Genomic DNA, 86,410 nt, shown 5'->3' with positions numbered 1-86,410 from the left:
CGCGCCGTGCGGCAGGCCGGCCCGCGAGAGGGGACGAACGCGTTCGTTAGCATCGGCGTCATGGTTGCGCGAAAAGAGCCGGTCAGCCGCCGTGAGAGGCCCGCCAAGCCCGCCCTGTCGCGGCGGGTGATCGTCGAGACGGCGGTGGCGCTCATGCGGAGCGAAGGGCTGGAGAAGGTCACCATGCGCCGGCTGGCGCAGGAGCTGGACACCGGCGCGGCCTCGCTCTACGTCTACGTGGCCAACACCGCCGAGCTGCACGCGGCCGTGCTGGACGCCCTCCTGGGCGAGGTCGACCTGGCGGGCGCCGACGCCGGGGACGACTGGCGGGAGCAGCTGAGGGCCGTCGTCACCTCGTACACGCTCGTGCTGTTCGCGCACCCCCAGCTCGCCCGGTCCGCGCTCGTGGCCCGGCCCAGCGGGGAGAACTACCTGCGGCTGGTCGACCGTGTCCTGGACCTGCTGTCCCGCAGCGGGGCCTCCCGGGCGCAGGTCGCCTGGGGCGTGGACAAGGTGCTGCAGGACGCCACCGCCACCGCGGCCGAGCACTCCGCCCAGGACCGCGACCCGGCGGCCGCGGACGACTGGAACGCCGCCGTCGCCGCGCTGCGCGCCGCCGGCGAGGACACGCACCCGGCGATCGCCGCCCATATGCCCGAGCTGGTCGGCGGTTCCGCCCAGGAGCGCCTGCGCTGGGGCTTCGACGTGATCGTCAACGGGATCACGCACACACCTGTTTCCGGTCCGCCGGCCGACTGACCCTCCTCCCTTCGCCCTGGTCGTAGCGACTCACGCCCGTGAACGAACTTGTTCGTTACGAACATGTTCGTTACGGTGGAGAGGTCGGCACCCACCACCCATCGGAGGCGACCATGCCCCTCCCCCACCACCCCATCGCGATCATCGGCGGCGGTCTCGGCGGTCTCGTCGCCGCCCGCGTCCTGCACGTCCACGGCATCGAGGCGGCCGTCTTCGACCTGGAGGACGGGCCCGAGGCCCGGACGCAGGGCGGCATGCTCGACATCCACGAGGAGAGCGGGCAGCAGGCGCTGCGCGCTGCCGGTCTGCACGACGCGTTCCGGGCGCTCGTCCACCCCGGAGGCGAGGCCCTGCGCCTGGCCGGTCCCGACGGCACCGTCGTCGTGGACATCGCGGACGACGGCTCCGGTGGCCGCCCCGAGGTCGACCGCGGCGACCTGCGCGACCTGCTGCTGGCCTCCCTGCCCGACGACATGATCCGGTGGGGCCGCAAGGCCACCGGCGCGCGTCCCCTCGGCGACGGCCGTCACGAGGTCACCTTCGCCGACGGATCGGCCGTCACCACCGGACTGCTGATCGGCGCGGACGGCGCCTGGTCGCGGATCCGGCCCCTCGTCTCCGCCGCCCGGCCCGCCTACACCGGCATCTCCTTCGTGGAGACGGACCTGTACGACGCCGACACCCGGCATCCGCGCGGCGCCGCCCTCGTCGGCGGTGGTTCCCTCATGTGCCTCGGCGACGAACGCGGCATCCTCGCCCACCGCGAGACGGACGGCAGCCTCCACGTCTACACGGCGCTCAAGGCGGACGAGGACTGGCTCGGCACCGTCGACTTCACCCACCTCTCCCTCGCGAAGAAGGCGGTCCTCGCCCACCTCGAAGGCTGGCACGAGGATCTGCGCGGCCTGGTCGCCGAGGCGGCGACCGCGACCCCGCGCCACATCCACGCCCTCCCCGTCGGACACCGCTGGGACCGCACCCCCGGGGTGACCCTGCTGGGCGACGCCGCCCATCTCATGTCACCGTTCGCCGGCGAGGGCGCCAACCTCGCCCTGCAGGACGGCGCCGAACTGGCCCTCGCGCTCGCCGCGCACCCCGGCGACGTGGAGACCGCCCTCGCCCGCTACGAGGAGGCCCTCTTCCCCCGCGGCCGGGCGGCGGCCGCCGAGTCCGCCGGCAACCTGCGGGCCATGTTCGCGCCCGACGGCCTCCGGCGGATGGCCGGGTTCTTCGCCTCCCACCCGGGCGCGGCCTGACCCGGGACTCCGCCCCGGTAGGCTCACCGGATGCGCCGATTCGTGGAGGCCGAGGCCCTGTCGGGGGTCGTGCGGGACGCACTGGGGGCGGCGACGCGCGTCGTCGGCGTGGAGCGGCTGCGCGGCGGGAGCAAGAAGGGCGTGTACCGCGTCCGCACCGACGGGCCGCGGCCGGCGCGGGTGATCGTCTACAGCTGGGCCGAGGCCGAGAACTTCTGGCCCGGCGCGGACGGCGTGGACCCGGCCCACCCCTTCGCCCCGGCCTCCGGCCTCGTCCCCTTCCTGGCCGCTCGGCGCACGTTGGACGGCCTCGGCGTCCGAGTGCCCGCCGTGCTCTTCGCCGACGACAGCCGAACCCGGTGTCCGGCGGACGTGGCGGTCGTCGAGGATGTCGCCGGGGGCACGCTGGAAGCGCTGTTCGAGGCGGATCCCGTACGGGCGTCGGGTGCCCTGCGCGAGCTGGCGGCCATGCTCGACGTGATGCACGGGCAGCGCAGTGCGTCGTACGGCCGTGTGGACGTGCTCGAGCGCGGTGGCGCGGCGAGCGGCGAGTCGTGCCAGGGGCTGGTGCTGGAGCGGGCTCTCGGCGATCTCGCGGAGGCGGCCGGCCGGGACCCGAGGATCGGTTCGGCCGCGGCCCCCTTGCGGGACCGGCTGCGGGAGCTGGCCGCGCGGGTGGCTCCGCGGAGCGGGCACGGTCTGATCCACGGCGAGCTCGGGCCCGACCACGTCCTCGTCGGCGCCACCGGGCGGCCCGTCCTCATCGACATCGAGGGCCTGATGTACTTCGACGTCGAGTGGGAGCACGTGTTCCTGGAGCTGCGCTTCGGCGAGCGGTATCAGGCCCTCTCCCGTCCCGGACTCGATCCGGCACGGCTCGACCTGTACACGCTCGCGACGCACCTCTCCCTCGTGGCCGGTCCGCTGCGTCTCCTCGACGGCGACTTCCCGCACCGCGACGTCATGCGAGGGATCGCGGACCACAACGCGGGGGCGGCGCTGGCCCTGCTGCCCCGCTGACCAGGGGCGGGAATCAACGAGGGCGTGCGGGCGCTGGGGAGAGTGTGAAGAACATCGGCTTCCTCTCCTTCGGTCACTGGTCGCCCGGCGAGTACTCCCGGACCCGGACGGCCGCCGACATGCTGCACCAGTCGATCGACCTCGCGGTCGCCGCCGAGGAGATCGGCGTCGACGGCGCGTACTTCCGGGTGCATCACTTCGCCCGGCAGGCGGCCAGCCCGTTCCCGCTGCTCGCGGCGATCGGGGCGCGGACCTCGACGATCGAGATCGGCACCGGCGTGATCGACATGCGCTACGAGAATCCGCTCTACATGGCGGAGGACGCGGGCGCCGCCGACCTCATCGCGGGCGGCCGGCTGCAGCTGGGCATCAGCCGGGGTTCACCGGAGCAGGTCGTCGACGGCTGGCGGCTGTTCGGCCACGAACCGGCACCCGGAGAGTCGGGCACCGACATGGCGCGCCGGCGTACCAAGGAGTTCCTCAAGGTCCTCGACGGCGAGGGGTTCGCCGAGCCCAACCCGCGGCCCATGTTCCCCAACCCGCCAGGTCTGCTGCGCGTCGAGCCGCACTCCGAGGGCCTGCGCGACCGGATCTGGTGGGGTTCCGGGTCGAACGCCACCGCCGTCTGGGCGGGCGAGCTCGGGATGAACCTGCAGAGCTCGACGCTGAAGGACGACGAGACCGGCGAGCCGCTGCACGTCCAGCAGCGCAAGCAGATCGAGGCGTACCGGGAGGCGTACCGGAAGGCGGGTCACACACGGGAGCCCCGGGTGTCGGTCAGCCGCAGCATCTTCGCCCTGACCGACGAGGCGGACCGGGCGTACTTCGGGCGTGACCGGCAGTCCAGGGACCAGATCGGCATGATCGACGACACGACCCGGGCCATCTTCGGGCGGTCGTACGCCGGGGAGCCGGACGAGCTGGTGAAGCTCCTCAAGGACGACGAGGCGATCCAGGCCGCCGACACCCTGCTGCTGACGATCCCGAACCAGTTGGGCGTCGACTACAACACGCACGTGCTGGAGAGCATCCTCACGCACGTGGCACCGGAACTCGGCTGGCGCTGAACGCCCCACCCGTGACCGGGCGCCCCGGTCACGGGTGGCACAGTGAGGCCGTGAGTTACAGCATCTTCCTGCTCCGGTTCGTGGACGGCGAGCCCGTCGCCCTGGACACCGACCGGCTCCTGCGGGTGACGGAGCCTTACGTCGTGCCGGACGGACGGGACGAAGGGTTCTCCGGGCTGCGCGCGCAGGACGGGGGCGAGGCCGACCTCTACCACGTGTCCGGGGGCGAGGAGGGGCTGCGGTGTGTGACGGCCACCCACTTCGCCCGCGGGGAGATCAGCGGTCTGCTCGCCCGGCTCGCCGTGGCCCTGGGGGCCGCGGTCCTGCCCCAGGACGGTGGCGCCCTCATCTTCCACGAGGAGGAGCGCCGCCATCTCCCTGCCGCCTTGCGGGACGGGGCGGTCGTCATCGCGCCGACCGCGGACGCCTTTCAGGCGGCGTTGGAGGGGTGCTGACGCGCCGCGAAGCGAGGCGACGGCCAGTGGGGCCCTCTTTGGCGTTCAGCTCGCCGCTCCGGGGACCTGCTTGTTGCCGTCGACGACGGCGCGCCGGGTGATCGCGCTGGTGAAGGTGACGGTTCCCACCTTGAACGGGCTGCCCGCCACGGCCTTGACCACGACGATCCGTTCACCGAGAAAGCGCAGCGTCTTCTTGTCGAAGATCCACTCGGTGCGTTCTCCCGTGGTGTCGTCCTGCCGGGCGATGGCGACACCATGCCGGCCCGTGGCGTCGACCGCGTCGTCCACCGCGACGACACCGGGGATCTTCGCGGCCGCCTTGTAGAGGGCCGCGCTGACGTCGGCGGGCGGGTAGCTCTCGGTCAGCAGGTCCCCGATGGCGGTGAACGCGGCCTGGTCGCGGGGGACTTCGTGGTCCCGGGTGGCGTCCGACTCGCGGTAGATGCGCCGCAGCAGCGCGTCCGGGTCGGTCGGCAGCGTGGTGAGGACGTCGTAGGCCCCGCTCAGCACCACCTTGCTGGCGAGGGTGATGCCCTCGTCGCCCGTCTGGCCGGGTTCGATCAGCCAGCCGTCCTTGCCGTCGAGGGAGTTCCACACCTGGCGGGGGTGCAGTTCCTCGCTGACGACCGTGGTCCTGTCGCCGACGGAGCTGGTGTAGGTGCTGGCCACCTTCGACTCGATGTAGATGTACTGGCCCTTGCGCGGCGTGGGCGTGGAGGTGTCGGCGGCGGCCAGGGAGATCCGGTCGAGGAGCCGGGGGGCGCCCTCGGCGTCGGCCACGCCCACCGTGGTGGTCAGGGCCGGGCCGGTGGCCAGCGCGGATGTGCCGCGGTCCGGGGCGCCGCTGCTGAGCGCGAAGCCGCCCGCGACCGCTCCGGCCAGCGCCAGGGCCGCCGCGGGCAGCAGGACCGTACGGCGCAGGAACGGGTTGGGGCGGAGCTTCGGGGGCTCGGGGCGGGTGGTGGTGCGCAGGTCTTCGTGGATCCGGGCCATCAACTGCTCCTTGTGGAACTGGTGGCGGCCCGCCGGCAGATCCCGCTCGACACAGGGCAGCAGGCTCTGCGTCTCCGTCCACTCAGCCGGGTGAGGCTGGTGGGAAGGGCTGGCGTTCATCGGTTTCCTTCCTGTGCGGACCGGACCGCGTATCCGCGGTCATCCTGTATCTGCCGGTTTGCGGGGGTGGGTTCCCGTTTTTCTCGCAGCAGTTGCGCGTCGGTGAGCCGGCGCAGTCTGCCGCGGGCGCGGGACAGGCGGGAGCGGACGGTCCCCACGGGGATCTCCAGGACGCGCGCCACTTCGGCGTACGCCATCCCCTCGTGCAGGCACAGGGTCAGCACTTCGCGCTCGGCCCGCTTGAGCAGGCTCAGGGCGGTCAGCGTGGCCTGGAGCGTGCGCCGGTCGTCCACGCGTCCGGCGATCTCCTCGGCGTGGTCCTCGACGTCCTCCATCGCGGCCGCGGCGGCGCTCGCCGCCGCGCGGTAGCGGCGGTCGCTGCGATGGTGGGAGCGCGCCACGTTGGTGGCGATGCCGAGCAACCACGGCCGCAGCGTGCCCCCTTCGGCGTCGACCGTGTCCCTGCGCCGCCAGGCCTCCATGAACGTCGTGGCCATGACGTCCTCGGCCGTCGACCAGTCGGCGGTCAGGCGGAAGGCGTGGTTGTACACCGCGCGGGCACACTCGTCGAAAAGCTCCGCGAAGGCATCCGGATCCCCGTTGCGCACCCGCGCTCGTCTGTCTGTGGTCACGACCTGAACTGTCGGCTCGCGCGGTGGAGTTCCCATGAGCTGCGTCACATCCATTGTTCACCACGGCGGAACCACCGGATCACCCGGGGCGCCGTCGTGGGCTTCCGCCGGTGAGGCACCCGCTCGGGCGGACGCCCACGTCCGGTGCGCGCGGCGGAATGCGCGTGACGGCCGCCTATGGTGAGCTGATCGCGTTCAGCCGGCTCCGCGCGCCGCGCCCCGGCGACCCAGGGAAGGGCGGAATGACGGAACCCAGGCAGCGGGAATTCCCCTGGTACATCGTCGCGGCCGTGGTGTTCGCCGTCGGCATGGCCGGCACCACCCTGCCCACGCCGCTGTACGGGCTCTACCGCGAGGAGATCGGCTTCTCACAGTTCATGATCACGGTGATCTTCGCGGTGTACGCCGTCGGGGTCATCGTGGCGCTGCTGCTGGCCGGCAACTTCTCCGACGTCATCGGCCGGCGGCCGGTGATCTTCACCGCGCTGGTGCTGTCGGTCCTGTCCGCGCTCTGTTTCCTCTTCCAGGACGGTCTCCCCCTCCTCTTCGCGGGCCGGGTGTTCTCCGGGTTCGCGGCCGGGCTGCTCAGCGGCGCCGCCACCGCCGCCGTCACCGAACTGGCCCGCCCCGGCGAGCGGGCGCGCGCCGCGTTCGCGGCCACCGCGGCGAACATGGGCGGGCTGGGGTGCGGGCCGCTGCTGGCCGGAGTCCTCGCCGAGTACGCCCCCCATCCGCTGCGCCTGCCCTTTCTCGTGCACCTCGGGATGCTGACCGTCGCCATGGTCCTGGTGATGGTGCTGCCCGAGTCCGTGCACCCTCCGGTCCCGCGTCCGCCGCTGCGCCCCGAGGGCATGGTGGTGCCGCCGCCGACACGGTCCGTCTTCGTGCCGGCCGCGCTGGCGTCCTTCGCGGGCTTCTCCGTGCTCGGCCTGTTCACCGCCGTCGCCCCGTCCTTCGCCGCGCAGTACCTGGGCGTCGACAACCTGGCCGTGGCCGGCGCGATCGTACTGACGGTCTTCCTGGCCTCCACCGCGGGACAGCTGCTGAGTCGCGGTGGTCCCGGCCTCGCACTGCCGTCGGGCTGCGCGATCCTGATCGCCGGCCTCGGTCTGATCGGCGGCTCCCTGCTGGCGGAGTCCCTGGGGCTGCTGGTCGCGGGCGCGGTCGTCGCCGGTGTCGGGCAGGGCATGTCGTTCCGCGCCTCGGTCGCCACGGTGGCGCGGGCCGCCCCAGCCGAGCAGCGCGGCGCGACGATCTCCGCGCTCTTCGTCACCGCCTACGTCGGCATCTCGCTGCCGGTGGTCGGCATCGGCGCCCTCTCCGTCCCCCTCGGCCTGCGGAGCGCCGGTCTGATCTTCGTGGGATGCGTCATCGCCGTCGCGGCCGCGGTGACGGTCCGCCTCGTGCGGAGCGGCGACCTCACGACCTCACGGACCGACACCTCCCGGCCGTGACGCGGGCTCACGTCCGAGGCGCGGCGCGGGCCGTGGCCTAGCATGACCGGCATACGAAACGGGGCATGTCGGTCATCGGGGTGAAGGCGAGCACACGCGGATCAACACCTGAGCACACCTGAGCGCCCCGCTCCCCTCCCCCACGGTGCCGGCGCCCCGCGCACCCGCGAGTCCGGACGAAAAGACACGATGCTCACACTCGACGCGGTCCTGCACGGTCTCGCCACCGCTGCGGACGAGCCCGCCCAATTACTCCCAGCCCGCCAGCAGATGGCCTTCACGCTGGGCTTCCACATCATCCTGGTCCCGTTCGGCGTCGCCCTGACCAGCCTCACCCTCATCGCCCACTACCGGGGGCTGCGGCACGACGACTCCACCGCCCTGCTCCTGGCCCGGCGGTGGTCGAAGGCGGCGGCCGTCCTGTTCGCCGTCGGCGCGGTCACCGGCACCGTCCTCACCTTCGAACTGGGCGTCCTGTGGCCCGGCCTGATGGGGACCTACGGGTCCGCGTTCGGGTTCCCGTTCTCCATCGAGGGCCTGTTCTTCTTCCTCGAGGCGATCTTCGTCTCGATCTACATCTACGGCTGGAACCGGCTGCCCCCGTGGGCGCACTTCTGGACCGGCGTCCCAGTGTCCCTGTCCGGCATCGGCGGCACCGCGTCCGTCGTCGCCGCGAACAGCTGGATGAACCAGCCCGGCGGCATCACGATGCGCGACGGGAAGGTCGTCGACGTCGAACCCGCCAAGGTGTTCTTCAACGGAGCGTTCTGGGGCGAGACCATCCACATGCTGCTGGCCGCGTACATCGTGGCGGGCTTCACCGTCGGCGGCGTGTACGCGGTGGGCCTGCTGCGGGGACGCGACAACCACTACCACCGCACCGGGTTCCTCATCGGCTTCGTCACGGCTGCCTGCCTCATGCCGGTCCAGCTGCTCGTCGGCGACACGATCGCCCGTGACGTCTTCAACGACGAGCCCGCCAAGTTCGCCGCGATCGAGATGGTTCCCGCCACCGACGACCACGTGCCCGAGACGCTGGGCGGCGTCATGATCGACGGGGAGGTCCGCTACGGCTGGCAGATCCCCGACCTCGGCTCGATCCTGGCCGACTTCTCGCCGTCCACCACGATCAAGGGCCTCGACGCGATCCCCGCCGACGTACGGCCCGACGACCGCACGGTGAGCGTCGTCCACCTCGCCTTCGACGTCATGGTCGGCACGGGCAGCCTGCTGACGCTGCTGGCGGCGTGGTTCGCCTGGCTCTGGTACCGGCACCGGCGCGTCCCGGAGAACCGCTGGTTCCTGCGCGCCGCCGCCGTCAGCGGCGCCCTCGCGGTGGTCTGCCTGGAGAGCGGATGGGTCGTCACCGAGGTGGGACGGCAGCCGTGGACCGTCGTCGGCCTGCTGCTGACCCGCGACGCGGTGACCACCGAAGGCAACATCTGGGCGCTGTTCGCCTGCGTGCTGGCGCTGTACTGCGCGGTCGGAGCGGCCGCGATCTGGGTGCTGCGCTCCATGCGGCGGCGCTGGCGCGCGGAGGGCGACGAGAACGTCACCGTCCCCTACGGCCCGGCACCCGAGCCCGTGGCCGCCCGTCCGGGTCCGAGGGAGCAGTAGATGCAGGACACCGTCGCCATCCTTCTGTTCGTGGGCGTGGTCGCCTACGCCCTGCTCGGCGGGGCCGACTTCGGGGCCGGGTTCTGGGACCTCACCGCCGGGGGCGCGGACCGGGGCCGCCGCCCCCGGCACCTGATCGACACCTCCATCGGGCCGGTGTGGGAGGCGAACCACACCTGGCTGATCTACTGCCTGGTCATCCTGTGGTCCGGCTTCCCCACCGCGTTCACCGCGATCACCACGACGCTGTATCTGCCCCTCGTGTTCGCCGCCCTCGGCATCGTGCTGCGCGGATCCGGCTTCGCCTTCCGCCACAACGCCCTGCGCACACCCGAACAACGCCTGTACGGAGCGGTGTTCGCGCTGTCCAGCGTCCTCACGCCGTACAGCTTCGGGGCGATCGCCGGTGCCATCGCCTCCGGCCGGGTGCCGACCGGCGGCAACGGCAACGCACTGACGAGCTGGAACCACCCGACCTCCCATCTGGGCGGCGTCCTGGCCGTGGTCGTCTGCGCCTACCTCGCCGCCGTGTACCTGCACGTGGAGGCGCGGCGCGCGGGCGACACCGCCCTGGCCCGGTACTTCCGCGACCGGGGCCTCGCCGCGGCCGCCGCGGCGGGAGCGGTGTCCGTGGCCGGCATCTTCGTCCTGCACTCCGACGCCGAGCGGCTGTTCCACGACCTCAGCCATGTCGCGCTGCCGCTCGTCATCGGGGCCGCGGTGTGCGGCGTGGCCTGCATCCTCCTGCTGCTCACCCACCGCACGCTCCTGCTGCGGCAGACGGCTGCGGCCGCCGTGGCGCTCGTGGTGTGCGGGTGGGGGGTCGCCCAGTACCCGTACCTGCTGGGCACCCACCTCACGATCGACCAAGGCGCTTCCCCCCGGGCCACGTTGCAGGTGCTGATCGTCGTCGCCTGCGTCGCCGGGGTCACGGTCCTGCCCTCCCTCGTCCTGCTCTTCCGGCTCGCGGGCCGGGGGCGCCTCACCCTCCACTAGGCCCGGCGGCGCGGATCAGCCCACGGCGCTCAGACGAACGCGATGCGGGCCTTGACCTGGCCGTTGATCCCCGCCGGCAGGGGCGGACCCACGGACGGCCCCCACGGCACGGTTGAATGCGGGCATGGATGAGCGGATGCATGGCGGGATGCACGGCGGGATCGGCGCGCCAAGGGATGGGCGGATGGACGAGACCGCCGCGCTGCGCCTCCGGCACGCCGTTCGGCGTATCGCCGACCACACCCGGGACCGTGTCGCGACCGGGGTGGGCCCGGAGGAGGCCGACGAGGTGGCCGGGACGTTCGGCACGGACGGCGCGCTCGGCTTCGACCCGTTCCCGTTTCTGCGGGCGCTGCACGAGGCCGGCTCCCGGGCGGTGGTCGTCGGCCAGGTGGCCGGCATCCTGCACGGCTCCACGGACCTGACGGGCGACCTCGACCTGCTGTGGGACGGCACGCCCGAGCAGGCGGACGCCCTGCGCCGGGCCCTGATCGCCTCGGGTTGTACGGACCTGCCCGCACTGGACCGCCCGCAGGTGCTCTACCGCGTGACCGGCGCGAGCGGCGACCTCTGCACGCCGGCCCTGCCGTGGGGCCGCATGGACGTGGCCCCCTGCCTCGACCGGGCGGCGGTCACGTACGACCCGGAGGGCTTCGCCATCCTCTACGCCGACCTCGACGACCTGATCCTCATGCGGCGCTCCCTCGGCCGCCCCAAGGACCAGCGCCGCGCGGCCGAACTGGAGGCCCTGCGCGCCTGAGGCCCCACCGCAGGCAGGGGCGAGACGCCTTCCTCTCGTGGACCTGGGTCAGCAGCTCCGGCCCTCCGCCTCGCTGAGCGGTGCCGGCAGTTCCGCGTCGGCCCGCTCGGCCGGGGCCGCGCACCGCTCCACCGTCTCCACGCCCGCTCGCGTCGCCGTGCCGGCGTTTCTGCGCCCGTCGCGCGGGGCGAGGGCGCGGACGACCAGACCGAGCGACACCTCGACGTCGGCGAGGTCGTTCCGATCCCCTGAGTGGGCGTCAGCCCGTCGCGCGGCGCAGGGACCTCGTCAGTGTTGGGATCATCACCGCCGCTGGGAGGACGTGCAGGCCGAGCAGGGCCGTGGTGGTGGGTGTGTCGGCTTCGGCGAGCAGGGGCGGGAGCAAGGACAGCACGGCCAGTGAGACCGTCGCACGGACGAAGTGGGTGGCGGGGCGGGTGCTCCAGCGGAGGAACGCTGCCGCGAGGGCGACGCCCACGGCCGAGAACGCGCCCGTCACCACGGCGAACCCGGGCAGCGGGATCGCCTCGCCTCCGTCGGGGATCTCGAAGTCGACGCCCGACGCCCGGGCCGATGCGGCGGCGACGGTGGTGGTCAGCGTCGCCGCGAGGGTGGCGAGGAGGCCCGTGCGGAGCAGGCGGCGGGGACGCCCCGCCGCGGCCGGAGCCGTGAGTGCCCTGTCGGTCACCGGGACTCCTCCGTGGCCGCCGCCGGCAGGCGGTCCGGGAGGCCGAGGTGGGGGAACTGGGCGCTGTCGAAGATGGTGATCTCGGTGATCGCCCCGCCGGTGATGCGCAGGACGTCGATCGTCAGCGGCAGGTAGGCGTTCTCCCGCTCCTGCCAGAGGTAGTAGGCGACGGCGGGCTGGCGGTTCACGGCGGTGGGGAGGGGGCGCAGGCCCCGCATGCCCTCGTAGCCGTCCTGGATCCAACTGTTCACGACCGTGTCGCGGCCGAGGGCCAGGCCCGGAGTGGGCGGCATCGAGCAGCGGACGTCGTCGCGGAGCATCGCGGTGAGCGCCGGGATGTCCGTGGCCACGCTGGCCTCGGTGAAGCGGCGTACGAGTTCGCGGGTTCCCGCGTCCTCCTCGCCGCCGGTCCAGTCCTGGCGCTCGGCCGGCAGGTGCTCGCGCAGGCCGGCGCGGGCCCGCTGCAGGGCGCTGTTGACGGAGTTCACCGAGTCGCCCAGGAACTGTGCGACCTCCTTGGCGGGCCAGCCGAGCACGTCCCGCAGGATCAGCACGGCCCGGGGACGCGGCGCGAGGTGCTGGACGGCGACCAGGTAGGCCAGCTCGATCGTCTCCCGGGCGACGGCGACGGCTTCCGGCTCGTCGGCGTCGTCCGCGGACAGCTCGTCGAGCAGGCGGTCCGGGTAGGGCTGCAGCCAGGGCACCTCGCCGCCGGTCGCCGGCTCCGGACGGCACTTGGCGAGCAGGTCGAGGCAGGCGTTGGTGGCGATCCGGTACAGCCAGGCCCGGAACGTCGAGCGTCCCTCGTACGTCTCCCGGCGGCGCCAGGCGCGCAGGAACGTCTCCTGGACGGTGTCCTCGGCGTCCTCGAACGACCCGAGCATGCGGTAGCAGTGCACGTGCAGCTCCCGCCGGTGCCGCTCCGCCAGGCCGGCGAACGCCGGCTCCTCGATCTCGCCCAGCCCGTGCGGGACCAGGCCCTCCTCCAGCCGTGTGTCGGCACTCATCGCGTCGTCCTTCCGCCTCGTCGTGTCCCGTCGTACGTGTGACGGGTGGGAGCGCGAAAACTCATCACCGGGCACCTCCCGCCGGGTCCGCCGCGGGAACACGCGGGCCCTCCGGCCGGTTCCAGCTTGTCGGAGAAGGGATGGCGACATCGTGCACGGTGAGTACAAGGTTCCCGGCGGCAAGCTCGTGGTGGTGGACGTCGAGGTGGCGGACGGGGTGCTGCGGCACCCGCAGGTCGCCGGTGATTTCTTCCTGGAGCCGGACGAGGCGCTCCACGCGGTCAACCAGGCGCTCGACGGCGCTCCCGCCGACACCGACGCCGCCGGTCTGGCGGACCGTATCGACCGGGCCCTGCCCGAGGGCACGGTCATGTACGGGCTGACCTCGGAGGCCGTGGGCATCGCGGTGCGCCGGGCGCTCGCGCACGCCACGGACTGGACCGACTACGACTGGCAGCTGATCTACGACGGTCCGCAGAGCCCGGGGCTGCACATGGCGCTGGACGAGGTCCTCACCGCGGAGGTCGCCGCGGGACGCCGCCCGCCGACGCTGCGGGTCTGGGAGTGGGCCGCACCGGCGGTGATCATCGGCAGTTTCCAGTCGCTGCGCAACGAGGTCGACCCGGCCGGCGCCGAGCGGCACGGCATCGAGGTCGTCCGCCGTATCTCGGGCGGCGGCGCGATGTTCGTGGAGCCCGGCAACACGATCACCTACTCGCTGTCCGTGCCGGACGCCCTCGTCCAGGGGCTGTCGTTCCAGGACAGCTACGCCTACCTCGACGACTGGGTGCTGGAGGCGCTCGGTGAGATGGGGATCAAGGCGTGGTACCAGCCGCTGAACGACATCGCCACCGAGCAGGGGAAGATCGCCGGCGCCGCGCAGAAGCGTGTCGTGGGACCCGACGGCGGGCCCGGGGCCGTCCTGCACCACGTGACCATGGCCTACGACATCGACGCCGACAAGATGCTCGAGGTGCTGCGCACCGGCCGGGAGAAGATGTCGGACAAGGGCACGAAGAGCGCGAAGAAGCGGGTGGACCCGCTGCGCCGGCAGACCGGACTGCCCCGGCACGAGGTCATCGCGGGGATGGTCGACTCCTTCCGGCGGCGCTACGGGCTCACCGACGGCAAGGTGACGGACGCCGAGCTGGCCCGGGCGCGGGAACTCGTCCGCGACAAGTTCTCCACGCCCGAGTGGACGGCCCGCGTGCCCTGACCGCGCCGGGAACGCGGGCCGGGCGTCAGCCCATCTCCTCCAGTTTCTTGCCCTTGGTCTCCTTCACGAATTTCAGGACGAACGGGATCGAGAGCGCGGCGAAGGCCGTGTAGATCACGTAGGTGGCCGACAGGTTCCAGTCGGCCAGGGACGGGAAGCTCGCGGTGATGGCCCAGTTGGCGATCCACTGCGCGGCCGCCGCCACGCCCAGGGCGGCGGCGCGCAGCCGGTTGGGGAACATCTCGCCGAGCAGGACCCAGACGACGACGCCCCACGACAGGGCGAAGAACAGCACGAACACATGGGCGGCGATCAGCGCGACCCAGCCCTGCGTGGCGGGCAGTCTGCCGTCGACCAGGTCGTAGGAGAACGCCCACGCCTCCAGGCCGAGGCCGACGACCATGCCGACGGAGCCGATCAGCGCGAGCGGTTTACGGCCGATCCGGTCGACGAAGATGATCGCGACGACCGTGCCGACGATGTTGATGATCGACGTCGTGAACGAGTAGAAGAACGAGTCCGTCGGGTCGACGCCGACCGACTGCCACAGCGTGGACGAGTAGTAGAAGGCCACGTTGATGCCGACGAACTGCTGGAAGGCCGACAGGCCGATGCCGATCCACACGATCGGCCTGAACAGGAACGTGCCGCCCAGCAGGTCCTTGAAGGAGGACCTGTCCTCACGGTGCATCGCCGCCTCGATCTCGGAGATCCGGGCGTCGAGGTCGACGTCCTCGCCCTCGACCTCGGCGAGGATGCGCCGGGCGCGCTCCCGCTTGCCGACCGAGATCAGGAAGCGGGGCGACTCGGGGATCGCGAAGGACAGCAGGCCGTACAGGACGGCCGGGACGACCATGACGCCGAGCATGACCTGCCAGGCCTCCAGCCCCATCAGCCGGCCGCGCTGGTCGCCTCCCGCCGCGTTGAGGATCCCCCAGTTGACCAGCTGCGACATCGCGATGCCGACGACGATCGCGGCCTGCTGGAAGGAGCCGAGCCGGCCGCGGTAGGCGGGCGGGGCCACCTCGGCGATGTAGGCGGGGCCGATCACCGACGCCATGCCGATCGCGAAGCCGCCCACGATCCGCCAGAAGGCCAGGTCCCACAGCGCGAACGGCAGCGCCGAGCCGACGGCGCTGATCGTGAACAGCACGGCGGCGATCTGCATGCAGCGGATACGGCCGATGCGGTCGGCGATCCGGCCCGCGGTCGCCGCACCGATGGCGCAGCCGATCAGCGCGATCGCGATGACCTGGGCCAGTGCGGCCGAGCCGATGTCGTAGCGGTCCCGGACGGCCTCCACGGCCCCGTTGATCACCGAGCTGTCGTAGCCGAACAGGAAGCCGCCCATCGCGGCCGCCGCCGCGATGAAGACGACGTGCCCGAGATGATCGGGATGAGCCGTCGAGGCTCCTGACCGGGGTGATTGCGACGCGGTGCTGGTCACGTGTACTCCTCGGGCCGCCGGCAGAGCCGCCGGGCGACGGACGGTGATCACGGCAGTGATCAACGGCAGGGCTTCTATCCGGTGCCCCCTGCGCGCGCCGATATGCCTGCGCCGGGGCACGCTGGGAACGACCCGCCTCCCGAGTCGTCCCGCGTGAGGTGTCACAGACGGCGGGGCCGCCCGGTCAGTAGGGGTGCGAGGAGTCGTCGCCGGAGCCGTGCCGCACCGGACGGACGGGGCCGCGAACGAAGGGAAGATCCATGAAGGTCGTAGTGATCGGTGGGACCGGGCTCATCGGCTCGAAGGTGGTCGCCGAGATCACCGCACACGGGCACGAGGCGGTGGCCGCCTCACCCACCACCGGGGTGGACACGCTGACGGGTGAGGGCCTGGCCGAGGTCCTGAAGGGCGCGTCGGTCGTCGTCGACGTCACGAACAGCCCGTCGTTCGCCGACGACGCCGTGCTGGACTTCTTCCGGCGCTCCACAGCGAACCAGCTGGAGGCCGAGCGGGAGGCCGGGGTGGCGCATCACGTGGCGCTGTCCGTCGTCGGCACCGACCGGCTGCAGGAGGCCGGCTACTTCCGTGCCAAGCAGACGCAGGAGGACATGATCCGGGAGTCCGGTGTCCCCTTCTCGATCGTGCGGGCGACGCAGTTCTTCGAGTTCGCCCAGGGTCTGGCGGACTCGGCGGCTCAGGGCGACACGGTGTCCGTCGCCCCGATCAAGATCCAGCCGATCTTCTCCGGGGACGTGGCGGCGGCCGTGGCCCGCACCGCCGTGGGTACGCCGGCCGGCGGGATCGTCGAGGTCGCCGGGCCGGACGTCCTCGAGCTGGAGGACTTCATCCGCCAGGCTCTCGCGGCCCAGGGCGACCCGCGCACGGTGGTGACCGACCCGCAGGGTCTGTACTGGGGCGCCGCCCTCAAGGACTCGGACCTGCTGCCGGGCCCGGACGCGTCGATCGGCGGGACCTCGCTGGCGGAGTGGACGGCGCGCCAGGCGTAGGCGTCGAGGCGCCGGACCGTGTCGTGGTCCGGCGCCTCGGCGGGGTCGCCGCGCTACGCGGGCTCGACGGGCAGCCAGAGCTCGCAGGTCGCGGTGGTGAAGTCGGCCGCGCGGTCCAGGACGGCGACGATCGAGGGGCCCGACCGCAGCCGCCACGGGTTGGACGGGAACCACTCGGTCGCGGTCGCCGCCCAGGTGGTCTGCAGGGTCTGCGGATGCGGTCCGTCGGTCCGGAAGACCGCCCACATCCCCGCCGCCACCTCGATGACGTCGAGGCCGTCCGGGATGGGCGTGTCACGGCCGAGGGCGACACCGTGCAGATAGGTCAGCTCGCTGCCCTCCGTGCCGTCCGGGTCGACGTCGTCGCTGACCTGCAGAAGGCCGGCCGGTTCGCTGTCGCCGAGCGCTTTGAGACGGGCGTGTTCCTCCTGCGGCAGGGCGGCGATGTGCCGCTGGATGTGCGGGTTGACGCCTCGGTGGATGAGCGGGACGCGGGCGGCGTGGCCGGCGAGCCGGAACGCGGGGCGGTCGACGAGGCGGGTGTCCATGGGGGTGCTCCCTTCGACGGTCAGGCGGAACCTGAGCTGCGGTTGTGTGCGCAGGGGACCTCCCTCACGGCGTACGTCACCGGGGCCGGCACCGTGGACCGCGCGGAACGCGCGGCCGAACGCCTCGCTGGAGCCGTAGCCGTGCCGGACGGCGATGTCCAGCAGGTCGGCGTCGCCCCGGACGACCTCCGCGGCGGCCACGGTCATGCGGCGCCGCCGCACGTACTCCGACAGGGGCATTCCGGCGAGCGACGAGAACATCCGGCGCAGGTGGTACTCGGTCGTACCGAGCTCTCCGGCGAGTTCGCCCACGTCGAGCTCCTCGCCCAGGTGCCGCTCGACGTGGTCGACGAGCCGGTTGAGTGCCGAGATCATGAGGTCTCCCTTCACGGACAACCCTGGCAGCGGGCATTCCGGCCGCGCCCGATCGTCGCGGTCCGATCCGATCATGCGCGCTCGCCGTCTGGCGCAAGATGGAGGCATGAACCGACTTGGAGACGCGTTGCGGGCGTGGCGGGACCGGCTGGACCCGGCGGAAGTGGGGCTGGCGCACGGGGCGCGACGCCGGGTGCCGGGGCTGCGCCGCGCCGAGCTGGCCATGGCCGCCGGAATCTCCGTCGAGTACGTCGTCCGGCTCGAGCAGGGACGGGTGGCGACGCCCTCCGCGCAGGTGTGCTCGGCGCTGGCCCGGGCGCTGCAGCTGTCCGACGACGAGCACGCGCATCTGCTGCGCCTGGCCGGTCACAGCGCCGACCCCGGCCGCATCCCCCGGATCATCCCGGCGAGCATGTTCCGGATCATGGATCAGCTCGCCGCGCAGCCGGTCGCGGTCTACGACGCCGTCTGGCAGCTGCTGTACGGGAACCCGCTGTTCGCGGCCACGTTCGGGCAGGACGCGCTGGGCGGCGCCGAGGACAGCAATGTGCTGGTGTGGCAGTTCCTGGGGGAGCTGCCGCGGGTGCGGCAGTCGCCGTCGGAGCGGGAGGCGTTCGAGGAGTCCCTGATCGCCGACCTGCGGGCCACGAGCAGCCGCTACCCCGGCGACCCGGACGTCGAGGCGCTGATCGCGAAGCTGAGCCGCAGCCCGCGGTTCCGTGAGCTGTGGGGCCGCGGGGCGGTCGGCGGTCACGAGAGCGCGCTCAAGAGGGTGGAGCATCCGGAGGTCGGGGACATCGCCCTGCTCTCCAGCATCCTGACCACGGAGGGCAGCCTCCGCCTGGTGGTGTTCACCCCGCAACCGGGCACCGATGCCCGCAGCAAGCTCGACCTTCTCGGCGCGGTCGGCCTGCAGACCATGTCCACCGCCCGGAAATGACGGTTCCGGTTCCCTACGTCTTCTGCAGCGCCCGTTCCACGGCCTCCTGTACGCGGGCGGTCTCGCGTGCCTTGCGTCGCGCGCGGGCCCGGCGTACGAGGAGCACGGTCGCGGCGACGGCGAGCAGGAGCAGGACGACGGTCCAGGGGACGGCCCAGGTGTGCGCGGTGGCCTCGACCGGCTTCAGGGGTGTGGTGGAACCGGAAGGATCGGTCAGCAGGGGAAGGAGCTTCGCGGTCGCCGTGAGGCGGACGCCGGGTGCGACGCCCCGTACGGGCACCTTCACCTTCCATCGCTCCCCCGGCAGCAGCTTCGGGGTGTCCTTCAGGTCGCCCGCCGCCGTGCGCAGCGAGCCGAACGGCCCCTGGACGGAGACGTCCTGGCGGGCGGAGAGCAGGGCGTTGCCCGTGTTGCGGACCGTGTAGGTGACGGTGGCCGTGCCCTTCGCGAACGGGTCGGCGGTGCCGTCGTAGTCGACGTGCACGTCCTCGACGGCGAGGCGGGGAGTGAGTTCGCCGCCGACGCGCAGGGCGACGCGGACGCCGAGGCGCCGGTCGACGTTGATGCCGGCGGCGGTGTCCGACTGCTTGAGGGAGGTGAGGAGGCCGCCCACGTGGTCCCCTGGGGTGGCGTTCTTCGGGACGCGGACGGTGAAGGGGACGTCGGCGGACCTGCCGGGCGCGACGGTGAGGGCGGTGACCCGGGGGTGCACCCAGGCGCCGACGCCGACGGACTTCTTCTCCCGGGTGAGCAGGTCGAGTTGGCCGGCGTCGGTGGTGTAGCCGTCGGAGGCGTAGACGGCGAGGCGGAGCGTGGTCCGGCCTCGGTTGGTGACGACCATCGTGTCCTCGACCGTGCCGCCCGGGTTCACGGCGTAGCCGAAGCTGGAGCGGTTGTCGCCGTACGCGTTCGCGGCGGTCCGGACCGTCCAGCTGACGTCGCCGCCGGCGGCCGCGGCGGGACCCGCGCGCAGGCCGGTGAGCGCGAGGGCGGTGAGCAGGGCGAGGGCCGCGGCGCGCAGGAGCGTGGCCGGGCGGAGACGTCGGTGCGTGGGCATCTGGGGGTTCTCCTGGAGCGGGCGGTGTGGCAGGGTGCCCGCGGGCTCCCTGCCACACCGGTGGAACGGTCCTGGCGCCCCGCTCGGCGCGGCGGCAGGGTAGGGGGTGTCCGGTCAGCTGCTCAGCGCGGTGATCGTGAGGGTCGCGCGGTACGAGCCCTTCGCGACGCTGTCCGGGATCTTCAGGTCGAGGTCGGCGCCCAGCCGGGCACCGCCGCGCGGGTGGCCCTGCTCGGCGGAGGCGAGACCCCGCGACACGGACAGGCCCGCGCCCTGGTCGTCGTAGCCGGAAGCGACCGCCTCGGCGGCCGTGGCGCCGGCGCCGCCGTCGAGGACGTACGGCTTCCAGCCGAGGTAGGAGCCGGAGAACTTCTTGCCCGCGTCCTTGAACTCGCTCACGTCGGCCGAGATCGACCAGGGGGCGAGCGAGCGGCGGCTGTCCGTCACGAGGAGGGGGTTGATCTTGCCGGCGGCCTCGAAGTGGTCGCCGCCGGTCTCCTTGGCGGTGCCGAGGTCCACCAGGCCGTTGTAGCCGTCGATGGTCCAGCCGAACTCGCCGGGGGCCGCGTTCGGGACGTTCACCTGGAGCGACTGGCCGTCACCGTGGTAGGGGTGGACGGTGACCTTGTCGACCACGGAACCGACCGGCTTGTCGTCGGTGTTCGCGCAGGGGACGTTGCCGTTGTCCACGGAGGGGTTCGGTGTGGCGCAGGTGCCGGAGCGCAGGTTCTCCAGGACCAGCTTGTCGGACCTGACCTTGACCCGGACGTAGGAGCGGACGTGCTCCTGGTTCTCCACCGAGTTGAACCAGAAGTTGTCCTTGTTCAGCGGGTCGGGGCCGTTGCCCTGGACGCCCGTGCCGGTGCCGTCGGGCTTCTTGAGGTCGTAGTACTTCGAGCCGGAGGCCGAGTTGGCGGTCACGTAGATGACGCCGCCCGGGCCGGGGTAGACCTCGGCCTGGCCGGGCTGTTCCTCCGGGTTGGCCTTCTGGCCGTTCTTGATGGCGTAGCTGCGGGAGTAGCTGTGGTCGTGGCCCTGGAGGACCATGTCGATGCCGAGGTCGGAGAAGGCCGTCGTGAAGTCCTTGCGGCGGTCCTTGTTGCCCTGGTCGAGGGAGTGGCTGGCGGGCGAGTAGATGGAGTGGTGGTAGACCAGCACCTTCCACTTGGCTTCCGAGCCGTGCTTCTCGATGACGTCGGTGATGTAGCCGACGTGCTGGGCGTCCTTGGTGTCGCTCTGGGCGTTGCTGTTGATGTCGATGAACAGCACGTCCTTGTGGATGAACCAGTAGTCGCCGCCCGACCGGGTCGCCGCGTCCTTGTCGTAGTACGCGTCGGACCTGTCGGTGTTGGGCGTGAAGTGGTGCTGCTCGTAGGACTTGCCGCCGACGTCGTGGTTGCCGATGGTGGCGGCGAGCGGGACCTGGCGGAGCTGGTCGGGGGCCAGGAACGACTTCCACTGGTTCTCGTCGTTGGCGCTCTCGACGTGGTCCCCGCCGGACACGAGCAGTTCGGCGTCGGGGTTGGCCTCGGTCGCCACCTCGAGGGTGTCGGCCCAGCCCGCGCCGTCCTTCTGCGCGTCGCCGCTGGAGCCGATCTGGGGGTCGCCGAGGAACAGGAAGTCGTAGTCGCCCTCGAAGTCCCGGGTCCTGAACGTGTACGTCGGGGACCAGGCGCCCTCGCTGCCGACCCGGTAGGAGTAGGCCACGTTCTCCTTGAGGCCGGTGATCGTGGCGTGCCGGTTGTAGCCGCCGCTGGAGGCGATGTTGGCGCCGCCGGTGGCGGCGAAGGTGGCCGCCTCGGCCGGGAACCGGCCGTTGTCCAGGGTGGCGGTGGGGGCGACCTGGAGCTGCTGCGGGGTGTCCGCCGCGGAGTACCAGGTGACGATCCGCTGGGTCTCGTCGGCGCCCACGCCGAGGATGACGCCGGACAGGTCGGCGGAGCCGGCCGCGGCGGCCGGAGCCGCACCGCCGGCGCCGAGGGCCATGGTCAGCCCCAGCACGGCCGTGGCGGCACCGCCGGCCACGCGGCGTCGCGCGGCGCGGTCGGTCTGCGTCGTTCTACTGCTCGATCTCATGGTTCTTTTGTTCCTTATGCATGCATGAATGCACGGATTGGAGGTCTGTACGATCACCGGGCGGCGTGAACCGGAGGCGAACGATCCGGCCGTGTTGGTTGAACGTCCCACCAAACAGGGGCTTCAGAGCCCCGCGAGCCGCTGCGCGAACCACGTCAGGCCCATGACGGCCACGCCCGCCGCGACCAGGCCCGTCACCCGGCGCCCGGCGCGCGGGGACCGGCGCCGCAGGACGGCCAGCACCGGGAAGAGCAGCCCGACGATCGCCAACTGCACCGCCTCGATCCCGAGGTTGAACACCAGCAGCGACCACAGCAGGGTCCACGACCACGCCGCCTCGATGCCCAGCGCGCCCGCGAACCCGAGTCCGTGCACCAGGCCGAAGCAGAACACGACGCCCAGGCGGGTCCAGCCGGCCCGGTCGAGCCGGAAGTGACCGGCCCCGCCCGGCTCCTGGGGCTGCGGGGCCGGGTCATGGCGCCGGGCGAGCCGCCACAGGTGCCAGCCCGCGACGACGGCGATGGACAGAGCGATGACGGGTTCCACGACACCGGCCGGGACCTCGACCACACCGAGCGCGGCGAGCAGGAAGGTGACCGAGTGCGCGAGCGTGAACGCGGTGGCGACCAGGACGACTTCGCGCGGCGAGCGCGATCCGGCGATGAGCGCCAGCAGGAACAGGATGTGGTCGGTCCCGGTCAGCAGATGCTCGGCGCCCAGACGGAAGAACTCCCAGAACCTCTGGTACCAGCTCTGGCCGATCAGGAAGGACGGATGCGCGGCGTCGAGGGCCGCGCTGCCGGTGAGCCCGTCGATCTCGTACGTGACGATCGTCTTGGTGCCCTTGACGTACTGCTCCGCGTCGGGGAACAGCGTGCTGCGCACCTCCAGTCCCGCGTCGCCACCCGCGCAGGTCCAGTCGAGCTGGAGGACGGCGTAGGGCGCGCCCTCACGCCGGGTCATCGTGAATCCGCCGTGCCGGCGCGGGACGCAGGCGCGGCCGTCGGAGGAGAGCGTGAAGCGGTCGGTGACATAGCCGACGGCCGCGTCCGCGTGGGCGTCGAGCACGGCGGCCCGGCCGCGGGCGTCCCCCGACTCGAAGGCGGTGGTGCCCTGCCGGAAGAGGGCGTCGTCGTGGGCGGCGTCGGCCGCGGACACGACGAGGAGGTCGTACTCGAGCGCGACGGTCGTACGGGGGCGACCGGCGTCGTTCTCCGCGACGTCGGCGTGGACGGTGGACGCGAAGCCGTGCGCGTGGGCCGACGCGCCGGTGCCGACGAGGGCGACGACGGCCGCGCACAGGGCGATGAGGATGCGGCGAACCCGCTGTGACATGGTGCTCCTTCAGGTTTCCGGAGCACCGTGCGGGGCGCGGGTGAACAGCGCGGGACCACGCGGCGAAGCGTCGGACAACAAGCCGTTCCCCGGGCCACGAGAGGGCCTTTCGAGGGTGCGCGGCACCGCAGGATGGGCGCGGCACCATCCGTCATCGCTCCGAGGGACGATCGTCTTGCGCTCACCGCTCGTCTTGACTGCACCGCGCTGCCGCCCATCCGCATCGCGCGTCTCGCGCGCACCGCTTCCCCTTCGGGCCGCCGTCGCGCTGGCCGCGGTCGCCGTCCTGGTCACCGGGTGCGCCTCGGCCGACGCCTGGTCGGGGCCGCACGCCTCCCCCACCCCCGTCGGCGCCCTCGGCCCCGGGTTCGTCGACCCGTCCGCGTCCCCCACGCCGGAGGCGACCGTGACTCCGCGGCCGGGCTCCTGGGACGACGTGCGTCCGCCCTCGGGCTACCGCGTGGTCCTGGTCACCGCCGGTGACGACCGGGCGACCACGGCGCTCGTGACCGCCGTACGGGACTGGGCGAAGGAGGAGGACGTCGATCTGCGCACGGTGACCGCCGACGACCCCACCCGTCATGTCTCCGCGCTCACCCGGGCCATGGACATGGGCCCGGACCTCGTCGTCACCGCGGGCAACGACCTGGTGGACCCGCTCGCCGCGGTCAGCCCCAGCCATCTCGACCAGCGATTCCTGGTCGTCGGGGCCGAGTTGGCCGAGCCGACGGAGAACGTGACGGCCGCCGACTGGACCGGGGCGTCCTTCCGCGGCGAGGGGCTCGGCATGTCCTCCGCGTACGACGCCCGGTCGTTCACCGCCGCGCGCTGCGCCGCCGCCGTCCGGGCGGGCGTGGCGGCCGTGCTCAACGACCTGACCGGGATCGTGCTCTGGCTGGACGACGTGAAGTAGGGGGCTCGGGCGGGCGGCGAGGGTGGTACGCGCCGTACCAGGAAGAGCCGTGGCTCCCGCCGGCGCCTCCGGAACCGCAGGATCGACTCCGTGACCACGGCACCACCGTGCCGGGCCGAAGCGGAGGAAGCAGCATGCCCACGACGTTCATCACCGGAGCCAACAAGTCCCTCGGCCTGGAGACCGCCCGCCGTCTCGTCGAGGCGGGACACACGGTCCTCCTCGGCGCCCGCGACCCGGAGCGCGGCCGGGCCGCCGCCGCGTCGGTCGGCGCACGGTTCGTCCGCATCGACGTCACGGACGACGCCTCGGTGGACGCCGCCGTCGCCGACGTCGCCGCGCACGAGGGCGGCATCGACGTCCTGATCAACAACGCCGGCGTCCTCGGCCGGGTGGGTCCCGTCGAGGAGTACACGGCGGCGGACGTGCGGGAGGTGCTGGAGGTCAACGTCGTCGGGATCGTGCGGGTCACCCACGCGTTCCTGCCGCTGCTGCGCACCTCGCCGAACCCCGTCATCGTGAACGTGTCCAGCGGCATGGGCTCCTTCGGCCTCACCCAGGACCCGGAGCGGGTCGAGTCGCGGTACGCCCTGCCGCTCTACAGCGCCTCGAAGGCCGCGGTCACCATGCTCACCACGCAGTACGCCAAGGAGCTGAAGGACATCAGGGTCAACGCGGCCGACCCCGGGCAGACCGCCACCGACTTCACCGGCGGGGTCGGGCACTCGGTGGCCGAGGGCGCCGACTCGATCGTGGCCCTCGCGACGATCGGCGCGGACGGCCCGACGGGACGGTTCGTCGACCGGTCCGGCGAGCTGCCCTGGTGACAGCCCGGTCGACGTGATCAGGCCTGCACGGTCGGGCGGACGACGATCTCGCTGACGTCGACCCCCTCGGGCTGCTCGATGGCGTACCCGATGGCCGAGGCGACGGCCGAGGGAGGCATGGCGATCTCGTCGCGCTGCCGGACCATGGCGGCGGCGGCCTCGGGGGCGGCGCCCTTGCCGACGCCCTCGGTACGGGTGAAGCCGGGCGAGACGAGGGTGACCCGCAGGTCGGGCCCCGACTCCTGGCGCAGCCCTTCGGTGAGCACCTTCACGGCCGTCTTGGTGGCCGCGTAGACGGCCTGCGGGCTCTTGACGACGTACGCGGCCGTCGAGCCGACGTTGACGAACTGGCCGGAGCGCTGCCGGCGGAAGACGGGCAGGGCCGCCCCGATGCCGTTGAGGAGACCGGTGACGTGGGTGGCGACCATGGCGTCCCAGTCGTCCTGGCGCAGGTCGCCGAACGGGGAGACGGCCACCGTCCCGGCGTTGGAGACGAGCACGTCGAGCCGTCCGTACCGCTCGACGGCCGTGTCCGTGAGGCGGCGGAGGTCCTCGCGGCGCGTGACGTCCACGACGACACCGACGACGGTGCCGCCCTTCGCCGTGATGCCGTCCACGACGGCGTGCAGCCGGTCCTCGCGCCGCGCTCCGAGGACCAGCCGGGCGCCCCGCGCGGCGAGATGGGCCGCGGTCGCCTCCCCGATGCCGCTGCGTGCGGACGCACAGCGCAACAGGGACAACATCCTCGCCGCCGCCGTGCGCGCGTTCACGACGGAGGGGCTGGACGCCCACCTGGAACGCATCGCGAAGGAGGCGGGAGTGGGCAGCGCCACGCTGTACCGCCACTTCCCCACCCGCGAGACCCTGATCGAGGCCGTCTACCGCAACGAGGTGGCGCAACTCTGCGACGCGGCGCCCGCGTTGCTCGCCGAGAAGGCGCCCATGGACGCGCTGCACGCGTGGACGCGCCTCTTCCTCGACTACGTCACCGCCAAGTACGGCATGATCGACGCACTGCGCTCGATCGCCGCCACCGGCGCCAACCCCTACGGCCACAGCAGCGAGTTGATCCAGGCGGCCATCGCCTCCCTCATGGACGCCTGCGCGGACGCCGGGGCGATCCGCCGCGACATCCGGCCGTCCGACGTCGCCGCCGCCCTCGAAGGCATCGCCTACACCTCGGCGGGTGCCGACCACCGGGAGCACGCGGAGCGACTGCTCGATCTCACCCTGGACGGCCTCACGGTCGGCGCCTGACGGACGGGACACGCACCGCCGCCCCACTCGGCACCATCTCTGTCAGAACCATTGACAACGATGTCAGCGGCGTGATCTAGTCCCCAGCGATCCAGTCGGATGCCACTGATCGCCGGTCAGGCGCGCGCGAGAAGAGGTGACTTCGGCGTGAGCGACGTGGCCGAGGAACAGGAGACCGCTCCCATGCACAGACCTCTGCACCATCGACTACGCGAGCGCGCGTCGACGGTGTTCGCCGCGCTCCTCGTCACCGGCGCCGCCCTGAGCCCGGCACCGGCCGTCGCCCAGGACCGTGCGGACACCGCCCCGCTGACCTCGCTGGTCAACCCGTTCATCGGCACCCAGAACTTCGGCAACACCTTCCCCGGCGCGAGCGCCCCCTTCGGCATGGTCCAGGTCAGCCCGGACACCGGCGGCCAGGGCGGCTACGACTATCAGCAGGACAAGATCTACGGCTTCAGCCAGACCCATCTCTCCGGCGTCGGCTGCTCCGTCATGGGCGAACTGCCGCTGATGCCGACGACCGGCGCCGTCGACCGCGTGGACGCCGACTCCTACCGCTCGACGTACGCGCACGACGACGAGGACGCCGAACCCGGCTACTACCGCGTCGGGTTGAAGACGTACGGCATCGACGCCGAGCTGACCGCCACCGAGCGCACGGGCTGGCAGCGGTACACCTTCCCGTCGACCGGCCGCGCCAACGTCCTGTTCAATACGGGCAAGGCCAACCAGCGGGTGTACGGCTCGGAGGTCCACGTCGTCGGCGACCGCACCGTCGAGGGGCGGGTCGAGGCGGGCAACTTCTGCGCGGGCAAAGACCGGCACACCGTCTACTTCACCGCGACCTTCGACCGGCCCTTCGCCTCGCACGGCACCTGGCGCGGCAGCACGCCGGCGCCCGGCGAGCGCGACGCCGCCGGTGAGGGCGGCAACGGCGCCTGGGTGACCTTCGACGCCGCTTCCGACCGGGACGTCGTCGTCAAGGTCGGGCTGTCGTACACCGGCCTCGAGGGCGCCCGTAAGAACCTGAAGGCCGAGACGGGCGACTCCTACGACTTCGACGCCACCCGGGCGGCGCTGCACGCCACGTGGGAACGGCAGTTGGAGGCGGTCCGCGTCACGGGCGGCCCGGCGGAGCGGCAACGCGCCTTCTACAGCGCGCTCTACCACGCGCAACTGCACCCGAACCTCGCCGGGGACGTCGACGGCCGGTACGCCGGGTTCGACGGCAAGACCCATACCGCCTCGGACTTCACGCCGTACCAGAACCTGTCGCTGTGGGACACGCACCGGCCGCAGAACCAGTTGCTGCAGATGCTGCAGCCGAAGGTCGCGCGGGACGTGGCCCTGTCGGTCGTCGCGATCGGGCGGGACGGAGGCTGGCTGCCCCGCTGGTCGCTCGCCAACAGCGAGACCAACATCATGACCGGCGACCCGGTCACCCCGTTCCTGGTCGAGGCGTGGTCCAAGGGACTGCTGAAGGGCTACGAGAAGGAGGCGTACGCACTCCTGCGGAAGAACGCGACGAGCACGCCGCCGGACGGCTCCCCCTACAACGGCCGCGCGGGCGTGGCGGCCTACCAGGAGCGCGGCTACATCCCGAGCGGGCTGGAACTCGGGAAGGACTGCGCGGACAAGGGCGGTGACAACGACTGCGTCCATCCCGCGTCGGCGACCATGGAGTACGCGGCGGCGGACGCCTCGCTGGCCCTGATGGCCAAGGCCCTCGGCCACACCGCGGACGCCCGGATGTTCGCGGCCCGCGGCCAGTGGTACCGCAACCTGTGGGACTCCTCCACCGGGCAGTTCCGGCCGCGCACCGAGGACGGCACCTGGCTGACGCCGTACGACCCGGTCGAGGCCGGTCACCAGTTCCATGAGGGCGGCGCCTACCAGTACCAGTGGCTGGTGCCCCAGGACCCGGCCGGTCTGGTGTCCCTGATGGGCGGCCGGAAGGCCACCGAGAAGCGGCTCGACGCCTTCTTCGCCTACGACAAGCTGCTCACGGACCCGGCGAGGACCGCCCGCGAGGACTGGATCTCGGCGCCGTACGACTACTACGGCAAGCCGACCTACAACCCGAACAACGAGCCCGACCTGCACTCCCCGTACATGTACCTGTGGGCGGGCGCGCCCGCGAAGACGGCCACCGTGGTCCGTGCCGCGATGACGCTGTTCACCGACGGGCCCGACGGCATGACCGGCAACGACGACCTGGGCACGATGTCCGCCTGGTACGTCTTCTCCTCCCTGGGCCTGTACCCGACGACGAACGGCGGCGGCTTCCTCGCGGTGTCCAGCCCGCAGTTCCCGTCGGCGGAGATCCGCATCGGCGCGTACGGCAGGAGCCAGGGCGGCACGCTCACCGTCAAGGCGCCGGGCGCGAGCGACAGCAGGCGCTATGTCGAGCGGGCCACCTTCGACGGGAAGGATCTGCGGGCGACTTGGCTGGACTGGGACGCGGTCGCCGACGGCGGCAGGCTGTCCTTCGCCATGAGCACCAAGCCGTCGGCGTGGGGCACCGGCAAGGGCGCCGAGCCGCCGTCCGTGAACCGTGCGGCGGCCGACTCCCGCCGGCACCTCGACGCCTCGCTGCGCACCAGCGCCGACGTGGTGCCGACGGCGGACCGCGCGCAGAGCGTCCGCCTCCAGCTGGACGTGCTGGGTCAGTCCCCCGGCACCCTGCAGGTGGACGTCGACGCCAAGGCCCCGAAGGGCTGGACCGTGAAGACGTCCCCGTCCTTCCCGCTCGCCTCGCACCGGCTTCCGGTGCAGCGCACGGCGACCGTCGACGTGGGCGTGCCCGCCGGGACCGCGCCGGGCACGTACTCCGTGCGGATCACGGCGGCCGCGAAGGGCGCCAAGGGCGTGAAGGCCGTGGAGCGCACGGCGACCGTCGAGGTCCGCGCGGCGGCGAACTGCGCGTCGGCCGCCGAGGACGTGTGCGCCGTCGACCTGGGCAAGGAGGCGAACCACGACGGCACCGCGACCGTCGCCGCCCCCGACGAGGGCGACTTCGACGGAGGCGGCTGGAGCTACGACGCCGACCTGCTGCCGAAGGCCGGTCCGGTCGTCTGGGACGGCGTCGCCTACGACGCTCCCGACCCGTCGGGGACGGCCGCGAACTTCGTGGAGACCCGCGGCCAGGCCATGCTGCTCCCGGCCGGCTCGTACGGCACCCTGCGCCTGGTCGCCGCGTCCCACCACGGCCCGGTGTCCACGGCCCTCACCGTCCGCTACACCGACGGAAGCACCGCCGAGGTACCGGTGACCGTCGGCGACTGGGCGGGCTCCGCCCCGCAGGGCGGCACCGTCGTCCTGGAGATGCCACACCGCATCAGGCACGGCCAGGGCGTCGACGGCCCGCCGGTCCGCCTCTTCGGGACGTCGGCGAAGCTGGACGGCTCCAAGACGGTGCGTTCCGTGGGCCTGCCGAACGATCCGCGCGTGCAGATCTACGCGTTGACGCTCGGGTAGGGCCCCCGGTCCGTACGCCCGCCCCGGCGCCGCCGGGGCGGGCGTACGGTTGTTCCGAGGTCCCGGACACGCCGTCCACCCGGGGATGGGAAAGCTGTGCGGCGACCCCGCACGGTGTAGTACGCCTGAACGGTCCCGAGTTCTTGTCGATCCGTCAGGAGACGCCGATGTCCTCGCAGTCCGTCCGCCGTGTCATGCCCGTCTTCCGGTCGGAGGCCGTGGAGGAGAGCCGGAAGTTCTACGGCCTGCTCGGGTTCGAGGAGGTCATGAACCACGGCTGGATCATGACGCTGGCCTCGCCGTCGAACCCCGCGGCCCAGATCAGCGTCATGACCAGCGACAAGACGGCCCCGGTCACCCCCGACGCGAGCATCGAGGTCGACGACGTCGACGCGGCGTACGCCGTCATGCGGGACAGCGGCGCGGAGATCGTCCACCCGCTGCGGGACGAGGAGTGGGGCGTGCGGCGGTTCTTCGTCCGCGACCCCAACGGCCGTGTGATCAACGTCCTGAGCCACCGCTGAGGGCGTCGGCGCGACGGCCGGTCAGACCCGTGCGACGGGGAGGTCGCGGAGCGCGAGCGTGGCGGGTGGTGGCAGCGGCCGGGCGGGCGCCCCGTCGGCCCGGAACGACTGGAGCAGGTAGGCCACCAGACGCCGGGAGGCCGCGCGGTCGTCCGGCAGCGCCGTCACCAGGCCGCAGTGGGCGAGCAGGACCACGGCGAGGTCGGACGGATGGAAGTCGGCCCGCAGTTCGCCCGCCGCCTGGGCCCTGCGGACGAGGGCGGTGAAGGCACGCTCGGCCTGTTCCCTGGCCCGGGCCTGCTCCGCGGTGCTCTGCGGAAAGGCTCCGAGGAACGCGGCCGGGAACCCGCGCTCCTCCCGTTGCAGCTCGCAGACGGTCTCGACCAGGTCCTGGAAGCCCTGCCACGGGTCGGGCTCGTCCAGTGCGTCGGTGAGCGCTCGCGCACAGGTCTCCATCTGCCGCTGGTAGGCGCCTCTGACCAGGGCGTCCCGGGTCGGGAAGTGCCGGTACAGCGTGGCCACGCCGACTCCGGCCCGGCGGGCCACGGTGGCCATGGGGGCGTCGATGCCGTGCTCGGCGAAGACGGCGCGGGCGGCCGCCAGGACACGCTCGCGGTTGCGCCGGGCGTCCGCCCGGGCACCGGCCCGCGCCCCGCCCTGGGCCGCGATCCGAGAGGATTCACCCATCACTGTCTCTCGCTTCCGCCTCAAACGGACGATGCCGTCCGTTTACGAGCCTACCGTCGGCGTCGGCAACCCGTACGACCCCGGCGGCGGAGGCAGGACGATGAACGACCGCATGATGAAGGCAGTGCTCCACGACCGCTACGGCGGCCCCGACGTGCTGTACGTGGGCCGGCTGCCGCGGCCCGAACCGGCGGCCGGCGAGGTGCTGGTGAAGGTGCACGCGTTCAGCGTCAACGGCGGCGAGCTGTCGGCACGCGCCGGCCGTCTGCGGCTGCTGACCGGCCGTTCCTTCCCCCAGCGGGTCGGCCTGGACTTCACCGGCGAGGTCGCCGCCCTGGGCACCGGAGTCACCGGCCGGTCGGTGGGCGACCGTGTCTGGGGCGTCCTGGGCCGCACGTCGGGATTCGGCAGCGCGGCCGAGTACCTGACCGTGCCGGCCGTGCGGATCGGACGCGTCCCGGACGGGCTGGACCTGGTGGACGCCGCGGCGCTGCCCGTGGCCACCACGGCCGTCACGGCGCTGCGCGACAAGGCGCGGCTGCGGCGCGGCGAACGGCTCCTCGTGCGGGGCGCGGCGGGAGGCGTCGGCAATGCGGCGGTCCAGCTGGGACGGGCGTACGGCGCCCACGTCACCGCGCTCGCCCGGCCCGCCAACCATGAGTTCGTCCGCGGGCTCGGGGCGCACGAGGTGATGGACCACCGCAGCGTGGAACCGGCGGAGCTGGGCCGCTTCGACGTGATCGTGGACACGGTGGGCACCGAGCTTCGGGCCCATCGGCGTCTGCTCGGCCCCGGTGGGCGCATGGTCACCATCGCGTTCGACCTGACCCGGCCCGTCAGGTCGCTCGGCTATGTCGCGGCCAGCGCGCTCCACGGCCGGGGCCGGGTGCGCTTCTTCAGCGGCGACCCCCGGCAGCCGGACATGGACGACCTCGCGCGCCTCGTGACCGAGGGCAGGCTGCGCCCGGCGGTGGACACCGTCTTCCCGCTGGACGGGACGGCGGCGGCCCACCGCGCGCTGGAGGCGGGCGGGGTGCGGGGGAAGTACGTGGTCAGGGTCGTGTGAGCCCGCGCGCCGAGGCACGCCTCGCGGGGGTCAGGAAGCGCGCCGGAAGACCGCGGCCGGGCCGATGACGCCGGGGCCGAACTTGTCCCGGACGCGGTCGACGGCGTCCTCCGCGACCAGCCGCGCCTCGCGGGCGTCGTCCAGGCTGATCTGCTGGGCGACCTGGTCGGCGCCGACGAGATCCGTGCCCTTGAGGGTCAGTCCGGCGAGACGGCCGCGCTGGAGGCCGGCGGCGTCCATCAGCTGGTAGGCCACCGTCCGCAGATCGTCGTCGTGCGCGGACGCTTCGGGGAGGCGGCGGGTCCTCTCCCAGCCGCCGCCTCCGGCGAACGTCAGTCTCAGGGTGAGCGCGCGGGTGGCCTGACCCCTGCGGCGCAGGAGCAGGCCGAGCCGGACGACCAGGTCGAGGAGGGTGGCGCGGACGGCGGCGCCGTCCAGGGCGTGCCGGTCGAAGGTGTGCCGGACGGACGCCGTCGGGGGCAGGTCGCGCGGGACGACGGGGCGCGGGTCGATGCCGTGGGCCCGGTCGACCGCCGTACGGCCCGCGCGGCCCCCGAGAAGGCGCTGCACGGTGGCGGGCGGGACGGCGGCGAGCAGGCCGACACCGTGGATGCCGTACGCCCGCAGCGCCTCCGCCTGCCGGGGGCCGATGCCGTGCAGGGCGTCGACCGGCAGCGTGCCGAGCCAGGCGGTGACCTCGTCGGGGTGGACGGCCAGGACTCCGCCCGGCGCGGGGACCTGGGCGGAGGCGGTGGCCGCGACCGTGATCGACGGCCCGATGCCGACGCGGACGTCGACCCCTAGCCGGGAGAGGGTGCGCACCCGCAGGACCTCGCCCAGGCGCCGGGTGTCGGTGCCGTGGTAGCGCAGGGCGCCCCTCAGTTCCACCAGGGCCGCCGAGGGCGGCAGGGCCTGCACGACCGGGGACAGCTCCGACAGCTCCTCCAGCACCCGCCGGTAGGTCTCCTCCCCCAGCCGGTCCGGGCACCGCACGTGCATCACCGTCGAGATCTTGCGCGCCGGTCCGTCCGTCGTCATGGTCCCACCTCCCGCACTCACCCCTCCACGGTATCGAACAAAAAATCGAACACGCGAGGGCGCACGCCGTCGATCTTGAGCATAGAATCAAAAATGTGTTCGACGACTTGCCGCCCGACCTGGACCGACTGCGCACCCTGCGCGTCTGGCACGCCCTGTGGGTCCAGCGCATCGACGCCAAGATCGCCGCCCTGCAGCGGCGGAAGACCGAGGAGGAGAGCGGCCGGCGGCGCCGTCCCCGGCCCCCGGAGTGGATCGTCGAACTCGGCATCGGCGCCGACCGGTCCCCCGTCCAGGTCCACGCCGGCGACTGCCACATGGCGGGACGGCGACGCCGGGCCGTGAGCCGGGACGAGGCGCGCCGGCTCCTCGCGACGGGATTGGAGGGCTGCACCCACTGCCGGCCGGCGGCGCGGCTGCACATCATCGAGTTATCGACTCGGCGGTCGCAGATCGCCGTCTGCCGCGTTCGCACAGGTCGAAGATCGCGTCGAGCCACCGATGGACGACTGGCCGGCCGGCCGGATCCGAGGCGGCCGCCGGCCCGTGACGAGTAGGCCGATCGTTCGTGATCGGACCGGGAAGGCCGTAGTCGTGGGCGGTGAGCCACACGGCGACCGGGTGCGGGGCCGCAGCCCCGCGACGCGGACCGGCTGCCACGGACGTCACCCGTATCCGCCGCACGCCTCAGCTCGCACCCCTCAGACGGTCTGCCCGGCCAGCTGCCGCAGGGCTCGTGTGGTGGGGGACCCCGGATCGGCGGTGATCAGGACGACCTCCTGATCGTCCTCGGGCACGAGCAGGACATCGCAGTTCAGCCGGAGCGGACCGGCCTGGGGATGCTCGAAGGTCTTCGTGCGGTGGCCGGGGGCGTGCACGGGACGCGTCTGCCAGATCTGCCGGAACTCCTCGCTCCCGGCGTGCAGTTCGGCGAGCAGGGCCGTCAGCTCGGGGTCGTCCGGGTAACGGTCGGCGGCCCGGCGCAGCCGTGCCACGACGATGTGCCCGAACTCCTCGGCACCGGAGTCCGTGTACGCGGCCCCCTCCCCGAGGAACCGGCGCCGCGCCAGGTTGACCGGCCGTCGGCCGGGGTCGCCGCCGAGCAGCGCCCGGGCCAGCGGGTTCCAGGCGACGACGCCGTACGCCGCGTCGGTGACGACGGCCGCGGTCAGCGGCAGCCGCTCCAGCATCCGGGCCACGTGCGGGCGCACCTGCCGTACGGCGCGTCGGGCGGGCGGCGTGTCCGCCCCGGCGAGCCGGAACAGATGGCTGCGCTCGGCGGGGCTCAGACGCAGGGCCTGGGCCAGCCCGTCCAGGATCCGGGGCGACGGCCGCGGCCCCCGGGCCTGCTCGAGCCGGGTGTAGTAGTCGACGGACATATGGGCGAGCTCGGCCAGCTCCTCGCGCCGCAGACCGGGTGTGCGGCGGGTGGCGCCCGTCGCCCGCAGCCCGACGTGGTGCGGGAGCAGGCCGGCCCGGCGGTCCCGCAGGAAGCGGGCGAGTTCCTGCCGCGCCATGCCACCTCCAGGGGCGTGCCTGGTACAACCTGTCCCTGGCTGGAGGCCCCTCGCCAGGGGAGCGTAGTCGCCATGAACGATCGCACAGCTCTGGTCACCGGTGCCAACAAGGGCATCGGCAAGCACATCGCCCGGCTCCTCGCGGCCGAGGGCTTCACGGTGTACGTCGGCTCCCGCGACCCGGAACGCGGGCGGCGGGCCGTCGAGGAGATCGGCGGCACCGCCCGGCTGCTCGTCCTCGACGTGACGGACCCCGGCACCGTCGAACGGGCCGCGGCCCGGATCGACCGCCTGGATGTCCTGGTCAACAACGCCGGCATCTCACCGTCGCTCGCCCCGCCCACCGGGACCGGCGCCGAGGAGCTCCGGCGCACCTTCGAGACCAACGTGTACGGCGTGGTGACGGTGACCAACGCCTTCCTGCCCGCCCTGCGCCGATCCGCGCACCCAAGGATCGTGAACATCTCCAGCGGTACGGCGTCGCTGACGTGGAGCACCCGCCCCAACCCCCAGTTCACGCCGGGCAACGGGGCAGGCGCCGCCTACCGTTCCTCCAAGGCCGCGCTCAACGCGCTGACCGTCCTCTACGCGCAGACGTTGACCGAGGACGGCTTCAAGGTCAACGCGCTCGCCCCGGGCCTGCGGGCCACCGATCTCAACCCGAGGGCAGCGGCGGGCGGCGACCCGGAAGAGGCCGCCCGGGGCGCCGTCCACCTGGCCCTGCTCCCGGACGACGGACCCACGGGCAGCTTCATCTCCTGGGACGGAACATCGGTGCCCTGGTGACGCCTCCCCCGGGGCTCCCTTCCCACGCCTCCCGATCAGCGCGTGCTGATGCAGAAGGGGTGCCCCACGGGATCGGTGAGGACGCGGGCTTGATCGCGACCAACTGCAGGGGCATGGAATCTCCGAGAACTAGGTCAAGGTGCGCTGGGCCCAGTCGGAGACGGCGCCCAGGCGGGCGGCGGCGACGGCGGGGTCGCCGGTTCGGGTGGGCTGGTCCACCTCGAAGTCGTGACCGGTCAGGCCGCTCTCCTCCTCGACCATGCGAGCGATCCGGTAGGCCAGCGTCATGATCTCCAACGCGCGTGCTCCCGAGTGCCGGTAGGCGATCTCGATACTGCCCGTGTCCCCGCAGTAGTCGAGCTGGACACGTCCTGGCGGACCCAGCGTCTCGAGGGTGAGGCTGTACAGATACTCCTCGGACTCGACAGGACCCACGTCCCGCGACACTCGTCGCAGAATCCGCTCCCACTCACCTCGCTGCGCGCCGGTGAGCTGGAGCACGGGCAGCTCGGCATCGGGGTCGAAGCCGGCGTTGAGACGCTCGAGCGTCTCCTGCAACGTCAGGCCCGGCTGCACGCGCACGAGCGAAATGTCGTAGGTCACCGGACGAACGTATGCGGTCTTGCTCGGCCCGGCGACGCAAATATCCGCTCCTTCGGCCCGGGCGTTCCATCGCTGGCGTGCTCGCCATGACGACCGAAGACGAAGCAATGACCGGCGGGATGGTCAACGCGGGTGCGGTCTTCCGCCGGGGCGAGCCGGTGGACCGCCCGCTACTGGGCGCCCATGCTCGACCCCGCCTCCGCGGCCGACCTCTACCCCTCGGGGCCCGAAACGGCCCTCCGGCTACGCACTCTCGCCGACAGCTACGGCCTCTCGGCGAAGGACCGCACCGAGCTTCCCACCGTCATCGAGCGGGCGACGGAGGTCTGCCGAGCCTTCGTCACCCGCCGCGTGACCGACGACGACCCGGTCTACCTGAAGGCGCCGGCCGACCGAGGCGGCTGGGCCCGCCGGGGCCGCCTCCAGACCTGACTGACCGCCCACCGCGAGGAGTTCACGGCTGCCTTGCTGATCTGACGGCTTCCGGCGAGATAATTCGCTGGCGTTGGAGAAGACGCGTGATCACCCTGGTCCGATGACAGAACCCAAGCATCGGATCCGAGCGCTGCACACGGACCGAACGATCACCGTCTATCAGGCCTACTCCCGCCGGATCGGTCTGCCGGCCGCCCGGGACGGGCGTTTTCCGGCTCTGTGGCAGCGGGACCGAATGACGTGGATCAAGCCGTCGTTCCTCTGGATGATGTACCGCTGCGGATGGGCCACCAAAGAAGGTCAGGAGACCGTGCTCGCCGTCGAGATCACCCGCGAGGGATTCGAGTGGGCGCTGAGTCAGGCCTGCCTGTCCCACTACGAACGCGGACTCCATACCGACCAGGCCGCGTGGAAACGCCAGTTGAGGCGGTCTCCCGCCCGGGTGCAATGGGACCCCGAGCGCGACCTGCACCTCCAGCCGCTTCCGCACCGTTCCCTGCAGCTCGGCCTCACCGGCGAGGCGTCTCGGCGCTACGCCGACGAGTGGATCGTCTCCCTATCCGACGTCACACCGCTGGCGCGGCTCATCCACGGACATGTGCGAGACGGGGATCTCGAAACCGCGCGGGAGCTCCTGCCCGATGAGCGCCCCTACCCCGTGAGTGACGGGGCGCTGGCCCACCTCCACCGGTAGCCCAGCCCCCCGGTCAGGCCGCCAGACGAGACCGCACCCAGGTACCGTCCTCCGTCAGATACGACTCCGCCGTCAGCCCCGCCTCCGCCAGGGCGTCCTCGAACTGTCGCTTCGTCAGCGGTCGGGAGAGGAACGTCTGGGTCCAGCCGGCGTCCGGGAACTCGTACTCCACGAACACCGAGTTCGCCCCGTCACCCGTCGGCTCGGCAGACACCACCCGCACCGTGAAGCCACCGGGGTCGACCCGCTCGCGCGGCAGGTTCGTGTGCCAGCCCTCGCCCTCCCTCTGGATCAGCACACAGCCGCCGGGTGCGAGGTGCCGGACGCAGGCCCGCAGCAGTCCTCGCCGCACCTCGATGTCCGCCGCGTGGACGAGGAACGATCCGAGCATCACGACGTCGAACGTCTCGCCCAGGTCGAGGTCCTCGATCGGGCTGCATATCGTGCGTGCCCCGCGGACGTGGTCCAGCATCTCCTGGGATTCGTCGACCGCCGTCACCGCGAAGCCCCGTTCCAGCAGGGGGTGGGTCACGCGTCCCACCCCGCACCCCAACTCCAGGATGGTCGCGCCCGGTGGCACCGCCGCGGCGACGATGTCCGGTTCCGCACCGACGGGCAATCGCCTGTACAGCTCGACCGCGCAGCCGTCCGGGGCGATCGCACCGGGTCCGGTCCCCTGATATCCCGCCCGCATCTTCGTCTCCATACCGGTGGAACGGGTCGGACCGGACGGCCGTTCCCCCACCGCGCCGGTTCCACCTTTCCAGGTAACGAGCGGCACGTACTGCCCTCAGCGCTCCGCGCTCGCCGCCCTCGGGGCCGTCAGGAACGTGGCCAGTCGGTCCAGGACGCCGGGCAGCACCCAGTAGTACACCCAGGTCCCCCGCCGTTCGCAGTCCAGAAGGCCCGCCTGGCGCAGGAGCTTGAGGTGGTGGGAGATCGTCGGCTGGGACAGGTCGAAGGCCGGCGTCAGCTCGCAGACGCACACCTCCCCGCCCTCACCCCGCGAGGCGATCATCGACATCAGGCGCAGCCGGACCGGGTCGCCCAGGGCCTTGAAGATCTTCGCGAGATCGGCGGCCTGAGCGTCGTCCAGGGGGGCGGCGGACAGGCCGCCGCAGCAGGCGGCCCCGGAGTCCTGGCCGATCACCTCGAGCTCTCGTTTCGACATGCTTCTATATTGACGTTTCTCGAACCAGCGCGCAATCTTGCATCAACAAACGTCAATACAGGCAGTTCCGTTCCGGGGCACGGCCATGCCCCGTCACCCCAGGAGTGAGTCATGCACGAGCAGTCCACCGAGCTGCGCGAAACCGTCCGCCGGCGGTACGCCACGGCCGCCCTGACCGTCATCGACGGAGCCGGCGCCTGCTGCGGCCCGAGCCCGGTCGAGGTCGACGAGAACTTCGGCTCCACCCTCTACGACGCGGACGAGCGCGCCACCCTGCCCGCGCAGGCCGTCGCCGCCTCCCTCGGCTGCGGCAACCCCACCGCCGTCGCCGAACTGCGCGCGGGCGAGCGCGTCCTCGACCTGGGCTCGGGCGGCGGCATCGACGTCCTGCTCTCCGCCCGCCGCGTCGGCCCCACCGGCAAGGCGTACGGGCTGGACATGACCGAGGAGATGCTGGCCCTGGCCCTCGCGAACGCCGAGAAGGCGGGCGCCACGAACGTCGAGTTCCTCAAGGGCACCATCGAGGCGATCCCCCTGCCGGCGAACACCGTCGACGTGGTGATCTCCAACTGCGTCATCAATCTCTCCGTAGACAAGCCCGCCGTCTTCGCCGAGATGTTCCGGGTGCTGCGACCCGGCGGCCGTATCGGAATCTCCGACGTCGTCGCCGACGACGCCCTCACCTCCGCCCAGCGCGCCGAACGCGGCGACCACGCCGGATGCATCGCCGGCGCCCTGTCCTTCGCCGAGTACCGGGCGGGCCTGGAAACCGCAGGCCTCACCGACGTCGAGATCGCCCCGACCCACGCCGTCGCCGACGGCATGCACTCCGCCGTGGTCCGCGCCACGAAGCCCATCGCGTCGTCCGGTCGCTAAGTCGTCAAGTCACCAAGTCGCCGCGCCCATTGGCCCGTGGACGGCCCTCACGGCATGTCCCCTGAGTGGTGGAGGCGGCAGGCCACCCCGGGGCCCGGCCCGCGGGCCTCCCCCGCACGCACGTCGTAGAGAGCTCGGCCGCCCGGGAAGCGGCCGAGCTCAGTCGGCAGTGCCACACCCCCGTCGATCTCGTCGGCACGCCATCCGGTGATGTCCAGCAGCAAACCGTCCAACGGCCCGCCTATCAGCGCCGCATAGGTCCGGTGCGGCAGGGGGCACGGGTGGGGGTCGTCGTGGTCGTGGCCGTAGACCCGGCCCCGCAGCAGTTGCTCATCGCCGTTCATGGCACCAGCCTCGCAGCCGCCACCGACAACGACCGGTCACGCAGGTCGACCGGCCCATGCCCCGACGCCGGGTCCGACAGCGACAGCGACAGCGACAGCGATACCGGCACCGGCACCGGCATCGGCGATTTGTTACTCACTTTCGGGTGAAGATCACCCCACCCGGCGACGTCCGCATTCGTCCCGAAACATCCCCACCCAGGTCACGCATGGGTTCCGCGCCCCGCACCCCATTTGCGTCACACAAGCCCTCATAGATGAGCATTGCAGTCGAGAGTCATAGAAATATCCACAAACGGTAACAACGGGCCTGCCTTCGCGCTCCTTCCCCCACGGCGTGGACAAATGGCGTTCGCGGCCAACCGGTCGCCATCGCACACCGCACCGGCCCCGGGCAGCCATCCAGGCGTCCCGAGGGAAGGTGTCCGCACCACCAGGGAGAACCTTTGTCCAGCTCCACCCGCACCCCCGCCTACATCACCGTGCGCCGCGTCGCCGCGGCCTCGCTCGCCACCGGCGCGCTCGTCTCGGCGATCACGCTGCCGGCCTCCGCCGCCGACCACTCCCGCCACCAGCGGGGACAGGTGGAGATCAGTGCGGTCCAGTACGACTCCCCCGGCCGTGACAACTACTCCAACCGCTCCCTGAACCGCGAGTGGGTGGAGCTCACCAACACCACCCGCCGCTCCGTCAACCTCGACGGCTGGACCCTGCGGAACCGGGACGGCGAGACCTACACCTTCGACCACTTCCGTCTCGCCGGCCGCGCCACCGTCCGGATCCACACGGGCATCGGCCGGGACACCCGCACCGACCTCTTCCAGGACCTCCGTCACTACGTCTGGGACAACCGTTCCGACACGGCCACCCTCCGCAACGACCACGGGCGCCGCGTCGACAGCGAGTCGTGGGGGTACGAGCGCCACGGGGACAAGCACCGTCACGGGGACAAGCACCGTCACGGAGACAACCACCGTCACGGAGACAACCACCGTCACGGTGACAACCAGCACCACGGCCGGTACCACCACCAGCGCTGACCATCGGCGCGGTCCGTGAGCTGAAGTCCCCCGTCCACGCTGCGACCTGACCCATCCGAGTGCACCCGGCCTCCCACGGCCGGGTGCACTCGGCCGTGTTCCGATCGCCCGGGGCCGTTCGGGACGCGGTCGGCGCCTCCCGCTGGCCGCGGGAGGCGCCGACGAGCATGGGGCTACTTCAGCTTGACGGCGTCGCCCGTCGAGACGACCCGCGCCGTGGTGGTCGTGCCGGGGAAGAAGTACCTCCAGCTGCCCGCCGAGGTGGCGGTGACCTTGGTGCGGAGGTTGCCGGAGCTGTCCGTCTTCACCGTCTTCACGGTGCTGTAGTGGGCGGTACCCGCCTTCCTGTACTGGAGCTTCACCGTCTGGCCGGTGTAGCCGTGGTACTTCAGGTCCTCCCAGTTCGCACGGGACAGCTTGCCCGTGATCGTGAGGGAGGCACCCTTGGCCACCGGCTCGGGCGTGGCGTCGGTCGTGAGCTTCGACGCCCGCTTCATCTTGAACTCGGCGATGTGGTCGGAGATCCAGTAGTCACCGTCGTTGGCCTTGACGGTGGCGTTGACCTGCCACACCCCGGCGATGGTGTTGATGTCGCCAGGAATGCTGTCCGGGAGCCACCCCGGGGCGACCGTCATCGTGGCCGTGCACACCGACGTGGTGGAGCTCTTCTTCTCACACCGGGTGCCCGTCCAGTCGCTGAAACCCCAGCCCTTGGACTTGCTGAAGACGCTGATGTCCGACAGGCCCTTGGCGCCGGAGTTGTCCTTGATCGTGATGGCGATCGGGTACGTGACCCGCGCCGATGTGCCGACGATGACGTTGTTGCCGCTGTTCACGACGGTCTTGGTGACCCGTACGTCCCCGCGGCCCTCGGCGTGCGCACCCGTCGCGCACAGCAGCGTCAGCGCCGCCGCACCCGCCACGGCGCCGATCGCTCCGGCCCGTCGACCCGGTGCGGCCGTACCGGCCGCGCCGGCCGTTCTGCCTCGCATGATCCCTCCCCTGTGATGTGGGAGGTGAGGCTACACAGCCAATTGGCCTGGCGGCGCGGCGGGGTGGTCCGACGGTTACGCCTGGGGCGCGACGGCTACGAGTACAGCGCGACGGCTCCGCCCCACAGCGCGCCGGGGTTCAGGCGGTCGGGGAAGCGTTCCAGCATGGCGTTGAAGAAGCCGAGCGCGTCGTCGTGCTGCCTGAGGAGTTCGTCGGCGGTGTCGAGGTAGAGCCGGGTCTCAACGATGGCGCGGGTGGCGTCGTCGTCCAGGGCCTTGTTCTTGTGCCCGGTGACGATCCGGCGGGGCCGCAGCTCCTCGACGATGTCGATCGCCTTGCGCCACGCGTCACGGCCGCCGTTCCGGGACTCGACGAGGTACTGGTGCACACCGTTGTAGACGACGTCTCCCGCCACGACGAGGTCGAGGTCGGGGACGTGCAGGACGCTGGTCTCGTCGGTGTCGCTGTGCCCGACCTCCACGATGACCAGGTCATGGCCTTCGAGGGAGAACCGGTTGCCCGGCACGGTGACGGCGGTGACGGGCGCGTCCGGGATCTGCCCCGGGAAAAGCCTGTCCCAGAACTGCGGGCGGATGGAGACGTTGCGGTGCATCTCCTTGATCGTGCCCTCGGAGGCGACGACCTGGGCGCCGAAACGTTCCGCCAGAACCCCCGCGGTGAACCAGTGGTCGCCGTGACCATGGGTGGCGAAGACATGGGTCAGGTTCTTGCCGGTGGCCTCGACCCAGTCCCCGACCGCCTCTGCCTGCTCCGAGGTCAGCGGCGGGTCCACGAGGACGGCGTCGTGCTCCCCGTGGACGAGCGTGACGGACAGGGGCGAGAACATCCTCCGGTCCCCGTTGGGGACCAGGTCCGTGACGTTCTGCGGGATCGGGTCGGCGACGAAGACGTCGTAGGCGAGAGGGCTGCTGGTGGGCATGGCGGGTTCCTAACTGACAGGGCCGGCGCCGGCGGCCCGGCCGGACGACCGGTCGGCAGCGGCGGCGGCGAGGGCGGCGTGATACGCCGGGCCCCGGATGATCGTGACGGCGTCCTGGTCGACCGGCTCGCCTCGCTCGTCACGGAATTCGAGGTGTACGGGCCGCTCCCCGTCGGCCGCGTAGACGACGCCCTGGCCCGTCTCCTGAGGACGGTGCCGGTCCCCCCAGGCACTGAGGGCGGCGAGCACCGGCAGCACGTCGCGGCCGGCCTCCGTGAGGACGTACTCCTCGCGGCTGCGCTCTCCCTCTTCCTGATAGGTCACGCGCTCCAGAAGACCGGCGTCCACGAGATCGCCGAGCCGCTGGCCGAGGGTCGCGTTCGGGATACCGATGCGCTGGAACTCCGCGAATCGAGTACGCCCGAGGAACGCCTCGCGCAGCAGCAGAAGGTTCCACTTCTGGCCCAGGACGGCGAGCGTGCGGGCGATCGAGCAGTGCCGGTTCGCGGGGAGTGACATGGCGTCCATGACTTCCATGGTACGCAGACTCTGAAAAATGAACACAGCATCTGGCATCAATTTTTGTATCCAGGGTCACAGTCCCTGACGGGAGAGCCGGACAGCCGCTTCCGAGCAGATCCGATCAGACGTCCTCGGCCCCCGCGCCAGGCACCTCACCCGCACGCAGGGTCATGACCCCCGCGTCCCAGCTCGCCACCATGGCGAACGGGAAGCGGTCCAGTTCGAGGCAGAGGGGGACGTCGTCCGGGTGGACGCCTTCGCGCACCCCCGTCGCCAGTTCCTCGGCGGCACGTGACGCGGCGGCCCGGCGCAGGAAGGGCGCGGCCTGGTCGGCCGCTGCCGCCGGGGTGCCCTCGGCCGCCCGCAGCGCTATGTACTGCGCGCACGCGAGATCCTCCTCGGCCCGCCCGTCCTCCCCCGTGACCACGAACGTGACCGTGTCGCAGGCACGCGACCGCAGAAGCCGAGCCGTGGCCTCCGCCACCGCGAAGGCGGCGCAGAGCACCAGCGACGCGTCCTTGACCGCGAGGGCGCCGACCGTCCCGGCCGTGGTCTTCTGTACGACCGTTCGCCCGCGCAGGTCCATCGACCGCAGCATGCCGGGTGAGTTGACCGTGTCGAAGCCGGGTGCCCGTGGGCCGTCCTTGATCGCCACCCAGTCCGGGTGGCGTGTCTTGAGGGCCAGGGCCTCGTCCAGCGACTCGGCGAGCACGATCCGCTCCGCTCCCCGTGCGAACGCCCACGCGGCCACCGTGAAGGCGCGCATCACGTCGATCACGACCGCGACGGAAGGGACTTCGGCCAGTTCGGCGATGCCGAGGTATCGGGTGTCCATGCGGCCATGCTCAGGGATGATCAGGGCCTGCCGCCTGCCATTTGCCGTGCCCGGCGGCGGCGGGCCCGGGTCCGCGCGGCCACCCGGGCGTGTGGAAACCTGACGCCCATGACTGCTGCCCCCATCGACTGGCCGTCCCTCGCGGCCGACGGGTACCCCTTCCCCGAGCAGACAGCCGCCTCCCGGCTGGTCGACGAGTTGGCGGCGGCGCTGGTGTCGCCCGATCCCCGGGTCCGTGACGACGGGGCCTACACCGCGGCCGCCCGCTGGATCAGGGAGGGGCGTCTCGACGCCGCCCTGGAGGAACTCGGGGACTCAGCCGCCGGCCGGTTCACCCGTCCCGAGACACAGGCCCGTACTTTCGCGCCGTTGATCATCTGTCTGGTGCTGACGCGTGCGGCCGGGGTCTCCGGTCTCGTCCCGCGGCAGGCCGCCGAGCGCTGGTACGCCGCCTTCTCCGCCTGGTACCCGAACGAGCGGGACACCCGCGGCTGGGACGACTCCCTGGGCTGGCTGCACGCCGTCGCCCATGGCGCCGATGTCGCCGCGGCGTTCGCGAAGGTCCTCCCCCACCGCCGTACGGACCTGCTCGACCTGTGCGCGCGAAGGGTGACGGAGCCTCAGACCGGTTACCGGTACGCGCAGTTGGAGGATGCCCGGCTGGCCCGGGCGCTGGTGCGGGTGCTCCAGGCACCTGGCCTGTCGTCGGCGGAGGCCACCGGCTGGCTGGACGTGGTGGCCGAGGCGCTGGAGGGCGGCGGGCCCGGCCCCGTGCCGGTGTGGGCCTTCAACACCTTCGCCACCCTTCAGTCCCTCCATCTGCATCTGACGCGTGGCATCGCCGACGAGGACGTGCCTCCGCACGCCCCGGCGGTGGCCGGTCGGGTCGCCGAACTCCTGCGCCTGCCCTATCACTGGCTCGCCTGATCCGAAGCATGGGCTCGTACAGGCGAATCGGCACCCGCTCTCCTCACCGGCCCCTTTTGTCCTCTGGCCAACGCGCGTAGACAAGGGCACCATCGTCACCGCACCACCTGCACCGCCGCCCCGCCCCACAGGAATCACGGCCCCAGCAGGAAGGCTCTGACACATGAAGGTCGCTCCCTCGCCGAAGCTCCGGTCGGCACTCACCGCACTCGCTCTGGTCGTCGCCCCCGGCGTCGCCGTCCTCGGCACCGCCGGTGAGGCGTCGGCCGTGACCAAGATCAGCCATGCCACGGCCACCTCGATGTTCCGGCAGGCCGGCATCACCTGGTCCTCGTCCGGCGGCTGCTCGGACCGCAACGTCGCCACGTGTACGTCGTTCGAGCAGCTCAACCTCGCCACCGCACAGGGCGCCCAGACCCTCAAGGGCGCCAGTGGCTGCGCGCTGAACATCACCGGTGGCACCGAGACCGGTCACGCCTCCGGGACGTACTCGCACTGGAACGGCTACAAACTGGACTTCGGCAAGAACACGTGCGTGACCAACTACGTGAAGAACACCTTCGCCTACATCGGTGTGCGCGGTGACGGAGCCCCGCAGTGGCGTTCCGGAGCCGGCAACGTGTACGCCGACGAGGGCAACCACTGGGACGTCACCTTCTACAACTGCGGCGGCTGCTGAGCCCGCCGGCCCTCCCCGACCAGCCGCTCGGTAGGGTTCGCCCGTCGTGATCGACGGAGCGCGGCCGTACGGCCGTCGGGGAGGGGCTGGTTGTGGGCGGGTTGCCGGGCGTTTTCACGCTGCCGAGGATGGTGCGGCACTTCGCCGCCACCGGCGAGGGACTGCCGCCGGACGCTGCGGTGGAGGTGGACGCCCCGGACGCCGCCCTGCGGGCCGCCCTGGACGCGGCACGGTCGGGGGCCTGGGAGCCCGCGGCCGACCTGTTGGCACGCACGCGCGCCGACCGGGACTGGGAGGAGCGCGGCCGCCGCAGCGCGGGCCTCGCCGAGTTGGCCCTGCATCACACGGGGTGGTTCGACGAATGGCGTGCGGCTCGGCCCGGCGACCCCGACGCCGCCCTCGTCGCCGCGGAGTTGGCGATCGACCGCGCCTGGGAGATCCGCACGGCCGCACGGGCGCGCCATGTGTCGCGGGAGCAGTTCCAGGCTTTCCACGCGGTGCTGCGTGACGCCGAGCCCGTGCTGCGCGCGGCGGCCGACCTCAACCCCGGGGATCCGGTGCCATGGCGGGTGTTCATCGCCCACGCCATGGGGCTGGGCGCCCCACGGGAGGTGTTCGAGGCGTACCTCGACAGCGGGCGCGCGGCCGATCCGCATCACGTGGGCCTGCATGCGCGCGCGGTGCAGTACCTGGCGCAGAAGTGGTACGGCTCGCACGCGGAGATGTTCGCGTTCGCCGAGTCGGCGGCGGCCGCGGCTCCGGAGGGGTCACCGCTGCGAGGGCTTCCGCTGCACGCGGTGACCGAGTACGCGCTCGATCACGACGCGGGTGTGGAGCAGGGGCCGGTGCCCTGGTCACGGATCGAGGCGATCGTCGACGCCGGCCTGGAGCTGTCCGGCGGGTTCGGGCCCGGCGACCGGCGGGCGGCGGGCTTCCGCAACCACCTGGCGCTCGCTCTGATCCGCTCCGGTCGCGAGGCCGACGCCCTGGACGTCTTCCGGCTGATCGGCACGGACGCGCGCACGTTCCCCTGGGCGTATCTCGGGGACCCCCGTGAGGTGTTCCTGCAGATGCGGCAGGGGGTTCGGGCTCATGTCGCGCGCCGGACGCCGTACTTCCGCGGCAGCGTCGCGGTTCCCGGCCCCGCCCCGGCGGCGCCGTCGGCGCAGTCTCCGGCAGCCCTGCCCGCGGCCCTGGCCGTGGCACATGTGCGTGCTTCCCTGCCGGACGTCCGCGAGGCCGTTCTGATCACCGGTACGGCCATGCGTCTGGCTCCGGCGCCGGGCGGCGGCACCTTCGTCGAGACGGCGCCTTCGACGGAGCCGCCCGGCCGGCGCAAGGGCCTCCGGTCGACGCTGCTCGGCGAGGGTGAACTGGCCCGCTCGGCCACGACGTTCAGCCGCGGGGAGAAGTGGCCGGTCCTGGTCGTCGCCAAGGAGGGCGCCGACTACACCTTGCGGCTCCTGCGCGACGGCCGTCTCGTGACGGCCCATGTGTGGTGGGCCGACCCGGCGGAGATGCCGACCCAGCAGGAGGCGGCGGAGCGGGCGACCGCTCTGGCGGCGGCCTACGGCAAGGACGACCATCGGCCCCTCGCCGCCGCGTTGCGGGGCACGGGAGATGCCCGGCGGCACCTGGACGAGGTCATGACGGCGCTCGGGCTGCCCGCGCTCCCCGAGGGGTTCGGGCATCGGCCGGAACCGCTGGCGGAGGCCCGGGGCGCGCAGGTCGTCGAGCGGCGGTCCCTGTTGCGTGCCATCAAGGAGACGCTGTCGTCGGACGGCGGGGCCTCCGGCGGAGAGCTCCCTCCGCTGTCCTGAGCCCGGCGGGGGGCCACGGGCCGGGCGGGTCCGCCCGGCCCGGAACGGCCGGAAGGACCCCCGATTCCCCGGCCCGCCCGGGCCCCCTCCGGGGGCGCCGGCAGGCCCGCCCCGGGGCTCAGCGCTTCAGCGTGAACGTGAAGTCCTCCGCGATCCGCCCTGTCAGGCGGACCGCGGAGACCAGGCTCCCCTCCTCGATGAGCCGTTCGACCTCGGCCCTCGGGAGGCCTCGGCCTTCGGCGATCAGGCGGACCGGCCGGACGGGGATGCGGGCCGTGAAGCGCACCGTGACGTCGATGACGTCGGCCTGCGGCGGTGCCGGGTCGGCGCCGGTGTCGAGGCGCCAGGCGCCCGCCCAGTCGAGGGCGACGCGGTTGCGGCGCCGTACCACCGGGTCCTGGAGCACCTCGGCCACCAGGCTCGGGGCGTTGGCGTGCAGGCGGTCCAGCAGGGCCGCGGGTATGGAACGCACGTGCGCCCGCTCCAGGACGGTGAGTTTCGCCGTGCGCCCACAGGAGGCGCAGAGCACGAGGAGCCAGGCGTCGAGGAGCTTGTGGTGGGCGTTGACGCGGAATTTTCCGCTCGCCCGCGAGCGCGGGGACGCGCAGGTGGCGCAACGGCGGAGGACATATGGAAGACAGGTGGGTGCGACCACCCAGGTCTGGAGCACAGAAGTACACCGGTTTCAGTGAGAGTCCGCAGCAGAAAGGGGCGCGGCGCACAGGCGCGACGCGCGACACGTCAGCAGTCGGGGGGTCTCACAGGGTGTACAACGGCACGTCCTTCGTACGGGAGTTGGGCCGGGCAGCACGGTAGTGATCGCCGCCGGGCGGGTTCCACTCATTTTTCGGCTCGGCGACCGGGGCGCAGTACGCGACCGGTCGCCCGGGACGATCGCCGGTCAGGCCATACCGAACTTCTCGGCGTGCACCTGGTGGGCGGGGACCCGCAGGTCCCGCAGACCGGCCAGGACGGCGGTCGTCATGGCCGGCGGGCCGCAGACGTACACGTCGCGTTCGGTGACGTCGGGGACCAGCTGGTGCAGGCTCTGCGCGCCGAACGGCGGTGCCCCGGCCTCGCCGGTCCGGCCGGTGAGCAGGTGCAGCCGGCCGCCGCGCCGCTCCACCAGGCGGCGCACCTCGTCCAGGAGGACGGCGTCGGCCTCGCTGCGGACGCGGTACAGGACGACGACGTCGCCGGTGGTCTGTTCCTCCAGCATGGCCCGGACCGGGGTGATGCCGACGCCGCCGGCGATGAGCAGGGCGCCGGGCCGGGTGCGGTGCAGGGCGGTGAAGGCGCCGTAGGGGCCCTCGACGAAGGCGCGGCTGCCGACGGGGACGTTCCGCAGTCCGGCGCTGGTGCTGCCGACCGCCTTGGCGGTGAGGCGCAGTCCGCGTCCGTCGGGGGCGGCGGACAGGGAGAAGGGGTTGGCGAGCCACCAGTGGTGGTGTCCGGGGAACCGCCAGATGCAGAACTGCCCGGCGCGGGCGGGGAGTCTGTCGAGGTGGCGGCCGGTGACGTACACGGAGACCACGTGGTCCGACTCGGGGACGACGGCCGACACGGTGAACCGGTGGTAGGCGTTGCGCCACAGCGGCAGGACGAGGCGCCCGGTCAGCAGCGCGCCGAAGGCGAACAGCCACAGGATCCACCAGTAGGCGGTGGCGAACGACGAGGCGGTGAAGGTCGTCGTCTCCTGCAGTTGATGGACGAAGGCGAGGCCGAGGGCGACGTAGAGGGTGAGGTGCAGCCCGTGCCAGACCTCGTACGGCAGGCGCCGGCGCAGGGGCCGGGTGGAGACGGCGGCGATGACGACGAGAACGGCGGCGGCGAGCATGCCGAGCAGGGAGGCCGGGACACCGCTGAGCGCGACGAACGTCTTGGCCATGGTCGTGTCGTCGAGCGTGGCGTAGCCGAGGACGACGAGGGTGGCGTGGGTGAGGACGGTCCACAGCAGGGTGAAGCCGACCCAGCGGTGCCACACCGTGAGGCGGTCCATGCCGATCCGGCGGTCCAGCCAGGGCAGACGGGCCACCAGCAGCAGTTGGAGGAAGATCAGCAGGGCCGCGTGCAGTCCGAAGAACTTGGCGACGGTGAGCACGTCGTTCTTGCCGGAGCCGGACGCGATGAACAGCGACTCGACGATCACCACGTTGACGAGGACGAACGCCCACATCGCCCGGCGGGCCACGGTCACCGGTGGGAGAGTGCGGGTCCTGATCTCGTTGGTCGCCGCCGTCATCGTCGTCCTCGTTCCCCCGTGGCCGCAGTCCGTGCGACCGTGTGCCCACACCGATGAAGACCGGGAGGTCCGGCCGGGCCCCGCCCCCGATCGGGTAAGAATACGGCGGGGAGGCCGCTTCCGTTCAGGCCGGAACCCTGCGATGTGGCGGCCTTTTTCCCGTCCGGGGCGCCGGGTTCAGTAGGGCAGTCCTTCGGTGACCGCGCGGAGGGCGGCGTGCAGGCAGGCGGCGAGCGCGTCGGCCGATGCCTCGCCGCCGTTCGCGCACTGCGCGGCGTAGTCCTCGGCGGCGATCCGCAGCGCCCCGTTGACCATGCTGGCGTGCACCTTCACCTGGAGCCGGTCGGCGCCGGTGCCGGCCCGGGCGGCGAGGAGTCCGGCGATGACGGGCAGGGCGTCGTCGTGGGCCTGCAACCAGACGGCCCGGAGCGCCGGTTCGTCTACGGTCATCCGGATCAGGTCCAGGACGGCCGGGTCGACGGTGGGAAGGGTCCCCCGACGGCAGGAGTCGGTGAGGTAGTCCAGCAGCCGTATCCGGGGCGGCCAGTGGCGTAGCTGGTCCGTGGCGGCGTCGAGCCCGGCGGTCAGCAGCGGACGTACACAGCTCTCCTTGGTCGGGAAGTGACGCCACAGGGTGCGGGCCGAGACGCCGACGCACTGGGCTATCTGCTCGCCGGTCGTCCCGGTGACCCCCTGGGTGGCGAACAGGCCCACGGCGGCCCGGGCGATCTCCAACCGGAGGGCGGCTCTGCGGCGTTCGGCCAGCGGCGGCGCGACCACCGCTTCGCTCATCGCGGTCACGGTTCCGGATGCCTCGCCCACTGTCGCCGCCCCATCTCACTGCGTCACCGATCACCGCAGCATAGTGGCGCTCCCCAACTGGCACATGCAGACGTCTTGTCACTGAGTGACACCCGCTCCTACTCTCCAGTAGCTGACTCGCGAGTAAGTCCCTTGCCGCGCGAGCCGGTTCTCTCGTCGTTTCTCCCCACGGCCTCCCGGGCCGAGGCCACGCGCCTTTCGACGAAGCAAGGAGTGAGCCGCATGACGTACACCCCGCCGACCCCTGCCCACGAACCCCCGGCCAGATCCGCCCCCACACGCCCTGCGCCCGGAGCCCGCGGCCTCCTGTGCGCGCTGGCCGTCGCCGCGTGCCTGACCGCCCAGGCCATACCCGCGGCGGCCAGGGAACCGGGCCCCGTCGTCTCACGCGGCGTCACCATCCCGGCCTTCTACCAGCCGCCCACCACGCTGCCCGCCACCGACGGGGCGCTCGTGCGCACCGAGCCGCTGCGCCTGGCGCTCAGCCTCCCCGGGCTCGACGGCCGTCCGCTGCCCGGCACAGCGACCCGCCTGATGTACAAGTCGACCGACGCCAACGGACAGCCCGTCGCGGTCACCGGCGCCTACATCGAGCCCTCGGCCCGCTGGAAGGGCGGCGGCCCGCGTCCCGTCGTCGCCGTGGCACCCGGGACGATGGGGCAGGGCGACCAGTGCGCCGCCTCCCTCGGCCTGGAGAAGCCGATCTCCTTCAACGGGCGGACCATGTCCGTGGGGTACGAGGACATCGCCGTGTACCGGCTGCTCGCCACCGGCGTCGCCGTCGTCGTCACCGACTACGTCGGCCTCGGCGCCACCGACCGGGTACACACCTACGTCAACCGCGTCGAGGGCGGCCACGCCCTGCTCGACGCCGTGCGCGCGGCCCGCGCCCTGCCCGGGTCGTCCGTCTCCGCGGACTCCCCCGTCGGCCTGTACGGCTACAGCCAGGGAGGCGGCGCCAGCGCCTCGGCCGCCGAACTCCAGCCCACGTACGCCCCCGACGTCGTCCTGGCCGGCGCCTACTCGGGCGCACCGCCCGCCGACCTCGTCGCCGTGACCAAGGGCATCGACGGCAGCGCGCTGGCCGGCGCCCTCGGCTGGTCGGTCAACGGCTTCCTGCAGAACACGCCCGAACTGCGGGCCATCGCCGACGCGCACCTCAACAGCGTGGGCCGCAGGGCCCTGGCCGACCTGTCCACGGCGTGCGTCGGGGACGCCATCCTCGGCTACGCCTTCCGCAAGAGCACCTCGTGGACGACCGACGGCACGTCCCTCAACGACGTCGTGAAGGCCGAGCCGCTGCTGCAGCGGGTCCTCGACGACCAGCGCATCGGCCGCCGCACGCCGACCGCCCCGGTGCGGCTGGCCACCGGCGTGAAGGACGACATCGTGCCGCACGGCCAGGCCCGGCAGCTCGCCGTCGACTGGTGCGCGAAGGGCGCCGACGTCACCTACAAGCCCATCCGGCTGCCCAACCTCGGCGACGGACTGCTCACCAACCACGTGGCACCGCTGCTCCTCGACCAGGGCGACGCCATCGACTGGCTGACGGACCGCCTCTCCGGCACCCCGGCCACCTCCAACTGCCGTTCCCTGCCGCTCCAGCCCTGACCGACGGCACCCCGAACAGCCGAGCCGCACGCCACCCCACTTCGCGTGCGGCTCGGCGCCGTCCCTACGAGGTCTCCGAGCGCCTACCGGCCCTCGCGCTGCAGCACGCGATGCGCGGCCTCCGCCTCCGCCGCGGGCGGGGAGAGTTCGTCCAGGGTGTCGAGCTCGTCGTCGAACTCCAGCTCCCACTCCCATGCCGCCGCGAGGCGCTCCTGCTCCTGACGCGACCTGTCGCCGACCGCTCGGCGGTGCTCCGGGTCCAGGGCCGCGAGGAATCGTCCGACCGTGTCCGTGGCCATGTCCGCTCCTTGTCGCCTGGGAGGTGCCGACGTCCCCAGCATGACGGACAACCCGCCGGTCGGCCGCTCGGCGGCACCGCACCCATGGGCCTGCCCACCCCGTGGCCGAGATCGGTCGGCGCGAAAACCGCCTTGCCCAATGGTCAAGAAACGTTGACCATTGCTCACATGCCCACCGACGACACCCCCGAGACGTTCCACGTCACCACGGACGAGCAGTTGCGCGCCGTCTCCAACCTCACGCGGCACCGGATCATGGCCGTGCTCCGCTTCGAACCGGCGACGATCACGCAGATCGCCGAGCGGGTCGGCCTCGCGAAGGGAAGCTCCAGCTACCACGTGCGGCTGCTGGAGCGCGCCGGGCTGGTGAAGGTGGTGCGGACCCGGAAGGTGCGGGGCGTCACCGAGCGGTACTACGCCATGGCCGCCCGGGCGATCGTGCTGCCCGATCCCGGCGAGGGCGCGCCGGACGTGCTGATGCGGCACGCGGTGGCGGACCTGGAGGCGTCGCCGCCGGACGCCGAGCGGCACGTACGGATGGCGCATCTACGGCTCACCGACGAGCAGTTCGCCGAGCTGGGAGCGCGGCTGCAGGCGCTGGCGGACGAGTACCGGGCGCTGTCCGATCCCGCGCTGCCGGACGTCACGCTCGCCTTCGCGCTGTTCCGGCCGGCGCCGGTCCGGCAGCCGGAGGGGGACGCCGAGTGAGTCAGCGATCAGGCACGTCGACGGCCGGGTTCGGGCGGTTGTGGGCCGCGCAGACGACCTCCTCGCTCGGTGACGGGATCACGCACGCCGCGCTGCCGCTGCTCGCGCTGACGCTCACACGGGACCCGATGACGCTGGCCGTCGTCACGGCCGCGGGGACGCTGCCGTGGCTGCTCTTCGGCGTGCTCGGCGGTGCCCTGGTGGACCGCTGGGACCGAAGGCGCACGATGTGGGTCACCGACGCGGCACGCGCGGTACTGCTCGGAACAGCCGCCGCGGCGGCCGTGCTCGACGTGCTGAGCATCCCCCTGCTCGCGGCCGTCGCGTTCCTGCTCGGCCTCGGCGGGCTCTTCTTCGACACGGCCGCCACCGCCTATCTGCCGGATCTCCTGCGCCGCGACCCCGCGCTCCTGGAGCGCGCCAACTCCCGGCTGCGCGGGGCACAGACCGCCATGTCCGGGCTCGCGGGGCCGCCCGCGGGCAGTGCCCTGCTCGCGTTCGGACGGGCGTTCCCGCTGCTCGCCGACGCGGTGTCGTTCCTGGTCTCCGCCCTGCTGGTCCGATCGCTGCCCGCCACGCCCCGGCCCGCCCCGGACGCCCGCGAGTCGCTGCTCCGGCAGGCGCGGGCCGGTGCCTCGTACGTCTTCCGGGACCGTCTGCTGCTCGGGCTCGCGCTGCGCCCGGCGGTCGGGAACATCGCCTTCCTCGCCGTGGAGACGGTCCTGGCCCTCTTCGCGCACGAGCGTCTCGGCATCGGCTCCTCCGGTTTCGGTCTGCTCCTCACGGCGGAGGCCACCGGCGGTCTGCTCGGGGCGGCCATCGCCTCCTTCCTCGGGCGGCGGCTCGGCACCGGCACGGCACTGACCTGCACGGCCGCTGTCGAAGGGCTCGCGATCCTGGGCCTGGCCGCCGCCCCGAACCCGTACGCGGCCGGGTCGGCGCTCGCCGTCTGCGGGGCCGGCATGGGCGCCACGATGGTGCTCGGGCCCTCCCTCCGCCAGGCGATCGTCCCGGCACAGCTGATGGGGCGGGTCGCGTCCACCTCCCGGATGCTGGCCATGTGCGCCGCCCCCGTCGGGGCCGTCCTCGGCGGCTGGCTGGCCACCGCGTACGACGTGCGGACCCCGCTCTACGCCGCCGGTGCCCTCCTGCTGTCGATGACGGCGGTCACGGCGTCCATGACCACCGACCGCCGGGTGGAGGCGGCACTGCGTGCCGCCGCGCCGGAACGCCGCGAGGGTGCCGTGCGGGAGCCGGCGTCGGGCCGGTCCTGACGCCTCGCCCAGGGGCGCGTCACCCCGCGCCCATGGTCTTCGCCGCGGCCTCGGCGAAGTCGTGCACGAGAGCGGACCGGCGGGTGGCCCGCCAGGCCAGCGCCACCTCGCTCGGGCCGATGTCCCGTACGGGTACGGGCACCACGTCGGACCGGGTGTAGAAGGTGGCGGTGGACAGCGGCAGTACGCAGACGCCGGCGCCCGACGCGACCAGTTCCAGTTTCTCCTCGACCTGGTGGATCACCGGCACCTCCGGCCGGTGCCCGTCGCGCAGCTCCAGCGCCACGTCACGCCATTCCGGTACGGCGTCCGGGTCCTGGAGGAGATGCTCGGCGGCCAGGTCGGCGGCGGACAGCGAGGCGCGGCCGGCCAGCGAGTGCCCCAGCGGCAGCATGACGACGCGGGGCTCCCGGAAGAGCGGCCGTACCTCGAGGCCCTGCCGCTCGACGGGCAGCCGGACCACGCCGATGTCCGCGCGGCCGTCGCGCAGCACCTCCACCTGGCTGGCCCAACTGGTGCGCAGCAGGCGGACGTCGACTCCGGGGTGCCGTTCGGCGAAGGCCGTCAGCGCCGGGGTGACGGTGATGCCGGGCATGAAGCCGACGATGAGGGTCGGGGTGTCGCGTGCCGCCGTGGAGACGCGCCGCAGAAGGGCCTCGGCGGAGGCGAGCAGGGGGACGGCGTCCTCCAGGAGTTGCCGGCCGGCCGGGGTGAGGCGGGTGCCGCGCCGGCTCCGGTCGAAGACCTCGGTGCCCAGGTCGTCCTCCAGGCTCCGGATCTGCCGGGACAGCACCGGCTGCGCGATGTGCAGCCGTTCGGCGGCCCGCCCGTAGTGCAGTTCCTCGGCCACGGCCACGAAGTACCGCAGCTTGCGCAGGTCGAGGTCCACGGGGCTCGCCCTTCCTTCCGGTCGTTCAGGTCACCGTCCGGCGAGGACGGACAGCGGGTCGGTGTGGGCGGGGACCCAGCCGAGCTCCGCCTGGGCGCGTGCCGGGGTGAACTGCTGGTCCAGGGCGAAGGCGTCCGCGATGGGGCCCATCTGTGCGCGTGCCTCGTCCAGGGTGAGCGTGACGGTCTTGCCGTCGAGGCCGACCGCGTGCGCCACGGCGAGGGAGCACTCCTTCGCCGTGGGGTTGACGCCGCCCACTCCGACGTAGACGGCGCCCGGCGCGGCGCGCAGCGCGGCGACGTACAGCTCGGCGATGTCGTCGACGTGGACGAGCGGCCAGTGGTTGCCGCCGTCGCCGATGCAGGGGACGGCTCCGGCCGCCTTGCCGGGGGTGCCGTAGAACATGTCGATCAGGCGGTTCTCGCCGCCGTACAGCAGTCCGGGGCGGATCACGACGGGTCGGCCGCCCTGCTGGGCGCGGGCCAGTACGGCGTCCTCGACGGGCCGGCGCCAGGCGACGAGGGACGGCGGGTTCCAGGGGGCGGTCTCGTCGGCGACGCCGTCCGTGTCGCCGTACACCCAGGTGCCGCCGGTGTGGAGGTAGGGGCCGCCACCGATGCCGTCCTGGAGGGCGGTGGCGGCCGCGAGGTCCTCGTCGCCGGTGGTGGCCTGGGCGAGGTGGATCACCGCCTCGGCGCGGGCCGCCGCGCGGTTCATGACGTCGAGGTCGCCCAGTCCGCCGCGGACGGGCGTCGCCCCGAGGGCGTGGACGGTGTCGGCGGCCCGGTCGGTGCGCGCCAGCGCCTCCACCGTGTGTCCGTGGCGGACGAGTGCGCTGATCGTGGCCTTGCCGATGTATCCGGATCCGCCGGTGAGGAAGGTCTTCATGGTCGTGGCTCCTATGTCGTCGCCGTGCCGGGTGGCTGTGTCGACCAGCCTGCGTCCGGGGGCGGTGCCGCGTCCAAGACCTCTTTCGGCGTCTGTGATACCCGCGGGGCATCAGGGTTCACGCGCGCGGTCAGGCGGGGGCGGGCTGCCAGAGCTCGACGCGGTTGCCCTCCGGGTCGGTGACCCAGCCGAAGCGGCCGACGCCGGCCATGTCCTGCGTCTCCTCCGCCACGTCGGCTCCCTTGGCGCGCAGCTGGTCCAGCATGGCGTCGAGGTCGCGGACCCGGAAGTTGAGCATGGTGGCCTGGGAGCGGGACCCGAAGTAGTCGGTCCCGGAGTCGAAGGTGGCGAACACCGTCGGACCGGTCTCCTGCCGCCATACGCCGTGGTCGTCGGTGTCCAGGCCGAGGCAGTCGCGGTACCAGGCGTTCAGGGCCGCCGGGTCACCGGCCCGCAGGAAGTATCCGCCGATGCCGAGCACTCGTTCCATGCCGTCATCCTGCCACGCAGGGGCGGGCGGGCCCCGGTCACGAGGGCAGGCGCAGCGCCAGCAGGGCGACGTCGTCGTCGTTGTCGTGGGGCCGGGCGCGCCGCAGCAGCTCGTCGGCGAAGTCGTCCAGGCCGCGGTGGACGAGCGAGGCGGCGTGCCGGCGCAGGTTCTCCAGGCCGGTGTCCAGTGACTGGCGGCGGGACTCGATGAGGCCGTCCGTGTAGAGCACGAGGGTGGACTGCGGGGGGAGGGAGAGCCGGGCCTCGGTTCTCGGCCGGGGTGACGGCATCCCGAGGAGCATGCCGTTGGCCTCGGTGAGGTAGCGGGTCAGACCGTCGCGGCCGATGAGGAGAGGCGGGGGGTGCCCGGCGCTGGTCCAGCGCAGCGTCCAGGCACCGGCGGCGTCGACGGCCAGCCGGGCGAGGACCATCGTCGTCATCCGGACGTCGGTGATCTGCCGCATGGCGTCGTTGAGGTGCTGGACCGTGTGGTGCGTGGGCCGGTCCTCGGACCAGGTGAAGGCGCGCAGCATGTTGCGCAGTTGGGCCATGCCGGCGGCCGCCTCGAGGTCGTGGCCGACGACGTCGCCGATGACCAGGGCCGTGTCCCCGAAGGGCAGCGGGAAGGCGTCGTACCAGTCGCCGCCGACGTAGGAGGCGTCGGGCGCCGAGAGGTAGCGCGCGGTCATCTCCACGCCGGGCAGACGAGGCAGCTGGGGCAGCAGGTAGCGCTGCATGGTCTCGGCGACCTGGCGCTGGCGCTGGAAGTGGCGGGCGTTCTCCAGTGCCAGGCCGATGCGCCGTCCTATGTCCTGGAGCAGGGCGAGGTCGGCGGTGGTGAAGACGTGGTGCCGGTCGGAACGGCCGAGGGTGATGGCGCCCAGGACCTCCCGCGGGCCGCGGATCGGGGCTATGGCGGCGGTCTGGATCCCCGCCGTCTGGAACAGCCGGCGCTGCTCGACGGCGATGCCGCTGTCCGGAGGGCCTTGATAGGTCTCGGGTCCCGCGAGGTTCGACGCCACGCCGCGCAACGCCCGGGAGAGCGGCATGGGGGACGCGTCGGAGACGGGTGGCATGGGGCCCTGCAGGTCGGCGCGCTCGACGAGGCCCGTCGGCCCCGCATGGATCACCAGGTGCCGCGAGACGTCCGCCGCGTCGGTGATCAGGTCGATGACGGCCCAGTCGGCGAGCCGGGGCAGGACGAGCTGCACGACCCGGCGCAGCGCCTCGTCCACGTCGTTGTTGGAGATGAGCTGGGCGGTGGTGTCGGCCAGGAGTGCCAGGCGCTCGAGTTCGGACAGGGAGCGGCCGGCGGCCGGTGGTGACGGGGGTACGGAGTCCGAGAGGACGTCTCCGCCGGTGTCGATCATGGTCGCTCCTCATTCCCGCTGTGCAACGCGGCGCCGGACGATGCGACCTGGGCCCTCGAACCCGCTCGCATGACGCGAAGGGCGGTGGAAGGGCCGCGAAACCGTCCGGCGTGCTCGGGCACGCGACGGACGAGGTGCTGCGGTCGGGTCGATGATGGACGAGTGGGGTCGTGCCTTGGCGAGGCTGCTGTGTCCCCAACAACCGACCGAGCGGCCCAGAAGGCCGAACTTTATTTGTACCACAGACTCGCCGGACGGCGGCCGCTCGCGTGGGGTGCGACCGGCACGGCGACTCCGGACCTGGTCAGAGCAGGCGCAGGACGCCGACGACCTTCCCGAGGATGCGGGCGTCGTCGCCGGGGATCGGGTCGTAGGCGGGGTTGCGCGGCATGAGCCACACCCTCCCGTCCTGGCGGCGCAGCACCTTGACGGTGGCCTCGTCGTCCAGGAGGGCGACGACGATGTCTCCGTGGTCGGCGCTGTCCTGCCGTTTGACGGTGACGATGTCGCCGTCGCAGATCGCGGCCTCGATCATGCTGTCGCCGGACACCGTCAGGGCGAACAGGTCGCCGTCGCCGACGACTTGGCGGGGCAGCGTGTAGACGTCCTCGATCATCTCGGCGGCGAGCAGGGGCGCGCCCGCGGCGATACGGCCCACCAGGGGCACCTCGACCGGGGCGGTGCCGGTGGTGGGGAGGTCGGGTGCCCAGGAGGGCCGTACCTGGTAGGCGCGGGGGCGGTGCGGGTCGCGGTAGAGGACGCCCTTGCGTTCGAGCGCCATCAGCTGGTGCGCGACGGAGGAGGTGCTGGCGAGGGAGACGGCCTGGCCGATCTCCCGCATGGACGGCGGGTATCCCTGCCGTTCGACGGTCTCGGTGATGAAGCGGACGATGGCCGCCTGGCGGTTCGTCAACTCCCCCGCCGGGGTGCGGGGACCCGGGGGGCGGCCCCGGCGGGCGGGCACAGTGTCGTCCATCCCGACACACCTCCGTACAAGATCGTTCGGAATGACCCTAACCTGCCGCCCTCCACAAATGGAACACCTTGACGAATTCGTGGGGTCCTCGACCCTCCTGGGCGGGCCGTCCGGCTCAGGCGGCCTGCGGTTCGGGGCGCCGGCGCGGCTGGAGCTCGGGGCGTCCGAACAGCAGCGCGTAGCCCTCGGGGAGCTGGTCGAGGATGCGGTCCACGAGGTCGTGGCCGGCCAGGCCGGCGATGACGTTGAAAACGGTGCCGGTGTTCCAGCGGGCGACGGCGGGACTGGTGCCGGTCCGGTGCGCCAGGTCCTTCACGAAGCCCCAGCCGGTCGACCGCTCGGTGGCGGGCACCTGGCCGGTGAACTCCAGGGCGGCCGGCAGCGGCAGCCGGGCGGCCAGGTCGACGCGTTCGTCGCCGGTGAGCTGGCGGCCGAGTGCGGCGAGGACCTGGAGCGTCACCTCCTCGGCCCGCTGCCGGGTGGGGTAGGCGCCTTCGTAGCGCACCTTCGCCAGCAGGGCGTCGTAGGTCGTCGCGGCGTCACGGCGGTAGTGGAGCTGCGCGGTCATGTCGGGTGGCGTGCCTTTCGTGTCGGGGGAGCCTTGGTGTGCCGGTCGCGGCCGGCCAGGGCCTTGAGCCGTCGCCGTCGACGGGCGTACGGGCTCCGGTCGTGCGTGGGGGGGCTGGGGGCGCAGGTCGTGGAGCGGGGCGCGGGACAGAGGACTGGGCACCCGGACGACCCTGTGCGGGGGGCCGTGCGGGCTGTGCGCCCCGGCCGTCCCGGCGATGGACAGGGAGAGCCGGGCCTGGGCGGGCGCGTCCGGGCCGCACAGGGGCCCGCGGACGCGCCCGCCTCGCCCGGGTGTCAGGTGTGCGCCGAGGTGCTGCCTGCCTCACCGGCGGCCCGCGGCGGGCCGGTGCTAGCCAGTACGGATGCGTACGACTCCGTCCGGCCCGCGGGGCGTGCGGCGTCGGCAGGCGCGGCCGGTAAAGCGGCTGTCCGGCGCCGCTCAGGCGGAGAGCTCCCTGCGCCGCGACGAATCGCCGACGACGATCTTGCGCGGCTTGGCGCGCTCCGCGATCGGGATGCGCAGGGTCAGCACCCCGGCCTCGTAGTCGGCCTCGATGTGCTCGGTGTCCAGCGTGTCGGCGAGCATCACCCGGCGGGAGAAGACGCCCAGCGGCCGCTCGGACAGCTCCATGCGGACGTCGTCCGCGGTGCTCGGCCGGCGCTCCGCCTGGACGGTCAGCATGTTCCGTTCGACGTCGATGTCGATCGCGTCCGGGCTCACCCCGGGGATGTCCAGCTCGATCACGTAGACATCGCCTTCGCGGTGGGCGTCCATCGGCATCGCCGCCGGGCGCGACCAGGTGCCGGTCGTACCGAAGACCTGACCGGCGAGCCGGTCCAGTTCACGGAAGGGGTCGGTGCGCATCAACATCGGCAAAACACCTCCTGTGCGTCGGGCAGTCACTTCCTGCCAATGCGCTTCACCTGAACCCGTTGTACCATGTCATCGGAACGATGACAAACGTGATGTCAACGAAGTGATGACGTACGGGAACACTTCGGAACGCCATTCACGACGAACCCAAGGAGGAGGGCCGTGCCGACGCCCGACGAGCGATCCGCCCACCGCACCCCGGCGTCCTTCCTGGCGGCGGAGACGGCACTGCGCGCCATGACGGAGGCGGTGCGTGCCGCGCGGACCGCCCCGGCGGGCGACGCGGGAGACGCCCCGCCCGCCCCGGAGCAGGCGCTGGCCGTCCTGATGCTGCTGCGCGAGGTGCGGGACCAGCTCGCGCAGTGGGAGCCGAACCTCATCGAGGCCGCCCGCGCGGCCGGTGCCAGCTGGGCCGACCTCGCCGGGCCGCTCGGCGTCGCGAGCCGCCAGGCCGCCGAGCGGCGCTATCTGCGGGGACGCCCCGGCGGTGACGGCGACACCCGTGAGCAGCGCGTCAAGGCCACCCGCGACCGGCGCGCCGCCGACCGCAAGGTGACCGCGTGGGCCCGGAGCAACGCCGGCGAGCTGCGCAGCCTCGCCGGTCAGATCGCCGCGCTGCCCGATCTGCCGGAGGCCGCCCTCCCGCCGCTGCGGCGCCTCGCCCATGCGCTGGCCGACGACGACGCCGCGCTGCTGCTGGCGCCCCTGACGGACACCGAGCCGCATCTGCGGGCTCAGCACCCCCGGCTCGCCACCCGGATCGGCGACCTCACCAGCCACGCCGACCGGCTGCGCCAGGACAGCGACGCGGACCGCGGGGCCCGGCCCTGACGGTGCCGCCCGCGCGCGTTGCGGGCGGCACCGTTCGGGTGACCCGCGACGCGTATGCGGGCCGGGAGGAGAGGCGCGGGTCCAAGGGGGGTACCCGGTCCGGTCCCGACGTGACGGCGACGACATCGGGCGCTCGCCGTGTTTGCGACCGGTGCGGGTGAGCAGGCGATGGTCTGCACATCAGCGCTCGGCAGAAAGGACCCTCATGGCGGTCAGCGACTCGGACCTGGTCGAGGCCGATACCGATCCGGGGGCCGTCCGGCGTCACCGCACGCTCTTCAGGGCGGTGAAGCGGCGCCGGAACCCTCCGCTTCGGCGTACGGACATCACGGTCACCGACGAGGCGGCGGTGAAGCGGGCGGTCAAGGCCGCCTCCCTCGGCAACGCCATGGAGTGGTTCGACTTCGGGATCTACAGCTATCTCGCGGTCACGCTCGGCCATGTCTTCTTCCCGTCCGGCAACGACACCGTGCAGCTGCTGTCGTCGTTCGCGACCTTCGCGGTGTCGTTCCTGGTGCGCCCCGTCGGAGGCATGGTCTTCGGCCCGATGGGCGACAAGATCGGACGCAAGAAGGTCCTCGCGCTGACGATGATCCTCATGGCGATCGGCACCTTCGCGATCGGCCTGATCCCGTCGTACGCCACGATCGGCTTCTGGGCGCCGGTGCTGCTGATCTTCTTCCGGCTGGTGCAGGGCTTCTCGACCGGCGGTGAGTACGGCGGCGCGTCGACCTTCATCGCCGAGTACGCGCCCGACAAGCGGCGCGGCTTCTACGGCAGCTTCCTGGAGCTGGGGACGCTCGCCGGGTACGTCGGCGCCGCCGGCCTGGTGACCATCCTGACGTCGGCGCTGGGCAGCGGCGGCATGGAGTCCTGGGGCTGGCGGGTGCCGTTCCTGGTGGCCGGGCCCATCGGGCTGGTCGGCCTCTACCTGCGGCTGAAGCTGGACGAGACGCCCGCCTTCCAGAAGCTGGAGGACGAGTCCATGCACCGCGCCTCCGAGGCCGCCTCCAGTGTGGAGACGACGGCCACCGGAGACCTGAAGAAGATCTTCCGGCAGTACTGGCCGGCGCTGATCCTGTGCATCTGCCTCGTCGGCGCCTACAACATCACCGACTACATGCTCCTGTCGTACATGCCGACGTACCTGTCCGACGAGATGGGCTACTCGGAGACGCACGGTCTGCTGATCCTGATCGCGACCATGGTGGTCCTGATGCTGGTGATCAACCAGGTGGGCAGGCTCAGCGACCGGGTGGGCCGCAAACCGCTGCTCATGGCGGGGATGCTCGGCTTCCTGGTCCTGTCCCTGCCGTCGTTCCTGCTGGTCAGGCAGGGCAGCCTGGTGGCCGTGTCGGCCGGGATGCTGATGCTGGGCCTGTCGCTGGTGTGCCTGCTGGGCACGATGTCGGCGACCCTGCCCGCGCTGTTCCCGACCCAGGTCCGCTACGGCTCCCTGTCCGTCGGCTACAACCTGTCCGCCTCCCTGTTCGGGGGCACCACGCCCCTGGTGATCACCGCCCTGATCTCGGCGACCGGGAGCGACCTGATGCCCGCCTACTACGCCATGGCCGCGGCGCTGGTCGGTGTGATCGCCGTGGCGTTCACGAAGGAGACGGCACGGCAGCCGCTCGCGGGTTCCCCTCCGTCGGTCGCGACGGCACAGGAGGCCGCGGAGATGGTGGAGAGCCAGGCCCCGGCCCCCCGGTTCTGACATCCCCCGGCATGACGACGGCCCGGCACCCGCGTGGACGCGGATGCCGGGCCGTTGCCGTGGGCCGGCGCTCAGCCCTGGCGGGCCTTGAAGCGCGGGTCCTTCTTGTTGATCACGTACGTCACGCCGCGGCGGCGCACCACCTGGGCGCCGGGCCTGGCCTTCAGCGAGCGCAGTGAGTTGCGTACCTTCATCGCGGTCTCCTCTCGGACTCGACGGACCGGTGGGTGCCTCGTCAGCGGGCGGCGGCGCTACGGCCGTAGCGCCGCTCGAAGCGCTCGACGCGTCCGGCGGTGTCCATGACGCGCGAGGTACCGGTGTAGAACGGGTGGCTCGCCGAGGAGGTCTCGACGTCCACCAGCGGGTAGGTGTGCCCGTCCTCCCACTCGATCGTCCGTGCGGAGTCGAGGGTGGAGCGGGTGAGGAAGGCGTGCCCCGACGCGCGGTCACGGAAGACGACGGGACGGGAATCGGGATGGATGCCGGGCCTCATGGGATGTCCTTTCGCCGGGGGCCTGTCGTGATGCGGTGGGACGCGGGCGTCAGCGTTCCTCGCGGAACTCGACGTGCGCGCCGGCGACCGGGTCGTACTTGCGCAGGACCAGCCGGTCGGGGTCGTTGAGACGGTTCTTGCGGGTGACGTACGTGACGCCGGTGCCGGCCGTCGACCTCAGCTTCACGACGGGACGTGCGGTGCTGCGTGCCATGGGGGTGCTTCCTTTCCGTCCGCACACGAGCCGGCTGACTCGAACATGTCAGACAGTGGGTTCAACCACCGAACCTTCCAGTTCATTCCCCGCCCCTCCGATGAGGCCGAGCGGGAGATCCGGGGTCCGTGCGCAGGAACACCGGACGGGGCCGGCCCATTCCCGGCCCGCTCCGGCACCGGCCGTGGAACACACGAGGGCACGGCGCGCGCGGCGCCGTGCCCGTGGTCGTGGCGGTCGAAAGGCCCCGTTCGTCAGGCCGCCAGGGTCTTGTCCTCCTGGGTCGCCGCGGCCTTGCGGTCGGCGCCGAACCGCTGGAGGAGCACGTCCGCCGCCGCCAGCGCCTCGGCGACCGTACGGGTCCCGACCATGACGCAGAGCGTGTACGTGGCGTCCTCGAGGGCGCGACCGCTGTGGGCTGTGGGATGCACGTCGTGCGCGAAACGCACTTCGGCGAAGCGGGCCAGCGCGGCACGCAGTTCCTTCTCGGACGGCAGGATCATGGCAAGTCCCCTCTGTGCGCACGCAGCCCGGACCCGGCGGGGTCACCGCGACGAACAGGCTGAGTGCCGGCACCACACACCGGAGCCCGGCGCCGATCGCACCGAGCTGAACCCCAAGTGCCCCAAGGGGAACGATTTACACCTGTAACACCGTCGAAGTCCCCCGTGTGGAGCAATCGCCCGACGTACGGCCGAACGCGGGCACGCCCGAGCATTCCGGCTGCATGGACCGCCCCCGCCGAGGAACATGAGAAGGCACCGGCGCGTGCGCGCGGGCCCTGGCGCATCCCGCGCAGCCGGCGCCTCACAGGGATGCGGTCCGGGCGGAACGGAGGGGCTGTGGCGAACACGGATGCCGTCCTGTCCCGCCTCATGGCGCGATCCCGGCACGCCACCGCGGCGGACCTCCCCCCACTGGTCGACAGGGCCGGGCAGCAGCTCGGCCTGTCCAGCACCCAGGTGTACCTGGCCGATCTGCAGCAGAACCGGCTGGTCCCCATGCCGCACACCGGGCCCGCGGCGGTCAGCGCCTTCGAGATCGAGGGCTCGATGGCCGGTCTCGCCTACCGGACGCAGCAGACGCAGCGCTCCCTCGACGCGTGCACCGCCTGGGTGCCGATGCTCGACGGCATGGAGCGGGTGGGTGTCCTGCGGGTCAGCGCGCCCCGTCTGCACGACGACCTGCTGGAGGCCTGCGAGGCCCTGGCGGACCTCACGACGCTGCTCGTGGAGTCGAAGTCGGCGCACGACGAACTGCTCATCACACAGACCCGCACCCGCACCATGACGACCCAGGCCGAGCTGCTGTGGGCCTTCGTGCCGCCGCGCACCATCGGCACGCGGCACGTCACGTCCAGCGCGATCCTGGAACCGGCCTACGACGCCGGCGGTGACGCCTTCGACCACAGCATCGGCGACGGGCTGCTGCACCTCGCCCTGCTGGACGCCATGGGGCACGACCTGGCCTCCGGCGGCGCCAGCGCGGTCGCCCTGGGCGCGTGCCGTGCCACCCGCCGCGCCGGGGGGAGCCTGTCCGACATCGCCACGACCATCGACGCGACCCTCAGCGAATGGATCCCCGACCGGCTGCTGACCGCCGTCATCGCCCACCTGGACATCACCACGGGCCAGTTCACCTGGATCAACTGCGGGCATCCGCCGCCGCTGCTGATCCGTGAGAACCATGTCGTGCCGCAGGCCCTGGAGTTCCCCGCGCATCTCCCCCTCGGGCTGGGCCTCGGCCCGGCGGCGGCACCGGCCGAGTACCGCGTCCGGCTCCAGCCCGGCGACCGCGTACTGCTCTACAGCGACGGCGTGACCGAGGCCCGCACGAGCGACGGCTCGCTCTTCGGCGAACAGCGCCTGACCGACACCGTCATCCGGTCCATGGCGTCCGGCAACAACCCCGCGGAGACCCTGCGCCGGCTCATCCGCAACCTGCACGAGAACCACCGGCTGCACGACGACGCCACGATCATGCTGGTCCGCTGGCACCCGGACTGACCCGGCGGGGACGGGCAGCGGTTGCGGTGCCGGGGTTCTGCCGAGATCCGGCAGAACCCCGGCACAGCAACCATCCGTGGTGCTCCCCACAAGCCATGATGCGGGCGGAGAACACCTTCCGCATTGCTGGTTCCCGGCAGAGTTCACTAGGGTCTGCATGCCGACGGCCGTCAACCGGCCGGTAACGGCGCCGGGGACGGAGGGGTGGGGTCGTGGGCGAGCCGGAGACGATGGGACCGTATCTGAAGGGGTACGCGGAGATCCTCGCGGACGTCTCCATCACCGGACGCCGGTTGACCCGGGACGAGATCGAGTCCCGGCGCGCCCTCGGCGAACAGGCCGCCGACCACGGGCACACGCTGCGGACCCTGGTCCGCGCGCACCTCAGGGCGACCCGGGAGGACTGGCCGGCTCCCCCGCGTCACCCCGACAGTGTCCTGGCGGCCGTCGAGCAGGCCGTCGACGCCTTCGCGGAGGGCTACGAACGCGCGCAGCGCCTGGCCGTGCGCCAGGAGGAGGCCGCGCGCCGGGAGTTCATCGACGACCTGCTGTACGGCCGCAGCGATCTGGGGCGGCTCGCCGAGAGGGCGGAGCGGTTCGGGCTGGTGCTGTCCCGCGCGCACGCCGTGGCCGTGGCCGAGGGGCCGGAGGCGTACGACGACACCGACCCCGTGACCCGGCGTGTGGAGAACGCGCTCATCGCGCGCTTCGGCGACCGGCACATCCTGCTCGCCACGAAGAACGGGCAGTTGGTGTGCATCGCGCCCGGCGACGACCGGGACGTGCTGCTGCACTTCGCCAAGCAGGCCCACGCCGCCACCGACGGCAGCCGGGTGGCCATCGGCCGGCCCCGGTCCGGGGCGGGCGGCGTCGTGCACTCCTACGAGGAGGCGCTGAACAGCCTCCAACTCGCCGACCGCCTGGGCCTCGACGACCCCGTGGTGCACGCCGCCGACCTGCTCGTGTATCCGGTGCTGGCCCGCGACCGGCAGGCCATGGCCGATCTGGTGCTCGGCGCGCTGGGACCGTTGCGGAGCGCCCGCGGAGGTGCGGAGCCGCTGCTGCGCACCCTCCAGGTGTACTTCGACTCCGGCTGCACCGCCGCCGAGGCGGCCCGGCGGCTGTCGCTCAGCGTGCGTGCGCTGACCTACCGGCTGGAGCGCATCCACCAGTTGACCGGCGCCAACCCGGCCGACCCCATGCACCGCTACACCCTCCAGACCGCCGTGATCGGGGCGCGCCTGCTGGGCTGGCCCGAACACGAGATCTGACCGGCCCGCGGGTCACTTCCCCCCGGTGAGGGACGCCTCGAGCGCGACGATGTGCCGGGCCTCCGCCTCCTTGCGGACGGCGGCGAAGCGGCGGTCGACGATCCAGATCGGCACGGCCCACAGTCCTCCCCACAGGCTGAAGGAGTCGACCGCTCCGGTCTGCCGCAGCACGGTGTTGGTCAGGATGCAGAGGATGCCGCAGGCGGTCCAGGCTGCCGTGCGGTGCCGGCCGAGGAAGCGAACGGGTGCGTTCCAGGGGCCGGACAGCGCCTCCAGGGCGGCGGCGCGCACGATGGCGTCGCGGTCCACGGTGTTCTCCGCCGGTGCCGGCGTGCCCTGCCGGAGGTCCGCGTCGAGGGTCCTTGCCTGCGCCTCGGTGTCCCGGCCGGCGACCACCGCGGCGGCCGCGCCCATTCTGAGGTCGTCCCAGTAACCGCGGTTCGCCCAGCGTTCGGCGGCGGCGACCTGCTGGGCCTGCGCGGACTCCGGCGCCAGTTCGTCGAGGCGCCGGGCGAGGACACGGGCGCGGGCGGCCCGGCCGGGGTGATCGAACCCGTCGGCGCGCAGGCACAGTTCGGCGTAGCCGGCGAGCAGCCCGAGGTGGTCGGCGTCGAGCGCGAGTCCGGCCCGGAACGCCTCCTCCGCGCGGTCGTCGTGGTCGTCGTCGTCCTCGGCCGCGTGCCCGAGGGCCAGCCAGCAGTACAGGTCGGGGTGCGGGCCGAGTGCGTCCAGGCCCTCCTGGGCGGCGCGCCGCACGGCCGCGTTGCCCCCTGCCGTGAACAACTGCTCGCAGCGCTCCTGGTACGCGTCGACCGTGGCCATCGGGACGTCCCCTCCCCTTCCACCCGCGCGAGGTGGATCTCTCGTGTGCGGGGATCCTCCCAGGTCCACGGCGATTTGACGATCAAGTAATGGTGACGGTCGGGCCCGTGTGGTGGAGTGGGGATCATGACGACGAGTGACGCGATCGTGGTGCCCGGCCTGTACTCCGGTTATCCCGGGGTGGCTTTCGGCGGATACGTCGCCGGAGTGCTCGCGGGTGCGTCCGGGGCGGGGACGGTCCGGGTCGACTTCCGGGGACCGGTGCCGGTCGAGGTGCCCGTCCTGCTGGCCGGCACCGGCGACGGCGGAGCGGAACTGGGCCCGGCGGAGCGCCCGCTGGCCACGGCGCATCCGGCCGAGTTGACGCTCGACGTGCCCGGCGCGCCGTCCTGGGAGGAGGCGTCGGCCGCGGCCGACCGGTTCCGGGCCGAGCCGCCGCAGGCGGTCGTCGACTGCTTCGGCTGCGGACTGCGTACCCCCGACCGGGGTCTGCGCGTGTACTGCTCCCCGGTGCCGGGCCGGGATCTGGTCGCGACGGCCTGGACGCCGTCCGCCGCGTTCGCCGGTCCCGACGGGCTGCTGCCCGACGCCCTGGTGTGGGGCGCCCTGGACTGTCCGGGGCACTGGGCGGGCCGCTTCCTGGGCACCCAGCGGCCGGGCGCGGTCACGGCCTCCTTGACGGGGACGATCCTGCGGCCGGTGACGGCGGGCGAGCCGTATGTGTCGTATGCGTGGCTGCTGTCGGAGAACGGCCGCAAGCACACGATGGGCGTGGCGCTGGCGACGGCCCGAGGCGAGCTGTGCGCGGTGTCGGAGGCCCTGTGGATCGACCCGAGGCCGGCCGCCTGAGCGTCAACGGGGCGCCCCGACGTCGGTCCTGTGCTCTTCCGCCCTGCCCAGTTCGGCCGTGAACTGGGCCCCCGCGAGCAGGGCCAGGTTGGACAGCCACAGCCAGATCAGGGAGACGACGACGCCGGCCAGGGAGCCGTACAGCCGGCTGTAGGTGCTCAGGGCCGAGGTGTAGAGGGTGAAGAGGCCCGAGACGGCGAGCCACAGGGCGGCGGCCAGGGCGCCACCGGGCAGGCTGCGGTGCCGCGTTCGGGCCTGGGCGGGGCCGGTGTGGAAGACGGTGACCACCAGCAGGGCCGCCAGGCACAGCAGCAGCGGCCAGCGCAGCAGGGTCCACGCCCAGGCGGCCATGACGTCGAGTGCGAGGGCCCGGCCCAGGGCCTCGGCGACGGGTCCTGACAGCATCAGCACCAGCGAGCTGAGCAGGAGCAGACCCAGCAGGGCGAAGGCGGTCAGCAGGATGCGGGGGGCGGTGCGCCAGGGCGAGCGCCGGTCGGCCACGCCGTGCATCCGGTGCAGGGCGCGCCGGAAGACGGCGAGGTAACTGCTCGCGGACCACAGCGCGCTCACGGCGCCCGCGCCGAGCAGCGTCCAGGCGGCGGTGCCGCTGCGCAGCGTGCGGTCCAGGGCGTCGTGCAGCTGGCCGCTCGCCTGTCCGGGGGCGTAGGCGGTGACGTGCCGGATGAAGTCCTCGGCGGTGTCGGGGCCGATCAGGCTGAACGCCACGACGGTGGCCAGCAGCGCGGGCATTAGGGCCAGGATGGCGTAGTAGGTGAGGGCGGCCGCGTAGTCGGAGATGTCGTCGTGCCACATCGACACCGGGGTGCGGCGCAGCGCGGGCAGCCAGGCTTCCGGGACGCGGTGTGTGTGCGGTGCGGCGGCGGGGTGCGGGTCGGCGGACATGGCCTCGGGGGTGGTGGGGGCGGAGGGCACCGCGCGGAACGGGGCGGGGAGGGTGCGGGGAGGGCCGGCCGTCCGCACACGGCAGGGCGGCGGCGACTCGCTGTCGGTGCGAGGTCGCCACCGCCCTGCCGTGCCGGCGGGCCGGTCCGTCGTGCGGACCGGCGTGGCTCAGCGATCAGATCCGGCCACCGGTGAGCCGGGTGATCGGGCCGAGCGTGCGCCGTCCGGCGCGCCGCCCGGCCGCGTACGAGGACGCGCCGAGCACCGCGATGCCCGTGCCGACGCCGGCGGCGAGGGCCTTGCGGTTGGCGAGGACCGTCCAGGCCGTCGTCGCCAGGGCGACGGCCTGCCCGGAGGCGGCGACCACGGCCTTGCGTCCGGCCTCGGCCCGCTGGGCCGCGGACCGGGCGACGGCGGAGGTGGCCTTGGCGGTCCGCTCGGCGGTGCCCGCGACGGCTGACGCCGTGTCACCGGCCTTGTCCGCCGCCTTGTCCGCCGCCTTGTCCGCGGCCTTCGACGCCGGCGCGGTCGCCCGCGACGTGGCCTGACGTGCCTTGGCGGCCGTCTTCTTGGCGGTTGCGGATTCCTGGTTGGTGTCGTTGTTGGATGGGCTCATGGACACCGCGTTGCCGCTCCCCGCGGCAGCAAACATGTTCGATCATGAGCATCCGCGGAGAGAGGCGGAGGCCCGCCATGTCGTCGGTCCGCGACGGCTTTGTCACGGTCGGGGCACGCCTCGCCGTCCGCTCTGGCCACAAGACCGCAGCGGCCGAAAATGTGTCTCTGAGCCCAGGACACGGCCGCCGCCGGACGGCCGGGGCTCCGGTACGGCGGCGCGTCGGTCCGCCGGTGCCGACAGGCGGCCTGGGGGGACGCGCATGAGTACATGGGAAGTGCCCGGATACACCGGGTCGCTGGAGCTCGGGTCGGGGGCGAGCGGACGGGTCGTGCTGGCCGTCCACGAGGAGACCGGTGTCCCGGTCGCGGTGAAGTACCTCAGCGAGTCCCTGCGCACGCGGCCGGGTTTCGTGCACGACTTCCGCGCCGAGGCACAGCTGCTGGGCGGTCTGGAGAGCCCGTACGTCACCGGGCTGTACGAGTACGTCGAGAGCCCGCAGGGCGCCGCCATCGTGATGGAGCTGGTGGACGGCGTCTCGCTGCGCAGCCTCCTGAGCCGGGAGGGCCCGCTGACGCCCGAGGCCGCGCTGGTCGTCCTCAAGGGCTCGCTGCTCGGGCTGGCCGACGCGCACGGCGTCGGTGTCGTCCACCGCGACTACAAACCCGAGAACGTGTTGGTGCTGCCGGAGGGGACGTCCAAGCTGGTCGACTTCGGCATCGCCGTGGACGCGGGCACGGACGCCGGGGTGGCGGGCACCCCGTCCTACATGGCGCCCGAGCAGTGGACCGGCGCGCCCGCCTCCCCCGCCGCCGACGTGTACGCGGCCACCGCCACCTTCTTCGAGTGCCTCACCGGCCGCAAGCCGTACGCGGGCGACAACATCGCCGAACTGGCGCTGCGGCACGTCGAGGCACCCGTACCGGCCGAGGAGGCGCCCGAGCCGGTACGCGAGCTGGTGCGCCGCGGGCTCGCCAAGGACCCGGCGCAACGCCCCGCGCGGGCCGCGGAGTTCGTCCGCGAGCTCGAGGCCGTGGCGGGGGCCGCGTACGGGGCGCACTGGGAGGACCGCGGCCGTGACCGGCTCGCGGCGCTGGTGGCCCTGCTGCCCCTGCTGCTGCCCTCCGCCCGGGGCGGCGCCCACGGCACCACGGACGTCGCGCGCACCGTGCTCGGCCCGCCGCCCGGCCCGGGCCCCGTACGGGCGTGGCTGCCCGGCCGCGCCGGGGCGCTGGCGTCGGCCGCCGCCGTGCTGCTCGGGGTGCTCCTGACGCACGGGGTCCCGTTCGTTCCGGACAACGCCGCGCGCGACACGGCCCAGGCCGTCGCCACGACCGGCGCCCGGCCCGGCGCGCCCGCGTCACGGCCCGGCACGCCGAGCCCGTCCGCCTCCTCGTCCGGATCTCCCTCGGCGTCGCCCTCGCCGGACGCGTCGCCCACCCCGACGGCCACCGACGACACCGGCGCACCGCCCACCGACTCCCCTACCGGGACGGGGAGTTCGGGGAGCACGGCCCCCGGGGACACCGGCGGCACCACGGCGCCGACGACCGACGCCCCGCCCACGACCCCCACCGCGCCCGCCGTGAAGGACGTGGCCGTGTCCGGCTTCACGCAGACCGCCCCCACGACCGCCACCGCGACCGTCGTCGTCACCACGGACGGCAGCGGCCCGGTCTCCGTGACCGTCTCCTGGTCCACGGGCAACCTCGCCGGGCTGCCCGGTTCCGCCGACGGCGCGGCCCAGACCTTCACCCGCAGCGGCGCCACCCGGTACACGATCCCGGTCGACCACACCTTCCAGAACCGGGGCTGCTACTGGTTCGTGCAGGCGACGACCGATCCCGCCGCGGCGGGCGGGGCGGCCACCCAGCAGCTCCTGACCCGGCAGTGTGACCTCCGATGAGCGCGCCCGACGACCGGACGGCCGACCTCGGCCCGCGCCGCACGGACCCCGCGGAGGACACCGGCTACAGCGCCACCGTGCTCGGCAGCCACTGGATCCAGCGGCCCGGACCGGACGCCGACGGCACCCTCGTCGCGCCGGCGCCGCGACCCGACCGCGTCGAGGGCACGGTGCTGCGCTTCGGCCCCGGTGTCACCGCCGCCGTCGCCCAGCGCACCCACCGCACGCTGCCCGCCCTGCCACCGGTCCCGGCACCGGCGCCGCGGCGGCTGCGCCGGCACGCCCTGCCCGTGCTGGTGCTGCTGTGCGTCCTCGCGTTCCTGGCCTGGCAGCGGCTCGGGCCGTCCGTCCAGGTGCGCTCGGTCGCGGTCACCGCCCGGCCCGCGGTGCTCCCGTGCGACGGCACCGCGGACGTCGTCGCCCTGGTGGGGACGGACGGCCGGCCGGGCACCCTCACCTACCGGTGGACCCGCAGCGACGGGACGGCTTCCAAGGTGCTGCGCGAGGTGGTGGCCCGCGACCAGCGGCAGGCACGGCTCACGTTGCGCTGGACCTTCGAGGGCCAGGGTCGCCGCACGGCCCGGGCCCAGGTGGAGATCCTGTCGCCCGCCCATCTGACGGCGGACGCGCGGTTCACGTACGACTGCGGGTGAACTCCCCGCGTGGACACGGCAAAGCCGCAGTTGGCGCCGTGCCACGCCGGGGGCGGTGAGCCGCCCGTGCCCCATGTCGGTGTGGCGCGTGCCGTGGTGACGGAGCGACAGAGTGCTGCGCGAGGTCTGGACAGCCGTCCGAGGGGCGTGTTGTCATTCCGCTGTCGCAAGAATTTCCAACGTTGAAAGAGCCGCCCCGACCGCGTCCGTGCCGGTCTTGCGACGCGACCCACCCGTGTGCGTGCGGGCCCACGGCCCGCCGGACGACCGGCACCGGTCCGCGGCCTCCGTGCGAGGAAAGGTTCGATGACAAGACAACACACCCGCCCCCGAGCCAGAGTGTGGGCGCTGCTGGCCGCGGCCGCCCTCGTCGTCCCCCCGAGCGGCCTGGCCGCCACGGCGTCGGCGGCGGAGTCGGCCGGCAGCGCTCAGGCCCCCTCCGCCGAGGCGTCCGACGTCGTGGTGCACGGACTGAAGGGCGAGTACTTCGCCATGTCCGCGCCGGGCGCCCGGGACTTCGCGCAGCTCGGCGGCACACTCCTCGAGCCGCAGATCAACTTCTCGGGCCTGACCAGCACCTTCCAGGAGCTGACCGGCCGGACGGAGCACACCACCGCCCGCTGGACCGGCCAGATCGAGGCGCCGGCGACCGGCGACTACACCTTCTACGCCATCGGCGACAACGGCTTCCGTCTCTTCATCGACGGCGAGCCGGTCATCGACCACTGGGAGCCCGACTGGGACAAGGAGCAGACCAGCGCCAAGATCCGCCTGAACGCCGGGGAGAAGCACGACTTCCGGCTGGAGATGTTCCAGGACCTCGGCGGCGCCAACATGTTCCTGCGCTGGTCCGGCCCCGGCCTGGCCAAGCAGCTCGTGCCGATGTCGGCGTTCACCCCGCCCGAGGGCTTCGAGGTCTACCCGGTGGAGCTGACGGTCGGGGCGGACGGCCGCAAGCTGCGCGCCCGCTTCGAGGGCAAGGTCGGTGACCTGCGCACGGTCAAGGACCACCTGAAGATCGAGGCCGACACGACGGCCATACCCCTGAAGTCGGTGGCGACGGCCCCCGGCGACCGCAACTCCCTGATCGTGACGCTCGCCGAGCCCATCCAGAAGGCCCAGCAGGTGCGGGTCAGCTACGACGGCGAGGGCGGTCTGACCTCGGGCGGCGAAACCGTGCCGAAGGTGATCCGGTACGCCGAGAACACCTCCACGCACCGGCTCACCACCAAGTGGGGCGACAAGGTCGACAAGAAGAACCCGCTGCCGGAGTACCCGCGCCCGCAGCAGGTGCGGTCCAAGTGGAAGAACCTCAACGGCACATGGCAGTTCAGCGGTGCCAAGGCCGGTGAGGAGCCCGCGTTCGGCAAGGACCTGCGCGAGAAGATCGTCGTACCGTACCCGGTGGAGTCGCAGCTCTCCGGGCTGGAGCGGCACGAGGACCACATGTTCTACCGCCGCACGATCACCGTCCCGAAGGACTGGAAGGTCGGCAAGAGCGGCAAGGACAACCGGCTGAAGCTGAACTTCGGCGCCGTCGACTACCAGGCGCGGGTCTACGTGAACGGCACGAAGGTCGCCGAACACACCGGCGGCTACGACGCGTTCAGCGCCGACATCACCGACGCGCTCAAGGGCTCGGGACCCCAGGAGATCGTGGTCGCGGTCACCGACACCGGTGGCGCGAACCAGCCGATGGGCAAGCAGTCCACCAACCCGGGCGGCATCTTCTACACCCAGTCGTCGGGCATCTGGCAGACGGTGTGGATGGAACCGGTCGCGAACGCGTCGATCGATAACGTTGTCTCCACCCCGGACATCGACTCCGGCACCCTCGCGGTGACGGTCGAGTCGGCCAAGGCGTCGGCGGGCGCCCGGGTCGAGGCCGTGGCGCGGGACAAGCGCGGCAAGGTCGTCGGCAAGGTCAGCGGACCGGCGGGCAAGCAGCTGCGGCTGCCGGTGGCGAACCAGCACCTGTGGAGCCCGGACGACCCGTACCTCTACGACCTCGACGTCAAGCTGACCGACGGCAGGTCCACGGACAAGGTGCGCAGCTACTTCGGTATGCGCAAGATCGGCGTGGCGAAGGTCGGCGGCTTCCAGAAGCTGGTGCTGAACGGCAAGCCGGTCTTCTCCCTCGCCACCCTCGACCAGGGCTTCTGGCCCGACGGCCTCTACACGGCCCCCAGCGACGAGGCGCTCGCGTTCGACCTGAAGGCGCACAAGGAGCTCGGCTTCAACGCGGTGCGCAAGCACATCAAGGTGGAGCCGGCGCGCTGGTTCTACCACGCGGACCGGCTGGGTCTGCTGGTCTGGCAGGACTTCGTCTCCGGCGACCTCACCAACGAGACCGGGCGCACCGCCTTCGTCGACCAGGGCCGCGAGATCATGCGCGAGCACCACAACGCGCCGTCCGTGATCGGCTGGATCGTCTTCAACGAGGGCTGGGGCGAGTGGGACCGCACCGAGACCGGCAAGATCACCGAGGCGGTCAAGGAGGCCGACCCGTCCCGTGTCGTCAACGCCCACAGCGGTGTGAACTGCTGCAACTCCAAGGGTGACTCGGGCAAGGGCGACATCATCGACCACCACGACTACAACAACGAGGACCCGCCCTTCCCGGACGCCAAGCGCGCGGCGATGGACGGCGAGCACGGCGGCTTCACGCTGCGCTCCCCCGGGCACATGTGGCCGGGCGCGCCGACCGTGATCTACAGCGGCGTCGACACCAAGGAGGCGCTGACCCGCAAGTACGTGGAGAACACGGAGAAGTTCTACCTGGACCAGGCCGCGGCCGAGCTGTCCGGCTCGATCTACACGCAGATCACCGACCTGGAGAACGAGCTCAACGGCCTCTACACGTACGACCGCCGGGAGATCAAGGTGGACCCGGCGCCGGTCCGCGAGATCAACCGCAAGGTCATCGCCGCCGGCGCCTCGGCGGGCGACCGGCTCCCGCTGAAGGGCGGCGGGTCCTGGTCCCTCGACGAGGGCACCGGGACCACGGCCGAGGACGACGGCCCGAACAAGAAGCCGCTCACGCTCAGCGAGGGCACGGACTGGACGCCGGGCGTCAGCGGCAGCGCGCTGAAGTTCGATGGCAAGGGGCAGTACGCCGAGACGGCCGGGCCGGTGCTCGACACCACGGGCAGCTACACCGTGTCCGCGTGGGTGCGGCTGGACGAGCTGCCGGGCAACTACGCCACCGCGGTCAGCCAGGACACCCGGCGCCAGGCCAGCCCGTTCTACCTCCAGTACGGGCAGGGGGCGTTCGCCTTCAGCACCCCGGGTGAGAACCGCGCCCGGCTGGTGACGACCCCGGAGAAGGGCCGCTGGTACCACCTGGTCGGCGTCCGCGACGGCGCCGACAACACGATCACTCTGTACGTCGACGGGAAGCGGGCGGCGTCCGCCACCGGCGGTGCGGCCTACCCCAGCACCGGTTCCCTCGCGGTCGGCCGGGCCCAGTGGGGCGGCAATGACACCGACTTCTGGAACGGTGCCGTCGACGAGGTCCACGCGTTCGACAAGGCGCTCACCGCCGAGGAGGTGAGCGCGCTCTACACGGACGAGAAGCCGTAGCGGATCGGAGTGCACGGACGGCCCCGGCGGGAGCGTTTCCCGCCGGGGCCGTCCGGCGTCTCAGGGCAGCGAGGTGCGGTGCAGGGCGATGAGCAGGCGCCACACGCGGTGGGCGGTCGCGTCCGGGCCGCCGGGGACGAGGCCGTGCAGCCAGTCGGCGAGGACGCCGGTGAAGGCGGAGGCGACCGCGGAGGCGACGAGGTCCGGCTCGGGCGCGCCGGCGAGGGCGCGTTCGGCGCGGCTGCGGGCGCGCAGGTCCTGGTGGAGCCGCCGGCCCAGGGGTCCTCCGCCGCCGGGGCCGAGCAGCGCCCGGTAGAGCCCGGCGTGGGCGGTGAGTCCGGCGAAGAAGCCGAGAAGCGCGGGCGGTGGCGAGGCGGGGTCGGGGGTGCCGCGCCAGGCGTGCAGGGCCTCCACCGCGTCGCGCACCACGTCCGCGCAGGCGTCGACCGCGAGCGCCTCGAGGTCGGCGTAGTGGACGTAGAAGGTGGCCCGGCCGACACCGGCCCGCCGTGCGAGGGCGGCCACGTTGAGGTCGGCCAGCGGCTGTTCGGCACAGGCGTCCAGCAGGGCGCGGCGCAGTGCGGCGCGGGTGCGGACGGCGCGGGCGTCCCCTTCGGCGCCGGTCACCGGGCGAGGAGGACCGCGGCGAGCGCGAGGGCGCCGGGCAGGGCCTGGGCGAGCAGGATGCGGCGGTTGGCGGTGGCGCCTCCGTACAGGCCGGCGACGACGACGCAGACGAGGAAGAACACCCGCGCCTGGAACCCGGCCGGGTCGTCGGCGATCAGGCCCCAGACCAGGCCGGCGGACAGGAAGCCGTTGTAGAGGCCCTGGTTGGCGGCCAGGGGCGCGCTGGCGCGGGCGAGTTCGGCGTCGAACCCGGAGAGCGTGCGCCCGGGCCGCTTCTGCCAGAGGAACATCTCCAGCACCAGGATGTAGGCGTGCAGTGCCGCCACCAGCGCGACCAGAACGCTCGCCGTCGTCTCCATCGGTGGCCCCACCCCTCGCACGACTTTCCTGGACAGGTGTCCAGCATACATGGACACCTGTCCAGGAAGGGGCGGGCGGTCGGCTACGGCGTCGTCACGGTGCCCAGGGCGCCTCCACGGCCCAGGTCGTGTCCTGGGTGAAGAGGGCCGGGTTGTCCCAGGTGTGGGTGCCGCCCGGAGTGGCCAGCCACAGTTCGGCGTTGTAGTGGCGCAGGTACTGCTCCGGGAAGTTGTAGGCGGACAGCCGTACGCCGCCGTCGGCGCCCCGGACCGGGCAGAAGGTGGCGTCGGCCCGGTACAGGTCGCCGCTGCCGGCCTCCTTGTAGACGCGGTACTCGCGGTGCCGCAGGTACTGACCGGGGTAGTTGCGCGACTCGAAGCTGTAGCAGGTGCCGTCGGCCAGTCCGGGGACGATCCGCCAGGTGGCGTCGTTCTTCAGCAGGGCGGCGCTGCCGGCGTCCACCACCTCGGTGAAGACCGCCCCGTCCTTGTGGCGCATGTACCGGTCGGTGTAGCCGGGCGTGGTGACCCGCAGGGACCGGTACTGGTCCACGGGCAGGGTGAGCGGGGCCGTCGACCCGCGCGAGGCGTCGATCAGGGCCCGGTTGGCGGCCCGCACCCGGGGCTCGTCGACCTTGACCACCTGACGGTCGTAGGTGAGCAGGCCGTTGACCTCGTTCTCGACGTCCGTGATCTCGGTGTAGACCGAGGCGGACAGGCCGCGCGGCATACGGACCTCGCGGATCGCGTCGATCAGCCCCACGAACCGGTTGTTCAGATGGGCGAGGTCGGGCTGGTCCTCGTAGCTGAACCCTCCGCCCGGGTACCACTCGTGGCCGGCGACCTTGAAGCCCAGGCCGCCGAACTCACCGAGGACGGCGGCGCGGGTGGCACTGGGCACGGTGGTGCCGGGGCCCACGTAGACATGGTGGTCGACGACGTCCCCGTTGCCGCCGTCGACGGCTCCGCAGCAGTTGACGCCGCTCATGTTGTCGACGAGGCGGGAGGGGTCGTACGCCTTGACCTTGTCGGCGAGGCGGGCCTGGTCGTACTGGCCCCAGCCCTCGTTCTGGTTGACCCACAGGACGAGCGACGGGGAGCTGCGGTGCTGGTCGATGATCCGGTCGTACTCGGCCTCCCACTGGGTGCGGGCGGCGGCGTCGGGGGTGCGCTCCATGGACGGCATGTCCTGCCAGACCAGGAGTCCCAGGCGGTCCGCCCAGTAGAACCAGCGCTGCGGTTCGACCTTGATGTGCTTGCGGACCATGTTGAAGCCGAGGTCCTTGTGCTTCTGCAGGTCGTGGCGCAGGGCCGCGTCGGTCGGCGCGGTGTAGATGCCGTCCGGCCAGTAGCCCTGGTCGAGCGTGCCGGTCTGGAACACGAATCTGCCGTTCAGCACCGGGCGTTGGTAGCCGCCGACGCTCGCGAGGGAGATGGTGCGCATACCGGTGTAGCTGCCGACGGAGTCGACGGTGGTGCCGCCGGACAGCAGGTCGGCCCTGACGTCGTAGAGGAAGGGGTCCTCCGGGGTCCACAGGTGCGGGTTCGGGACCGGCACGGTGAACTCGGTGCCGACCGGGCCGGTGGCGGTGCCGACCGTGGTGCCGCCGGTGGAGACGGTGACGCGGGCCTGGTGGCCGTTCGTCCCGTTGCCGCGGACGGTGACCTTGAGGCGGTTGTTCGCCGGGTCCGGCACCAGATCGAGACGGCTGACGTACGCGGAGGCCGTGGGTTCCAGCCACACGGTCTGCCAGATGCCGGACGCCGCGGTGTAGAGGATGCCGCCGCCGGGGTGCGGGGCGACGTCCCGGATGCGCTGTTTGCCGATGGCCTGGGTGCCGGTCTCGGTGGGGTCCCAGACGGAGACGACGAGGGTGTTGGTGCCGGCGGTGAGCAGGTCGGTGATGTCGTGGGAGAAGGCGTCGTAGCCGCCGCTGTGGGTGGCACCGGCCTGCCGGCCGTTGACCCAGACGGTCGTACGCCAGTCGCTGGCACCGAAGTTCAGCTGGACGCGGCGGCCGCTCCAGCCGGCGGGGACGGTGAAGGTGCGCCGGTACCAGAGCTTGTCGTTCTGGGTGATCTTGCGCTGTATGCCGGACAGCGCGGACTCGGCGACGAACGGGACCCGGATCTGCTCGGGGAACGTGGCGGGCTGCCCGGCGTTCGCCGAGGTGACCGCGAAGTCCCAGATGCCGTTGAGGTTGGCCCAGTCGGGGCGGGTCAGCTGCGGGCGGGGGTATTCCGGCAGCGGCGTGTCGGTGGGGACCTGGTCGGTCCACGGGGTGGTCATGGGGGACGGCTTGGGGGTCCACGCCTGGGGGGCGGCGGCCGCGGATCCGGTGACCGTCACCGCCGTGCCGGCGGCCAGGGCGAACACCGCGAGCGCGGTGGTCGCCCACCGCGCTCGCCGTCTCAGCCAGGCGAACCTCCGCCGGCCTGCGGGTACTCGACGCATCGTGCCTCCTTGGTCCGTGGGGTGGGAGACGTGCGCGTGCAGTGGACGGCCGGAACCGGGCCGGCCGTCCGGTCCCGGGCCCGGTGGCCGGGCCCGGGACCCGTCACATGAGTTGCCTTCTGCGGCCCAGCCAGGTCTGGGCGATGACGACGACGGCCAGGAAGGCGCCGCTGACCACCTGCTGGTAGGAGGAGTCCAGGGAGCCGATCTGGTTGATGACGTTCTGGATGACCTTCAGCAGCAGCACGCCGACCAGGGACCCGCTGACGTAGCCGAGGCCGCCGGTCAGGAGCGTGCCGCCGATGACCACGGCGGAGATGGCCTCCAGTTCCATGCCGCTGCCGAGGATCGTGACGCCGGAGGCGAGCCAGGCCGCGTTGAGCGCGCCCGCCAGACCGGCGAGGAGCCCGGACAGGGTGTAGACGAGGATCTTCGTGCGGGCCACCGGGGCGCCCATCAGGGCCGCCGCGTCCTCGTTGCCGCCGACCGCGTACACGTGCTGGCCGAACCGGGTGCGGCGCAGCACGACGGCGCCGGCGACGAACAGGGCGAGGGTGATCCAGACCGGGTTGCCGAGGCCGAGGGTGCTGCCCTGCCCGAGCTCGGCGAGGACGGAGCCCTTGCCGATGAGGAAGGTGTCCGCGCCCTCGTCGGTGATGGCCAGCAGCAGACCGCGCGCGCCGAGCATGGCCGCGAGGGTGACGATGAACGGGGCGAGCCGGGACTTCGCGACCAGCAGGCCGTTGACGACACCGATCAGCCCGCACACCAGCAGCGGCAGCAGCAGGGCCACCAGGGTGCCGTGGCGCGACCCCCAGGCGGCGAGGACACCGCCGAGGGCGAACAGCGAGCCCACTGACAGGTCGATGCCGCCGGTGATGATGACGAAGGTCATGCCGAGCGCGACGATCGCCAGGAAGGCGGAACTGGTCGCCATGTTGCTGACGTTGTCGCCGGTGGCGAAGGAGTCGAAGGAGAACGACGCCACCAGGGAGACGATCACCAGCACGGCCAGGGCGCCGTGCTGCTGGATCAGGGCGCTCAGCCGTTCGGAGCGGGCGGAGCCGACCGGCTCGCTCTCCCCCGCCGGTTCGTTGCTCGCGGTGGTCACGGGTACGTCCGCTTTCGTGACGGTCATCGCTTCCCCCGTCCCCGTGCCGCGTACACCGCGGCGACGATCACTATGGCCTGGGCGATCTGGGTCCAGGAGGGCGGCAGATCGTGCTTGATGAGGGTGGCGGTGAGCAGCTGGATGAGGACCGCTCCCGCCACCGTGCCGGCGATGTTGACCCGGCCGCCGGTGAGCGGGGTGCCGCCGACGACGACGGCGGTGATCGCCGACAGTTCCATGAGGTTGCCGAGCGACGTCGGGTCGCTGGCCTGGAGGCGGGCGGTGGCGAGCACACCGGCCACGGCGGCCAGCAGCGCCGACGCGATGTACACGAGGATCAGCACACGGCGCACCGGCAGTCCGGCGAGCTGTGCGGCGGGCCGGCTGTCGCCGATGGCGAGGAGCTGACGGCCGAAGGTGGTGCGGCGCACCACGAAGGCGACCAGCAGGGCCAGCACGGCGGCGATCAGGATGAGGTAGGGGACTCCGGCGATGTCGCCCGAACCGAGGGAGGCCAGCGACGGGTTGCGCAGGTCCTTCAGCTGGGGCAGGAGCACCAGGGCGATGCCCCGCCCGCCGACCATGAGGGCCAGGGTGGCGACGATCGGCTGGACGCCGACGAGGGCGACGAGCGCCCCGTTGGCCAGACCGACCGCGGCGGCGAACAGCGCGACCACGAGCAGCGCGGGCAGCAGCCCGTAGCCGAGGTAGAGCGCGGTGACGGACGCGGCCAGCGCCATCACGGCGCCGACGGACAGGTCGACGCCCTCCGTTCCGATGACCAGGGCCATGCCGAGGGCGACGATGATGACGGGGGCGACCTGGACGGCCTGGGTGCGGAAGTTCTCCGCGGAGAGGAAGTGCGGGGTGATGACGATGTTCACCACGAGCAGGGCGGCGACGCCGGCGTAGACGCCGTAGGTCTGCAGCCACTGCAGCACCCGGGTGCGGTCCAGCGGGGCGGTGCGCAGGGTGGCCTCAGCCATCGCTCGCCACCTCCTTCGCCACCGGCTCCGGGCGGGTGTCCCCGGCGATGGTGCGCATGAGCTTGTCCTCGGTGACGTCGTCGCCGGTGAGTTCGCCGACGACGGCGCCGTCCTTCAGTACGACCACGCGGTCGGACCCTTCGATCAGTTCCTCCAGGTCGGAGGAGATGAGCAGGACGCCCAGGCCGTCGGCGGCCAGTTCGTCCACAAGTTTCTGCACCTCGGCCTTGGCGCCGACGTCGATGCCGCGGGTGGGCTCGTCCAGCAGCAGCACCTTGGGGTTCATGGCGAGCCAGCGGGCGAGCAGCACCTTTTGCTGGTTGCCGCCGGACAGTTCGCCGACCTTCTGGTGCGGGGAGGACGCCTTGATCCGCAGCCGCTTCATGAAGGTGTCGACGACACTGTCGACCTTGGCCTCGGAGACGAGGCCGAAGCGGGACAGGCGGGGCAGGACGGCGAGCGCGATGTTCTCCCGGACGGACAGGCCGGGGACGATGCCCTCGCTCTTGCGGTCCTCGGGCAGCAGGCTGATGCCCGCGCGGATCGCGGCCGGCGCCGAGCCGCCGCGCAGCGGTGTCCCGGCGACCGTGACCCGGCCCGAACGGACGGGCAGCGCGCCGGAGATGGCCTTGGCGGTCTCGGTGCGGCCGGAGCCGAGCAGTCCGCCGAGTCCGACGACCTCGCCGGGTCGGATGCTCAGGGACACGTCGTGCAGCTTGTGCGGCACCGTCAGTCCGGCGGCGTCCAGCACCGGTTCGCTGCCGGCGGCGTGGTGCTCGCCGGTGAACTTGGTGAGGCCCTCCTCGCGGACCTCGCCCAGGTCGCGGCCCAGCATGGTGGAGACCAGGGAGAGCCGGTCGAGGTCGGCCAGGCTGCCGTGGTGCACGCGCTTGCCGTCGCGGAGCACGGTGACCGTGCTGCACACGGCGTACAGCTCGTCGAGGCGGTGGCTGACGTAGACGACGGCGATGCCCGCGTCCCGCAGCCGCCGGATCACCGTGAACAGGGTCTCCACCTCGCGGGGTTCGAGCGAGGAGGTCGGCTCGTCCATGATGACGACGCGGGCGTCGGTGGCCACGGCGCGGGCCAGGGCCACCATCTGCTGGGCGCCGACGCCGAGGGTGCGCAGCGGCCGGCGGACGTCGACGTGGACGCCGTAGCCGCCGAGGATCTCCTCGGCCTCCCGGTTCATCCGGGCGACGTCCAGGACGCCGAAGCGGTTGCGGGGTTCGCGGCCCAGGAAGAGGTTGCGGGCGACGCTGAGCAGCGGGATGAGGTTGACCTCTTGGTAGATGGTCGAGATGCCCGCCTTCTGCGCGTCCAGCGGGGTCGCGAAGGAGACCTTGTCGCCCTGGAAGGTGATCTCGCCGGCGTCCGGGCGGTACACGCCGGTGAGGAGCTTGATGAGGGTCGATTTGCCGGCGCCGTTCTCGCCGATCAGGGCGTGGACCTCGCCTGCGTGCAGGGTGAGGTCCACGTCGTCCAGGGCCCGGACGCCGGGGAAGGTCTTGCTCAGTCCGCGGACGGCGAGGACTTCGGCGGGGGGTGCCACCTGTGCCTCCAGGAAGTGAAGGGTGCGGAACGTGGTGAAGGGGAGGCGGGGGGGCACGGTCGCCCGTGCCCCCGGGGTGGATCAGTACGCCTTGGCGATGTCCGTCTTGGCGTTGTCCGCGGTGTAGGCGCTGTCCTGGATGATGATGTCCTGCGGGACGTCCTTGCCCTGGGTGAAGGTGTCCAGGGTCTGGAAGGCCAGCGGGCCGAAGCGCGGGTTGGACTCGATGACGCCGCTGATCCAGCCGTCCACGATGCCCTGGACGGCGTTGCGGGTGCCGTCGACGGTCACGATCTTGACGTCGCCGGCCTTCTTGCCGGCGCCCTTGAGCGCGGCGACCGCGCCGAGGCCCATCTCGTCGTTCTCGGCGTAGATGCCCTTGATGCCGGGCTTGGACTGGATGAGCTGCTCGGTGACCTGCTGGCCCTTCTCGCGGGCGAAGTCACCGGTCTGCTCGAACACCACCTTGAGGCCGGGGGCCTTGGCGGCGATCTGGTCCTTGAAGCCCTTGGTGCGCTCGGTGGTGACGTTGTTCCCGGCGGAGCCGAGGAGGATGGCGACCTCGCCCTTGCCGCCGGTCGCCTCGATCATCTGGTCGGCGGCGCGCTTGCCCTGCTCGACGAAGTCGGAGGCGATGAAGGAGACGTAGTCCTTGCAGGCGGTGGCGTTGATCTTGCGGTCGATCGTGACGATCGGGACCTTCTTGGCGGCGGCGGCCTGGAGCACCGGGTCCCAGCCGTCGGAGTTGAGCGGGGCGATGACGAGCAGGTCGGCGCCCTTGGCGAGCAGGTCCTGGACGTCGCTGATCTGCTTGGAGAACTGCGACTGTGCGTTGGCCGTCAGCAGCTTGACGCCCCGCTTCTTCGCCTCGTCCTTGATGGACTGGGTCTCGGCGATGCGGAACGGGTTGGCCTCCTTCTCCGACTGGGAGAAGCCGATGGTCGCGTTCTTCAGGTCGATCTTCTTCGCGCCGTAGGCGTCGATGGCGCAGGACTTGCTGCCCGGCTTCGGCGTGACGACCTTCTGTTCGGCGCCCGCGGCGGCCGGGGACTTCGTGTCCTTCGACGCGTCGTCCTCCGACTTCGCGCAGGCGCCGGCGGTCAGGACCACCGCGGCGGCCAGGGCCATGACCCCGGGGCGGGCGAAGAGGCGTGGACGGTGAGTGGTGCGCTGCATGGTGACCCCGATCCGGGCGACGCTGAAAGGGAACTGGGGAGTCGACGCAGGTGAAGAAACGGTGCCTCTCCCCCGGCGGGCAACGTTGTCCAGCCCGCCGCAAGAGGTTTTTACATCGTTGGAAGGACGCTGTAAACCCCTTGTGCAGAGAGCTGTGCGCCGAGGGCCGGGAAAGCGCGCGACGGAGGGGCGGGTACGACGGCCGCAGGGCGACCGGACACGGGCACTCGAGGGCCGCGGGGCGCCTTGCGCGGACATGCCGAACGCCCCCGACGGCCGGTCGGCCAGGGGGTGTCCGGTACCGGGACGTGCCGGGCGGGCGCCGCCACCGGGGCGTCGTGAGCCGGCCCGCACCCGCGCGGGAAGCGGCGGGGAAGCCGCAGGGAAGCGACAGCAAGGGGGCACGGGCGCACCCGGCCGTCAGCTCTCGGCGCCGTCCTCCCGGGCCGCGCGTCCGAGCGTGCTCTCCCGGGCGACCAGACGGTAGTCCGCCCAGACACGCCGGGGCTCGGGCGCCTCACCGCCCAGGCGCGCCAGGACCGACTCGACGGCGAGCCTCCCGATGGCCTCCTTGTCCGGGGACACGGAGGTCAGGGTCACCGCGCCGAAGCGCCCCTCGACCACGTCGTCGAAGCCGACGACCGCCGTGTCCTCGGGCACGCGCAGCCCGCGCTCGTACAGCACGCGCATCGCGCCGATCGCCATAAGGTCGTTGTAGGCGAAGATCGCGTCGGGCCGGCGGCCCGCGTCGAGGATGCGGGTCATCGCCGCCGCCCCGTCCGCGTGACCCCACCCCTCGGTCGCGGCCACCAGCCCGTCGTCTGCGGGGAGTCCGGCGGCGGTGAGCTCCTCGCGCCAGCCGCGCACCCGCAGCTGGGCGGTCTCGCTGCGGCCCCGCCGGGCCCCGATGAAGGCGATCTCCCGGCGTCCGAGGTCGAGGAGGTGCCGGACGGCGGCCCGGGCGGCGGCCACGTTGTCGATGGCGATGTGGTCGTACGGCAGGTCGTAGTCGCGCTCCCCGAGGAGCACCAGCGGGACGTTCTCCGCGCGGTCGCGCAGGTCCTCCTGCTCCAGCTCGATGGGGCTGAGGATCAGGCCGTCGATGACGCGGGCCCGGAACCCCTGACTGACCAGCACCTCCTGTTCGCGGTGTCCGCCGGTGTGGTCGAGGAGCACGATGTAGTCGTGGGCGGCGGCCGCGTCGATGACGGCGGCGGCCAGTTCGGCGAAGTAGGGGTTGCCGAGTTCGGGCAGGGCGAGGGCGATGATGCCCGTGCGCCCCTTGCGCAGATGACGGGCGGCCAGATTGGGCCGGTACCCCAGCGCGTCGATGGACCGCTGCACGCGTTCGCGCATGGCGGGGGTGACGTGCTGGTAGTTGTTCACCACGTTGGAGACGGTCTTGATGGACACTCCTGCGTGGGCGGCGACGTCCTTGAGGCTGACCCGCACGGCATTCCTTTCAGAGCGGCCCGACTCGGGTGGTCGGTGCGGGTACGGTGTCGTCACCGTGCTCCTGGCGCCGAGTCCCTGCTGGATGTTTACAACGTTATACAGGCACGTTATACAGGCGACGTCCGCGCACTGACAAGGAGTTGTACGGGCCGACGGCGCGATGATGTCACGCCCGGCGCACACGGGACCGAGGGGGCGCGTCCGGGGCGGGCAAGCGCTTGCCGACACACGGGGTCACACACGGGCGCTCGGGACGCCGGGACGGTTCAGCGGGTGGGCCGGCGGCCGCTGCGCCGGATACGCAGGCCGACGTAGAGCAAGGCGACGACCGCCAGGAGCACGCCGATGAGCAGCAGATAGAACAGGCCCTTGGCGAGCACCCCGATGAACCCGAGCACGACGGCCACGAGGAGCAGGAACAGGAACAGTGCCATGGCGGCCTCCCCAGGGTGGTGCCGTCAGCGGCGGGCCAGCCGCCGTTCACCGGCGGCCCCCGGCTGGTAGCTCAACTCGTAGTGGGCGAAGACGGCCTTCTCGTCCTCGGCGGGCAGGACACCGTCCATGTCGATCGACGGGGCGTCCTTGACCAGGCTCTTCGGGTACGCGACCTTCAGGTACCCCGGACCGACCGTCGCCCCCACCAGGGGGACGAACACCAGACGGTGCCGGGTCGGCATGCCGACCGTGACGGTGGCGAAGTGGGGGGCGTCGGTCACCGTGTCCACGTACACCGACTCCAGCTTGCCGATCCTGCGCGCCTCCGCGTCGACCACGTCGTGGCCGCGCCACTCCCGGATGTCACCGGCCTCGAACATCGGGATCCTCCGCTCGTCGTTCCTTCCGTTCGGATACCCCGTCCGGGGCTCTCTTCACGGTGACACCGGGAGGACGGTGGGGCACCTTCGCCGCCGGGCGGCCGGGGGGCCGCGGCCCCCCCCGCCCCGCCCCCCCACACCCTCTCGGAGACCCACAAGAAGTACGCGCCCACCCACGACCCGACGAACCCGCGCACGGG

At 72.4% G+C, this 86,410-nt stretch carries 88 protein-coding genes and 1 pseudogene; 38 read left to right on the top strand and 51 right to left on the bottom strand.

Features of this window, described 5'->3' with window-relative positions:
* Positions 1–60 precede the first annotated feature (60 nt).
* The 5 genes from ACFV46_RS28070 to ACFV46_RS28050 all read left to right on the top strand — a co-directional run bounded on the left by ACFV46_RS28070 (position 61) and on the right by ACFV46_RS28050 (position 4,557).
* Positions 61–759 (top strand): TetR/AcrR family transcriptional regulator, encoded by a 699-nt coding sequence (locus tag ACFV46_RS28070; RefSeq protein WP_385500283.1) that lies wholly within the window; start codon positions 61–63, stop codon positions 757–759.
* 113 nt (positions 760–872) lie between these two features.
* On the top strand, positions 873–2,015 hold the full coding sequence (locus tag ACFV46_RS28065) for an FAD-dependent oxidoreductase (protein WP_385500281.1): 1,143 nt from the start codon (positions 873–875) through the stop codon (positions 2,013–2,015).
* A 30-nt stretch (positions 2,016–2,045) separates the two neighbouring features.
* A complete protein-coding gene (locus tag ACFV46_RS28060; RefSeq protein ID WP_385500279.1) occupies positions 2,046–3,035 on the top strand; it encodes a phosphotransferase family protein in 990 nt (329 codons plus the stop codon).
* Between the two features lie 44 nt (positions 3,036–3,079).
* On the top strand, positions 3,080–4,102 hold the full coding sequence (locus tag ACFV46_RS28055; protein ID WP_385500277.1) for an LLM class flavin-dependent oxidoreductase: 1,023 nt from the start codon (positions 3,080–3,082) through the stop codon (positions 4,100–4,102).
* A 50-nt stretch (positions 4,103–4,152) separates the two neighbouring features.
* Positions 4,153–4,557, top strand: a complete 405-nt coding sequence (locus ACFV46_RS28050; RefSeq protein WP_385500275.1) for a hypothetical protein — start codon at positions 4,153–4,155, stop codon at positions 4,555–4,557.
* Between the two features lie 45 nt (positions 4,558–4,602).
* Here ACFV46_RS28050 and ACFV46_RS28045 read toward each other — a convergent pair whose 3' ends face one another.
* Together ACFV46_RS28045 and ACFV46_RS28040 are read right to left on the bottom strand one after the other, a co-directional pair.
* A complete protein-coding gene (locus ACFV46_RS28045; protein WP_385500274.1) occupies positions 4,603–5,673 on the bottom strand; it encodes a CU044_5270 family protein in 1,071 nt (356 codons plus the stop codon).
* Positions 5,670–6,305: an RNA polymerase sigma factor gene (locus ACFV46_RS28040; RefSeq protein WP_385500272.1), complete on the bottom strand. Its 636-nt coding sequence runs from the start codon at positions 6,303–6,305 to the stop codon at positions 5,670–5,672. Before ACFV46_RS28040 ends, ACFV46_RS28045 begins: the two co-directional genes overlap by 4 nt.
* A gap of 242 nt (positions 6,306–6,547) precedes the next feature.
* Here ACFV46_RS28040 and ACFV46_RS28035 point away from each other — a divergent pair, with 242 nt between their 5' ends.
* The 4 genes from ACFV46_RS28035 (at position 6,548) to ACFV46_RS28020 (ending at position 11,132) form a co-directional block, all read left to right on the top strand.
* Positions 6,548–7,759: an MFS transporter gene (locus tag ACFV46_RS28035; protein ID WP_385500270.1), complete on the top strand. Its 1,212-nt coding sequence runs from the start codon at positions 6,548–6,550 to the stop codon at positions 7,757–7,759.
* Between the two features lie 189 nt (positions 7,760–7,948).
* Positions 7,949–9,376, top strand: a complete 1,428-nt coding sequence (locus ACFV46_RS28030; protein WP_376726188.1) for a cytochrome ubiquinol oxidase subunit I — start codon at positions 7,949–7,951, stop codon at positions 9,374–9,376.
* Complete coding sequence (locus ACFV46_RS28025) at positions 9,377–10,372, top strand: cytochrome d ubiquinol oxidase subunit II (protein ID WP_376726187.1); 996 nt, start codon at positions 9,377–9,379, stop codon at positions 10,370–10,372.
* A gap of 184 nt (positions 10,373–10,556) precedes the next feature.
* Positions 10,557–11,132: a hypothetical protein gene (locus ACFV46_RS28020; protein ID WP_385500267.1), complete on the top strand. Its 576-nt coding sequence runs from the start codon at positions 10,557–10,559 to the stop codon at positions 11,130–11,132.
* A gap of 48 nt (positions 11,133–11,180) precedes the next feature.
* On the opposite strand, the gene ACFV46_RS28015 is transcribed toward ACFV46_RS28020, so the two are convergent.
* From ACFV46_RS28015 to ACFV46_RS28005, 3 genes are read right to left on the bottom strand one after another with little or no spacing between them, the layout of a single operon-like run.
* On the bottom strand, positions 11,181–11,351 hold the full coding sequence (locus ACFV46_RS28015) for a hypothetical protein (RefSeq protein WP_385500266.1): 171 nt from the start codon (positions 11,349–11,351) through the stop codon (positions 11,181–11,183).
* Positions 11,352–11,391: 40 nt separating this feature from the next.
* Complete coding sequence (locus ACFV46_RS28010; RefSeq protein WP_385500265.1) at positions 11,392–11,820, bottom strand: DUF6069 family protein; 429 nt, start codon at positions 11,818–11,820, stop codon at positions 11,392–11,394.
* Positions 11,817–12,827, bottom strand: coding sequence for an RNA polymerase subunit sigma-70 (locus ACFV46_RS28005; RefSeq protein WP_385500263.1), 1,011 nt, complete (start codon positions 12,825–12,827; stop codon positions 11,817–11,819). The genes ACFV46_RS28010 and ACFV46_RS28005 overlap by 4 nt, the downstream gene beginning before the upstream one ends.
* A gap of 151 nt (positions 12,828–12,978) precedes the next feature.
* Between ACFV46_RS28005 and ACFV46_RS28000 the strand changes: the two genes are divergently transcribed.
* Complete coding sequence (locus ACFV46_RS28000) at positions 12,979–14,043, top strand: biotin/lipoate A/B protein ligase family protein (protein WP_361935943.1); 1,065 nt, start codon at positions 12,979–12,981, stop codon at positions 14,041–14,043.
* 25 nt (positions 14,044–14,068) lie between these two features.
* On the opposite strand, the gene ACFV46_RS27995 is transcribed toward ACFV46_RS28000, so the two are convergent.
* Positions 14,069–15,490: a sugar porter family MFS transporter gene (locus tag ACFV46_RS27995; RefSeq protein WP_361935940.1), complete on the bottom strand. Its 1,422-nt coding sequence runs from the start codon at positions 15,488–15,490 to the stop codon at positions 14,069–14,071.
* Positions 15,491–15,750: 260 nt separating this feature from the next.
* On the opposite strand from ACFV46_RS27995, the gene ACFV46_RS27990 reads away from it, so the two are divergent.
* A complete protein-coding gene (locus tag ACFV46_RS27990; RefSeq protein ID WP_385500261.1) occupies positions 15,751–16,497 on the top strand; it encodes an SDR family oxidoreductase in 747 nt (248 codons plus the stop codon).
* 53 nt (positions 16,498–16,550) lie between these two features.
* On the opposite strand, the gene ACFV46_RS27985 is transcribed toward ACFV46_RS27990, so the two are convergent.
* Positions 16,551–17,420 (bottom strand): GyrI-like domain-containing protein, encoded by an 870-nt coding sequence (locus ACFV46_RS27985; RefSeq protein ID WP_385500259.1) that lies wholly within the window; start codon positions 17,418–17,420, stop codon positions 16,551–16,553.
* A gap of 106 nt (positions 17,421–17,526) precedes the next feature.
* Here ACFV46_RS27985 and ACFV46_RS27980 point away from each other — a divergent pair, with 106 nt between their 5' ends.
* Positions 17,527–18,360 (top strand): helix-turn-helix domain-containing protein, encoded by an 834-nt coding sequence (locus ACFV46_RS27980; RefSeq protein WP_385500257.1) that lies wholly within the window; start codon positions 17,527–17,529, stop codon positions 18,358–18,360.
* A gap of 13 nt (positions 18,361–18,373) precedes the next feature.
* Here the strand turns inward: ACFV46_RS27980 and ACFV46_RS27975 are convergent, their stop codons facing one another.
* The 3 genes from ACFV46_RS27975 to ACFV46_RS27965 all read right to left on the bottom strand — a co-directional run bounded on the left by ACFV46_RS27975 (position 18,374) and on the right by ACFV46_RS27965 (position 22,828).
* The gene (locus ACFV46_RS27975; protein WP_385500255.1) at positions 18,374–19,417 is read right to left on the bottom strand and encodes a WxL protein peptidoglycan domain-containing protein; all 1,044 of its coding nucleotides are present in this window, start codon (positions 19,415–19,417) and stop codon (positions 18,374–18,376) included.
* Between the two features lie 114 nt (positions 19,418–19,531).
* Positions 19,532–21,493: a fibronectin type III domain-containing protein gene (locus ACFV46_RS27970; protein ID WP_385500253.1), complete on the bottom strand. Its 1,962-nt coding sequence runs from the start codon at positions 21,491–21,493 to the stop codon at positions 19,532–19,534.
* A gap of 123 nt (positions 21,494–21,616) precedes the next feature.
* Positions 21,617–22,828, bottom strand: a complete 1,212-nt coding sequence (locus ACFV46_RS27965; protein WP_385500252.1) for a HupE/UreJ family protein — start codon at positions 22,826–22,828, stop codon at positions 21,617–21,619.
* 193 nt (positions 22,829–23,021) lie between these two features.
* On the opposite strand from ACFV46_RS27965, the gene ACFV46_RS27960 reads away from it, so the two are divergent.
* Positions 23,022–23,741, top strand: coding sequence for a hypothetical protein (locus ACFV46_RS27960; protein WP_385500250.1), 720 nt, complete (start codon positions 23,022–23,024; stop codon positions 23,739–23,741).
* A gap of 134 nt (positions 23,742–23,875) precedes the next feature.
* Positions 23,876–24,568 carry an SDR family NAD(P)-dependent oxidoreductase gene (locus ACFV46_RS27955; RefSeq protein ID WP_385500249.1) on the top strand — a complete coding sequence of 231 codons (693 nt, stop codon included), beginning with the start codon at positions 23,876–23,878 and terminating at the stop codon, positions 24,566–24,568.
* Between the two features lie 17 nt (positions 24,569–24,585).
* On the opposite strand, the gene ACFV46_RS27950 is transcribed toward ACFV46_RS27955, so the two are convergent.
* Positions 24,586–25,311 (bottom strand): SDR family oxidoreductase, encoded by a 726-nt coding sequence (locus ACFV46_RS27950; RefSeq protein ID WP_385500247.1) that lies wholly within the window; start codon positions 25,309–25,311, stop codon positions 24,586–24,588.
* Here ACFV46_RS27950 and ACFV46_RS27945 point away from each other — a divergent pair.
* The 3 genes from ACFV46_RS27945 to ACFV46_RS27935 all read left to right on the top strand — a co-directional run bounded on the left by ACFV46_RS27945 (position 25,271) and on the right by ACFV46_RS27935 (position 29,829).
* Positions 25,271–25,825, top strand: a complete 555-nt coding sequence (locus ACFV46_RS27945; RefSeq protein ID WP_385500246.1) for a TetR/AcrR family transcriptional regulator — start codon at positions 25,271–25,273, stop codon at positions 25,823–25,825. The genes ACFV46_RS27950 and ACFV46_RS27945 overlap by 41 nt on opposite strands.
* A 183-nt stretch (positions 25,826–26,008) precedes the next feature.
* On the top strand, positions 26,009–29,305 hold the full coding sequence (locus tag ACFV46_RS27940; RefSeq protein WP_385500289.1) for a GH92 family glycosyl hydrolase: 3,297 nt from the start codon (positions 26,009–26,011) through the stop codon (positions 29,303–29,305).
* Positions 29,306–29,472: 167 nt separating this feature from the next.
* Complete coding sequence (locus ACFV46_RS27935; protein WP_385500244.1) at positions 29,473–29,829, top strand: VOC family protein; 357 nt, start codon at positions 29,473–29,475, stop codon at positions 29,827–29,829.
* 21 nt (positions 29,830–29,850) lie between these two features.
* Here ACFV46_RS27935 and ACFV46_RS27930 read toward each other — a convergent pair whose 3' ends face one another.
* Positions 29,851–30,516: a helix-turn-helix domain-containing protein gene (locus tag ACFV46_RS27930; RefSeq protein WP_361937226.1), complete on the bottom strand. Its 666-nt coding sequence runs from the start codon at positions 30,514–30,516 to the stop codon at positions 29,851–29,853.
* Positions 30,517–30,616: 100 nt separating this feature from the next.
* On the opposite strand from ACFV46_RS27930, the gene ACFV46_RS27925 reads away from it, so the two are divergent.
* Positions 30,617–31,582, top strand: coding sequence for an NAD(P)-dependent alcohol dehydrogenase (locus ACFV46_RS27925; RefSeq protein ID WP_385500242.1), 966 nt, complete (start codon positions 30,617–30,619; stop codon positions 31,580–31,582).
* 30 nt (positions 31,583–31,612) lie between these two features.
* Here ACFV46_RS27925 and ACFV46_RS27920 read toward each other — a convergent pair whose 3' ends face one another.
* Positions 31,613–32,620 (bottom strand): hypothetical protein, encoded by a 1,008-nt coding sequence (locus ACFV46_RS27920; RefSeq protein ID WP_385500241.1) that lies wholly within the window; start codon positions 32,618–32,620, stop codon positions 31,613–31,615.
* A gap of 17 nt (positions 32,621–32,637) precedes the next feature.
* Entirely contained in the window at positions 32,638–32,922 is a 285-nt protein-coding gene (locus tag ACFV46_RS27915) for a hypothetical protein (protein WP_385500290.1), read from the bottom strand.
* On the opposite strand from ACFV46_RS27915, the gene ACFV46_RS27910 reads away from it, so the two are divergent.
* The gene (locus ACFV46_RS27910; RefSeq protein WP_385500288.1) at positions 32,803–33,177 is read left to right on the top strand and encodes a DUF6233 domain-containing protein; all 375 of its coding nucleotides are present in this window, start codon (positions 32,803–32,805) and stop codon (positions 33,175–33,177) included. The genes ACFV46_RS27915 and ACFV46_RS27910 overlap by 120 nt on opposite strands.
* A 144-nt stretch (positions 33,178–33,321) precedes the next feature.
* Here the strand turns inward: ACFV46_RS27910 and ACFV46_RS27905 are convergent, their stop codons facing one another.
* Positions 33,322–34,137, bottom strand: coding sequence for a helix-turn-helix transcriptional regulator (locus tag ACFV46_RS27905; RefSeq protein ID WP_385500239.1), 816 nt, complete (start codon positions 34,135–34,137; stop codon positions 33,322–33,324).
* Positions 34,138–34,209: 72 nt separating this feature from the next.
* On the opposite strand from ACFV46_RS27905, the gene ACFV46_RS27900 reads away from it, so the two are divergent.
* On the top strand, positions 34,210–34,923 hold the full coding sequence (locus tag ACFV46_RS27900; protein ID WP_385500238.1) for an SDR family oxidoreductase: 714 nt from the start codon (positions 34,210–34,212) through the stop codon (positions 34,921–34,923).
* 129 nt (positions 34,924–35,052) lie between these two features.
* Here ACFV46_RS27900 and ACFV46_RS27895 read toward each other — a convergent pair whose 3' ends face one another.
* Complete coding sequence (locus tag ACFV46_RS27895; RefSeq protein WP_376726167.1) at positions 35,053–35,526, bottom strand: hypothetical protein; 474 nt, start codon at positions 35,524–35,526, stop codon at positions 35,053–35,055.
* Positions 35,527–35,688: 162 nt separating this feature from the next.
* On the opposite strand from ACFV46_RS27895, the pseudogene ACFV46_RS27890 reads away from it, so the two are divergent.
* Together ACFV46_RS27890 and ACFV46_RS27885 are read left to right on the top strand one after the other, a co-directional pair.
* Positions 35,689–35,958, top strand: a pseudogene (locus ACFV46_RS27890) (aminoglycoside phosphotransferase family protein); the annotation flags it as partial.
* Positions 35,959–36,061: 103 nt separating this feature from the next.
* Positions 36,062–36,655 (top strand): DUF4291 domain-containing protein, encoded by a 594-nt coding sequence (locus ACFV46_RS27885; RefSeq protein ID WP_385500236.1) that lies wholly within the window; start codon positions 36,062–36,064, stop codon positions 36,653–36,655.
* 13 nt (positions 36,656–36,668) lie between these two features.
* Here the strand turns inward: ACFV46_RS27885 and ACFV46_RS27880 are convergent, their stop codons facing one another.
* Both ACFV46_RS27880 and ACFV46_RS27875 read right to left on the bottom strand, forming a co-directional pair.
* A complete protein-coding gene (locus ACFV46_RS27880; RefSeq protein WP_385500286.1) occupies positions 36,669–37,361 on the bottom strand; it encodes a class I SAM-dependent methyltransferase in 693 nt (230 codons plus the stop codon).
* An 84-nt stretch (positions 37,362–37,445) separates the two neighbouring features.
* Positions 37,446–37,826, bottom strand: a complete 381-nt coding sequence (locus tag ACFV46_RS27875) for a metalloregulator ArsR/SmtB family transcription factor (protein WP_361937210.1) — start codon at positions 37,824–37,826, stop codon at positions 37,446–37,448.
* Between the two features lie 111 nt (positions 37,827–37,937).
* Between ACFV46_RS27875 and arsM the strand changes: the two genes are divergently transcribed.
* Entirely contained in the window at positions 37,938–38,702 is a 765-nt protein-coding gene (gene arsM, locus ACFV46_RS27870) for an arsenite methyltransferase (RefSeq protein ID WP_385500234.1), read from the top strand.
* A 47-nt stretch (positions 38,703–38,749) separates the two neighbouring features.
* Here arsM and ACFV46_RS27865 read toward each other — a convergent pair whose 3' ends face one another.
* Positions 38,750–39,046, bottom strand: coding sequence for a hypothetical protein (locus ACFV46_RS27865; RefSeq protein ID WP_361937206.1), 297 nt, complete (start codon positions 39,044–39,046; stop codon positions 38,750–38,752).
* A 446-nt stretch (positions 39,047–39,492) separates the two neighbouring features.
* On the opposite strand from ACFV46_RS27865, the gene ACFV46_RS27860 reads away from it, so the two are divergent.
* Positions 39,493–40,086: a lamin tail domain-containing protein gene (locus ACFV46_RS27860; RefSeq protein ID WP_385500232.1), complete on the top strand. Its 594-nt coding sequence runs from the start codon at positions 39,493–39,495 to the stop codon at positions 40,084–40,086.
* Positions 40,087–40,259: 173 nt separating this feature from the next.
* Here ACFV46_RS27860 and ACFV46_RS27855 read toward each other — a convergent pair whose 3' ends face one another.
* The 4 genes from ACFV46_RS27855 to ACFV46_RS27840 form a co-directional block, all read right to left on the bottom strand.
* Positions 40,260–41,078 carry a hypothetical protein gene (locus ACFV46_RS27855; RefSeq protein ID WP_385500231.1) on the bottom strand — a complete coding sequence of 273 codons (819 nt, stop codon included), beginning with the start codon at positions 41,076–41,078 and terminating at the stop codon, positions 40,260–40,262.
* 95 nt (positions 41,079–41,173) lie between these two features.
* Complete coding sequence (locus ACFV46_RS27850) at positions 41,174–42,019, bottom strand: MBL fold metallo-hydrolase (protein ID WP_385500229.1); 846 nt, start codon at positions 42,017–42,019, stop codon at positions 41,174–41,176.
* A gap of 9 nt (positions 42,020–42,028) precedes the next feature.
* Complete coding sequence (locus ACFV46_RS27845) at positions 42,029–42,547, bottom strand: winged helix-turn-helix transcriptional regulator (RefSeq protein WP_385500227.1); 519 nt, start codon at positions 42,545–42,547, stop codon at positions 42,029–42,031.
* A gap of 115 nt (positions 42,548–42,662) precedes the next feature.
* On the bottom strand, positions 42,663–43,376 hold the full coding sequence (locus ACFV46_RS27840) for a 2-phosphosulfolactate phosphatase (protein WP_385500226.1): 714 nt from the start codon (positions 43,374–43,376) through the stop codon (positions 42,663–42,665).
* A gap of 108 nt (positions 43,377–43,484) precedes the next feature.
* On the opposite strand from ACFV46_RS27840, the gene ACFV46_RS27835 reads away from it, so the two are divergent.
* From ACFV46_RS27835 to ACFV46_RS27825, 3 genes are all read left to right on the top strand, one after another.
* The gene (locus ACFV46_RS27835; protein ID WP_385500224.1) at positions 43,485–44,303 is read left to right on the top strand and encodes a DUF2785 domain-containing protein; all 819 of its coding nucleotides are present in this window, start codon (positions 43,485–43,487) and stop codon (positions 44,301–44,303) included.
* Positions 44,304–44,466: 163 nt separating this feature from the next.
* Complete coding sequence (locus ACFV46_RS27830; RefSeq protein ID WP_385500223.1) at positions 44,467–44,982, top strand: hypothetical protein; 516 nt, start codon at positions 44,467–44,469, stop codon at positions 44,980–44,982.
* 128 nt (positions 44,983–45,110) lie between these two features.
* Positions 45,111–46,802 carry a hypothetical protein gene (locus ACFV46_RS27825; protein WP_385500221.1) on the top strand — a complete coding sequence of 564 codons (1,692 nt, stop codon included), beginning with the start codon at positions 45,111–45,113 and terminating at the stop codon, positions 46,800–46,802.
* A gap of 118 nt (positions 46,803–46,920) precedes the next feature.
* Here the strand turns inward: ACFV46_RS27825 and ACFV46_RS27820 are convergent, their stop codons facing one another.
* The 3 genes from ACFV46_RS27820 to ACFV46_RS27810 all read right to left on the bottom strand — a co-directional run bounded on the left by ACFV46_RS27820 (position 46,921) and on the right by ACFV46_RS27810 (position 49,836).
* Positions 46,921–47,472 carry a DUF1062 domain-containing protein gene (locus ACFV46_RS27820; protein ID WP_385500220.1) on the bottom strand — a complete coding sequence of 184 codons (552 nt, stop codon included), beginning with the start codon at positions 47,470–47,472 and terminating at the stop codon, positions 46,921–46,923.
* Positions 47,473–47,703: 231 nt separating this feature from the next.
* Positions 47,704–49,044 carry a ferric reductase-like transmembrane domain-containing protein gene (locus ACFV46_RS27815; protein ID WP_385500217.1) on the bottom strand — a complete coding sequence of 447 codons (1,341 nt, stop codon included), beginning with the start codon at positions 49,042–49,044 and terminating at the stop codon, positions 47,704–47,706.
* Between the two features lie 177 nt (positions 49,045–49,221).
* Positions 49,222–49,836, bottom strand: coding sequence for a helix-turn-helix domain-containing protein (locus tag ACFV46_RS27810; RefSeq protein WP_361937015.1), 615 nt, complete (start codon positions 49,834–49,836; stop codon positions 49,222–49,224).
* Positions 49,837–50,088: 252 nt separating this feature from the next.
* On the opposite strand from ACFV46_RS27810, the gene ACFV46_RS27805 reads away from it, so the two are divergent.
* Positions 50,089–51,477, top strand: coding sequence for a lipase family protein (locus ACFV46_RS27805; protein WP_385500216.1), 1,389 nt, complete (start codon positions 50,089–50,091; stop codon positions 51,475–51,477).
* Between the two features lie 83 nt (positions 51,478–51,560).
* Here the strand turns inward: ACFV46_RS27805 and ACFV46_RS27800 are convergent, their stop codons facing one another.
* The gene (locus tag ACFV46_RS27800; RefSeq protein ID WP_361937011.1) at positions 51,561–51,776 is read right to left on the bottom strand and encodes a hypothetical protein; all 216 of its coding nucleotides are present in this window, start codon (positions 51,774–51,776) and stop codon (positions 51,561–51,563) included.
* Positions 51,777–51,944: 168 nt separating this feature from the next.
* Between ACFV46_RS27800 and ACFV46_RS27795 the strand changes: the two genes are divergently transcribed.
* On the top strand, positions 51,945–52,484 hold the full coding sequence (locus tag ACFV46_RS27795; protein ID WP_361937009.1) for a winged helix-turn-helix domain-containing protein: 540 nt from the start codon (positions 51,945–51,947) through the stop codon (positions 52,482–52,484).
* On the top strand, positions 52,481–53,758 hold the full coding sequence (locus ACFV46_RS27790) for an MFS transporter (RefSeq protein WP_376726151.1): 1,278 nt from the start codon (positions 52,481–52,483) through the stop codon (positions 53,756–53,758). The genes ACFV46_RS27795 and ACFV46_RS27790 overlap by 4 nt, the downstream gene beginning before the upstream one ends.
* Positions 53,759–53,777: 19 nt before the next feature.
* On the opposite strand, the gene ACFV46_RS27785 is transcribed toward ACFV46_RS27790, so the two are convergent.
* The 7 genes from ACFV46_RS27785 to ACFV46_RS27755 form a co-directional block, all read right to left on the bottom strand.
* Positions 53,778–54,647, bottom strand: a complete 870-nt coding sequence (locus ACFV46_RS27785) for a LysR family transcriptional regulator (protein WP_385500214.1) — start codon at positions 54,645–54,647, stop codon at positions 53,778–53,780.
* Between the two features lie 30 nt (positions 54,648–54,677).
* Positions 54,678–55,535: an NAD-dependent epimerase/dehydratase family protein gene (locus ACFV46_RS27780; RefSeq protein ID WP_361937005.1), complete on the bottom strand. Its 858-nt coding sequence runs from the start codon at positions 55,533–55,535 to the stop codon at positions 54,678–54,680.
* A 130-nt stretch (positions 55,536–55,665) separates the two neighbouring features.
* Positions 55,666–56,025 (bottom strand): VOC family protein, encoded by a 360-nt coding sequence (locus ACFV46_RS27775; RefSeq protein WP_385500212.1) that lies wholly within the window; start codon positions 56,023–56,025, stop codon positions 55,666–55,668.
* A 37-nt stretch (positions 56,026–56,062) separates the two neighbouring features.
* Complete coding sequence (locus ACFV46_RS27770) at positions 56,063–57,394, bottom strand: PP2C family protein-serine/threonine phosphatase (RefSeq protein ID WP_385500211.1); 1,332 nt, start codon at positions 57,392–57,394, stop codon at positions 56,063–56,065.
* 304 nt (positions 57,395–57,698) lie between these two features.
* Positions 57,699–58,370, bottom strand: a complete 672-nt coding sequence (lexA, locus tag ACFV46_RS27765) for a transcriptional repressor LexA (RefSeq protein ID WP_361936999.1) — start codon at positions 58,368–58,370, stop codon at positions 57,699–57,701.
* Between the two features lie 115 nt (positions 58,371–58,485).
* Positions 58,486–58,938: a DUF2267 domain-containing protein gene (locus ACFV46_RS27760; protein ID WP_385500210.1), complete on the bottom strand. Its 453-nt coding sequence runs from the start codon at positions 58,936–58,938 to the stop codon at positions 58,486–58,488.
* Between the two features lie 441 nt (positions 58,939–59,379).
* Positions 59,380–59,811 carry an Hsp20/alpha crystallin family protein gene (locus ACFV46_RS27755; RefSeq protein ID WP_361936995.1) on the bottom strand — a complete coding sequence of 144 codons (432 nt, stop codon included), beginning with the start codon at positions 59,809–59,811 and terminating at the stop codon, positions 59,380–59,382.
* 165 nt (positions 59,812–59,976) lie between these two features.
* Between ACFV46_RS27755 and ACFV46_RS27750 the strand changes: the two genes are divergently transcribed.
* Positions 59,977–60,645, top strand: coding sequence for a type III effector protein (locus tag ACFV46_RS27750; protein ID WP_376726147.1), 669 nt, complete (start codon positions 59,977–59,979; stop codon positions 60,643–60,645).
* Between the two features lie 205 nt (positions 60,646–60,850).
* Positions 60,851–62,359 (top strand): glycine betaine/L-proline transporter ProP, encoded by a 1,509-nt coding sequence (gene proP, locus ACFV46_RS27745; protein WP_376726146.1) that lies wholly within the window; start codon positions 60,851–60,853, stop codon positions 62,357–62,359.
* 71 nt (positions 62,360–62,430) lie between these two features.
* Here the strand turns inward: proP and ykgO are convergent, their stop codons facing one another.
* The 4 genes from ykgO to ACFV46_RS27725 form a co-directional block, all read right to left on the bottom strand.
* On the bottom strand, positions 62,431–62,553 hold the full coding sequence (gene ykgO / locus ACFV46_RS27740; RefSeq protein ID WP_114533933.1) for a type B 50S ribosomal protein L36: 123 nt from the start codon (positions 62,551–62,553) through the stop codon (positions 62,431–62,433).
* Between the two features lie 41 nt (positions 62,554–62,594).
* Entirely contained in the window at positions 62,595–62,852 is a 258-nt protein-coding gene (locus tag ACFV46_RS27735) for a type B 50S ribosomal protein L31 (RefSeq protein ID WP_376726145.1), read from the bottom strand.
* Positions 62,853–62,901: 49 nt separating this feature from the next.
* Positions 62,902–63,066 (bottom strand): 50S ribosomal protein L33, encoded by a 165-nt coding sequence (gene rpmG / locus ACFV46_RS27730; protein WP_062672420.1) that lies wholly within the window; start codon positions 63,064–63,066, stop codon positions 62,902–62,904.
* Between the two features lie 254 nt (positions 63,067–63,320).
* Complete coding sequence (locus ACFV46_RS27725) at positions 63,321–63,569, bottom strand: DUF5133 domain-containing protein (RefSeq protein ID WP_361936987.1); 249 nt, start codon at positions 63,567–63,569, stop codon at positions 63,321–63,323.
* A gap of 339 nt (positions 63,570–63,908) precedes the next feature.
* Between ACFV46_RS27725 and ACFV46_RS27720 the strand changes: the two genes are divergently transcribed.
* Together ACFV46_RS27720 and ACFV46_RS27715 are read left to right on the top strand one after the other, a co-directional pair.
* Complete coding sequence (locus ACFV46_RS27720; protein ID WP_361936985.1) at positions 63,909–65,072, top strand: PP2C family protein-serine/threonine phosphatase; 1,164 nt, start codon at positions 63,909–63,911, stop codon at positions 65,070–65,072.
* A gap of 230 nt (positions 65,073–65,302) precedes the next feature.
* The gene (locus ACFV46_RS27715) at positions 65,303–66,343 is read left to right on the top strand and encodes a PucR family transcriptional regulator (RefSeq protein WP_385500285.1); all 1,041 of its coding nucleotides are present in this window, start codon (positions 65,303–65,305) and stop codon (positions 66,341–66,343) included.
* A gap of 12 nt (positions 66,344–66,355) precedes the next feature.
* On the opposite strand, the gene ACFV46_RS27710 is transcribed toward ACFV46_RS27715, so the two are convergent.
* Entirely contained in the window at positions 66,356–67,165 is an 810-nt protein-coding gene (locus ACFV46_RS27710) for a hypothetical protein (RefSeq protein ID WP_385500209.1), read from the bottom strand.
* A gap of 126 nt (positions 67,166–67,291) precedes the next feature.
* Here ACFV46_RS27710 and ACFV46_RS27705 point away from each other — a divergent pair, with 126 nt between their 5' ends.
* The gene (locus ACFV46_RS27705; RefSeq protein ID WP_385500208.1) at positions 67,292–68,014 is read left to right on the top strand and encodes a hypothetical protein; all 723 of its coding nucleotides are present in this window, start codon (positions 67,292–67,294) and stop codon (positions 68,012–68,014) included.
* A gap of 3 nt (positions 68,015–68,017) precedes the next feature.
* Here the strand turns inward: ACFV46_RS27705 and ACFV46_RS27700 are convergent, their stop codons facing one another.
* Together ACFV46_RS27700 and ACFV46_RS27695 are read right to left on the bottom strand one after the other, a co-directional pair.
* Positions 68,018–68,917: a YihY/virulence factor BrkB family protein gene (locus ACFV46_RS27700; protein WP_385500284.1), complete on the bottom strand. Its 900-nt coding sequence runs from the start codon at positions 68,915–68,917 to the stop codon at positions 68,018–68,020.
* A gap of 175 nt (positions 68,918–69,092) precedes the next feature.
* Positions 69,093–69,533, bottom strand: coding sequence for a hypothetical protein (locus ACFV46_RS27695; protein ID WP_385500206.1), 441 nt, complete (start codon positions 69,531–69,533; stop codon positions 69,093–69,095).
* 262 nt (positions 69,534–69,795) lie between these two features.
* Here ACFV46_RS27695 and ACFV46_RS27690 point away from each other — a divergent pair, with 262 nt between their 5' ends.
* The 3 genes from ACFV46_RS27690 to ACFV46_RS27680 all read left to right on the top strand — a co-directional run bounded on the left by ACFV46_RS27690 (position 69,796) and on the right by ACFV46_RS27680 (position 75,674).
* Positions 69,796–71,439, top strand: a complete 1,644-nt coding sequence (locus ACFV46_RS27690; RefSeq protein WP_385500205.1) for a serine/threonine-protein kinase — start codon at positions 69,796–69,798, stop codon at positions 71,437–71,439.
* Positions 71,436–72,092 carry a hypothetical protein gene (locus ACFV46_RS27685; RefSeq protein WP_385500204.1) on the top strand — a complete coding sequence of 219 codons (657 nt, stop codon included), beginning with the start codon at positions 71,436–71,438 and terminating at the stop codon, positions 72,090–72,092. Before ACFV46_RS27690 ends, ACFV46_RS27685 begins: the two co-directional genes overlap by 4 nt.
* A gap of 306 nt (positions 72,093–72,398) precedes the next feature.
* Complete coding sequence (locus ACFV46_RS27680; RefSeq protein WP_385500203.1) at positions 72,399–75,674, top strand: LamG-like jellyroll fold domain-containing protein; 3,276 nt, start codon at positions 72,399–72,401, stop codon at positions 75,672–75,674.
* A 60-nt stretch (positions 75,675–75,734) separates the two neighbouring features.
* Here the strand turns inward: ACFV46_RS27680 and ACFV46_RS27675 are convergent, their stop codons facing one another.
* From ACFV46_RS27675 to ACFV46_RS27630, 10 genes are all read right to left on the bottom strand, one after another.
* Entirely contained in the window at positions 75,735–76,301 is a 567-nt protein-coding gene (locus tag ACFV46_RS27675) for a TetR/AcrR family transcriptional regulator (protein ID WP_385500202.1), read from the bottom strand.
* Positions 76,298–76,660: a DUF1304 domain-containing protein gene (locus ACFV46_RS27670; RefSeq protein WP_385500201.1), complete on the bottom strand. Its 363-nt coding sequence runs from the start codon at positions 76,658–76,660 to the stop codon at positions 76,298–76,300. Before ACFV46_RS27670 ends, ACFV46_RS27675 begins: the two co-directional genes overlap by 4 nt.
* A 94-nt stretch (positions 76,661–76,754) precedes the next feature.
* Complete coding sequence (locus ACFV46_RS27665; RefSeq protein WP_385500199.1) at positions 76,755–79,115, bottom strand: AbfB domain-containing protein; 2,361 nt, start codon at positions 79,113–79,115, stop codon at positions 76,755–76,757.
* A gap of 103 nt (positions 79,116–79,218) precedes the next feature.
* Entirely contained in the window at positions 79,219–80,253 is a 1,035-nt protein-coding gene (locus tag ACFV46_RS27660; RefSeq protein ID WP_385500198.1) for an ABC transporter permease, read from the bottom strand.
* Entirely contained in the window at positions 80,250–81,212 is a 963-nt protein-coding gene (locus ACFV46_RS27655) for an ABC transporter permease (protein ID WP_283288942.1), read from the bottom strand. The genes ACFV46_RS27660 and ACFV46_RS27655 overlap by 4 nt, the downstream gene beginning before the upstream one ends.
* Entirely contained in the window at positions 81,205–82,764 is a 1,560-nt protein-coding gene (locus ACFV46_RS27650; RefSeq protein ID WP_361936333.1) for a sugar ABC transporter ATP-binding protein, read from the bottom strand. Before ACFV46_RS27650 ends, ACFV46_RS27655 begins: the two co-directional genes overlap by 8 nt.
* Positions 82,765–82,845: 81 nt before the next feature.
* On the bottom strand, positions 82,846–83,940 hold the full coding sequence (locus tag ACFV46_RS27645; protein ID WP_361936334.1) for an ABC transporter substrate-binding protein: 1,095 nt from the start codon (positions 83,938–83,940) through the stop codon (positions 82,846–82,848).
* A gap of 420 nt (positions 83,941–84,360) precedes the next feature.
* The gene (locus ACFV46_RS27640; protein WP_361936337.1) at positions 84,361–85,392 is read right to left on the bottom strand and encodes a LacI family DNA-binding transcriptional regulator; all 1,032 of its coding nucleotides are present in this window, start codon (positions 85,390–85,392) and stop codon (positions 84,361–84,363) included.
* A 269-nt stretch (positions 85,393–85,661) separates the two neighbouring features.
* Positions 85,662–85,829, bottom strand: coding sequence for a hypothetical protein (locus tag ACFV46_RS27635; RefSeq protein WP_376726132.1), 168 nt, complete (start codon positions 85,827–85,829; stop codon positions 85,662–85,664).
* Positions 85,830–85,853: 24 nt separating this feature from the next.
* Positions 85,854–86,210, bottom strand: coding sequence for a PRC-barrel domain-containing protein (locus ACFV46_RS27630; protein WP_361936340.1), 357 nt, complete (start codon positions 86,208–86,210; stop codon positions 85,854–85,856).
* Between the last annotated feature and the right edge of the window lie 200 nt (positions 86,211–86,410).

The sequence above is a fragment of the Streptomyces sp. NPDC059852 genome, assembly GCF_042731455.1.
Classification (GTDB): Bacteria; Actinomycetota; Actinomycetes; order Streptomycetales; family Streptomycetaceae; genus Streptomyces.
The sequence above is the reverse complement of the archived record's forward strand: the minus strand, read 5'-3'. Positions and strand labels throughout refer to the sequence as shown.

What these genes read in the sequence shown, in the direction of transcription:
- ACFV46_RS28070 (WP_385500283.1), top strand. Translation starts at nt 61, where the DNA reads ATGGTTGCGCGAAAAGAGCCGGTCAGCCGCCGTGAGAGGCCCGCCAAG.
- ACFV46_RS28065 (WP_385500281.1), top strand. Translation starts at nt 873, where the DNA reads ATGCCCCTCCCCCACCACCCCATCGCGATCATCGGCGGCGGTCTCGGC.
- ACFV46_RS28060 (WP_385500279.1), top strand. Translation starts at nt 2,046, where the DNA reads ATGCGCCGATTCGTGGAGGCCGAGGCCCTGTCGGGGGTCGTGCGGGAC.
- ACFV46_RS28045 (WP_385500274.1), bottom strand. Translation starts at nt 5,673, where the DNA reads ATGAACGCCAGCCCTTCCCACCAGCCTCACCCGGCTGAGTGGACGGAG.
- ACFV46_RS28035 (WP_385500270.1), top strand. Translation starts at nt 6,548, where the DNA reads ATGACGGAACCCAGGCAGCGGGAATTCCCCTGGTACATCGTCGCGGCC.
- ACFV46_RS28030 (WP_376726188.1), top strand. Translation starts at nt 7,949, where the DNA reads ATGCTCACACTCGACGCGGTCCTGCACGGTCTCGCCACCGCTGCGGAC.
- ACFV46_RS28025 (WP_376726187.1), top strand. Translation starts at nt 9,377, where the DNA reads ATGCAGGACACCGTCGCCATCCTTCTGTTCGTGGGCGTGGTCGCCTAC.
- ACFV46_RS28020 (WP_385500267.1), top strand. Translation starts at nt 10,557, where the DNA reads ATGGACGAGACCGCCGCGCTGCGCCTCCGGCACGCCGTTCGGCGTATC.
- ACFV46_RS28005 (WP_385500263.1), bottom strand. Translation starts at nt 12,827, where the DNA reads ATGAGTGCCGACACACGGCTGGAGGAGGGCCTGGTCCCGCACGGGCTG.
- ACFV46_RS27990 (WP_385500261.1), top strand. Translation starts at nt 15,751, where the DNA reads ATGAAGGTCGTAGTGATCGGTGGGACCGGGCTCATCGGCTCGAAGGTG.
- ACFV46_RS27985 (WP_385500259.1), bottom strand. Translation starts at nt 17,420, where the DNA reads ATGATCTCGGCACTCAACCGGCTCGTCGACCACGTCGAGCGGCACCTG.
- ACFV46_RS27980 (WP_385500257.1), top strand. Translation starts at nt 17,527, where the DNA reads ATGAACCGACTTGGAGACGCGTTGCGGGCGTGGCGGGACCGGCTGGAC.
- ACFV46_RS27975 (WP_385500255.1), bottom strand. Translation starts at nt 19,417, where the DNA reads ATGCCCACGCACCGACGTCTCCGCCCGGCCACGCTCCTGCGCGCCGCG.
- ACFV46_RS27970 (WP_385500253.1), bottom strand. Translation starts at nt 21,493, where the DNA reads ATGAGATCGAGCAGTAGAACGACGCAGACCGACCGCGCCGCGCGACGC.
- ACFV46_RS27965 (WP_385500252.1), bottom strand. Translation starts at nt 22,828, where the DNA reads ATGTCACAGCGGGTTCGCCGCATCCTCATCGCCCTGTGCGCGGCCGTC.
- ACFV46_RS27955 (WP_385500249.1), top strand. Translation starts at nt 23,876, where the DNA reads ATGCCCACGACGTTCATCACCGGAGCCAACAAGTCCCTCGGCCTGGAG.
- ACFV46_RS27945 (WP_385500246.1), top strand. Translation starts at nt 25,271, where the DNA reads ATGCCGCTGCGTGCGGACGCACAGCGCAACAGGGACAACATCCTCGCC.
- ACFV46_RS27950 (WP_385500247.1), bottom strand. Translation starts at nt 25,311, where the DNA reads ATGTTGTCCCTGTTGCGCTGTGCGTCCGCACGCAGCGGCATCGGGGAG.
- ACFV46_RS27940 (WP_385500289.1), top strand. Translation starts at nt 26,009, where the DNA reads ATGCACAGACCTCTGCACCATCGACTACGCGAGCGCGCGTCGACGGTG.
- ACFV46_RS27935 (WP_385500244.1), top strand. Translation starts at nt 29,473, where the DNA reads ATGTCCTCGCAGTCCGTCCGCCGTGTCATGCCCGTCTTCCGGTCGGAG.
- ACFV46_RS27930 (WP_361937226.1), bottom strand. Translation starts at nt 30,516, where the DNA reads ATGGGTGAATCCTCTCGGATCGCGGCCCAGGGCGGGGCGCGGGCCGGT.
- ACFV46_RS27925 (WP_385500242.1), top strand. Translation starts at nt 30,617, where the DNA reads ATGAACGACCGCATGATGAAGGCAGTGCTCCACGACCGCTACGGCGGC.
- ACFV46_RS27920 (WP_385500241.1), bottom strand. Translation starts at nt 32,620, where the DNA reads ATGACGACGGACGGACCGGCGCGCAAGATCTCGACGGTGATGCACGTG.
- ACFV46_RS27905 (WP_385500239.1), bottom strand. Translation starts at nt 34,137, where the DNA reads ATGGCGCGGCAGGAACTCGCCCGCTTCCTGCGGGACCGCCGGGCCGGC.
- ACFV46_RS27900 (WP_385500238.1), top strand. Translation starts at nt 34,210, where the DNA reads ATGAACGATCGCACAGCTCTGGTCACCGGTGCCAACAAGGGCATCGGC.
- ACFV46_RS27885 (WP_385500236.1), top strand. Translation starts at nt 36,062, where the DNA reads ATGACAGAACCCAAGCATCGGATCCGAGCGCTGCACACGGACCGAACG.
- ACFV46_RS27880 (WP_385500286.1), bottom strand. Translation starts at nt 37,361, where the DNA reads ATGGAGACGAAGATGCGGGCGGGATATCAGGGGACCGGACCCGGTGCG.
- ACFV46_RS27875 (WP_361937210.1), bottom strand. Translation starts at nt 37,826, where the DNA reads ATGTCGAAACGAGAGCTCGAGGTGATCGGCCAGGACTCCGGGGCCGCC.
- arsM (WP_385500234.1), top strand. Translation starts at nt 37,938, where the DNA reads ATGCACGAGCAGTCCACCGAGCTGCGCGAAACCGTCCGCCGGCGGTAC.
- ACFV46_RS27865 (WP_361937206.1), bottom strand. Translation starts at nt 39,046, where the DNA reads ATGAACGGCGATGAGCAACTGCTGCGGGGCCGGGTCTACGGCCACGAC.
- ACFV46_RS27855 (WP_385500231.1), bottom strand. Translation starts at nt 41,078, where the DNA reads ATGCGAGGCAGAACGGCCGGCGCGGCCGGTACGGCCGCACCGGGTCGA.
- ACFV46_RS27850 (WP_385500229.1), bottom strand. Translation starts at nt 42,019, where the DNA reads ATGCCCACCAGCAGCCCTCTCGCCTACGACGTCTTCGTCGCCGACCCG.
- ACFV46_RS27845 (WP_385500227.1), bottom strand. Translation starts at nt 42,547, where the DNA reads ATGGACGCCATGTCACTCCCCGCGAACCGGCACTGCTCGATCGCCCGC.
- ACFV46_RS27840 (WP_385500226.1), bottom strand. Translation starts at nt 43,376, where the DNA reads ATGGACACCCGATACCTCGGCATCGCCGAACTGGCCGAAGTCCCTTCC.
- ACFV46_RS27835 (WP_385500224.1), top strand. Translation starts at nt 43,485, where the DNA reads ATGACTGCTGCCCCCATCGACTGGCCGTCCCTCGCGGCCGACGGGTAC.
- ACFV46_RS27830 (WP_385500223.1), top strand. Translation starts at nt 44,467, where the DNA reads ATGAAGGTCGCTCCCTCGCCGAAGCTCCGGTCGGCACTCACCGCACTC.
- ACFV46_RS27825 (WP_385500221.1), top strand. Translation starts at nt 45,111, where the DNA reads ATGGTGCGGCACTTCGCCGCCACCGGCGAGGGACTGCCGCCGGACGCT.
- ACFV46_RS27815 (WP_385500217.1), bottom strand. Translation starts at nt 49,044, where the DNA reads ATGACGGCGGCGACCAACGAGATCAGGACCCGCACTCTCCCACCGGTG.
- ACFV46_RS27810 (WP_361937015.1), bottom strand. Translation starts at nt 49,836, where the DNA reads ATGAGCGAAGCGGTGGTCGCGCCGCCGCTGGCCGAACGCCGCAGAGCC.
- ACFV46_RS27805 (WP_385500216.1), top strand. Translation starts at nt 50,089, where the DNA reads ATGACGTACACCCCGCCGACCCCTGCCCACGAACCCCCGGCCAGATCC.
- ACFV46_RS27800 (WP_361937011.1), bottom strand. Translation starts at nt 51,776, where the DNA reads ATGGCCACGGACACGGTCGGACGATTCCTCGCGGCCCTGGACCCGGAG.
- ACFV46_RS27795 (WP_361937009.1), top strand. Translation starts at nt 51,945, where the DNA reads ATGCCCACCGACGACACCCCCGAGACGTTCCACGTCACCACGGACGAG.
- ACFV46_RS27780 (WP_361937005.1), bottom strand. Translation starts at nt 55,535, where the DNA reads ATGAAGACCTTCCTCACCGGCGGATCCGGATACATCGGCAAGGCCACG.
- ACFV46_RS27775 (WP_385500212.1), bottom strand. Translation starts at nt 56,025, where the DNA reads ATGGAACGAGTGCTCGGCATCGGCGGATACTTCCTGCGGGCCGGTGAC.
- ACFV46_RS27770 (WP_385500211.1), bottom strand. Translation starts at nt 57,394, where the DNA reads ATGATCGACACCGGCGGAGACGTCCTCTCGGACTCCGTACCCCCGTCA.
- lexA (WP_361936999.1), bottom strand. Translation starts at nt 58,370, where the DNA reads ATGGACGACACTGTGCCCGCCCGCCGGGGCCGCCCCCCGGGTCCCCGC.
- ACFV46_RS27760 (WP_385500210.1), bottom strand. Translation starts at nt 58,938, where the DNA reads ATGACCGCGCAGCTCCACTACCGCCGTGACGCCGCGACGACCTACGAC.
- ACFV46_RS27755 (WP_361936995.1), bottom strand. Translation starts at nt 59,811, where the DNA reads ATGTTGATGCGCACCGACCCCTTCCGTGAACTGGACCGGCTCGCCGGT.
- proP (WP_376726146.1), top strand. Translation starts at nt 60,851, where the DNA reads ATGGCGGTCAGCGACTCGGACCTGGTCGAGGCCGATACCGATCCGGGG.
- ykgO (WP_114533933.1), bottom strand. Translation starts at nt 62,553, where the DNA reads ATGAAGGTACGCAACTCACTGCGCTCGCTGAAGGCCAGGCCCGGCGCC.
- ACFV46_RS27735 (WP_376726145.1), bottom strand. Translation starts at nt 62,852, where the DNA reads ATGAGGCCCGGCATCCATCCCGATTCCCGTCCCGTCGTCTTCCGTGAC.
- rpmG (WP_062672420.1), bottom strand. Translation starts at nt 63,066, where the DNA reads ATGGCACGCAGCACCGCACGTCCCGTCGTGAAGCTGAGGTCGACGGCC.
- ACFV46_RS27725 (WP_361936987.1), bottom strand. Translation starts at nt 63,569, where the DNA reads ATGATCCTGCCGTCCGAGAAGGAACTGCGTGCCGCGCTGGCCCGCTTC.
- ACFV46_RS27715 (WP_385500285.1), top strand. Translation starts at nt 65,303, where the DNA reads ATGGGACCGTATCTGAAGGGGTACGCGGAGATCCTCGCGGACGTCTCC.
- ACFV46_RS27710 (WP_385500209.1), bottom strand. Translation starts at nt 67,165, where the DNA reads ATGGCCACGGTCGACGCGTACCAGGAGCGCTGCGAGCAGTTGTTCACG.
- ACFV46_RS27705 (WP_385500208.1), top strand. Translation starts at nt 67,292, where the DNA reads ATGACGACGAGTGACGCGATCGTGGTGCCCGGCCTGTACTCCGGTTAT.
- ACFV46_RS27700 (WP_385500284.1), bottom strand. Translation starts at nt 68,917, where the DNA reads ATGTCCGCCGACCCGCACCCCGCCGCCGCACCGCACACACACCGCGTC.
- ACFV46_RS27695 (WP_385500206.1), bottom strand. Translation starts at nt 69,533, where the DNA reads ATGAGCCCATCCAACAACGACACCAACCAGGAATCCGCAACCGCCAAG.
- ACFV46_RS27690 (WP_385500205.1), top strand. Translation starts at nt 69,796, where the DNA reads ATGAGTACATGGGAAGTGCCCGGATACACCGGGTCGCTGGAGCTCGGG.
- ACFV46_RS27685 (WP_385500204.1), top strand. Translation starts at nt 71,436, where the DNA reads ATGAGCGCGCCCGACGACCGGACGGCCGACCTCGGCCCGCGCCGCACG.
- ACFV46_RS27680 (WP_385500203.1), top strand. Translation starts at nt 72,399, where the DNA reads ATGACAAGACAACACACCCGCCCCCGAGCCAGAGTGTGGGCGCTGCTG.
- ACFV46_RS27670 (WP_385500201.1), bottom strand. Translation starts at nt 76,660, where the DNA reads ATGGAGACGACGGCGAGCGTTCTGGTCGCGCTGGTGGCGGCACTGCAC.
- ACFV46_RS27665 (WP_385500199.1), bottom strand. Translation starts at nt 79,115, where the DNA reads ATGCGTCGAGTACCCGCAGGCCGGCGGAGGTTCGCCTGGCTGAGACGG.
- ACFV46_RS27660 (WP_385500198.1), bottom strand. Translation starts at nt 80,253, where the DNA reads ATGACCGTCACGAAAGCGGACGTACCCGTGACCACCGCGAGCAACGAA.
- ACFV46_RS27655 (WP_283288942.1), bottom strand. Translation starts at nt 81,212, where the DNA reads ATGGCTGAGGCCACCCTGCGCACCGCCCCGCTGGACCGCACCCGGGTG.
- ACFV46_RS27645 (WP_361936334.1), bottom strand. Translation starts at nt 83,940, where the DNA reads ATGCAGCGCACCACTCACCGTCCACGCCTCTTCGCCCGCCCCGGGGTC.
- ACFV46_RS27635 (WP_376726132.1), bottom strand. Translation starts at nt 85,829, where the DNA reads ATGGCACTGTTCCTGTTCCTGCTCCTCGTGGCCGTCGTGCTCGGGTTC.
- ACFV46_RS27630 (WP_361936340.1), bottom strand. Translation starts at nt 86,210, where the DNA reads ATGTTCGAGGCCGGTGACATCCGGGAGTGGCGCGGCCACGACGTGGTC.